A 93,338-nucleotide genomic window follows, 5' to 3' on the forward strand; every position below is an offset into this window, starting at 1 on the left:
AAGATGACGAATGGTTCGATGTGGTGGATACCAACTTGAACAGCCTGTATCGGCTGTCCAAGGGCGTTCTGCGTGGCATGACCAAGGCCCGTTGGGGCCGAATTATCAGTATCGGCTCGGTTGTGGGTGCCATGGGCAACGCTGGCCAAGTAAACTATGCTGCGGCTAAAGCCGGCCTGGAAGGTTTCAGCCGTGCGCTGGCACGGGAAGTCGGTTCGCGCTCGATTACGGTAAACTCGGTTGCACCGGGTTTCATCGACACCGACATGACCCGCGAACTGCCGGAAGCACAGCGTGAAGCTTTGTTGACACAGATTCCGCTGGGCCGTCTGGGGCAAGCTCAAGAAATCGCGTCCGTGGTCGCTTTTCTTGCTTCGGACGGTGCGGCATACGTGACTGGGGCTACAATCCCGGTAAACGGCGGGATGTACATGAGTTAAATGTGACGGATTGCTTCAAAAAAATGTCATACGAGCTGTCTAAAATCCGTTATAAAGCTGCAATCTATTTATAGGCGGCGGGCCCCAGGGTTCGAGGAGTGAAGCTTTCGGTTGAAAAACCGAAAAGTCTTTCTATACACTTACCCACCGGCCAGCTGCCTGAATTTGTCCATTAGGAGTGAAAACAAGGTATGAGCACCATCGAAGAGCGCGTCAAGAAAATCGTTGCCGAGCAACTGGGCGTTAAAGAAGAAGAAGTTGTGAACACCGCTTCCTTCGTCGAAGACCTGGGTGCCGACTCCCTTGACACCGTTGAGCTGGTGATGGCTCTGGAAGAGGAATTCGAGACCGAGATTCCTGACGAAGAAGCTGAAAAGATCACTACTGTACAAGCTGCTATCGACTACGTTACCAGCCACCAGGCGTAATCGTATTCAGTCGTCGCTAGCTGTCATGGAAAAACCGCACTGCCATTTCGGCGTGCGGTTTTTTCTTTAGGCCTGATGCAAAGTCGTCATTTGAAAAAGGAGAGTGCTGTGTCGCGTAGACGCGTCGTAGTCACCGGTATGGGTATGTTGTCGCCACTGGGCACGGATGTGCCGAGCAGCTGGCAGGGCATTCTGGCTGGCCGTAGTGGCATTGGTCTGATCGAACACACCGACCTTTCTGCCTATTCCACCCGTTTTGGCGGCTCGGTAAAGGGTTTCAATGTCGAGGAATACCTGTCGGTCAAGGAAGCCCGCAAGCTTGACCTGTTCATTCAATACGGCCTGGCAGCCGGTTTCCAGGCGGTGCGCAATGCCGGGCTGGAAGTCACCGACGCCAACCGTGAGCGCATCGGCGTGGCCATGGGTTCGGGTATTGGCGGCTTGACCAATATCGAAGAAACCAGCCGTACGCTGCATGATTCCGGGCCGCGGCGTATTTCGCCGTTCTTCGTGCCGGGCTCGATCATCAATATGATTTCCGGTTTCCTGTCCATCCACCTTGGTGCACAGGGACCCAACTACGCCATCGCTACCGCCTGCACCACGGGCACCCACTGCATCGGCATGGCCGCGCGCAACATCATGTACGACGAAGCTGACGTGATGATTGCCGGTGGTGCCGAAATGGCCGCCTGCGGCCTCGGCATGGGCGGTTTCGGCGCGTCCCGTGCGCTGTCGACCCGCAACGATGAGCCGGACCGGGCCAGTCGCCCGTGGGACAAGGGCCGCGATGGTTTCGTACTGTCGGACGGTGCCGGTGCGCTGGTGCTCGAAGAACTTGAACACGCCAAGGCTCGTGGCGCGACCATCTATGCCGAACTGATCGGCTTCGGTACCAGCGGCGATGCGTTCCACATGACGTCGCCACCGGCCGATGGCGCCGGTGCGGCCCGTTGCATCACCAATGCCTTGCGCGACGCCAAGCTCAATCCAGGGCAGGTGCAGTACATCAACGCTCATGGTACGTCGACCCCGGCCGGCGATCTGGCCGAAGCCCAGGCCATCAAGACCGTGTTCGGCGACCACGCCTATAAACTGGCTGTCAGCTCGACCAAATCGATGACCGGCCACCTGTTGGGCGCGGCAGGTGCGGTGGAAGCGATCTTCAGCGTGCTGGCGATCAACAGCCAGGTGGCGCCGCCAACCATCAACCTTGATGAGCCGGACGAGGGCTGCGACCTCGACTTCGTGCCGCATACCGCCCGCAGCATGGACATCGACGTCGTGTTGTCCAATTCCTTCGGCTTCGGCGGGACCAACGGCTCGCTGGTGTTTCGCCGGTTCGCCGGTTGATGGAAAGCTGGGTCGACGGTCAGCCGGCTGACGCTCTGTCGCTGAAAGATCGCGGCCTGGCCTACGGTGATGGATTGTTCGAAACCATCGACGTGCGGGACGGTAAGCTCGTTCTGCTTGAGGGGCATCTGCAACGCCTCGCGTTGGGATGCCGACGGTTGGCAATCAGTGTCGAATGGGCGGTATTGAACGCAGAACTGCAAGCCTATGCGCAGCAGCTTGGCGATGGCGTTCTGAAACTGATCGTGACCCGTGGCGACAGTCTGCGGGGCTATGCCGCCAATCCTTCAGCCCAGGCCCGCCGCATCTTGCAGGGCAGCCCGCCGGCGGCCTATCCGCTGGCCCATGCCGAGCAAGGCGTTCAGCTGTTTCCTTGTACTACACGCCTGTCCGAGCAACCGTTGCTCGCCGGCCTCAAACACCTCAATCGCCTTGAACAAGTGCTGGCCCGCGCCGAGTGGAACGACACCGAGCATGCCGAAGGCTTGATGCTGGATATGTCCGGGCGGGTGATCGAAGGCGTGTTCAGCAATCTGTTCATGGTGCACGACGGAGCGCTGATCACGGCGGATCTGAGCCGTTGTGGTGTCGCCGGGGTGATGCGTGGGCAATTATTGTTTCAAGCCGAGTCTGATGGCATCGCTACTCAGGTCACCGATATCAGCCTCGAACAGCTGCACCAGGCCGACGAGGTCTTTGTCTGCAACAGCGTTTATGGCGTGTGGCCGGTACGCGGATGCGGTTCGGCGCGCTGGTCGGTTGGCCCGCTCACCCGTAAACTGCAGACCCTTGCCCGTGCGCTATTGGATGCTTGATTCGTGAGACGTAAATTCTTGCTGCTGCTGGAAGTCGGACTGGTTCTGGCAGGGCTGTTGCTGGGCGCTTCGGCGTGGAAAATTCACTCGGCGCTGCAGCAGCCGTTGAACATCACCCAGGAAGAACTGCTTGACGTACCCAGCGGCACCACGCCGACCGGGACGCTCAATCGCCTGGAAGCCGATGGCCTGATCAAGGATGCATTCTGGCTGCGGGTGTATTGGCGCTTCAACCTCGCCGGCCAGCCCTTGCACTCCGGCGAATACCGGATGGTGCCGGGGATGACGATGGAGGGCCTGATCGGCGTCTGGAAACGTGGTGACGTGGTGCAGTACAGCGTCACGCTGGTGGAGGGCTGGAATTTCCGTCAGGTTCGCGCAGCGCTGGCCAAGGATGAGAAGCTCCAGCAGACCCTCGCCGGGCTGAGCGACAGTCAGGTGATGGACCGTCTTGGTCATTCCGGGATATTTCCCGAAGGCCGGTTCTTCCCGGATACCTATCGGTTCGTGCGCGGTACGTCGGATGCCGATCTGCTGAAGAAGGCCTACGATCGGCTGGAAGAGGTGCTCGCCAAGGAGTGGGCGCAACGAGCCGCCGACGTGCCTTACACCCAGCCCTACCAGGCATTGATCATGGCCTCCCTGATCGAGAAGGAGACCGGCGTGCCCCAGGAGCGTGGCCAGATCGCCGGGGTGTTCGTGCGCCGCTTGCGCCTGGGCATGTTGTTGCAGACCGATCCCACCGTAATCTATGGCCTGGGGGAGCGCTACACCGGCAAGCTCACCCGTGCCCATCTGAAAGAACCGAATCCCTACAACACCTATCTGGTTCCAGGGCTGCCGCCGACGCCGATCGCGATGGTCGGGCGCGAGGCGATTCATGCGGCGTTGAACCCGGCGGACGGCAACAGCCTTTATTTCGTGGCCCGGGGCGATGGCAGCCATGTGTTTTCCGATGACCTGGAAACGCACAACAACGCGGTGCGCGAATACCAGCTCAAGCGCCGCGCCGATTATCGCTCCAGCCCGGCCCCGGTTGCGCCGGACGATGTGGCGCCGATTCCCGCCGCTTCACCGGATACGGCGCCTGAAGCCGTGCCCCAGGTGCCGCCTCAGGAGCCCGCGCCGCAACCTACCCCCGAAGCGAATGCCAGCGAGCCGCCGAGCCCGCAATGACTCTGATTAAGGATCGCCCGTGACTGGCTTGTTTATAACCCTGGAAGGCCCCGAAGGCGCCGGCAAGAGCACCAACCGCGAATACCTCGCCGAACGTTTGCGGGCTGAAGGCATCGAGGTGGTGCTGACCCGTGAGCCGGGCGGTACGCCATTGGCCGAGAGGATTCGCGAGGTGCTGCTGGCACCCCTTGACGAGGTCATGGACCCCGACACCGAGCTGTTGCTGGTTTTCGCCGCCCGGGCGCAACATCTGGCCGAGGTGATCCGCCCGGCGCTGGCCCGTGGTGCGGTGGTGCTGTGTGATCGCTTCACCGATTCGACCTATGCCTACCAGGGGGGCGGCCGGGGCTTGTCCCTTGAGCGTATCGCCGCATTGGAAACCTTTGTCCAGGCGGATCTGCGGCCAGACCTGACCCTGGTGTTCGACTTGCCGGTGGACATCGGTCTGGCCCGCGCCAGCGCCCGGGGTCGGCTTGATCGCTTCGAGCTGGAAGGGCAGGCCTTCTTCAACGCCGTGCGCAATGCCTTCCTGGAGCGTGCCCAGGCTGATCCGGCGCGTTACCTGCTGATCGACGCCGCCCAACCGCTGGCACAGGTCCAGCAATCGCTGGATGGTCTGCTGCCGCGTCTACTGGAGCGTGCCCGTGGCTGAAGCCTATCCGTGGCAGGACAGCCTCTGGCAGCAATTGGCCGGGCGTGCCCAGCATGCCCATGCCTACCTGCTGCACGGTCCGGCCGGGATCGGCAAGCGGGCCCTGGCCGAACGCCTGATGGCGAGCCTGCTGTGCCAGGCCACGGTGGCCGCGGGCGCCTGCGGCGAGTGCAAGTCCTGCCTGCTGCTCAAGGCCGGTAGCCATCCAGACAACTACGTGCTGGAGCCTGAAGAGGCGGACAAGGCGATCAAGGTCGACCAGGTCCGGGACCTGGTGAGTTTCGTTGTCCAGACCGCGCAGATGGGCGGGCGCAAGGTCGTGTTGATCGAACCGGTGGAGTCGATGAACATCAACGCTGCCAATGCCTTGCTCAAGAGTCTCGAAGAGCCTTCCGGGAATACCGTCCTGCTGTTGGTCAGCCACCAGCCGAGTCGGTTGTTGCCGACCATCAAGAGCCGTTGCGTGCAGCAGGCTTGTCCGCTGCCCAGCGAGGCCATGAGCCTGCAGTGGCTGGGCCAGGCCTTGCCTGACAACAGCGATGAGGAGCGTGTCGAGCTGCTGACCCTGGCCGCCGGTTCGCCACTGGCGGCCGTCAGCCTCCAGGCCCAGGGCGTGCGTGAGCAGCGGGCACTGGTAGTGGACGGCGTCAAGAAGCTGCTCAAGCAACAGCAGTCGCCGACGCAACTGGCCGAGGGCTGGAACGCCATTCCGTTGCTGCTGCTGTTTGACTGGTTCTGCGACTGGTCGAGCCTGATCCTGCGTTATCAGCTCACCGAGGACGAGGCTGGGCTGGGACTGGCGGACATGCGCAAGGTGATCGAGTACCTGGCGCAAAAAAGCAGCCAGGACAAAATCCTGAACATTCAGGACTGGATCCTTGCCCAACGCCAGAAGGTGCTGAGCAAGGCCAACCTCAATCGCGTCCTGTTGCTGGAGGCGCTGTTGGTGCAATGGGCAAGTTTGCCTGGTCGTAACTGACAGGCACACTAAACTCAGCTCAATTGCAGCGGAGATCAGCATGAACGAACCTGTCAGCCCCGGGCCACGCAATGGCATCCTGTCCCTGACCATCAAGGACAAGTCGGTGCTCTACGCCGCCTACATGCCCTTCATCAGGAATGGCGGCCTGTTTATCCCGACCAACAAGAATTATCGCCTGGGCGATGAGGTGTTCATGCTGTTGAGCCTGATGGACGAACCGGAGAAAATCCCGGTCGCCGGCAAGGTGATCTGGCTCACCCCCAAAGGCGCCCAGGGCAACCGGGCGGCCGGGGTTGGCGTGCAGTTCAACGAAGGCGACAACTCGGCTCGCAATCAGATCGAAACCCACCTGGCCGGAACCCTCAAGTCCGACCGTCCTACCCATACGATGTAGCCTGGCCCCATATGCTTGTAGATTCCCATTGTCACCTTGATCGCCTCGACCTTGCCGCCCATGGCGGTTCGCTGGACGCCGCGCTGGATGCAGCGCGCCAACGAGGTGTCGGGCATTTCCTGTGCATCGGTGTCAGCGCCGATAACGCCGCCGACGTCAAGGTCCTGGCCGACCGTTATGCGGATGTCGATTGTTCGGTGGGTATCCACCCGCTGGACGTACAGCCCGATGCCGCGCCGGCCCTGGACTGGCTGCTGCGCGAGCTCGACCATCCGCGGGTGGTGGCCATTGGCGAGACTGGCCTCGACTATCACTACGAGCCGGAGGCCGCCGAGGTGCAGCAGGCTTCGTTCCGCTTGCACCTGGAAGCGGCTCGTCAGACTGGCAAGCCGGTGATCATCCACACCCGCGGTGCCCGCGCCGACACCCTGGATCTGCTGCGCGACGCGGCGTTGCCCCAGGCGGGCGTGCTGCATTGCTTCACCGAGGACTGGGACATGGCCAAGGCTGCGCTGGACATGGGTTACTACATCTCCCTGTCCGGAATTGTCACGTTTCGCAATGCCGACGCCCTGCGCGACGTCGCCAGCAAAGTGCCGGCCGATCGATTGCTGGTGGAGACCGATTCGCCCTACCTGGCGCCAATACCCTATCGCGGCAAGCCGAACCTTCCTCAGTATGTGCGCGAGGTGGCCGAGTTCCTGGCCATGTTGCGCGGTGAATCCTATGAGCGGTTCGCGCAGCAGACCACGGAAAACTTCAAGCGCCTGTTCCCCCTGGCGCATGTCGGTTCGCCGAGGGCCTGAATCACGGACAAAAAAAACCCGGGTTCTGGGGGGTGAATCCGGGTTAAGACCATTAGGAGTAAACAAAGGCACTCGGTCCGTTGGTACCTTTATCGGCGCGTCACTTGGGGGAGATGTCGCGCCGACAGTTCAAGTATTGATCACTGTGGCGATGCGTCCAGTGTGGTTGCGGCGGTTTTTAAACAAATTTGGAATACGCTCGCTTCGGATAGGTTCTCACTGTCCTGTTAACCTGCCAGTACGGTAGGGTGCCAGGTAAACGGAGGAGTCGGGACTGCACGGTTTTCCGCAGAACACTGATCGAAAATGGATGATCCGTGCATTTTTGCGTAATTTAGGCATAATACCCGGCTTCGAATTTTGACCCTTCAGACCTTTTTCTTATGCACAAAGAACCCCGTAAGGTCCGTGAGTTTCGTCGCCGCGAGCAGGAAATTCTCGACACCGCGCTCAAGTTGTTCCTCGACCAGGGTGAAGACAGTGTCACCGTCGAGATGATTGCGGATGCCGTGGGTATCGGCAAAGGCACGATTTATAAACATTTCAAATCCAAGGCCGAGATCTACCTGCGGCTGATGCTCGATTACGAGCGCGATTTGAACGAGTTGTTGCATTCGGCCGATGTGGACAAGGACAAGGAAGCGCTATCCCGGGCCTATTTCGAGTTCCGCATGCGCGACCCGCAGCGTTACCGCTTGTTCGATCGCCTGGAAGAGAAGGTGGTCAAGGGCAACCAGGTGCCGGAAATGGTCGAGGAGCTGCACAAGATCCGCGCTTCCAACTTCGAACGCCTGACCCTGCTGATCAAGGGCCGGATCAGCGAAGGCAAGCTCGAAGATGTGCCGCCGTATTTCCATTACTGCGCAGCCTGGGCGCTGGTGCATGGCGCCGTGGCGCTGTATCACTCGCCGTTCTGGAGCAATGTGCTTGAAGACCAGGAAGGCTTCTTCCAGTTCCTGATGGACATTGGCGTGCGCATGGGCAACAAGCGCAAGCGCGACACCGACGTCCCGAGCAGTTGAGGCATTCAGCTGTCTGATTGCGCCATGTCTGCTTACATGGCGCATTGCCCGAGGAATATACTCAGGCTTGGGTCTTGCAGAAATCTGATTTTTAGGTCAGGTTTTGCGGGCCCGATTCTTCTTTCGCCGGAGTCATCATGATCGTTGACCGTCAAGGCAGGCGTTTTCGCAATTTGCGGATCAGCCTGACTTCAGCCTGCAACTATGCCTGTACCTACTGCGTGCCAGACGGCAAGCGGCTGGTGGCTGCGCAGGATGAACTGTCGGCCGAGGCCATGGCGCGGGGCGTGGCCTATCTGATCGAAGCCGCCGGCATCGAGCGGTTGCGCATCACCGGTGGAGAGCCACTGGTCAGCCCCAAGCTGGAAAGCTTCATGACGGCGGTGGGGCAGATGGGACTGCAGGACATCAGTCTGACCACCAATGGTCAGCTGCTGGCAAAGAAGCTGCCGCTGCTGGTCAATGCCGGTATCCGCCGTATCAACGTCTCCCTCGACACCCTGGATCCCGTGGCGTTTCGCAGCATCGCCCGTGGTGGCGACCTGGCGACCGTGCTGGACGGCATGGAGCAGGCCCGGGCGGCGGGAATGAAGATCAAGGTCAACATGGTGCCGTTGCGCGGGCAGAACCTGGACCAGGTGATGCCGTTGCTCCAGTACTGCCTGGAGCGTGGTTATGAGTTGCGTTTCATCGAGTTGATGCGCATGGGCCACCTGGCCAAGGACTCCAATGCGTTCCTTCAACAGTTCGTCAGCCTCCAGCAGCTGCTGGGCCTGATTGGCGACCGGTACGAATATCTGCAGGCCGATGCGCCGATCGATGCCACGGCCGTGCGTTACGAGGTTCCGGGGTTGGGGCACTTCGGTGTGATCGCCAACGAAAGCGTGCCGTTCTGCCGCACCTGTTCGCGGCTGCGGCTGTCTTCCACGGGCTGGTTGCATGGCTGCCTGTCGTCGAGTAACCGTCACTACGTTGGCGATCTGTTGGACAAACCGCGTCACCAGGCATTGCCGGCGCTCCAGCGGCTGTTGGTCAAGGCCTTGGGGGACAAGCAGGAAGTGGCGTTCTCCGGTGGTGCGACGATCATGAAGATCATCGGCGGCTGAACAGCGGCTTTTTTGTGGTGACGGAGCAAGCTTCCCCTACCACGGACATTCCAAACCGGATATTTGTCGAGCTGGCGCAAAAGCTGCATCCCATGGCCATTCGCCGGTTTTCCGTCACCGGTTTTTGGAGGGTAGGATGCGTAGCCTGTTTTTGCTGCTGGCCGTTTTGACGCTGGGTGGCTGCATGAATGTCAGCGACATGGGGGAGGGCGTTCGTTATCACATGAGCGACGCCGGCCTGCTGGACCATAGCGACAGCCGTCGGGTGAACAACCTGCGCATTCAGCCGGATTCCTTTATCTACATTGCCCAGGGTGCTTTTGCTCCGCCAGGCAGCGCTTATCCGCGGCCCAATGTCGTGGCTGAAGAAGCGTTCAACGGTTTCATCGAGTATTTCCCCATGGTTCGTCGCGCCCGGGTCCCGGAAGGCCTCGACCAGGCGATGGGCGAAGCGCGGGCCGCCGGTGCTCATTACTTGCTGTATACCCGGTTCGCCAAGGCGGACAACCGCATCGGCAACACCGACGAATGGCTGGACGAAGAAGCCGTGGATCGACTGGGTGTCGATACCGGTGTCATTCAGGTCATGTTGATCGAGACCAGCACCCAGTATTTGATTGATACTGCGCGTATCAAAAGTCGTGGCGGTTTACTGACGTTGCACGACAAACAGCCAGAAGACCTGATCGCCGCCCCACTGCGTGAATATGCCCGCACCTTGCTGGGGATAAGCGACCAGTAAAATTCAAGGAGTCACCATGAGCGGACCGCAAAAAGCCAATGACCTGCTGGGACAGATCCCGAAGACCAAAGGCCTGCCGCCGGTCCACTTGTGGAACCCCGACTTCTGCGGCGACATCGACATGCGCATCGCCCGTGATGGCACCTGGTATTACCTGGGCACGCCGATCGGGCGCAAGCCGATGGTCAAGCTGTTCTCCACCATCATTCGCCGCGACGGCGATGATTATTTCCTGATCACCCCTGTGGAAAAAGTCGGCATCAAAGTCGACGACGCCCCGTTCGTGGCCGTGACCCTTGAGGTCGAGGGGGAGGGGGAAGGGCAGTTGTTGCGCTTTACTACCAATGTCGAGGAAACCACCGAAGCCGGCCCTGATCATCCGATGCGGGTGGTCATCGACCCCCAGACCCAGGAGCCTGCGCCGTACGTGCATGTGCGCAGCAACCTCGAAGCGCTGATACATCGCAACGTGTTCTATCAATTGGTGGAGCTGGCGGTGAGTCGCGAGATCGATGGTCAGCGCTGGCTGGGCGTATGGAGCGGCGGCGTGTTTTTCCCCATCGGCCTTGAGCCCTGAATCCTGCGTGGGAGCGAGCCTGCTCGCGAAAGCGGTGTGTCAGCCAAGACGATGTTGGGCGGGAGCTTTCGCGAGCAGGCTCGCTCCCACAGTGATTCTGGTTGTCCAGGATGTGGGTTTCAACCCAACTCATGCGGGAGCGAGCCTGCTCGCGAAAGCGGCAGCATAGTCGACACCTTTTTTATGCAGACCCACCGCTTTCGCGAGCAAGCCCGCTCCCACAGTGGTTATGCAAAATTCAAATTGACACCCAATCATATGATGATTAGCGTGGGCGCCTGATAAGAAAAGCCCACGGGGTAGTCATGTCCAGCAGTTTTCACGCGTCGACCGTCGATTGGCTGGGTGGCTGGATTGCCGCCGGCCAGGTCAAGCCTGGGCAAACCATCAAGGTCGAGGCAGATCTGGGCGAGCAACTGGGCGTCAGCCGCACGGTGATCCGTGAGGCAATCAAGACGCTGGTGGCCAAAGGCATGTTGGAAGTCGGCCCGAAAGTCGGCACGCGAGTACTGCCGGTGCGCCGCTGGAACCTGTTCGACCCGCAGGTGGTTGGCTGGCTGTCACGCAGCGGCCTGCCGGAAAACTTCGTCGACGACCTGCTGGACCTGCGGCGCACCATCGAACCGATGGCGGTGCGCTGGGCCTGCGAACGGGCGACGGCTGATCAGGTGCAGGCGATCCGCCTGGCTTATCATGCGCTGGAGCGGGCGGTGGACAGCGGCGCCGATTACAATCTTGCCGACCAGTTTTTCCACGAATGCATTCTCGCCGCCAGCCACAATCAATTCATCGAGCAGATGGTCCCGGCCCTGGGCGCGTTGCTGGCGGTCTCGTTCGAGGTGTCGGCGGCCGATCCGGACGAATTGCGGCGCACCTTGCCGATCCACAAGGATATCGCCGAAGCCATCGCCGAGCGCGACGCGGCGCGCGGCGTCTGGGCCTGCATGACCCTGATCGACAACGCTGACCTGGCCATCAAGCGCTTTTACCCCGACGTCATGGCCGGTCGAACAGACAATACCGGGCGAGCCGGGAACGGGAGGTTGCAATGAACTGGACGGCTGTGACGGAACATCGGGCGAAACTGGGCGAGGGACCGTTCTGGGACGAACCGACCCAGGCGCTGTATTGGGTAGATATCGCCGGCAAGCAGGCGCTGCGGCTGATCGGCGCCAATGTACAGATCTGGCAGATGCCCGAACACGTTTCCGCCTTCATCCCGACCCAGAGCGGCGATGCGTTGGTGACATTGAGCAGTGGCGTCTATCGACTGGACCTGGATTCGCCTGGGCTGGAACCGCGCCTGAAGTTGCTGTGCATGGCCGATCCCCAGCCTGGCAATCGTGCTAATGAAGCGCGCTGTGATGCGCTGGGCCAGCTTTGGCTGGGCACCATGCAAAACAATATCGGAGAAGAGGGCGAGGACCTGCCCATCGAGCGACGTTCCGGCGGCCTGTTCCGTGTCGGCGGCGATGGCCGGGTGATGCCCCTGCTGCGCGGGCTGGGCATTCCAAACACGCTGCTATGGAGCCCCGATGGCACGACGGTGTATTTCGGTGAGAGCCTCGATGGCACGCTGTATCGGCACTTCATCTACCCCGACGGCAAACTCGCGCCCGCGGAGGTCTGGTTCGGCCCCCATTCCCGTGGCGGGCCGGACGGTTCGGCGATGGATGCGCAAGGTTACATCTGGAACGCTCGCTGGGATGGCAGTTGCCTGCTGCGGCTGCATCCGGACGGCCATGTCGATCGGGTGATCGAGTTACCGGTCAGCCGTCCCACCAGTTGTGTATTCGGTGGAGACGACCTGCGGACGCTGTACATCACCAGTGCGCAAAGTCCGCTTGGGCATCCGCTGGACGGTGCGGTGCTGTCGATGCGAGTGGACGTGCCGGGTGTGGCTTGTACGAGGTTTGCTGGCTAGATCCCAAAATATGGGATGTAAATATATATATTGAGATTATTTGGCGGTCGGGTTTATAGTCGGCTGCATCAGCAATACGCACTCACACTAAAAAAACAAAACTGGTGAAGCGATGCATCGAATTTCCCCCGAACGCCCCAGCGGCGTTCGCCAGCTACTGTCCGTTCTGCCGTTTCCTGACCGGTCCCCCGTGGGTGCCCGGTTTTTCTCGTGTCTTGCCGCGGGAGCCCAGGTTCATGGCTGAAGCGCTTTGCTTGCCACCGGTTCCGGAGCCGCCGCAGGGCGAACGGTTGAAAGGCAAGGTCGTGCTGCTGACGGGTGCTGCCCAGGGCATTGGCGAGGCAATCGTTGCTGCGTTTGCTTCCCAACAGGCGCGGCTGGTCATCAGCGACATCCAGGCTGAAAAAGTCGAGGCTGTCGCCGCCCATTGGCGTGGGCGCGGTGGGGATGTACAAGCACTCAAGGTCGATGTTTCAAGCCAGCAGGACCTGCACGCCATGGCCCGGCGAGCGGTTGAACTGCATGGTCGCATCGACGTATTGGTGAACTGCGCTGGCGTCAATGTGTTCCGCGATCCGCTGGAAATGACCGAGGAAGACTGGCGCCGTTGCTTCGCCATCGACCTGGACGGTGCCTGGTACGGCTGCAAGGCCGTATTGCCGCAGATGATCGAGCAGGGCGTGGGCAGCATCATCAATATCGCGTCGACCCATTCGTCCCACATCATTCCCGGCTGCTTCCCTTACCCGGTGGCCAAGCATGGCCTGCTCGGGCTGACCCGCGCCCTGGGCATCGAATACGCGCCCAAGGGAGTGCGCGTAAACGCCATTGCGCCCGGCTACATCGAGACGCAGCTGAATATCGACTACTGGAATGGCTTTGCCGATCCCCGGGCCGAACGCCAGCGTGCGCTGGATCTGCACCCGCCACGGCGTATCGGCCAGCCGATCGAAGTGGCAATGACGGCGGTGTTCCTGGCCAGTGACGAAGCACCTTTCATCAACGCTTCATGCATCACCATTGATGGTGGACGTTCGGTCATGTACCACGACTGAATATTTCTGGATTGCAGTGGGAAACTTCGCCTGTAATCCAATCATCATACGATATGACTATTTAGACCTATGCTGTGCAGTAACACGATTTGACCGGCCAGCCTGCGCATTTCCACCAACGTGGAGCAGATCCCTGGACGTTTGGCTTTCAATAAAAAAAACAAGGAGTCAGCTATGAAACATCGTCGTGGGATCCGTTCCCTGTGTCGCGCCGCCCTGGCGGTTACCGCGTTCAGTCTCAGCAGCCACCTGCTGGCGGCCGATGCGGTGAAAATCGGTTTCCTGGTCAAGCAGGCCGAGGAGCCCTGGTTCCAGACCGAATGGGCATTCGCCGAGAAGGCGGCCAAGGACAAAGGCTTCCAGTTGATCAAGATCGCCGTGCCTGACGGCGAGAAGACCCTCTCCGCCATCGACAGCCTGGCCGCCAACGGTGCCAAGGGCTTTGTGATCTGCCCGCCGGACGTGTCCCTGGGCCCGGCCATCATGGCCAAGGCCAAGCTCAACGACCTCAAGGTGATCGCCGTGGACGACCGTTTCGTCGACGCCAGCGGAAAATTCATGGAAGACGTGCCGTACCTGGGCATGGCCGCGTTCGAGGTTGGCCAGAAACAAGGCGCCGCGATGGCTGCCGAAGCGAAAAAACGCGACTGGGAGTGGAAAGACACCTACGCGGTGATCAACACCTTCAACGAGCTGGACACCGGTAAGAAACGCACCGACGGTTCGGTCGATGCCCTGAAGAAGGCCGGGATGCCGGAAGACCATATCCTGTTCACAGCGCTGAAGACCCTCGACGTGCCGGGCAGCATGGACTCCACCAACTCGGCGTTGGTCAAGCTGCCAAGCGCCGCGAAAAACCTGATCATCGGCGGCATGAATGACAACACCGTGCTGGGTGGCGTGCGCGCGACCGAAGCAGCCGGCTTCAAGGCGGCCAACGTGATCGGTATCGGTATCAACGGCACCGACGCCATCGGCGAGCTGAAGAAACCAAATAGTGGCTTCTTCGGTTCGATGCTGCCAAGCCCGCACATCGAAGGCTACAAGACCGCCGAAATGATGTACGAGTGGATCACCACCGGCAAGGAGCCGCCGAAGTACACCGCCATGGACGAGGTGACGCTGATCACCCGAGAGAACTTCAAGCAGGAACTGGAAAAGATCGGCCTGTGGAATTGACGGCTGGTTGATTCAAAAGCGGCCCTGGTCACAGGCGTGACCGGGCCGCTTGATCTCTGTGAGTTCGAGGTGGTTATGCAAGCGCAAACAGCGACACGGCAACACAACACTGGCGGCAGCTTGCGATTCAACGGGATCGGCAAGACCTTTCCCGGCGTGCAGGCCCTGGCCAATATCAGTTTCGTCGCCCATCCAGGACAGGTTCATGCCTTGATGGGTGAAAACGGCGCGGGCAAGTCCACGTTGCTCAAGATCCTTGGCGGCGCCTATATCCCGAGCAGCGGCGACTTGCAGATCGGTGAGCAGACGATGGCGTTCAAAGGCACCGCCGACAGTATCGCCAGCGGTGTGGCGGTGATTCACCAGGAGCTGCACCTGGTGCCGGAAATGACCGTCGCCGAAAACCTGTTCCTTGGCCATTTGCCGGCGCGTTTCGGCCTGGTCAATCGCAGCGTGCTGCGCCAGCAGGCGTTGGCGCTGCTCAAAGGTCTGGCGGACGAAATCGACCCGCAGGAAAAAGTCGGTCGCCTGTCCCTCGGCCAGCGCCAGTTGGTGGAAATCGCCAAGGCATTATCCCGTGGCGCCCACGTCATTGCTTTCGACGAACCGACCAGCAGCCTCTCGGCGCGGGAAATCGACCGTTTGATGGCGATCATCGCCCGCCTGCGGGACGAGGGCAAAGTGGTGTTGTACGTCAGCCACCGCATGGAAGAAGTCTTTCGAATCTGTAATGCGGTGACGGTGTTCAAGGACGGTCGTTATGTCCGGACCTTCGAAAACATGAGCGAGTTGACCCATGATCAACTCGTCACCTGCATGGTCGGTCGTGATATCCAGGACATCTATGACTACCGTCCGCGTGAGCGTGGCGATGTGGCGCTGCAGGTGAAGGGGCTGCTGGGGCCGGGCCTGCGCGAGCCGGTGAGTTTCGAGGTGCACAAGGGTGAAATTCTTGGCCTCTTCGGGCTGGTCGGCGCCGGTCGTACCGAGCTGTTTCGCTTGCTCAGTGGCCTGGAGCGCCAGAGCGAGGGCAGTCTTGTCCTGCACGGCAAGGAACTGAAGCTGCGTTCGCCACGGGATGCCATCGGCGCTGGCGTGCTGCTCTGCCCGGAGGACCGCAAGAAGGAAGGCATCATTCCGTTGGGCAGTGTCGGCGAGAACATCAACATCAGCGCGCGTCCGTCCCATTCGACCCTCGGCTGCCTGCTGCGCGGCGAATGGGAGCGGGGCAATGCCGACAAGCAGATCAAGTCGCTGAAAGTGAAGACCCCGGCGGCCAGCCAGAAAATCATGTACCTGTCCGGTGGCAACCAGCAGAAGGCGATCCTCGGGCGTTGGCTGTCGATGCCGATGAAGGTCCTGCTGCTGGACGAGCCGACGCGGGGCATCGACATCGGTGCCAAGGCCGAGATCTACCAGATTATCCACAACCTGGCGGCCGATGGCATCGCCGTGATCGTGGTGTCCAGCGACCTGATGGAAGTGATGGGTATTTCCGACCGGATCCTGGTGCTGTGCGAAGGGGCCATGCGCGGCGAGCTGCCGCGTGACCAGGCCAACGAATCCAACCTGCTGCAACTGGCGTTGCCGCGCCAACGCGTTGCCGACGCGGCGAACTGAGAGGTAATCATGACCATTCAAAACAATGCACTGCCAACGGCACGCAAGCCCCTCGACCTGCGCCGCTTCCTCGACGACTGGGTCATGCTGCTGGCGGCTATCGGCATTTTTGTGCTCTGCACCCTGATGATCGACAACTTCCTGTCGCCGCTGAACATGCGGGGCCTGGGCCTGGCGATTTCCACCACCGGCATTGCCGCCTGCACCATGCTTTATTGCCTGGCTTCCGGGCACTTCGACCTGTCGGTGGGCTCGGTGATTGCCTGTGCCGGCGTGGTCGCTGCCGTGGTAATGCGCGACACCAACAGCGTGTTCCTCGGTGTCAGTGCGGCGCTGGTGATGGGCCTGATCGTCGGTCTGATCAACGGCATCGTCATTGCAAAACTACGGGTCAACGCGTTGATCACGACGCTGGCGACGATGCAGATCGTTCGCGGCCTGGCGTATATCTTCGCCAACGGTAAAGCGGTCGGCGTGTCCCAGGAATCGTTCTTCGTGTTCGGCAACGGCCAGCTGTTTGGCGTGCCGGTGCCGATCCTGATCACGATTGTCTGCTTCCTGTTCTTCGGCTGGTTGCTGAACTACACCACCTACGGGCGTAATACCATGGCCATCGGCGGCAACCAGGAAGCGGCGTTGCTGGCGGGGGTGAACGTTGATCGCACCAAAATCATCATCTTCGCCGTGCATGGCGTGATTGGCGCGTTGGCGGGTGTGATCCTGGCGTCGCGCATGACCTCGGGCCAGCCGATGATCGGCCAGGGCTTCGAGCTGACGGTGATCTCGGCCTGTGTATTGGGCGGGGTTTCGCTGAGTGGCGGGATCGGCATGATTCGCCATGTCATTGCCGGTGTACTGATCCTCGCGATCATCGAGAACGCGATGAACCTGAAGAATATCGACACCTTCTACCAGTACGTCATCCGTGGTTCGATCCTGTTGCTGGCGGTGGTGATCGATCGGTTGAAGCAGCGCTGAGGTCAGTGGCGACTGATCTACCGCTATCGCGAGCAAGCTCGCTCCCACAGGGTTTGTGCCCGGCGCGGAAACAACAGCACGCCACAGATCCTATGTGGGAGCGAGCCTGCTCGCGAAGGCGTTCTTGGCTGACGCCAACAATTACCCAGCCTTGCGCAACGCCTCGACCAACTCCTGCTTGCGCATCTTCGAACGTCCGGGAATGTTTTTCGCCCGGGCTTCCTTCATCAGGCTGTCCACCGTCTGAGCCTCATGGGAGGCGTTGCTGGTGCGCGGATGGCCTTCACGCGACTTGACGGCGCGCCGGGCCGATTCCTTGCGGTCGGATTGCTTGGCCTCGGCGGGTTTTTTCTTGCCGGACCCACCGGAGCGTTCGCCACCCCCGGACTGCTTGTTGACCGTCGCCCAGGCCCGAGCTTCGGCCTTGCCCTCCGGCACGCCTTTTTGCTCATAACTCTCTTCGATGTGCTCGGCCTTGCGCTTTTGCTTGTCGGTATATTTGTCTTTGCTTCCACGAGGCATGAACTGTTCCTCCTCTGGCGTGTGAGCAGAGTCACCTGCGAGTCAGGCTATTGGTTGGCGCCACCTTCCGAACCGGAACCGCCGGTGGTGGTTTTCGAACCCACGCCGGTGTCGGCGTTATCCGGAGCGGTGGAGTCCGGGGTGTTCATGCCACCCTGGCGACCGGTGTCATTACCCTGGACCCGTGGATCGGTGCCCGTGGCGGGCGGCTGGCCATTGTTCAAGGTGCCGCCGGTGCCGTCGGTATTCAGCTTGGGCAAGCCTTGGGTGGCGGGCGAATTCGGTGCCTGTACCGGATCGGTCGGGCCGGTCCCTGAAGTCGTGGCCGCGAAAGCCGCCGAGGACAACAAAGCGGCAAATGTGAACGCAGTCAGCCTGGAACTGATCATGGTGTAGCCTCCATTTTAGGAATGCTTGCCTGATTTTTGGCCGCGCGGGAGCGGGGATGGTGCCTTGAGGGCGACGAACGGTACCGTGAAAGTTGTCTCCAGAAGATGTGACGAGCGCCGCGCAGCGGCTTAGTATGGTGCTTTCATTTGGCTACAAGGCCCGTTCATGTCGATCGAGATCCGTCCCGCGCAACCCAGCGATGCGCCGCAAATCCTTGCCTTCATCACTGAGCTTGCCGATTACGAAAAAGCCCGCCACGAAGTCATCGCCAGCGTTACCGATATCGAGCGCAGCCTGTTCAGCGAAGGCGCAACCGCCCATGGGTTGATGTGCCTGCGTGATGGCGTGCCGATCGGTTTCGCAGTGTTTTTCTTCAGTTACTCCACTTGGCTGGGCAGCAATTGCCTGTACCTCGAAGACCTCTATATCACTCCCGAACAACGCGGCGGCGGGGCGGGCAAGACGTTGTTGCGGCATCTGGCGAAGATCGCCTGCGACAACGATTGCGGTCGCTTCGAGTGGAGCGTCCTGGACTGGAACACCCCGGCCATCGAGTTCTACAAATCCCTCGGCGCGCAACCCCAGGAAGAATGGGTGCGCTACCGCATGGATGGCAAGGTGCTGCGGGATTTCGCCAACGGCAATTAAGGCTTACGAGTAGGCGCTGGACGCGTACTCGGCAAATCCGGGACGCTGTTCGAGCCGCTTGCAATAAGCGGCCACGGCTGGATAGTCCGGACGCTCCATGGGCGTCTGGCGCCAGCGGTGCGCGGACAGGCCGATAAGCACGTCCGCCAGGGAAAATTTCGCGCCGGCCACGTAGGCGCCGGTGTGATTCAACTGCTGCTCGAGCAACCCCATTTTCTCGTTCCAGCCTTTAACCCCGGCAGCGATGAGCTGCGGGTCCTGGAAATCCGGATGTTTGCGCACCAACCCATAAAATGCATCCCCCCACGACGGATTGAGCTCCGTGGCTTGCCAGTCCATCCACTGCTCGACGCGCGCGCGGGCGGCAGGTTCGATGGGCAACAGGTCGTCGCGCCCATGCTTGCCAACCAGGTAGCGGCAAATAGTGTTCGACTCCCAGAGCACGCCGTTCTCGTCAATGATCACCGGCACCTGGGCGTTGGGGTTGAGGGCCAGGAATGCCGGGTCATGGGTCGACGCAAAGCCGATGCCCCAATCTTCGCGTTCGTAAGGGATGTCCAGTTCCTGACAGGTCCAGAGTACCTTTCTGACGTTGATCGAAGAGGTGCGGCCGAGAATCTTCAGTGAGTTTTCCATTTTTTGTCCCTGATGTTTGGCGTCCGGTCAAAAAACGTAGCAGGGTCTCATGCAGATAGCGATGGTTTTGCGGGACGCTTTTATATCCCAATATATGGGAGTGATATTTATATATTGAGATTTTCCAGCGCCCGGGTTTATAGTCCGCTTCACTCACTGCCAATAAACAAAACAGGTGAAGCGGATGCAGGCGCAATTGATAGCGCTCGATTGGGGTACCACCTCATTACGAGCTTACAAACTTGCCGCTGGAGGCGAGGTGCTCGAACAGCGTTCGCTGTCGTCGGGGATCATGCAGTTGCCGTCCGGGCCGCGCACGGTCGCCGGCCAGGCGTGCAACAACGGTTTCGAACTGGCCTTCGATGAAGCCTGCGGCGACTGGCTCGATGCGCAGCCAGGTTTGCCCATCATCGCTTGTGGCATGGTCGGCAGCGCCCAGGGCTGGCGTGAAGCGCCTTACTGCGACACGCCGGCAAACGTCGCCAACCTCGGACATTCCCTACAGGTCATCTGCAGTCTTCGCGGAGTCGATGTGCACATTGTGCCGGGAGTGATCCAACGTTCCCGGCTGCCCAATGTCATGCGCGGCGAAGAAACCCAGGTGCTCGGTGCGTTGGCCAGCCTGCCGAACGAAGCGGTGCTGATCGGCCTGCCGGGCAGCCATTCGAAATGGGTGGAAGTGGCCGATGGCTGCATCGTGCATTTCGACACCTTCATGACCGGCGAGATCTTCGCCGTGCTCAGTGAGCACAGCATTCTCGGTCGCACCCAACAACGCGGTGCGGCGTTCGACGGCGCGGCGTTTGATCGTGGCGTGCAGGTAGCGCTGTCGGTAGACGGCCAGATCGGCCCGCTGTCCACGGTATTCAGCGCCCGCAGTCTGGGCTTGACCGGCGAACTCGGTGCCAGCGCCCAGGCCGATTATCTTTCCGGCCTGCTCATCGGCCATGAACTGACCGCCCTGGCCGCCGTGCAGCGGCAGCGACGCAACAGCGTGCATCTGCCAACGGTGGTGCTGATCGGCAACTCTCAACTATGTGCCCGCTATCAACGGGCTCTCGACGCCTGCGGGTTCGCCCGCGTGACCGTGGCCGAACAGGCCACCGAACGCGGGCTGTGGCAACTGGCCGTGGCGGCCGGGCTGCTCGATTCCACCGCATCGCGCTAAACCTCACTGGAGACCTGAAATGCTCACCCAAGCACTGGCGCAAAACGGGCTGATCGCGATCTTGCGCGGCCTACGTCCCGAGGAGGCGGCCGCTATCGGCGAAGTCCTTTATGACGCCGGATTTCGCGTCATCGAAGTACCGCTCAATTCTCCTGAGCCGTACGAAAGTATCCGCATCCTGCGCAGCACGTTGCCCGCCGATTGCCTGATCGGTGCCGGCACCGTGCTCACACCGGAGCAGGTCGAGCAGGTGAAAGCGGCTGGCGGCCAGGTGATCGTCATGCCCCACAGCGATCCAAAGGTGCTGCGCGCGGCGAAAGCGGCGGGCCTGTACCTGTCGCCCGGCGTCGCCACGCCCACCGAAGCCTTCGCTGCGCTGGCCGAGGGTGCTCATGTGTTGAAGATGTTTCCGGCCGAGCAGATGGGCCCGGCAGTGGTGAAGGCCTGGCTTGCGGTGTTGCCGGCCGGGACCGTGCTGGTGCCGGTGGGCGGGATCACGCCGGACAACATGGCGGTGTTCATCGAGGCTGGCGTCAAGGGTTTCGGCCTCGGTTCCGGGCTGTTCAAGCCGGGCCTGACAGTGGACGAAGTGGCGGTGCGCGCCAAGGCCTACGTGGCCGCATGGAACGCTTTGAGCTGAAGACTTTCCCAGCGCCCCGCGCGCTGCATCCGACAAGAGAGACAAGAAGATGAAAATCACCAAGTTGACCACCTTTATCGTTCCGCCGCGCTGGTGCTTCCTCAAGGTCGAGACCGACGAGGGCGTGACGGGTTGGGGCGAGCCGGTGGTCGAAGGCCGTGCCCACACGGTGGCGGCCGCCGTCGAGGAATTGTCCGACTACCTGATCGGCAAAGACCCGCGCAACATCGAGGACATCTGGACCGTTCTCTATCGCGGCGGTTTCTACCGCGGTGGTGCCATTCACATGAGCGCGCTGGCCGGTATCGATCAGGCGTTATGGGACATCAAGGGCAAGGCCTTGGGCGTGTCGGTCAGCGATCTGCTGGGCGGCCAGGTGCGCGACAAGATCCGTGTGTATTCGTGGATCGGCGGCGACCGCCCGGCGGACACCGCCCGAGCGGCGAAAGAAGCCGTTGCACGGGGCTTCACTGCGGTGAAGATGAACGGCACCGAGGAGCTGCAATTTCTCGACACGTTTGAAAAAGTCGACCTGGCCCTGGCCAACGTGGCGGCGGTGCGCGATGCGGTCGGGCCGAACGTCGGCATTGGCGTGGACTTCCATGGCCGCGTGCACAAGCCGATGGCCAAGGTGCTGATGAAGGAACTCGACCCTTACAAGTTGATGTTCATCGAGGAGCCGGTGCTCAGCGAAAACTACGAAGCGCTCAAGGAACTGGCACCCCTGACCAGCACGCCGATCGCCTTGGGCGAACGGTTGTTCTCGCGCTGGGACTTCAAGCGGGTGCTCAGCGAAGGCTACGTGGACATCATCCAGCCGGATGCCTCCCACGCCGGCGGCATCACCGAAACCCGCAAGATCGCCAACATGGCCGAGGCCTATGACGTGGCGCTGGCGTTGCACTGCCCGCTGGGCCCGATCGCGCTGGCAGCGTGCCTGCAGCTGGACGCGGTTTGCTACAACGCGTTCATCCAGGAGCAGAGCCTGGGTATCCATTACAACGAGAGCAACGACTTGTTGGATTACATCAAGGATCCGCAGGTGTTCGACTATGACAAAGGCTTCGTGAAGATCCCCAACGGCCCGGGCCTGGGCATCGAGATCAACGAGGAATACGTCATCGAACGCGCGGCCATCGGCCACCGCTGGCGCAACCCGATCTGGCGCCATGCCGATGGCAGTTTTGCCGAGTGGTGAATGCCTGGCCGCCCACTTTCCCCCGTGGCGAGGGAGCTTGCTCCCGCTCGGCTGCGCAGCAGTCGCACAAGCATCAACTCATAAACCCAGGGGCTGCTACGCAGCCCAGCGGGAGCAAGCTCCCTCGCCACGGTAGTGACGTGACCGCTCAAGAGTTTCACCCTCAATAAACATAAAAAGAGGCACCTCACATGCAAGCGCACACCCTAAGCGCGCAGGCGTCGTTGGTGACGCCCAGCCGCAAACGTTTTTTCATCATGGTCCTGCTGTTCATCACCGTGGTGATCAATTACCTGGACCGCAGCAACCTCTCGATTGCCGCCCCCGCACTGACCAGCGAACTGGGGATCGATCCGATCCATGTCGGGCTGATTTTCTCGGCGTTCGGCTGGACCTACGCCGCCATGCAGATTCCCGGTGGCTGGCTGGTGGACCGCGTGCCGCCCCGCATTCTCTATAGCGTGGCGCTGTTGTTGTGGTCGGTGGCCACGGTGATGCTCGGTTTCGCTGCCAGCTTCATCGCGCTGTTTGTCCTGCGCATGGCCGTCGGCGCCCTGGAAGCGCCGGCTTATCCGATCAATAGCCGCGTGGTCACCACTTGGTTTCCCGAGCGTGAACGGGCCACGGCAATCGGTTTTTATACGTCCGGGCAATTTGTCGGCCTGGCATTCCTGACGCCGGTCCTGGCCTGGCTGCAGCATGCCTTCGGCTGGCACATGGTGTTCGTGGTGACCGGTGCCGTCGGCATTCTCTGGGCGGTGATCTGGTACGCGGTGTATCGCGAGCCGCGGGATTTCAAAGGCGCCAACGCCGCTGAAATCGAACTGATCCGCGAAGGGGGCGGGCTGGTGGATATCCAGGCCGAGACGGCCAAGGCCAAGGCGAAATTCAGCTGGACCGACCTTGGGATAGTCCTGACCCAGCGCAAGCTCTGGGGGATTTACCTGGGCCAGTTCTGCCTCAACTCCACGCTGTGGTTCTTCCTGACGTGGTTTCCGACCTACCTGGTGAAATATCGCGGCATGGACTTCATCAAGTCCGGCTTGCTGGCGTCGCTGCCGTTTCTCGCGGCGTTTGTCGGCGTGTTGTGTTCCGGGTTTTTCTCCGACTGGCTGATCCGTCGCGGCGCCACAGTGGGGTTCGCGCGCAAGCTGCCGATTATCGGTGGTCTGCTGATTTCCACGGCCATCATCGGCGCCAATTTCGTCGAGTCGACGCCGCTGGTGATTGCATTCCTGGCCCTGGCCTTTTTCGGCAACGGCCTGGCGTCGATCACCTGGTCGCTGGTATCGACTCTGGCGCCGGCACGGCTGTTGGGATTGACCGGTGGGGTGTTCAATTTCATCGGCAACCTGGCGGCCATCGCCACGCCGATCGTCATTGGTTTTCTCGCCAGCGGCGATTCGTTTGCCCCGGCCATCACCTACATCGCCGTTCTGGCGTTGATTGGCGCGCTGTCCTACATCCTGCTGGTCGGGAAAGTGGAGCGCATCGAGTTGTAGTCCCGAGGGGCGGGCGACCATAATGCCGCCCGTTCCCCCGTTCCCCCGCTCATTGTGAAAGGCCGGATATGCAGCAAGACGATCCAAAAATCACCAAGGACGCCGCGCCTACAGGCACCCAGACATTGCTGCGTGGCCTGGGCGTGGTCCAGGCGGTCGCCAGCGGCGCCCGTGACTTGAAGGAAATCGCCCGGCTGATCGGCACCACCCGCAGCACCACCCATCGCCTCGCTAGTTGCCTGGTGGACGAGCGTTATCTGCGCGTGGTGCCGCAAGTGGGCTATCTGCTGGGGCCGAAGCTGATCGAGCTGGGTTTCCAGGCGCGGGAAGAACTGCCGTTGGTGAGTCTGGCGGGGCCGTACCTGGACGAGCTGTCGGCGCTCACCGGAGACACCGTCCACCTGGCGATTCGCGAGGGCGACGAGGTCCTGTACCTGTTGAAGAATCCGGGCCGCAACGGACCGGAAATGCGCTCCCGGGTGGGCCACCGCATGCCACTCGCGCGCACCGGGATCGGCAAGGCGCTGATGCTCGATGATTCCCAGGAACAATGGAAAAGGCTATACGAGATCAGCCTTCCGGCGGGTGGGAAGAATCAGTTCTGGCCCCAGCATCAGGAACAGTCCTGGGAGCAGTTCCAGCAACGAATGGTGGAATACGTAGCAGGCGGCTATGCCTTTGACCTCGAAGACAACGAACCGTCGATTCGTTGCGTGGCGGCACCGATCCGCGACGCCGGCAAGCGCATCGTCGCCGGAATCAGCATCGCCAGCACCGTGCCGTACATGCCGCTGGAAAAGATGGCCGAGCTGATTCCCCTGGTCAAAGGCGTCACCGCGCGGCTGTCGGCGGAGCTGGGCGCCAAGGTCTGACGTCCGTCATTCATGGTGTTGGGGTTTTTTTGATGGCAGGCAACAAAAAGGCCCCCATTCGGGAGCCTTGATGTTCAGCGGATCGGCTTACATGTTCGGGTAGGTCGGTCCGCCGGCGCCTTCCGGCGTGACCCAGGTGATGTTCTGTGCAGGGTCCTTGATGTCGCAGGTCTTGCAGTGAACGCAGTTCTGGGCGTTGATCTGGAAGCGCTTCTCACCGTCTTCCTTGGTGATCACTTCGTATACGCCGGCCGGGCAGTAACGTTGGGCCGGTTCGTCATACAGTGGCAGGTTCTTGCCGATCGGGATGCTCGGGTCGGTCAGCTTCAGGTGGCAAGGCTGTTCTTCTTCATGGTTGGTACCGGAGATGAACACCGAACTGAGCTTGTCGAAGCTGATCTTGCCGTCCGGTTTCGGGTAGTCGATCTTCTTGCAATCGGCCGCCAGTTTCAGGCACGCATAGTCCGGCTTGGTATCGCGCAGGGTAAACGGAATCTTGCCGCCAAAGATGTTCTGGTCGAGCCAGTTGAAGCCGCCGCCGACGATCGCGCCGTATTTGTGGATCGCTGCGCCGAAGTTGCGACTGGCGAACAGTTCTTCGTACAGCCAGCTGCTCTTGAAGCCATCGACATAGGCGGTCAGTTCGTCACCGCCTTCGGACTCGGCGAACAGGCGATCGGCCACTGCTTCGGCAGCGAGCATGCCGGACTTCATCGCGGTGTGGCTGCCCTTGATCTTGGCGAAGTTCAACGTACCGAGGTCGCAACCGATCAGCGCGCCGCCCTTGAAGATCATTTTCGGCAACGAATTCAGGCCGCCCTTGGCGATGGCGCGAGCACCGTAACTGACGCGCTTGCCACCTTCCAGATACTGCTTGAGCACCGGGTGATGCTTGAGGCGCTGGAACTCGTCGAACGGCGACAGAAAGGTGTTGCTGTAGGAAAGATCGACGATCAGACCAACCACCACCTGATTGTTTTCCAGGTGATAAAGGAACGAGCCGCCGGTGTTTTCGGTGCCCATGATGTCCAGCGGCCAACCGGCGGTGTGCACCACCAGGCCAGGCTGATGCTTGGCCGGGTCGATTTCCCAGATCTCTTTCAGACCGATGCCGTAGTGCTGGGTGTCGGCCTCGCTGTCCAGGTTGAAGCGCTTGATCAGTTGCTTGCCGATGTGACCACGGCAGCCTTCGGCGAACAGCGTGTACTTGCCACGCAGTTCCATGCCTGGGGTATAGAGGCCTTCCTTCGGGTTGCCTTCACGGTCGACACCCAGGTCGCCGGTGATGATGCCGCGAACCACGCCGTTTTCATCGAACAGTGCTTCCTGGGCGGCGAAGCCAGGGTAGATTTCCACGCCCAGGTTCTCGGCCTGCTGGGCCAGCCAGCGGCACAGGTTGCCCAGGGAAATAATATAGTTGCCTTCGTTGTGCATGGTCTTGGGCACAAAGAAGTCGGGGATTTTGCTCGCCGCCTCGGCGTTTCGCAGGACATAAATGTCATCGCGCACCACCGGCGTGTTCAACGGCGCGCCGAGTTCTTTCCAGTCCGGGAACAGTTCGTTCAGGGCACGCGGTTCGAACACCGCGCCGGAGAGAATGTGCGCACCGACCTCGGAGCCTTTTTCGACCACGCAGACGCTGATTTCCTTACCGGCTTCGGCGGCCTTCTGTTTCAGTCGGCAAGCGGCAGACAGGCCAGCGGGGCCGGCACCGACGATGACCACGTCGAATTCCATGTATTCGCGTTCCACAGGCTATCTCCTACTCAAGGCTCTACAGTTTTTTCTAATTGGAGGTTTGGCGTTGCATCCGTTATTTCCTTCGCCGAGCGACGAAAGCGACAATGGATGACCCGCGCTTCTCTCTCTGAGCGGCGCATTATATCTACACCACTCTTGGGGTCCAATACAAACGTTCGTTTGAAATTGCCGCAGCCCAGATAAATCACTGACGTACGGCTTATGACCGACCATTTTGCCGTATTGACCGGAATAGGCGTTCCGGTCAAGATACGGGCGGTTTTGCGCTCGCCGTAGGCTGACTGTTGGTTTCAAGAGCACCTCTAAAGACAGGGCGAAGGCAGCACAAAGTGACGAGGTGCGCGGTTCGGACGCGCAGTTTACACGCCGCGATAATGAATGACTCATCGGTCATCACTGACGAATGGTCTTCACTCCCGTGAGCAAGGTCATGTGTGGTTCATGCCGGCGTTTTTAGAGGTGCCCTTGCGCCCATGATCATCAACCGCCAGGTTCGCCCAGGCGACTTTCTTTTCACCGGAGAGTAACGAGGAATCCATGAAGGTTCTTGTAGCTGTCAAACGAGTGGTCGACTATAACGTCAAGGTTCGCGTCAAGGCGGACAACTCCGGCGTCGACCTCGCCAACGTCAAGATGTCGATGAACCCCTTCTGCGAAATCGCCGTGGAAGAAGCCGTACGCCTGAAAGAGAAAGGCGTGGCAACCGAGATCGTTGTCGTCTCCATCGGCCCGACCACCGCTCAGGAGCAACTGCGTACTGCGCTGGCGCTGGGTGCCGATCGCGCCATCCTCGTCGAATCCGCCGAAGAGCTGACTTCCCTGGCCGTTGCCAAACTGTTGAAAGCCGTTGTCGACAAGGAACAGCCACAGCTGGTGATCCTCGGCAAACAGGCCATCGACAGCGACAACAACCAGACTGGCCAGATGCTTGCTGCGTTGAGCGGCTACGGCCAGGGCACCTTCGCCTCGAAAGTCGAAGTGTCCGGCGACAGCGTTGCCGTGACCCGCGAGATCGACGGCGGCGCGCAGACGGTTTCCCTGAAACTGCCGGCCATTGTCACCACCGACCTGCGTTTGAACGAGCCGCGTTATGCGTCCCTGCCAAACATCATGAAAGCCAAGAAGAAGCCGCTTGAAGTGCTGACTCCGGATGCTTTGGGCGTTTCCACCGCCTCCACCAACAAGACCCTGAAGGTCGAAGCGCCGGCTGCACGCAGCGCGGGCATCAAGGTCAAGTCGGTGGCTGAACTGGTCGAGAAACTGAAAAACGAAGCGAAGGTAATCTGACTATGACTATCTTGGTAATCGCCGAACACGATAACAAGGCGCTGGCTCCGGCCACGCTGAACACCGTTGCTGCCGCGGCCAAAATCGGTGGCGATGTGCACGTGCTGGTGGCCGGGCAGGGCGCAAGTGCCGTTGCCGAAGCTGCTGCTAAAATTGCCGGCGTGGCAAAAGTACTGTCGGCTGACAACGCCGCCTACGCACATCAGCTGCCGGAAAACGTTGCTCCGCTGGTGGCCGAGCTGGGCAAGGGCTACAGCCACATCCTGGCTGCTGCTACCTCCAACGGCAAGAACATCCTGCCGCGCGTGGCTGCCGCACTGGACGTCGACCAGATCTCTGAAATCATCTCGGTGGAAAGCGCCGATACTTTCAAGCGCCCGATCTACGCTGGCAACGCCATCGCCACCGTACAATCGACCGCTGCGATCAAGGTCATCACCGTGCGCGCCACCGGTTTCGACCCGGTTGCCGCCGAAGGTAGCTCGGCTGCCGTTGAAGCGGTAGGCGCTGCTCACGACGCCGGCATCTCCAGCTTCGTCAACGAAGAACTGGCCAAGTCCGACCGTCCTGAACTGACCGCTGCCAAGATCGTCGTTTCCGGCGGTCGCGGCATGCAGAACGGTGACAATTTCAAGCACCTGTACGCCCTGGCCGACAAGCTGGGCGCTGCCGTCGGCGCTTCCCGCGCCGCGGTCGACGCAGGGTTTGTGCCCAACGACATGCAGGTCGGCCAGACCGGCAAGATCGTTGCGCCACAGCTGTACATCGCCGTCGGTATCTCCGGCGCGATCCAGCACCTGGCCGGCATGAAAGACTCCAAGGTGATCGTTGCGATCAACAAGGACGAAGAAGCGCCGATCTTCCAGGTGGCCGATTATGGCCTGGTGGCTGACCTGTTCGAAGCCATCCCCGAGCTGGAGAAGCTGGTCTAATCCGGCGTCTTCACTTATAAAGAGCCCGGCCTTTGGCCGGGTTTTTTTATTTCTGCTTTCGGGGAGCGTAGCGCCATGGATCTTCGCCATTTGGCCGGTTGGTCGTTGTTGTGGGCATTGGCTTGCATGCCGGGCCTGTCTGTCGCCGCTGGCAAATGTGAGCGTCTCGTCGCCACTGGCAGCCCCGATGCGCCGCCTTATCTTTGGCAAGACCCCCAGGACCCCAAGCACCTGATCGGCGCTGGCGCCGAACTGCTGGAGCAGGTGGCGCAGGCGCTGGGGATCAAGATCGAGCTGCTCTACGCCGGCAAGCGTGCCCAGGCAATGGACGAGGTGCGCAGCGGGCGCATGGACCTGCTCACCGATGCTCCGCTGACCACGAACGGGCTGGAAAGCCTCGATTACGTGCATCCGGCATTGCTGGAAAATGATTACCTGGTCTGGACCCGCAAGGATTCGACGTTGCTCATCACCCGGCCCGAGGATCTTCACGGACATCCCGGTGCCTTGTCGGAGAAGGCCCGAATGACCCAGGGATTCAGTGTCTTTGCCGAGCAGAATCTAACCCTGACCCGGACACCCAACCTGACCCAGGCCTTTCAGAAATTGCTGCTGGGTGAAGTGGAATATGTCTTGGCAGGACGCTACTCGGGCATGGCGATGGCGCAGACATTGGGGATGGCCAACGATCTGCAGGCGGCACCGCAACCGGTGGATAAACCGGGATTGTTCCTCGCGGTTTCCCATAACTCCGCCTGCAACGACCCATGGTTGCGCGGACAGCTGGCGCAAAAGATGACAGAATTGGCCGCGTCCGGCCTGACGGAGGCTGTGTTGCAGCGCAATCTGGAGCGTTGGAGAACACAGTTGCAGCCACCTGTCAGTGCCCCAAAACAGTAGGGAACATTAGTGACTATTCGACCTCTTTTCGCTGCCCTGGCCGTTCTGGCTCTGGCGGGTTGTGCAGCCGATCCGGCGCCGAATGAACAGCTGCGCCTGACTGAGCAGGCCATCGAGCAGGCCCATGCGGTGGGCGCCACCGCCGATGACGTGCCTGAACTTAAACTCGCCGAAGAAAAATTCGCCCGCGCCAAGAGCAACATGGCCGACGAATCCTACAAGAAGGCACGCATGCGCGCCGAGCAGGCCGAGCTGGACGCGCGCCTGGCCGAAGCGAAGGTGCTCAGTCTCAAGCGCCAGGAGCAGTTGAACGTGCTCGATACTCGAATCAAGCGCTTGCGCAAACAGTTGAGGGATGATGCCCAATGAAGCCGTCCCATGTATGTGGCAGCCTGGTCCTCGCGGGCCTCGCCAGTTTGTATGGCTGCGCCGGCCAGCGTAGCGAAGCGGCGCTGGAACAGGCCAGCGCCAGCTTCCAGAAGGTCAAGGAAGACGCTAATGTCCTGCGCGCCGCGCCCAAGGATGTCATCCGCGCCGGCGAATCCCTGGCCCGGGCCGATCGCCTGTCCAGCTATTGGGGCAGCGGCGAGGATGTCCAGCATTACGCTTACCTGAGCCAGCGCTACAGCGAGATCGCGCGGGAACACAGCAATCAGTTGCTCAACGAAGAGCGCGCGGCGAAGCTTGAGCTGGAACGCCAGCGCCTGCAATTGGCCTTGCGCGAATCCAAGTTGCTGAGCGTCCAGCAGCAAGGCAAGTGGCTGGAAGAACAGATCATGGCGATGGCCACCACCCAGACTGATCGCGGCTTGGTGATGACCCTGGGTGACGTGCTGTTCGACACCGGCGAAGCGGAACTGAAGAACTCGGCCAACCGCGTGGTGCTCAAGATCGTGCAGTTCCTGCAGCTCAATCCCAAGCGCGTGGTGCGTATCGAGGGCTATACCGACAGCACCGGTGGCAAGCAGGAGAACCTTAAATTGTCCCGTGATCGCGCGCAGGCGGTGGCGGACGTGCTGGTGGACCTGGGGATCGATGAAAAACGCATTCAGGTCGAAGGCTACGGCGATCAATACCCGGTGGATGTCAACGCTTCCGAGCGTGGCCGGGCCCAGAACCGTCGTGTGGAAATCGTCTTTTCCGACGAGAAAGGCCAGCTCGGCGCCGCCCGCTGAGGGTTGCGTCACTGGAAAACCCGGCCCCTGCCAAGGCGCCGGGTTTTTTTGGGCCTGAGATTGCGAGGAATGGGTACAGTTTGGGGGTGTCACTGCACTGTGCTGTCAAGTAATCTGGCAACTGTCCCAGTACACTTCTAAACTGTTCCGGTAATATTTCCCACAAGAATAAAATGCCCGTGAAATCGAGTGCTGCGTCATGACCAACCTCCTGCTTTACCAACGTATTGCTCAACAACTGGCTGAAGATATCCGGCGCGGTGTATATCAGCCCGGCGAACGCGTGCCGTCGGTGCGCAAGATGAGTTCGCAGCTCAACGTCAGCCATGCCACTGTGTTGCAGGCCTATGCCAACCTGGAAGACCAAGGGTTGATCCGGGCGCGGCCGCAGTCGGGTTACTACGTGCACCAGACGCCGGCCCTGACCGCGCCGACGCCGGACATCGCCCGGGTCGAGCGCCCCGGCCTGGTGACGCGCAGCAGCATTATCCAGCAAGTGTTAGTCGAGTCGCGCCGTGAGGGGGTCTTCCCGCTGGGCGCGGCGGTGCCGAGCGTCGATTATCTGCCAGTGCGGGCGTTGCACCAGCAGTTGGCCAAGGTCACACGGTTTCACAGTCCGCGGGCCTTCAGCTACATGTTCAGCCCCGGCTTCGAGCCGTTACGGCGCCAGGTGGCGATTCGCATGCGTGATGCCGGAGTCGTGGTCGACCCCTCCGAAGTGGTGATTACCCATGGCTGCGTCGATGCGTTGCAAATGTCGCTGCGCGTGCTGACCCGGCCGGGGGATTTGATCGCCGCCGAGTCGCCGACCTATTACGGTTTGCTGCAGTTGGCGGACCTGTTGGGGCTCAAGGTAATCGAGATCCCCAGCGATCCGGTCACCGGCATGAGCCTTGAAGCCTTGCAACTGGCGGCCAACCAATGGTCGATCAAGGCGTTGGTCCTGACCACGCGCCTGAGCAATCCCCTCGGCGGCACGATGCCTGAGGAGCGGCAAAAACAGCTGCTGCGCCTGGCGTCGGATTTCGACATTCAGATTGTCGAGGACGACATTTACGGCGAACTGATGTTCGAGCAGGGGCGTACCAAGGCACTCAAGGCCTACGACCGCCTGGATCGGGTGATCTACTGCTCGAGTTTTTCCAAGACCTTGTCGCCGGGTGTGCGCATCGGCTGGATGATCGCCGGCAAGTTCCAGCAAGAGATCCAGCGGCTGCAAACGTTCAGCACTCATTCGGCGTGCAGCGTCACGCAGATGGGCATCGCGGCGTACCTGGAAAACGGCGGCTACGACCGGCACCTGCGCTACATTCGCCAGGAGTACCGCAAGAACCTCAGCGCCTTTCAACTGGCTGTGCAGCAGTATTTTCCCGAAGGCACGCAAATGAGTCGTCCTACCGGGGGCTTCATCCTTTGGGTCAGCCTGCCGGGACGGGTCAATACCCAGGAGTTGCACGTGCGGGCGCTGCAGCAGGGCATCAGCATCGCCCCCGGGCTGATCTTCAGTAACACCGAGCAGTTCAACCACTGCATTCGCCTGAACTGCGGAACGCCCTGGAACCGCGAGGCAGAGCGGGCCCTGATGACGCTGGGGCTGTTGGCCACCCAGCTGTGCCAGGAGACCGCGAGCGGGCTCCTTTAAATTCAAGCGCTTGGATGGACATGCTTGTCAGCGCTCGATTAACAGGCGAGCATGGGCCTTGTGTCGTAACTGCCATCGAGTCCAATGAAAGCCATTGTCCCTGCCGTCTGGGTTTTGCTTGGCCTGTTGACTGCCTTCCATTCAGGAGGCGTCGTGGCGGCTGCGGCACAGGAAAAACCCGCGGCCAGCGCTACGAAGAATCCTGGCAAAGCACCCGCAGCGGTGAAAAAAGCCCCCGCGAAGAAAGCCGCGAATACTAGAAAAAAACGTGCGCCTGTCGCCTCCAAAAGCAAATCCGCCCGCGAAATTGCCAAGACCCGACTGCCACCGGCGAAGCTCGACTTGAGCTTGCCCAATGAAATGGTCGAGGAGCTGAAGCCCCCGGGAACTGTGCCGCTGCCCAAGCGTGAGCCGTTGTTGCCGCCCATGTTCGGCGATAAGCCTGGGCCGTTCCAACTCAACGGACGTTTGCTGAGCAACGAAATGCAGCTGCCGTTGCGCAACCAGGAGCGCAACGAAGTGGAAGGCGCAGCGCTGGAGTTCGAATTCAAGCAGTAGGCATTCATTGCGCCTGCAACTCGTCACTGACTGCTCGGTCATCGCGTCATGAACAAAAAAACACCCATCCAGTAATTTGAAACGTTCGTTTTAGCCGTTACTCTCTGTCCTGTTATCACCATTACCTGCCGCGAGGACGTTTTCGTCATGAAATGCCGCGAGGGCTGTGGCGCCTGCTGCATCGCCCCCTCCATCAGCTCACCCATCCCGGGGATGCCTCAAGGCAAGCCGGCGGGCGAGCGTTGCGTGCAATTGTCGGTCGACAATCTGTGCCAGATATTCGGCCGGGCCGATCGCCCTGCGGTGTGCTCGGCGTTTGAGGCTGACATCGAGGTCTGTGGCGACAGCAGCGAAGAAGCCATTCGCTTGATCGGTTGGTGGGAGCAAGTCACGGCAGCGTAATGCGTCAAGATCGGAACTTCGAAAACAAGGAAAACAATTATGGGTTCGCTGCATCGTATGGCTGTGTTGTGTGGTTTGACCGTGTTGCTGGCGACGGCTACCGCCCAGGCTGAGGATTGGCAGGTTGCCAAGGAAAAGGACGGCATCAAGGTTTCACTCAGTGAAGTCAGCGGTTCCAAGTACAAGGCCTACCAAGGCGTGACCGTCATGAAGACCACCATGGCGAAGTTGCGCGCCTTGCAGGAGGACGTATCGGGCGCCTGTGCCTGGATTCATGAATGCAAGAGCCAGAAGCTGCTCAAGCACGAGGGCGGCAAGAGCTGGACCTACACTCGATTCAACACGCCATGGCCGGTCACGCCCCGTGACTCCGTGCTGGAAGTTACCACCGTCGAAGGCGCGGATGGCAGCCTGACCCGCAACCTCAAGGGCGTGCCCACTTACGCTCCTGAAGAAAAGGGTTTCGTGCGAGTGGCACAAGTCGACGGTTTCTGGAAATTCACTCCCAAGGGCGCGGATCAGGTCGAGGTGATTTACCAGGTCCATACCGAGCCGGGTGGCGACGTTCCGTCCTGGCTGGCTAACAAGTTCGTGGTGGATGCGCCGTTCAATACCCTGAAAGCGTTGAAAGAACGCGCCGAAAAATAGCCCTGGTCACTCCGAGAAAAACCGCCCTTGAGGCGGTTTTTTGGTATGTGCCGTCAACGAACTCAGCGGAACGATTGTTTCGCCGCCAATGTCGAGATAGAGGTAAGCCCGGCCATTCCATCGATCAAGGAGACATTGATGCAAAAGTGGGAAATCACCTTCGTTGACGATCACGGCGAAACGATCGCCGAGCAGTTTGATTACGCCCAGGAGCCCACGATGGAACAAGCGGCACAACTGATTCGGGAAAAGCTGGTACCTCTCTCGAAAGAGCTGGACCTCAACGACCTGGAGGGCCGCACTGACGACCCCACGGTCAAGAGCCTGAAAACCCAGAACAGCATTGAGATCATCAGCATTAAACCGGTTTCATGAAATTCATTGTCTGGTCCCGCTTGGCAGTCGCACTGACTTGACGCTACTCTGCAATCGAGATCAGCGAAAGGATCGCGAAGGTCCGGTCTTGTCAGCTACATGCTTGTGTCCCGACGGTCATTTGATGCCGTATCGCTTGTAACCGCTGGTTGCATGCACGGGAAGACGGAAAGTCTATCCATCGGTTCTGAGGAGGACGTTTCATGAGCACAGCCTATCAAGAAGATGTCAGCACCAGCGTGTTGCGCCGCATGAAAGAAGGCGGTTTTGATTTCTCCCAATTCCATCCCATCGAGTTCTACGCCATTTTTCCCGACGAGGAACGGGCGCGCAGGGCGGCAGGTCATTTTCGGGGAGAATCGTTGAACGCGCAGATCAGCGCTCGGGAAGATGGTGCCTGGTCACTGGAACTGAGCCGGGTGATGTACGCCACCTATGATGATATCGGCGACTTCGAACTGAACTTCGAGGCGGTGGTGGAGCCACTGGGTGGCATCATTGAAGGGTGGGGCGTCAAGCAGGAGATCCGTCGCCTGCAGGCCTGACACTTACACTTTGCAGCACAGCAACGGCTGACCTTTGTGTCGGCCGTTTTCATGTAGCGCTCTTGTGGCAATTCAGCACCTACGGCTGCTTGCGTCCCGCCATATGCTTCAAATATCCCACCAGCAAATCAAGCTCCGCATCCGGCAGCACCGCCGCCGAGAACCCCGGCATCTTCCCTTGAGGCCAGCGCCGCAGGCTCTGCGGATCCCGTATGTAACGCTTGAGAAAATCCCCCGAGAAGTACTCGGTTGGATTGAAGGGAATGTTCAGGTCCGGGCCGAACTGGGCATCGCCTGCCCCGTTGAGGCGGTGGCAGGCCAGGCAGTTTTTCTGGAACAGCGCAAAACCCTGATTGATCGGATCGTCCTTGGTCAGGCCTGGGGCGGGCAGCAGGGCAGGGAAGCGCTCGGCCACCGCGGACAGGCGCTTGATGCTCGCCAGCGCGTAGGGCCACTGTTCGGGGCTGATATGGCCCGCCTGGGGATCGGTCCAGACCAAGTAGAAGGGCCCGGCACTGCGCTTGCCCTCGCCCAGCGACGGCCAGGGGGCTGCTGGGTCTTCGATCGCCAGCCACGCACGGGCGCCACTCTGGTTGAGCAACGGTGCAGCGGGCATTTCGGCGGCAAAGCCATCCAGCGCCACGGCCTGCAAATGATCATCCGGCTGGACGCCGGTCAACAACTCCGTGAGGGGGACGGCGCGATAGCTCATGGGTTTCTTGTAGGAAACATCTTCATTGATCCGAACCGTCCGAGCTTCAGGGTGCTTGAGCAGTTCCTCGGTTTGCCAGGTGCGTGCCTGCGTGCCCAGTTCAAGCACGAGTTGCGCGGCAAATAGAGGCGTGCTGAGCAGCAGCGCCCCGATCGCAATGAGAGCTTTCAATGAGTCGCCTTCCATGTCGAGAGGGAAGCGCAAAGGGTGGCACAGCCACCGTCGCTTGAACAACGACCCTCGTGCATTTGCTGGCGATGGCACTGCGCCCCGGATTCAGCCGATGACCTTGGTAATGTTCGGCAAAATCAACAGCAGCGTAGTGGCAAAGAGGATGAGTCCGGCTTGACGAACTTTCGAATGTTTGAACATGGCTGACCCGCCTTTTTTGTTATTTCCTGAGGCCAGCCTGCGTAGCTCCGTGGCGGCTGGCGTTGCACTTCCTGTTTGAAACTAGGTGACAAGCGCCTCGGCAAAACCCGACGACTCTCTTGTACAGGGTTTACATTAGGGGCCGCAGCCGCGTTGGCTTAGATCCAATTCGTATGAGTTTTAAGCTGATAGCTATTAAACAGGCATGAGGCCTATTGCCAGCTACTTGCCGGCCCTCTTTCTAGACAGCTTGCTCACCTGAAACGGTTAACCCGATAGCACGCTACCGTTCGTCTGAGCGTGGCTGTCAATGCCGTTGAGCGCTGGGGTCATTGAATCCGGCGCCGCTGGGCTTAAGGTTGGAGGTGTTCGCATTACGTCGATGATGGTTCGAGGATGTCATGACCCAAGCTTTGATTTTCGATGCATTACGCACGCCCCGCGGCAAGGGCAAGGCCGATGGCGCCCTGTACACCGTCAAGCCGGTGAACCTGGTCGCCGGCCTGCTCGACGCGTTGCGCCAGCGCATGGACCTGGACACCCGTCACGTCGATGACATCGTGCTCGGCTGCGTGACTCCGGTAGGCGACCAAGGCGCCGACATTGCCAAGACGGCGGCCCTGGTGGCGGGCTGGGACGTCAGCGTGGCGGGCGTGCAACTCAACCGTTTCTGCGCCTCGGGCCTTGAGGCGGTGAACCTGGCGGCGATGAAAGTGCGCTCCGGCTTCGAGGACCTGGTGGTGGCCGGCGGCGTGGAGTCGATGTCGCGGGTACCGATGGGCAGCGATGGAGGCGCGTGGGCGCTGGACCCACAATCGAACCTGCAGGGGCATTTTGTCCCCCAGGGCATTGGCGCGGACCTGATCGCTACCCTGGAAGGCTTCAATCGCGAAGAGGTCGATACCTTCGCGCTGCAATCCCAGCGCAAGGCCGCTCGGGCTCGGGACGACGGATCGTTTGCTAAATCCCTGGTGGCGGTGCGGGACCAGAATGGCATCGTGCTGCTGGAACACGACGAATTCATCCGTGGCGACTCGACCCTTGAAGGGCTGGGCAAGCTTCGGCCGAGTTTCGAGGCGATGGGCCAGATGGGTTTCGACGCGACGGCGTTGCGTGTCTACAGCCATGTCGAACGAATCAACCATGTGCACACCCCGGGCAACAGCTCGGGCATCGTCGACGGCGCGGCGCTGATGCTTGTCGGCACCGAGGCAAAGGGCCGCGAGCTGGGCCTGGAGCCCCGGGCGCGAATCGTCGCCACTGCGGTCACCAGCACCGAGCCGACCATCATGCTCACTGGCCCGGCCCCGGCCACCCGCAAGGCCTTGGCGAAAGCCGGGTTGCGGGTGGAAGACATCGATCTGTTCGAGGTCAACGAAGCCTTCGCCTCGGTGGTGCTCAAATTCATCAAGGACATGGCCATCGATCCCGCAAAGGTGAATGTCAACGGCGGTTCTATCGCCATGGGGCACCCACTGGGTGCCACCGGGTGCGCAATTCTTGGCACTTTGCTCGATGAGCTGGAGGCGCGTCGCCTGCGTTACGGCCTGGCGACGCTGTGTGTCGGCGGCGGAATGGGCATCGCCACCATCATCGAACGCCTCTGAGCCCTCGACACCAAGGAACACTTTTCATGACCGAAGCCATTCGTTACGAAACCGGCCACGACCGGATCGTTCTCCTGACCCTGGACATGCCGGGCCAGAGCAGCAATACCATGAACGCGACTTATCGCGAGGCGATGGCCGCCTGCGTGGCGCGTCTGTTGGCCGAAAAAGATTCGATCGCCGGAGTGATCATCACCTCGGCCAAGAAAACCTTTTTTGCCGGTGGCGACTTGAACGAGCTGGTCAGGATCGACCCATCCGAGGCCCAGGCGTTCTATCAGATGGTCCTCGGGCTGAAAGCGCAACTGCGCGCCCTCGAAACCCTCGGTGTACCCGTCGTCGCGGCGATCAATGGTGCGGCCTTGGGTGGCGGCTGGGAAATCTGCCTGGCGTGTCATCATCGCGTAGCGCTGGACCATCCATCGGTGCAGATCGGCTTGCCGGAGGTCACCCTCGGCTTGCTGCCGGGCGGTGGCGGTGTGGTGCGGATGGTGCGGGTGCTGGGTTTGGAAAAGGCTTTGCCGTATCTGCTCGAGGGCAAGCGACTTGGCCCGCAGCAGGCGTTGCAGGCCGGCTTGATCGACGAGCTGGCGGCGGATCGCGACGAGCTGCTGGCCAAGTCCCGAGCCTGGATTCTCGCCCATCCGGATGCGATCCAACCTTGGGATGTGAAGGGGTATCGGCTTCCAGGCGGGACCCCGTCCGACCCAAAAGTTGCTCAGATGCTGGCGATCGCGCCTTCGATCCTGCGCAACAAGACCCAGGGCTGCCTGCCGGCCCCGGAAAAGATTCTCTGCGCTGCAGTAGAGGGCGCGCAGGTGGGGTTTGACGCGGCGCATCTGATCGAGACGCGCTATTTCACCGAACTCGCCACGGGACAAGTGGCGAAGAACCTGATCGGCACCTTCTGGTTTCAACTCAATGAAATCAAGGCCGGCAAATCCCGCCCGCAGGGTGTTGCGCCTTATCTGACAAAAAAAGTCGGCGTGCTCGGTGCGGGCATGATGGGCGCCGGTATCGCCTACGTCAGCGCGGTGGCTGGCATAGACGTGGTGCTCAAGGACATCGACCTGGCCGCCGCACAGAAGGGCAAGGCACGCTCGGCGGCGTTGCTGGACAAAAAAGTCGCGCGCGGCCAACTCACCGAGGAACAACGCGACGCCACGCTGGCGCGGATTCACCCTACCGACAACGATGCCGAGCTGGCCGGTTGCGATCTGATCATCGAGGCCGTCTTCGAAAACCGTTCCCTGAAAGCCCAGGTATCGTCAGCAGCCCAAGCGGCAGCGGGGCCTGCGGCGGTGATCGCTTCCAACACCTCGACTCTGCCCATCACTGGCTTGGCCGAGGCGGTGCCGGACGCGAGCAGATTCATCGGGCTGCACTTCTTCAGTCCGGTGGAAAAAATGCCGCTGGTGGAAATCATCAAGGGGGCCGGGACCAGTGATGAAACCCTGGCCCGGGCTTTCGATTTTGCCCGGCAGATCGACAAGACGCCCATCGTGGTCAACGACAACCGTGGTTTTTTCACTTCGCGGGTGTTTGGCACCTTCATCAACGAAGGCATTGCGATGCTCGGCGAGGGCGTGAGTGCGCCGATGATCGAAACCGAAGCGCGCAAAGCCGGGATGCCGGTCGGGCCCCTGGCTGTTTCGGACGAAGTTTCCCTCGGTTTGATGAGCCATATCCGCGCTCAAACCGCCAAAGACCTGCACGCAGAAGGGAAAGCGCCGACAGAGCATCCTGCATTCGCCGTGATCGACCTGCTCCTTGATGAGTACAAACGACCAGGCAAAGCGGCCGGAGCCGGTTTTTATGACTATCCAGCCCAAGGGCAGAAGCATCTCTGGCCGGAGCTCAAGAGCCGTTTCGAGAAAGCCGATGGGCAAATCCCCGCGCAGGATATCCGCGATCGCCTGCTGTTCATCCAGGCCTTGGAAACTGTTCGCTGCGTAGAAGAAGGCGTCGTCACTTCGACGCCGGATGCCAATGTCGGCTCGGTGTTCGGCATCGGTTTCGCGGCCTGGACAGGTGGGACGTTGCAGTTCATCAACCAGTACGGTTTGCCGGCATTTATCGCTCGTGCCCAGTACCTGGCCGAGCAATATGGCGAACGTTTCTCACCGCCGGCCCTGTTGCTGGAAAAAGCCGCCAGCCGGGCGACGTTCTGACGGGGAGGGGGCTTGCCTTGGAGCGGTGTTTCAAGGCAGGCTCTGGGGTGTGCAATATTCCCATCATCGTGTCAGGTATTTTTTATGTCGTTACGCATCTGCATTCTGGAAACCGATATCCTGCGTCCGGAACTGGTCGAGCAATATCAGGGTTACGGGCAGATGTTCCAGCGCCTGTTTTCGCAACAGCCCATTGCGGCCGAGTTTGTCGTATACAACGTGGTGGAAGGGCAATACCCCAGCGATGACAAGCAATTCGACGCCTACCTGGTGACCGGCAGCAAGGCCGACTCCTTTGGCAGCGACCCCTGGATCCAGACCCTCAAGACCTATCTGATGGACCGCTACCAGCGTGGCGACAAACTGCTGGGCGTCTGCTTTGGTCATCAGTTGCTGGCCTTGTTGCTGGGCGGCAAGACCGAGCGCGCCAGCCAGGGATGGGGGGTTGGCACCCATCGTTACAAACTCGCGGCAAAGGCGCCCTGGATGAGCCCGGTGATGGAGGAACTGACTTTGTTGATCAGTCATCAGGACCAGGTTACCGAGCTGCCGGAAAATGCCACGGTCATCGCCTCAAGCGATTTCTGCCCATTCGCGGCCTATCACATCAATGATCAGGTCCTGTGCTTCCAGGGCCACCCGGAATTCATCCATGATTATTCCCGGGCCCTGCTGGAAATTCGCCAGCAACACCTCGGCGAGCAGATCTACAGCCAGGGCGTGGCGAGCCTTGAACAGGAGCATCACGGCACGACGGTAGCGGAGTGGATGATGCGTTTCGTCGCCCACAAACCCCAAGCTGAAGCCGCCCAAGGCTGATTGTCCGGGCATCCCACATTTGATCAGCAGATCAAATGTGGGAGCGAGCCTGCTCGCGAATACGGCCACGCAAATCCCACTAGCAAATCCCCTACAACCATCCCGATCGCTTGAAACTCGCCCACAACGACGTACATCCCACCCCGATAAACCCGAGCACCAGAAAATACCCGTAGTGCCAGGTCAACTCCGGCATGTTTTCGAAGTTCATCCCATAGATCCCGGCCACCGCGGTCGGAAACGCCAGGATCGCCGCCCACGCTGCGAACTTGCGTTGCACCACGCTCTGGCGCGAGGCCTCCAGCAATACGCCGATCTCGATGGTCTGGCTGGCAATGTCCGCCAGTGTCGCCAGGTCTTCCATCTGCCGGGTGACATGAATCTGCACATCGCGGAAATATGGAGTCATGTTTTTGTCGATGAACGGAAAGTCCAGGCGCTGCAGCTCTTCGCTGATTTCCACCATAGGTGCCGCATAACGACGCAGGCGTAGCACGTCGCGGCGCAGACTGTGCAGGTTCTGGATATCGCGCTCGTTCAAGGCGCTGCACAGTACGTTGCGCTCCAGTTCATCGATCTCGGTGTGGATGGCTTCGCCGACGGGCTGGTAGTTCTCGATGACGAAATCGAGGATGGCGTAGAGGACAAAATCCTCCCCATGCTCCAGCAAGATGGGACGCGCCTCGCAGCGCTGCCGGACATGTGCGTAGGACGCCGAGTGGCCGTTGCGAGCGGTGATGATATAGCCCTTGCCGGCGAAGATATGGGTCTCGATGAATTGCAGCTTGCCGTTTTCGCGTACCGGTGAATAAGTGACGATGAACAGCGCATCGCCAAACGTCTCCAGCTTGGGACGGCTATGTTTCTCCATGGCGTCTTCAATTGCCAGTTCATGCAGGTTGAACTGGCGTTGCAGGTTGGTCAGTTCCAGCGCGCTGGGCTCTTCGAGGCCGATCCAGACAAAATGTCCTGGTTTTGCAGCCCAGGCGCTGCCTTCGTCGAGGGTGATATTGGTGACTTTCTTACCGGCGCTGTAAACCGCAGCAGCAACGACTCTACCCATGATGATGGTTCGCTTCTTCTTGGAAATTGGCAGTGGCAGGCAACGTGCAGCTTAGCGCGCCATGGTCTTTGAGAGTCAGCAAAATGCGCCGAGTTCGGTGCAAAAGAAAACCCGCCGTGAAGGCGGGTTTTTGGTTTACGCGACGCGCAGTTGCCGGTCCATCGTCTCGATGCATTCACGCATCTGTTCGCGGCATTGGGCGATGAGGCGGGGCATGTCATCCATGCTCAGGCCAGCGGTAGGAATGGCTGGCAGCGAACGAATGAGAATGTCACCGGCGTGCCAGCGATCCAGGCGCATATGCTTGATATAAGTGCTGACGCACACCGGGATAATCGGCACCCCGGCGGCAATCGCCATCTGGAACGCGCCTTTCTTGAAGGGCAACAGGTCTTCCCCCAAATTGCGCGTCCCTTCCGGGAACACCCAGATAGACGTGTTTTCATGCTGCAATGTATGGGTGGTGGTCAGCATCGATTTGCGCGCCTTGATCGCATTGCCGCGATCAATCAACACGTTGCCCGCCAGCCAGAACAGTTGGCCGAACAACGGCACCCACTTCAGGCTCTTCTTGCCAATGCACACGGTACGACGCGGCACCACGTTGCCGAACATGAAAAGATCGTAGTTGGACTGATGATTGGCGATGATCACGCAGCCGTGAGTCTTGTTGATCAGCGTGTCGACCTCTGCCTTGACCCGCAGGCGTAGAAACCACATCGCAGGCAGCGCGTACAACCTCGCGCATATACGACTGTTGTCAGGATTGAACGGCCGGCACAGACCCAGGATCACGCCCAGCACACCCGCCAAAATAAAATGCAGGCCCATCAAACACATACGCAGTGCAAACAACATCAACAGGCCCCATCGGGACAAAAGGTGGCGCAGTGTACGGATGTGCACTGTTTTCGGCAATTGCGCCTGTATAGGGAGAAGATAGGCGATGTTTAAGCGTATGTTTCTAAACGACGCGTAAGAAGCGGGATAGAGCGGTTACCGATTCCTCAGTAACTTGCATGGGAAACGCACCGGTCCCGTGGCGAGGGAGCTTGCTCCCGCTTGAGTGCGAAGCGCTCATGAAAATGGGCCTGCTACGCAGTCCAGCGGGAGCAAGCTCCCTCGCCACGGGTATGTTATTTTTCCAGGTGAGCGATATTGTCTTTAGCCAACGTTCAGCCCGTGTATTCCTGATCCAGAAGAATCGCGCTGTCCAATGCATCCAGCAACGCCTTGCGAACCTTGAGCTTGGTGTTCTTGTGGGCGGTCATGTTGATCTTCTTCAACTGACGCGCTGCCTCCAGTGCTGCAGCTTGCAACTCGTCAGCCGCGACCACCTTGTCGAGGAAACCAGCGTCCACGGCGCTCTGCGGATTGAACATCTCGCCATTGATCACCGAGCGGTGGAACGCAGACTTGCGCAAGCGATCACGGGCCAGCTCGATACCGGCGTGGTGCATGGTCATGCCGATCTGCACCTCGTTCAGCCCGATGGTAAACGGCCCCTCCACACCAATGCGGTAGTCCGCCGACAGCAGCAGGAACGCGCCCTTGGCCACCGCATGCCCAGGGCAGGCGACAACGACGGGGAAGGGGTGCGACAACAAACGACGGGCCAGAGTCGAGCCAGACGCGACCAGACTGACTGCCTCCTTGGGGCCGGCGGTCATCACCTTCAAATCGTAACCGCCCGACAGAATCCCCGGTTGCCCGGTAATGATTACCACCGCGCGATCAGACACTGCCTGGTCCAGCGCAGCGTTGAATGCGACGATCACATCAGGCGAAATGGCATTGACCTTGCCATTGTTCAAGGTCAGGGTCGCGATACCGTCTTCGAGATGGTAGGCAATCAGGTCGCTCATGACGCTATTCCTTGTAAGAGAAGTGAAGCAGACGTTACCCACCGCCGCAGGCCAGGTAAAGCGCCGTGACTGACTCACCGGTCAGCGCCGCCCCGCCCAAATCTCGCGAGGCGCCCAACAGCCAGCGCTTGCCCTCGTGGAGCCGCCCATAGCCGAAGCCGGAGTTTGGCCGGTTTGCCCTGCCTCGCCGCGTCCGAAATACCCGACCGGCCTTAACCGCATGAAAATTCTGAAAAAAACCTTTGCCATCGGAAAGGCTTTCGACTACATTAGCGCGCCTCGACAGACTGAACAGTTTGCCGAGACACGGTGAAGTGTCCGAGTGGCTTAAGGAGCACGCCTGGAAAGTGTGTATACAGGAAACTGTATCGAGAGTTCGAATCTCTCCTTCACCGCCATATTCTACAAGCACAAACCCCTGATTTTCCTAGAGAAAGTCGGGGGTTTGTGGTTTTTGGCGTCTGGAAAAGGACGATATGGGACCAATATGGGACCATTGGCTTTTTCTGCCGCATTTGCCCTTCAGCTCGCGCCACCTGTGTACTTGCCCCATTGTCCACCCTGAGCCAGCCCTACCAGTTCGGCCATTTGCTGGCTGGTATAGCCGAGGTTGATTTTCAAGCGCGCCAATGCGTCCGCGGAGGGCGAACTGTACTGCTCTATGGTTTTCATGTGGCTCAAGGTAAGAAGGCCCCGCGTTTGCAGGGCCTGTCAGGTTAGAGGAATTTGATTAGCAGCGTAGTGACGGTGGCCACCGTACCGATCAGGCCGGTGGCAACCGCGACTGGATACCAGAACGTTTCGCGAGTCATCTTGCCCGCTTCGGCGTTGAGCTTTTTGGTCTCAGCCATCAGTTTGGCAATTTCGACATGGACCTTTTCCAATTCTGCGCCGCTCATACCGAATTCCCGCATGTGCGCGTCCTTTCGGGTCATGGGTCGCGCTTTGTGCGCTGCCCTGAGATCCATATTGTGCCTTTAAGGTACGGCTGCGAGTTTTTTCTTGCCCAAAGTATAGGCATTTGAATTCATCGCGGCTCGCCGATCAGCATGTACTTGGTTTCAAGGTATGCCGAGCGCATCGCAATCGGTTTTTCTTGGCGGCGCCAAGCGTGGTCAACATATCGCCGAAAACAGTTTTCATCGAGCCAATCAAAAAGGACAACTCAGCCACCAGAATGTCTACCGCCAACACGGATGACGGCCAGGACCTCCCATGACTCACCCACGAATCGGCTTCGCCTGCCAATACCGGCACCCTGATCGCGGCCTCGCAGCGAGTGCGTTAAAGACCATCGAAGCGCCATACAACCCCCGCACCACGACGTTACGCTGGATGGATGGCGTCCCTCTCCAGGTCGCCCGCGATAAGCTGCTTGAAGTCGTGACGCACAATCTCGACGCACAGCTGCGCCTCATCGCTTACGTTGCCGAGCTTGCGCCAACGCTGCGCATGCTTCGACTGAGCAGTGATCTGTTGCCGTTCTACAGTCATCCGAAGGTGAGCGCTTTCTATCAGGACCCGGTCATTCAAAGCCAGCTGGAAGAACGCTTCGCTGTGATTGGCAACCTCGCGCGTTCGGCGGATATCCGGCTGTCCTTCCACCCTGGCCAGTATTGTGTGTTGGGCTCGGATAAACCGGGCGTGGTGGAGAACAGCATCGCCGAGTTCGAGTACCACGCCGACATGATCCGGATGATGGGTTACGGTCGGCGCTTCCAGGACTTCAAATGCAACGTGCACATCGCCGGGCGCCTCGGGGGCGAGGGGATCCGTTCGATCTGGCCGCGGTTGTCGCAGGTGGCGCGCAATTGCATCACCTTCGAAAACGAGGAGAAGACCTACGGCGTCGATGATTGCCTGCAACTGGCTGACCTTGCCCCCGTCGTGCTGGATATCCACCACTGTTGGATCAACGAGAACGATTACATCGCACCGGACTGCCCACGAGTCGATCGCATCATCGAAAGTTGGCGTGGGGTTCGGCCCACCATGCATTATTCACAGCCGCCGGAGCGATTGCAGGAATTGGGTTTCGATGCAGGCAAAAAGCTTGAGATGGATGCGTTATTGAAGGTGGTGTCCAAACGTGACTTGTACGGTCACAGTGACCAGATGTGGAATCGCTGGACCAACTCATACGCGCTCAAGTTTCTGGACCGTTTCGACATCATGTTGGAGGCGAAAGACAAGAATCTGGCTGCGCAGGCATTTTATGAAGATGTCGCTCGGCCTTATCTTCATCCCTGCGCATAGATCAAACGACCTGCGAACAGCATCAGGCAACCCCACAGCAGTATCGAGCAAAAGCTTCAAGGCGCATGCCGTTAAGGTTCTCAGAAAGAACTTTTATCAACTGCATTGCCGTGAGGTAAACATCATGACTACATGGAAAAGTTTGGCCTGGCGTGCCCAGGTTGTTGTTTTGGCGTTAATGCTTTCCACGAACACCTCCTGGGCTTCGGGAAACACTCAAGAGGCCAATACGAATCTGGTCCGCCAGGCATTCGCGAACTGGCAGCAGGGCAAAGGCACGGTCTTCGACCTGCTGGCGCCCGATGCGGTCTGGACAGTCGCGGGATCGAGCCCGGTTTCCGGCGTGTATTACGGCAAGACCGAGCTGATCGAACAGGCCGTGCGGCCGATCAGCGCCCGACTGGCGACGCCAATTTCCCCCACGTTGCAGAGCATCATCGCCCAGGACGACATTGTCGTTGTGCTGTGGGACGGCACTGCGACGGCCCTCGATCAAAAACCCTACAACAATACCTACTTGTGGCAACTGACCTTCAAAGATGGCCGGATCATTCAGGCAATGGCCTTCCTCGACACCTACGCGTTGAATGAGCTCATGCGCCGGGTAACGCCTGCGCAGTAGAGAGCAGCTGACATCGCAACGGCGCAAGTTGACCTATGTATGCGCCACTCCTGGCACATCCATATTGATCTTGCGCCATGCCGCCTCGGAAAAGCTGTAGACCGAGAAGGCGATCAGCCCCAGGGCCATCACCATCAACACCAAGCCTCCGGCCGGCAGATTCTGCAACGCATCGAGGGCATCTTTCATGCCGGGCGGGTCCACGGCTTTATAGGCCGAGCCGCTGATGATCAGCAGCACGGCGATCTCGATAAACACCACCCCGCGGGCGATCAGGCCGAAGCGCGACACCGGCCGCACATAACGCATCACTTCTTCGTCAGCCTCGAAATATTTTTCGAACGAGGCCTTCCAGCCTTTAATGATGTGGGCAATGCCGACGCCCAGCGGCACCAGGGCGGCGAGGTAAACCAACAGGTTCGAATGGTCCCAGGACAGGACGCGCGCCAGCAGGTCCTGGGTTTGCCCACCGCCGGAATCCCCGGAGCTTTTCAAGCCACTGATCAGCAGGCCCAGGGCAAAGAACGCCAGCGCGCCATTGACCAGGCCGCCCGCCAGCAACCCGGCGCGAATCACCAGGCCCTTGAACTGCGTGCCGTGATGATCAACGTCGCGCGTGGCTTGCAAGATGCGCCAGCCGGCGAAGGCAAGCAGGCCCGCTACCACCAGGCCGACCAAGGCATGGCCGAAGGGCTGGCTCAGCAGCATTTCAAGGCTTTTGTGACTGTCCTTCGGTTTGGTGGAGTCCTGGGCCGCGAGCAAGGCAAGAATGCCGACGATGAGATAAATAACGCCACGAGCGGCATAACCGCCTCGGGCAAGTAGCACCAGGCTTTGGTGTGGGGACATGGGATCTATTCCGCGACAGTGATACAAAAACAGACCCATGGCGTCGGAAGGGGTTCGATTGAAGATGGGGCGCTGACCCATTGGCCTGATGGTTGCGTCGAGGTTCAGCGCACGGCTGGGATTGCTGACGTTTTCCGTCATCATTAAGCTTTCACATTTGCCAACAAACAAAAGTTGTTAAAAAACACAACCAGAGTACCATCGGCCCAAAGACAAGGACGCCCATGGATATACTCACGCCATCCCGCTTTGACGACGCTGCGATTCTGTACCCGAACGACAGGGCTGGGCTTGAGCGCTGCCTGCGCATTTTGAGAATGGCGCGCCCCAAGGAATTCGCAGACCTGCAAAAGCTTTTCGGTACGCACGGTGTCGACTTGTTCAAGCCAAGAGCCGCAATGAATTGGGTTGTGATTGATGTAGGCGGCAATAATCTCAGGGTGATAGGCGGCGTTAACTACGCGCGGCAGAAGTTCTACGTCAAACACGTCTACACGCATGCCGATTACGACGTCGCCAACGTCTGGTATGCAAGAAACAAAGGGACAAAACGATGAGCGCAGCCCGGAACGACTTTCAAACGGTGATCGCAACGCTTGGCGAGCTTTACGCGATACTGGATCGCCTGCGGGGTGAGTTTGTGCACGGCATCAAGACCCCGGCCGACTACGAGCGCGCGACCGATTTGCTCGATGAGCTCACCGATGGGCGTGGGCTGAGCAAGACCGAGGAAAGGATTCTCGCTGAGCTTGAAGAGGAAATCCTGGCGTACCAGCGTGATTCCGACCAGTTTCGCGAATCGAACGCTGCTTTTGAGGCAACCTGCACCCCGGTGCAACTGATCAAGGACCTTATGGAGACGCTCGGGCTCACCGGCTCAGACCTTCCTGAAATCGGTGATAAAACCGCGGTGTCCAAGGTGCTCAATGGAGACCGCCCCATCAGTCACAAGATGGCATATGCGCTGGCTGAGCGGTTTGCGATGGAACCGAGTGCTTTCTTGTCGGCTGGTCCTGCAAAGGCTGCTCATCTCGGAACTGTCGATCTTGCTGTCAGGAAACCCTCAACGTATTACCGCTTTCACAGCGACTCTCCAACTGCACAGCCAGTGAAAGAGGCCGATGCCGCTGAATACAAAGTAGTGACTTCGAAGGGCCGGAGAAAGGCAGTAAAGGAGCCGGATAGGCGATAGCAATAACCTGTTGATCAAGGGACACGGGCCACTGTCGATCCACGCGAAGCCAGGATGATACGCACCGCCATGATCACCCCGACAAGCACGGCAGCAATCCCCGACATCTCCAGTAGCGTCGGCAGCCGGCCATGAAACCACAAGCCAAGCAGTGTCGCGAACAGCGACTCCAGGGCGATCAATTGCCCGGAAAGCACCATGGGCAGGCGCCGGGACGCGGCGTTCCAGGCCCAGGCCCCGACGACGGATGACATTAGCGCAATAACGAAACTCCAGAGGTACAAGTGCCCTGCAACGGAAAAACTGAAACCCACGCGCGGCAGTTCGAGCAGGTCGAACGCTTGTATCGTCGGTAACAGGCACACGGTGCCGATTCCCGCACCCGCCATCATGAGGCCTGTCCATACGCCCGAGGCGTTGGGCGATAGCTTCAGCAAGGCGCGTTGATTCAACCAACTGAACGCGAGCCACAAGATCACGGCACCGATCGAAAACAGCAAACCCATCAGCCAGGATCCCTGGTTTGCAACGGGTTGATGGACAGCGCCGAGATTGGACAGCAGCAGGCCCACGGTCAGAAAAACCAGTGGGATCGCCAGTTTGCTCCACTGGAGAGTTTTGGTCGTGGCGTTGCCCAGCAGTGCCAGCAAGACCGGCACCATGCCAATAAAGGCCGGGGTCAGCACCGGCCCACCAAAAATGATACCGGCGGCGATGCATGCGCTATAGCCGAGATAGCCGATCACACCCAGGCCAGCGGCCAGGAGCACCTGATCGAGGCGCAGGAGCCGAAGTCGGGCCCGGTAGAGCAGCACGACACCCAGGCCCAGCGCTCCGGCGATCAGGAATCGTACGATCATCAAATCATAGATTGTGTAGGCCCCGGTGACGTAGGGCGCAATGAAGTTCAGCGCCCAGCTCAGCGTCGCGACTACCGCGAGGGCCAATCCGACGATGAGGTTCGAGCGGACCCGCATCATCAGTCGTGCCCTCCGACATACTGCCCATTGACCAACAACTGCCTTGGTTCAGTACAACCATTGCAACGAATCCGAGTACGTTCGATAAAATCCTGCGTAGACATCGCGTTCTTCTCGACCGTCGTTGGGCCCTGGATGTTTGACAGCAGCGGGGTTCTGGAGGAAATACCCAAGGAAGTTTGGGTAATAATGCCTAAAGCGTGGTTCAAGACGGCGGATGAGCAGGTGCAACCGTCACCGGCGATTGACGTCCAAATCCGTTAACAACGATGTACAGCAACGGACCGATTGATACGAAGATGGCCGTGATCAGGATGTAAGGTAGCAACGATACGAGCGATTTGCCTCTTGCGCGTATGTCCCGGTACATCCAGATGCACGCCATGCAGGCGAGCAGATAAAGGTCGATGACTACTTGCGCGGTGTCTGCGCTGGACATAAGTCTGACGCCGAACGCCAAGAGCGATTGCTCGGCGAGCAACAACGTACACGCCGTGTAAACGGTAAAAAACAGCAGCGTAACAAGTGCGATATAAGGCTTCTTCACTTTGCCTCCCGGGACAGGTTCGTTGATCAGGGAGGTAGGCTAGTGATTTGACCATCATGGTTTCAATGACCTCCGAGGTCATCGACGCCGCCCACCTGCAATGCCAGAGTCAATGGATGACCAATCGACCCATGTCCCGAGCAACGCCGCCAACTTCAGCCGGTGCGCAACTGCGTCACTTGCGCCAACAGGCCAGACTGAGTCAGTTGGATTGCGCACTGATAACAGGGATATCTCAGCGTCACCTAAGCTGCATCGAGACGGGGCGCGCCAAGCCAAGCCCTGGCACTCTGCATAACTTACTGACTGCCTTGAATGTACCTTTGGAGCAATGCAACGGCATCTTTCTCGCCAGCGGCTACGCCCCTCGCTACGAAACGACACCGCTCACGTCGTCGTCAATGGAAGTGGTACGTGATGCCATTGATCATATCCTTAATGCCAATAATCCCGCGCCGGCGATTGTTCTGGGCGCTCAATGGGACATCCTTGCAGCCAACGCCAGCGCGGGTGTCCTGTTCGATCTGGTGGGTCTTGCCAGGGATGCCGCGGATGGACTCAATCTCTTGGTGACACTGCTCCAACCCGGCGGCTTAGGCGACCATCTGAGCAACGCCGAGGAAATAAGATTAGTGGCCTGGCAACGGGCATCTCGGGAAGCCTTGAACAATCCCGCATTGGCTGGGATTCTGAAGAGTCTGCCGACTCCACACAGCGCTTCGGCGCTGGCTGACGATCTGCCGCCGTTGTTATTGACGCAGGTCGAGTCGCCCCATGGCGAGCTGACGTTCATGTCAACATTCACCACTTTTGGCATGCCGCTCGACATCACGATGAGCTCGTTGCGTATCGAGCATCTCATTCCTGCCGACGCCAAGACCTGGAAGGTCATGACCAAGGCGTACGAGCAGACGCAACGCTAACGATTTCAGGGAAGAAAACATGCAACCGACACTCAATCTCAACTTCCAAAAAATGCACGCCAATGGCGACGATTTTGTCATCGTCGATTCGCGAAACTCGCCCAGTCCGGTGACCAGTGCGATAGCCCGGCGGATGGGAGATCGGAACCGCGGCGTGGGCTTCAATCAACTCGCGGTGCTGCTCGATTGTGAAGATGCCGATGCGCGGGTGATATTCTGGAACGCAGATGGCTCCGCGCTGGATGTGTGTGGCAGCGCGACGCGTGGGGCGGCGGACCTGCTCATGCGCGAAGCCAATGTTGCTTCGGTAGCGCTACGCACCAACCGCGGCCTGCTGACTTGCAAGCGCACGCCAAACGGCGACATTTGCGTCGACATGGGCGTGCCACTTTGCGGCTGGTCGGACATTCCCCTGTCGCAGGAACTGGACTCCACCGTTTTGCCCCTTGCCGGTAGTCCAGCCGCGTGCAGCATGGGCAACCCGCATTGCACTTATTTTGTCGACGATCTGGCTGACGTTGATATCGCCACGATCGGACCGGCCATCGAAACCCACCCGCTATTTCCACTCAAGACCAATGTTCATTTCGTCCAGGTAGTTGATCGCACGCATATCCGATTGCGCATCTGGGAGCGCGGGGCGGGCATTGCGCTGGGTTCAGGTTCTTGCTCATGCGGCGCGGTTGTCAACGGGATCCGCCGTGGGCTGCTGGACAGTACCGTCGAAGTTGAATGTGATGGCGGAAACGTGACGGTGCAATGGGACGGCGTGGGTTCGGTCTTTCTGATCGGGCCGGTGGAGGCAAGCTTCTCAGGGACAATGAGTCAAGCTTGAATGGGCAGGTGCTTGAACCCTGAACCGATTTCTGTGGCAGCGAGCCTGCTCGCGAAGGCGGCAGCAACTTCCGTACATAATCTTCCAGGTACACGCTTCGTGGCGAGGGAGCTTGCTCCCGCTCGGCGGCGTAGCCGTCGTAGACCGGTGGATACAGTTCGTCTGGAAGAACGTTTGGGGCGGCTTTGCCGCCCAGCGGGAGCAAGCTCCCTCGCCACCAGGACCATGGAGATTTGCATCATGTCTCCATGATCCTGAGCCACGGCCAGCGGGCCTGATAACTTCTCGCTTTCTCGACGAATAAATCCGGCTGGGGGCGCTTGCTGCGTTTGATGATTCCAGACGGCCTGGAACAGGCAGCCAGCGGTAAGCATGCATTGATCCAGGCCGAGCGAAGGCAGGCGCGCGGTGATTTGCGCGTTGATGGGGTTGGTCATTGCTATCCTGACCAGGCTTTCGACCGTCAGCGTCATAGGTATCCCTTTGGAAAATCGATCCAGGCTGGCGCCTGACCTTACCGCAACTGCAAGTTTCAAACAGGAACACCCATGAATTTCTTCAAGAAGCTCTTCGGTTCATCAAAAGCCCCTGAAACCCAGGACGCGCAGCCAACGCCGCAGGTCCACGAGCTCGGCGACCTGACCGAGGCTGAAGCAGCCAATCTTGCGATCCGGGAAGCGGGTGAAGCGTGCCTGGATCGTCATTGGCGGGCTGTCGGCACCGTCGAGCGGGATGTCCTTGCCTATATGATCAGTCCAACCTTTTCCGGTGGCCCTTACTGGCCCTCCACCCGCCAGGCCTACCGCGTGGTTCGCCGTGGGGACACGATCATCCTAGCCACGGAAGGCCTGTCGGATCCGTTCGATGATACGGAAGGAATGGGCAACGGTTTCGAAATGGAGCTGTTCGTCGAAACTGCGGATATACCCGAGCACGCCTATGGCCCCGTGGGTGAGGTCGATCCTTTCAAGCGCAGTTGGGCATTCGAGCTCGTGGAGCATGTTGCCAGGACGGTCGCCGACGCTGGCGGCATCACCCACCAGCTTGATCAGTACGGGGCGCTGTCCCTGGAGATTCCCGGGTTCAGTCAATCGCACCATATGAGTGAGCAACTGCCCAAGCTCTTCGTAACGGATGATGATTGCACTGGGGTCCTGCTGGGAGGCCCGGAGCCGGATTTCTCTACTCGAGTGGAGGGCATGCCCTTGTCACCGGTCAGATTGGTGCCGGTGGTGTTGATCACCGCGGCGGAGTTGGATTACGTGCGTTCCGGTGGGCGAGCGGCGCGGGAGGATCTGGTGGGCCGTTTGCAGGAGGCGGGCGTCGGACATATGAGCAGCCTGCATCGAGCGAGTGTGGTGTGAGTCGGATGGGCTCGGACGAAAAGCTTGAAGTTGCGTATTGACATATCTAAAAATCTCGATATTCTCGGCGTCATGGAATTGATCGAAATATTCAAAGCGCTCTCGAACCCTACACGCCTTCAGATCCTGAAAGGTCTGAAGGATCCCGCAAAGAACTTCCCTCCGCAGGATGAAGGTGACGTTCATACGGTGGGAGTCTGCGTCAGCAGTATTCAGGAAGGTATCGGACTGTCGCAGTCGACGGTGTCCGGTTATCTTGCGACGCTGCAACGAGTGGGGTTGGTCGAAGTCAGGCGCATCGGTCAGTGGACTTACTACAAGCGCAATGAAGCAGCCATCAGCGCGCTGGCGGAGATCATAGAGACAGAACTGTAATTTTTTTGCCGCAACATATCGAGATATCACGATATCCCTTTTTATCGATACGAGGATTTTGCAATGAAAGCGATGGTACTCAAGTCATTTGGCGGGTCGGGTTCGTTCGAGCTTCGCGATGTGCCCAAGCCTGTGCCGCAGACAGGACAAGTCCTGGTCCGGGTACATGCAACCTCCATCAATCCGTTGGATTACCAGGTTCGACGCGGCGACTATCCCGACCTGGTGCAACTGCCGGCCATTACCGGCCACGATGTATCGGGCGTTGTCGAAGAAGTTGGGCCGGGAGTGACCAACTTCGCTCCGGGCGATGAAGTCTGGTACACCCCGCGAATATTCGACGGGCCAGGAAGTTATGCCGAGTACCACGTCGCTGCCGAGAGCATCGTCGGGAAGAAGCCAGCCTCGCTGAGCCATCTTGAGGCGGCGAGCCTGACCCTGGTTGGCGGGACGGTATGGGAAGCATTGATCGTGCGTGCGGCGCTCAGAGTGGGAGAAAGCATTCTGATACACGGCGGCGCGGGAGGCGTCGGCCATGTGGCGATCCAGTTGGCAAAAGCCATGGGAGCACAGGTATTCACCACCGTGCGCGAGGCAAACGCCGAGTTCGCACGCAGCATGGGCGCCGATGTGATCATCGACTACGAAAAACAGGATTATGTTGAAGCCGTCATGCGAGAAACGGGTGGCCGCGGTGTGGATGTCGTGTTCGACACCATCGGCGGCAACACATTGTCACGCAGCCCTGACGTGCTCGCACAACTTGGCCGCGTCGTCACGATCGTCGACATTTCACAGCCACAGAACGTCGTTCAGGCCTGGGGCAAGAACGCGAGTTATCACTTCGTTTTCACCAGACAGAACCGCGGCAAACTCGATGAGTTGAGCGCATTGGTAGCGCGAGGTCTGCTGCGGCCACATGTCGGCGCCGTCTATTCGCTGGCCGACATCGGGCTCGCCCATGCCCGGCTGGAAAGTCCAAACAATGGCATTCGAGGAAAAATCGCGATCGCAGTCGAGCCGTCGCTCATCGCGTAATGCGCTTTTTCAACCGCTTGAATCATTTTCGAGGTACGCCATGATTTACGAGATCGCTCTGCTCCCGGTTCACAAAGAACGCATTGAAATGTTCAGACGAGCATTTGCCGAAGTCGCCCCTTTGCTCACCCGAGCAAAGGGCTACGGCGGCCATTTGCTGGCGCAAGGGATTGAAACTCCCCAGCAATTCAACCTGATCGTGCGATGGCAATCGCTTGAGCATCACACACCGGGTTTCGAAGAGAGTGAAGACCACCGGCTGTTCATGCTGGGCTTAGAGGAATACTTTTCTGAAGAACCGAGGGTTTACCACATCGAGGGGGCGGCTTTTTTTATCGGTGAAGGTGCTGATCCAGGCGGCGCCGTCAGCCGGGGAATCTAAGCCGATCCCCATTCTCCGAGTGTCCGGTCCTTCAGCCCGGCCCATCCGACAATCCAATCGCGCATTCTCACGTGACGCGGGATAATACGGCTCAGCTTGGGGTCACAAGCGTTTCCCCCCTCGTTGGGATTGGCGGTTGAGCAAGGATCGAAGGCAATGACAGATTGGCTCCAGAGCTACGGAGAAATGGCTGAACGGGTCCGCCGCTATGACTGGGACAGCACGCCACTCGGGCCGCCCGCGCAATGGCCCGATGTGCTGAAGACGACCGTGGCGCTGAGCCTGGCTTCGCATTTCCCTCAGGCCATCGTCTGGGGACCGGACTTGATCACGTTATACAACGATGCGTTCATGCCCATTCTCGGCAGCAAACCCGAGGCGCTGGGGCGGCCGTTCAATGAGGTCTGGCGGGAGGCCTGGAGCGAGATCGGCCCTATCGTGGGGGCGGCTTTCGATGGGCAGGCGACGTTTATCGAGAACTTTCCCCTGGTGATCGAGCGCGGTGGTGGTCCTGAACAGGCCTATTTCACCTTCTGCTACAGCCCTATCCGCGACCAGTTCGGCAAAGTGGTGGGCATGCTCGACACGGTCACCGAGACCACTGCGACCGTATTCATGACCCAGCGCCTGGCGGTGCTCGATGCAATCGGCAGCGCCGTGGCGAATGCCACCGATCCACAGGCGATCATGGCGGCCACCGCCCGGATCCTGGCGGCGCACCTCAACCTGTTCAACTGCGCATACGCAGACATGGACGAAGACGAGGACGGCTTTACGATTCGCGGCGATTGGGCCCGGGCCGGGTCGCCGAGTATCGTCGGGCACTACCGACTGGCGGATTTCGGTCGGCTGGCGGTCGCCAACCTGGGGGCCGGCAAGCCGCTGGTGATCAATGACAACCTGGCGGAGCTGGCACCGGAGGAGGCGGCAGCGTTCCAGTCGATCGGTATTGCGGCGACCATTTGTGTTCCATTGATCAAGAATGGACGGTTGACCGCCCTGATGGCCATCCACGATAAAACGCCCAGGATCTGGTCATCCAACGACCTCGCGCTGCTGCTGGAAGTCACCGAGCGATCCTGGGCGCACATCGAACGCGCTCGGGCGGACGCGGCCGTGCGCGAAGGCCTCGCCGCCCTGGCCGAACTGAACGCAACGCTGGAGCAACGGGTCGAGGAGCGCACTACACGATTGAGGCAGACCGAAGCGGCGCTGCACCAGTCGCAGAAACTCGAAGCCATCGGCCAGCTCACCGGCGGCGTGGCCCACGATTTCAACAATCTGCTGACGATCATCCGCTCCTCTGTCGACTTCCTGCGCATGCCCAACCTGTCCGACGAGCGCCGGCAACGCTACATGACCGCCGTTTCCGAGACGGTGGAACGTGCTTCGAAGCTGACCAGCCAACTGCTGGCGTTTGCCCGGCGCCAGCCGTTGACGCCGGAAATCATCGACGTGCGCAAGCAGGTACAGAGCCTCGGCGACATGCTGGAGACCGTGACCGGGGCGCGTATTCACGTCAAGGTCGAACTGTGCGAGCAGCCCTGTTACATCCGCGCCGACCTGAGCCAGTTCGAAACGGCGTTGATCAACATGGCCCTGAACGCCAGGGACGCAATGAACGGCCAAGGAACGCTGTGGCTACGGCTCAATTGCGGTGCAGGCATGCCGCCGATCCGCGGCCATTCCGGGGCAGGGCAAGCATTTGCCGCGATTGCCCTGGAAGACACAGGCACGGGTATTGCGCCGGAGGCACTTGAACACATCTTCGAACCGTTCTTCACCACCAAGGAGGTGGGCAAGGGAACGGGGTTGGGATTGTCGCAAGTGTTCGGTTTCGCAAAACAGTCCGGTGGCAATGTCGATGTCTCTACCGTGGTCGGAAAGGGCAGCGTATTCACCTTGTATCTTCCGGAGGTGGAGCCCGAGGAGCAGCATGAACCCGAGGGAGAGGAAAACTCTCTGCTGGTGCTGGAAAAAGGCCGGCGCCGGGTATTGGTCGTGGAGGACAATCTGGAGGTGGGGCGCTTTGCCAACCAGATCCTGCAAGACCTGGGATACGAAACGGCCTGGGCAACCAATGCCGAACAGGCGCTGGAAATGGTCGGCCCGGATGCGATGGCGTTCGACGCGATATTTTCCGATGTGATCATGCCGGGCATCAGTGGCATTGCCCTTGCCAGGCAACTGCGCCAGCGCCGCAAGGATCTGCCGGTGGTGCTGACCTCCGGCTACAGCGAGGAGCTGGCCCACAGCGGGCATGAAGGTTTCGCGTTTTTGTCCAAGCCTTACTCGGCCGATCAGGTTTCCCGGGTTTTAAACCAGACGCTGTTGGGCTCGGACTGAGTTGTTTCGGTTTTGAAACAACGCTTACCCGTTCGTCGGCGAGGCGGTCCCTTGAATCATTGGTCTGTTGATGACCGGCTAGTCTCAATTCGAAGGTCGGTATTTCCAGGCAATTGGTTATTGCCGGTATCGGCTCGATGAAAGGGGAAAATGCGATGGGAGCACCGTACAGCGAGGAGAACGGAGCCGCGTATCCGATCAATGAAGGGTTGCAGTGTGGGCAATCGGCCTATCGGTCGGATTTTGGTGACGAGCCAATCAAGTCAATCCGGACCAAGGTGGCCAAGGTGCCGCGGGGCGAGAAGGCCAAGTTCTTGCCCAGGGTCCCGCTCAGCAAATAATCTCAGTGGCGAGGGAGCGAGCCCCCTCGCCACGGGGAATTCCAGCGTTTGTATAAATATTTTTTTATCTTTTTTCGACTGACGTTTTCTTTCACGTTTCTTTCACAAGCAGGCGCGTAGTCTGAGCTCATCCGTTAGAAAGCAGTACCTGCCCGTTTCCCCAGCGGGCTTTTTTTTGCCTGTCATAAAACTACCCCTGCGTTTGTTGTCGAACCGTCATGGCTGACACGGTTTGGCGTACACTCGCGCCAGCGCGCACCGGCCATCTCTCCCCGATGCGGCATTCTTGAGGTTTTTATCATGCGTTTGACTTTGTCCACCTTGGTGCTTGGGCTTGTGTTCGCTCAGGGCGCGATGGCCGCTGGCGACGGTACCGCTGCGGTTGGCGGTGGCTTGGGCGGTGTTCTGGGGAACGTGGTCGGCCAGCAGATGGGCGGCAGCACAGGCGCGGCGATTGGCGCCGGTGTCGGCGGTGCAGCCGGCAGCGCGGTCGGGGCTCGCAAGGGCAGCCGTACGGAAGCGGCCATCGGTGGTGGTCTGGGATCGGCCGGTGGTTCGATTGTTGGCAATCGCCTGGGCGGGTCCACGGGCTCGACTATCGGCGCGGGCGTCGGTGGGGCGGCAGGCGGCGCGTTGGGCAGCAACCTGTCCAACGATAACGACGGACATTCGAAGAGCAAGAAGCACAAGCACAAGAGAAAGCATCGCTGAGCGATACATGCATGAAAAAACCTGGCCCTGTGCCGGGTTTTTTCATATTGGTTATTTCCCGGAACGTTTACCTCGTCATCGCCTCGAATTGATACATCCACTTGCATTGTGAGGTATGCCATGACCCCGGAAACCGAAGGCAAGGAAGAAAAAGGCCCCTCGGGCGTCCCGTTCATCAATGATCCAGGCGTCAACGACCCGGGCAACGAAGATCCCGGTTCCCTGATGGATGACGCCCAGGTGCCCTTGATCGAGGATGAAGAGACCGAAGTTGAGGATGAATCCTACGATTGAGCCTTCCAGCCCAAACTGCACGACCAGGAGATTGTTATGACTGCCGACTCGCCTGTTCCCGACGACGATGAAACCCCGGAATATCCGTTGCCTTCGCCCACCGATTCATTGAGCCGCGATCAGCGTCCACCTGACGACGATGCTGGAGTAGAGCAGGTGCCAAGCGAAGATGAAGACGTCGAGGCGGCGCCGGACGATCCCGATATTGCCGGTGATGATGCTTCCGGCAAGCCGAGCTGAAGAGCAGTTCCGTCCGTCCGGTTGTCGGCACCATCGGTCAATGATGGTTGCCACACATCAGGTAGCTATCTGAAAAGGAGACTTACCATGATGAAGCCAAACATGACCGCGCTGGCGTTGGCCGGGATTCTGTCGGCCAGCTCGTTGGCGGCTTTCGCCCAATCCGACAGCGCGCCCGTGGACAAGGGAGGAATGCCGCCCTCTACCCAGATGGACGCCGGCTCCACCACCGAGAAAGCCGGTAACGCTCTGCCACCCGGTTCCGTGGGAGGAGGCAATGGCGGCGACGCCAGCGGCAGCAGCACCAGCCCGGGAACCGGGAGTGGCTCCACCAGCGGTGGCAGCACGATGGGCGGCGGTTCTTCCGGCTCAAGTAGTGGAACCGGTAGCAGCAGCAGTAGCGGTGGCAGCTCCAGCGGCGGCGGATCGGGCTCCGGCTCCGGCGGCTCCGGCGGCTCCGGCGGCTAATACATGACCCTCTGCTGATCATCCAATCTGTTCGTGGCGAGGGAGCTTGCTCCCGCTGGGCGCCAAGCGTCCCTGAAACGTAGTCAACTGCCGCCCGGCCAAGGCGCAGCCGATCCCTCGCCACCCCCTTGAAAATTTCCCATTGCCTGCGCCAAGCACGGCTCGTTATTCTGCTGAATCCTTTAAGGCGAACACGCTGCGCTGGCCGCACCTGAGCCATCCCTGGAATGTTGTGTTGATAACGGATCAGATGCGATGAATGCACCGCTGAAAAAGTTTGGACCGATCAAGGCTGTGATTTTCGATATGGATGGCCTGCTGCTGGATACCGAAGGTATCTACACCGAGGTCACCTCCATCATCGCCGAGCGCTACGGGCGCACGTTCGACTGGAGCGTCAAGCAGAACATCATCGGGCGCGGCGCCGGGGACCTGGCGCGCTACGTGGTGCAGGCGCTGGAGCTGCCGATCACCCCGGAGGAATTTCTGGTGATTCGTGAACCGCTCATGCGTGAACGTTTCCCCCACGCCCTGGCGATGCCCGGCGCGGAGGAATTGGTGCGGCATCTCAAAGCCCATGACGTGCCGATTGCGGTGGGAACCAGTTCGTCGCGTCAGTCGTTCGAGCTGAAAACTACCCTGCACCGGGATTGGTTCGCGCTGTTCGACTTCATTGTTACCGCCGATGACCCCGAAGTGGGAGCGGCGAAACCGGCGCCGGATATCTTTCTCACCGCTGCCCGTCGCCTGGGTGTCGCGCCGGCGGATTGCCTGGTCTTCGAGGATTCCCCGTTTGGTGTGACGGCGGCGAAGGCGGCAGACATGACGGCTATTGCGATTCCCGACTCGGCCATGGCCGACGAAAAGTATAGCCATGCCGACGCCATTATCCGTTCGCTCAAGCTGTTCCAGCCAAGCCTGTGCGGTTTGCCGGAACTGGAATGGGCCTGAAAAAGGGCTGCTGCGCCCGAAAGCGTCGAAGCAGCCCAGCGGGAGCAGGCTCCCGCGCGACGCGGGTCAGGCGCCGAAACCACCGTCGATTGTCAGGCTGGCCCCGGTGATATAGGCCGCTTCCGGACCCGCGAGGTAGGCGACGAAGCTGGCGATTTCTTCCACCGTGCCATAACGGCCTACCGCCATGAGCTCCATCAGGCTGGAGGCGAAATCGCTATCCGCCGGGTTCATGTCAGTGTCCACCGGGCCGGGCTGAACATTGTTGACGGTGATGCCGCGTGGGCCCAGGTCGCGAGCCAGGCCTTTTGTCAGGCCCACCAGCGCGGATTTGCTCATGGCGTAGGTGGCGCCGCCAGCGAAGGGCATGCGGTCGGCATTGGTGCTGCCGATATTGATGACCCGGCCCCCTTCGCTCATATGCCGTGCGGCTGCCTGAGTGGCGACAAATACGCTGCGCACGTTGATGGCGAGGGTCTGGTCAAAATCTTCCAGCTTGAATTCATCCAGCGGCGCCAACGCCAGGATGCCCGCGTTGTTGACCAGGATGTCCAATCGGCCAAAGGCGTCGACGGTGGCGGCGACGGCATTGCGGATGGCGTCGGCATCGGCGCTGTCGGCCTTGATTGCCAGGGCCTTGCCGCCGGCGGCGGTGATGCTGTTCTGCAGTTCTTCAGACTTGGCGCCAGAGCTGACGTAGGTGAAGGCCACGGCCGCGCCTTCTGCGGCAAGGCGTTTGACAATGGCGGCGCCGATGCCGCGGGAACCGCCTTGGACCAAGGCGACTTTGCCACTCAGTGTTTGCGTGCTCATGCGGGTGTTCTCCAAAGGTGCCGGGGCGAGATGCCGCGGTTGATGGGGTGAGTATCAAGACTAGGCTATCGGCTGTGTAGACCTTCATTGATATAGTCTGTGTAAACCAAAAGTTTAGAGTGGGCGTCATGGAGAGTTTCAGCAGTATCGAATGTTTTGTCCGCAGCGCCGAGGTCGGTAGCTTCGCCGAGGCCGCACGCCGCTTGAGCCTGACCCCGGCGGCGGTAGGCAAAAGCGTCGCCAAGCTTGAAGCGCGCCTGGGCGTTCGGCTGTTCCAGCGCAGCACTCGACGCCTGGCCTTGACCGAGGCCGGCCAACTGTTCCTGCGGGAAGTGGGCAGCAGTTTTAATACAATCCAGAACGCCGTCGCCAACCTGGCCAGCGCCGGCGGGCAGCCAGCCGGCACGCTGAAGGTGAGCATGGGCACGGCGTTCGGCCGGTTGTATATCGTGCCGTTGCTGGGGGAGTTTTTGCGCCGATACCCGGCAATCAACCCGGACTGGCATTTCGATAACCGTCAGGTGGACCTGATCGGCCAGGGCTTCGATGCCGCCATCGGCGGCGGCTTCGAGCTGCCCCAGGGCGTCGTGGCGCGCAAATTGACGGTGGCCCATCGGGTGCTGGTTGCGTCCGGACAGTACCTGCAAAACCATGCCGCCGTCGTTGAGCCGCAGGATCTGGGGCAACATCAGGGAATCCTGATCCGCTCACCGCAGACAGGGCGTATCCGTTCCTGGCAACTGACCAGCCGCAACCGCGAACACAGCCCGCTGACACTCAAGGCGCAAATGACCATGAGTGACTCGGAAGCCGCCTGCATCACCGCAGCCCAAGGGCTGGGCATTGCCCTGGTGAGCATGCCGTTTGCCGTGCCGTTCCTGAACAGCGGCGCACTGCAACGGGTGCTGCCGGACTGGTACGTCGACGATGGCAACATCTCGATCTACTACGCCGAGCACAAACTGCTGCCGGGCAAGACCCGGGCGTTCGTTGATTTCATCATCGAGCAGTTTGCCGAGCAGGGGCTGGCGCAGCGGTTCAGTGCTGTTTGAGCCTGGCTGGGAGTCGAGTCGCCCTCATTCGCGAGCAGGCTCGCTCCCACACTGGTTCTGCGGTGACCGCACCTCTGTGCCCCGCAAAAATCCACTGTGGGAGCGAGCCTGCTCGCGAAAGGGGCAACGCAGTCTAAAGCCGCAAACTCACCGCCCAAACCGCCCCGGCCAGCCAATGATGGCCTTCGGTCGCGGCGTCGCATAAGTGCGCACTTTCGACGTGGACAACCCCAGCCGCACCAGCGACTCGGCAATCGTCACCGCCGCCGTCACGCCATCGACCACAGGCACTCCGGTGCGTTGACGAATCTGCTCATCCAGCCCGGCCATGCCGCCGCAACCCAGGCAGATCACTTCGGCCTTGTCCTGGCTGACGGCGAGTTCCGCCTGGTGGACGATGGCTTCAACCGCCCGCTGCGGGTCTTGCTCAAGTTCCAGCACCGCCAGGCCACTGGCCCGGACTGAGGCGCAGCGGTCGAACAGGCCGGAAAGCTTGAGCCGGTCCTCGATCAGCGGCACCGTGCGGTCCAGGGTGGTGACGACCGAGTAGGCATGACCGAGGAACATGGCAGTGCTGGCGCCCGCGTCGGTGATGTCCACCACCGGCACGTTGAGCAGTTCCTGCAATCCTTCCCGACCGTGTTCGCCATAGCCGGCCTGGATCACCGCGTCGAACGGCTGGTCGTAGGACATCACCCGGTCCATCACGGCGATGGCGGCCAGGTAGCTTTCAAAATTGCCTTCGATCGAGTCTGCCCCGAAATGCGGCGTCAGCCCGATGATCTCGGTTCCCGGCGCGGCAACGGCCTGGGCCTGGCGCGCGATGGACTGAGTGATGGACTCGGTGGTGTTGACGTTGACGATGAGAATTCGCATGAGTGGTCCTTTTTTCAGCGTAACGGTAGATGGCCCGAATCCCCGGGCCTTTCGAACAATCAATGGCTGACGTTATCCACGGCAATGGACTCACCGCTGACGTCCTCGTAATACCCCTCGCGCTTGGCAACGATCAGGTACAGCAGCCCTGCAATCGAAGCGCCAATCAGCCAGGAGAAGGGAGAAATACTGTCGAAACCGGGCACCAGCGCCAGGACAATCGCGATCAGCGCCGCTGGAATGAACGCCGCTACCGCCCGCAGGTTGACCCCGTTGCTGTAGAAATACGCACCGTTTGGGTCCTCGCTGTAGAGTTGCGGCACGTTGACGCGGCCTTTTCGCAGCAACCAGTAGTCGACCATGATCACGCCGTACAGCGGCCCGAGCAGGGCGCCGAGACCGGAGAGGAAATACACGATCACCAGCGGGCTGTTGTAGAGGTTCCACGGCAGGATCAGCACGGCAATGGCGGCGCTGATCAGCCCGGCACGACGGAAGTTCAGGTACCTGGGCGCCAGGTTGCTGAGGACGAAGGCCGGGGCGACAAAGTTGGCCATGATATTCACCGCCACGGTGACGATCAGGAACGCCAGGCAACCGAGCACCAGGAAAAAGGTGTTGGGAATCGAGGCGATGACCTGGGTCGGGCTCTCGATGACCTGGCCATTGATCTGGAACTGCGCACCGCACAACAGGATGGTGATGGCAGCAAATACCAGAATATTCACCGGCAGGCCCCAGAAATTTCCGACGACGATTGTCCGCCGGCACGGCGAAGAGCGAGCGAAATCGCAGAAGTTGAGGATCAACGTGCCATAGATCGCCAGCCACAGCGCACCACCGGCGAATATGTTGCGCCACATCTCACCGCCGGCCAGCGGCTCGCGGATCGACCAGGCAATCGTCGCACCGGCCTGGAAGTACATCCAACCGGCCAACGCCGCGACGGTCACCAGGATGACCGGGCCGGCGAAGCCTTCATAGCGCCGCACGGTTTCCATGCCATAGGCCAGGATCATCAGTTGCACGAACCAGATGGCGACGAAGCATACCCAGCCCAGGCTCGACAGCCCGAGGATCGAGTTCTGATCATAATCGGCAAAGCCCGGATGAATCGCCACCAGCAGCACCCGAAACACCACGGACGCCAGGTAAGTCTGGATACCAAACCAGGCAATTGCGATGACGGCCCTGATCAGTGCGGGAATCTGCGCACCGTGTATGCCAAAACTGATCCGGCTGATGACAGGAAACGGCACGCCAGTCTTCTGCCCCATATAGCCGGACAGATTCATGAAGCCGTACACCAGCGCCGCGCCAATCCCCAGCGACAGTAGAATCTGCCAACCGCCCAGGCCCAAGGCATACAGGCCGATGGCGAATGAATAATTGGCAATGTTATGCACGTCGTTGGTCCACAGCGCGAAGATGCTGTAGCGGCCCCAGCGTCGCCCTTCGGCTTTGGTGGGCGCGAGGTCCTTGTTATGCAGCCTTGGACTCAAGGTGAGAGGGGCTGCGGGTTGTTCATCCAGGGCAGCGGTTGGGGAGGGCAGATCCAGCGCGATGTTATTGGAAAGACTTGTACGCATTCCGGCAGGCTCCTGACTCTCAGGCCACGCTGACTGTGCTTGAGCGCGAGGCTCGGCAGATCTTCGTCGCGGCGGTGAGCATCATTGGTTACGGGGCATCTGCAGCCTGTACGGGATAGGGCGCTTCAGGCTTGCGGATCGAAAAGTGTGTGTATGTTTTTGTATTGTTGTATACAAAACACTTGTCGAGTTAAGCCAGATGTATGCCACTTGCGAGTCTAGCTTTGGCGTCGTTAATTTCGTTTCGTTATGTTTGACGGGTAAATTACTGAAATGCTGGAAGTTAAAACTGACCGTTTGAACAGGTATTTATTTTAGGGGGCGAGCGCCAACGGGAAGGAAAGCAGGCAGCGCGCAAGGGTGCCTGTAACTTTTAGGGGCATTAAAACCAGAGGTGCACACAAAAATGCCACCTGAGGTGACATTTTTGTGTACATGGCTGCGGCGGGATCAGACGGTCTTGGATTTGGCGATGATATTGCCAGCGTGCAGCCCGCATTCTTTTTGCGTGGCTTCTTCCCACCACCAGCGGCCTTCGCGCTCGTGCTGGTTCGGCAGGACAGGGCGGGTGCAGGGCTCACAGCCGATGCTGATGAAACCGCGCTCATGCAGGCTGTTATAAGGCAACTCCAGCATGCGGATATAACCCCAGACTTCCTCGCTGGTCATCTGCGACAACGGGTTGAATTTGTACAGCGTGCGCTCCGGCGTGGAGAACGCCGTGTCGATTTCCAGCACGGCCACCTGGCTGCGGGTGCCCGGGCTCTGGTCGCGGCGCTGACCGGTAGCCCAAGCGCGGACATCGGTCAGTTTGCGGCGCAGCGGCTCGATCTTGCGGATGCCACAGCATTCACCGTGACCGTCCTTGTAGAAGCTGAACAGGCCTTTTTCCTTCACGAAAGGGTCCAGTTTCGTATGGTCGGGCGAGATCAGTTCGATATCGATCTTGTAATGCTCGCGCACTTGTTCAATGAAACGATAGGTTTCCGGGTGCAGGCGACCGGTGTCGAGGCTGAACACCTTGACGTTCTTGTTCAGCTTCCAGGCCATGTCCACCAGCACGACGTCTTCAGCGCCACTGAAGGATATCCACAGGTCGTCACCGAATTCGGCGAAGGCCAGCTTGAGGATGTCCTGCGGGGACTTGTTGGCATAGGTCGTGGCGAGTTCCACGACATCAAACGATGGGCTCATCAGGGCGGTTTCCTACAGGTCGGTGGCGCTGGGCGCTCTATATGGGGCTGATGGTAACAAAAGCTGCCGGGGCTGGCGCGCTCCTGTGCGTTGCGCGGGCTTCGGCGAATGGCTAGAGTCGGCAGTCCTTTTGTTCGCTCAACCGATAAACATCAAAAAATGGGAGTGTCTTGTGGAAATTGCCTGTCTCGACCTGGAAGGTGTGCTGGTCCCGGAGATCTGGATCGCCTTCGCTGAAAAAACCGGGATTGACTCCCTCAGGGCAACCACTCGGGACATCCCCGACTACGACGTGCTGATGAAGCAACGGTTGCGCATCCTGGATGAGCATGGCCTGAAGCTCTCCGACATTCAGGAAGTCATCGCTACGCTCAAGCCGCTGGACGGCGCCATCGAGTTCGTCGACTGGCTGCGCGAGCGCTTCCAGGTGGTGATTCTTTCCGACACGTTCTACGAATTTTCCCAGCCGCTGATGCGTCAGCTGGGCTTCCCGACGCTGCTCTGCCATCGTCTGGTTACCGACGACAGCGGACGGGTGACCGGCTATCAATTGCGTCAGAAAGATCCGAAGCGCCAGTCGGTCCTGGCCTTCAAGAGTTTGTACTACCGAGTAATTGCCGCCGGGGATTCTTACAACGACACGACGATGCTGGGCGAAGCCGATGCCGGGATTCTGTTCCACGCGCCGGAAAACGTGATCCGTGAGTTCCCGCAGTTTCCGGCGGTGCATACGTTTGCCGAGTTGAAGCAGGAGTTCATCAAGGCCTCGAACCGCCCCCTGAGCCTGTAAACCCAACCCTAAATGTGGAAGCGAGCCTGCTCGCGAAAGCGGTATCTCAGTCGCCATCAATTGTTGGCTGAACCACTGCTTTCGCGAGCAGGCTCGCTCCCACAGGGTTATGCGTCAGGTCCGAGGGATGGTTCAGAGGTTCTGCAAGGTTTGCAGCAAGACCCTCACCTTGGTCATCGACTCCTGATACTCCGCCTGCCAATCCGAATCCGCGACGATCCCGCCGCCTCCCCAGCAACATACTTGCCCGTCCTTGACCAGCAAGCTGCGGATGGCGATGGAGCTGTCCATCTCCCCGCGCACATCGAGGTACAGCAACGAGCCGCAATACAGACCGCGTCGGGTCGGTTCGAGCTCGTCAATGATCTGCATGGCACGGATCTTCGGCGCGCCGGTGATCGAGCCGCCGGGAAAGCTGTCGGCGATCAGGTCCAGGGCGTCCTTGTCGTCCGCCAGTTCGCCAGTCACGCTGCTGACCAGATGATGGACGTTCGGGTAGCTTTCCAGGCTGAACAATTCCGGCACCCGCACCGAGCCGATGCGGCAGGTGCGGCCCAGGTCGTTGCGCAGCAAGTCGACGATCATCAGGTTCTCGGCACGGTCCTTGGGGCTGGCCAGCAGCTCGGCGGCGTGGGCCGCGTCGTCTTCGGGCGTCGTGCCGCGAGGGCGGGTGCCCTTGATCGGACGGGTTTCAACGTGACCTTCACTGACCTGGACGAAGCGTTCAGGCGACAGGCTCAGCACCGCACCGCCCTCCGGCAGGCTCTGGAAGCCGGAAAACGGCGTCGGGCAAGCCGCCCGCAGCGCCTGGTAAGCGGCCCACGCATCGCCCTGGCACGGCGCGCGAAAGCGTTGGGCAAAGTTGACCTGGTAACAGTCGCCGGCCTGGATATACGCCTGGATACGCTCGAATGCCTGTCGATAGGCTTCAGCGTCGAGATCGGGCGCCATCGGGCCGTCCAGACTGAACGAGGAGAGAGGCGCCGCGGTTAGCTGACTGAACAGCTCGATCAAGCGTTGGCGTTGGTTTTCGCCGCAATGGGGATGGAAAACCATTTGGCTTGTGCGAGTCTGGTGATCGGTGACCAGTGCCCAGTCGTACACGCCAAAACGCGCGTCCGGCAGTTGCAGATCGTCCTTGGCGCAGGACGGCAGGGCTTCGAGGCGTCGGCCGAAGTCGTAACTCAAATAACCGATCAGGCCACCGGCGAAGGGCAATTGCACGGCGGCTGGTAATTCGGCGTGGCCCAGTTGCGTCAGCTGTATCCGAAGACGTTGCAGGAAATCGCTGCCACTCTCTTCCGGCAATACCGCCAGTTGCTTCAGCGGCCAGGCGCTGAGCAAGTCATAACGCCCGCGCTCGGCGCTCGGCCGGCCACTGTCGAGCAGCACGCTGCCGGGGGCATGACGGATCGCCGCGAAATACTCGGCGGGGTTGGCGCGGTAGGGCAGAGGATGTACGAAGCACGTTGGCATGGGCGGGGCGGGTCGGCCGTTCAGGCGGGGTGGCGATTGTAATCCCCTGTAGGATTTGCTCCTAGGGGGATTTCGGTATTGAACACGTCTGAAAGCTTAATGGGATCCGTGGCGAGGGAGCTTGCTCCCGCTGGGTTGCGCAGCAGCCCCTTGTTCAGATGAACGCGATCAACCTGATGCACCGAGGTGCCGGGCTTTGGGGCTGCTTCGCAACCCAGCGGGAGCAAGCTCCCTCGCCACGGGGTTCAACTTTTGACCCTCGACTTTTTTCTCCCTTGAAACCTCAGCCTCACCCCTCAACCGGCGGAATATGCCCGAACAATTCCTGGGCAAACGCCACGCGCTCTTCCACGGTTTCGGTGACGCCCCTGGCCTTGAGTTCTTCCAGGCGTGCCTCCACGGCGTGGGTGCGCAGGGTCAGGCCGCAGTCGTTGGCGATCTGGATGTTCAGCCCCGGGCGGGCGTTCAGTTCCAGGATCAACGGGCCTTTTTCCTGGTCCAGCACCATGTCGACGCCGATGTAGCCCAGCCCGCACAGTTCATAACAACCGGCGGCCAGTTTCATGAAGCCGTCCCAGTAGGGCAGTTGCACGCCATCCACCGCGTTGGTGGTGTCGGGGTGCTTGGTGATGATGTTGTTCAGCCAGGTACCGCGCAAGGTCAGGCCGGTGGCGAGGTCGACGCCGACGCCGATGGCGCCCTGGTGCAGGTTGGCCTTGCCGCCGGACTGGCGGGTCGGCAAGCGCAGCATGGCCATCACCGGATAGCCCATCAGCACGATGATGCGGATATCCGGTACGCCTTCGTAGCTGATGCTCTTGAAGATCTGGTCCGGCGTCACGCGGTACTCGATCAGCGCCCGGTCACGGTGCCCGCCGAGGGAGTACAGGCCGGTGAGGATGCTGGAGATGTGATGCTCGATTTCCTCGTGGCTGATGATCTTCCCGGACACGGTTCGATAGCGGCCCTCGAAGCGGTCGGCAATAACGATGATGCCGTCACCGCCGGCGCCCTGGGCCGGCTTGATAACGAAGTCGGTGCGTCCGCCGATGATCCCGTCGAGCTTGTCGATTTCCTTCTCGGTGGAGATCACCCCGTACAGCTCCGGCACGTGAATGCCGGCCGCGATAGCCCGTTCCTTGGTGATGATCTTGTCATCGACGATCGGGTAAAGGCTGCGCTTGTTGTACTTGAGCACGTAGTCGGCATTACGCCGGTTGATGCCCATGATGCCCCGGGCTTCCAGGGCTTTCCAGGTCTTCCAGAGGCCGAACATCAGGAGTCAACCTTGACGAAGGCCTTGAACCGCACCAGCTCGGTCAGGCGGTAGCCGCGATAACGACCCATGGCCAGCATGAAACCCACCAGGATCAGCAGGATCGCCGGGAACGTGAACACGAAGTACACCAGCTCCGGGACGCTCATGATCAGGTGCGCCAGGGAGGCGGCGAACAGCGTGCCGATCGCGACTTTCATCGCATGGCCGGCGCCGCGCTCTTCCCAGGTTATGGACAGGCGTTCGATGGTCATGGTCAGGATCACCATCGGGAACAATGCCACCGACAGGCCACGCTCCAGGCCCAGCTTATGGCTGAACAGGCTGATTGCGGCGATCAGCACCACCACGAACGTCAGCACCACCGAAAGCCTCGGCAGCATTTGCAGCTTGAGATGCTCCAGGTAGGAACGCAGCGACAGGCCCAGGGTAGTGATCACCGTGAACAGGATGATGCCGAAGCCCAGTTGGGTTTCGCGGAAGGCCAGGGCGATCAGCACCGGGGTGAACGTCCCGAGGGTCTGCAGGCCGATCAGGTTGCGCAACACCAGGATCACCAGCACGCCGATCGGGATCATCACCATGATCATGAAGGTCTGCTGGGTTTGCAGCGGCAGGCCGTAGAGCGAGTATTCGAGGAAGTTGGCGTCGGTATTCTCGTCCGTCAGCTTGGCCAGGCGAATGGCGTTCATTTCGCTGTTGTTCATGCTGAACGTGACGGTGGCTTTCTTGCCGCCATCGACGGTGATCAGGTTTTCATCACCGGTCCACCACAGCAGGCGGTCGGTGGGCAGGCCTTGCTCGCCGGTGTCGGGGTTGAAGTACAGCCAGTCGGTGCCGTTGAAGCTGCGCAGCCACAGCTCGGGCGTCTGCGGCTGGTCGGCCACCAGGCGGATGGTGTGGACCTTCTCGACCGGCACGTGGGCAATGGACAGTACCAGTTCGACGATTCTGGCCTTGTTGCTCGAAGACGGGTCGCCGGCCAGCAACAGCTTGACGTTGTCGTCGTTGAGGTTGTTGACCCGCTTGATGGCTTCGCTGATGAACGTTTCGACGTCGGCCGAATGCTGGCGAATCGGTGCCAACAGCGCTTCGGCGGCGAGTTTTTCCGGCCCTTCGACGGCGATGCTGTCGCGGAAGGTCGGGCCCTTGACCTTGGTTTTCTCGGCGCTGTAGCGCTTGGTCAGCACCAGGCGGTAATAAAGGGTCTGGTTGCCCTTGGCGCGCCGGGCCGACCACGTCACCTTGCGGTTGCCGTCGACGCGGTTCACCGCTACGCCGTAATTGTTGGAGATGAAGCTCTCGTTGAGGCTGACGTAATCGCGGCTCAGGGGCGGCACGAACATCTGGATCTTCACCGGATCCTTGGCGTTGGGCACGAACTCGACCTTGGCATCGATATTCCACAGGTCATCGGTGGCGTCTTCGGTCACCGGGATGCCGAGCACGAAAATCTGATAGGCCGTCACTGACAGGCCCAGCACCACCAGGATGGCGATCAGCATTTTCAGATGGAGGGTAAGGGAGCGCATTGGAATTACTCTGCGGTATGAGCGGCATTGGCGCAGGCGGGTTTGCCGGCAGCGTATTTGAGACTGGGATCGACCAGCGCGTCGAAACGCTTGAGCGCTTCGGAGCCGATCAGCAACGGGTATTGGAAGGCGCTACGGTCGGTCAGGTTCACTTCGATGCTGCGCAGGGCCGAGCCCATGCAGATATCCAGTTCGATGACCGGCCGGGCCGTGTATTTCTTGCCTTCTTCCGGGTCGTAGTCACCGGCGCGGCGCTTGATCTTGCTGACCCGGGCCAGCGGGCGTTCGATGGGGTGCGAATGGGCCGCGTCGATGGCCAGGTAGAAACGCACCCAGGATTCGCCGTTGCGCTTGAAACGCTTGATGTCACGGGCGCTGAGGGAGGCGGTCTTGGCACCGGTGTCGAGCTTGGCCGCGACCTCCAGGTCAATGCCCTGCAGGGCTGCATATTCGTTGAGGCCGTACACGGTTTTTTCACCCGCCGCGGCAATCCCTGGCAGGCAGATAAAGCATAGGGCGGCAGATAAGGGCTTGAGTGTCATAGATCCTGGTGCGCAGCGTTCCGTTTTTCGGTTCAGGCCCTGGCATTACTGCACAAGCTCCCTAGGTTGCCTTCTCTATATAGGGAGAGCGGCAATTGCGGCGGCATTCTAGCACGGTGGTTTTCTGACGCCACCGCTGGCCGGAGGCTACGACACTTCGAAACGAGGGGTTATGTCTGGGACCGTTATTAGACGATTGTCGACAATCCATATTTTTGTTTTGACGTTAAGGGTGTCAGAGGGTAATTTTTGCCGTATTGATTTTAAAGGTGTCGACAATATGCTCGATCAGCTCGAAACGCCGGTCCTCGTCCAGGAAGATGCCGAGACGCTGTCCGAGAACGTCTTCCGGCGTATCCAGGCCGCCATCGTCAAGGGTGAAATTGCCCCCGGCAGCAAGATCTCCGAGCCCGAACTGGCCCGTACCTACGGCATCAGTCGCGGGCCGTTGCGCGAGGCGATCCATCGCCTGGAAGGCCAGCGGCTGCTGGTGCGCATTCCCCATGTGGGCGCGCGGGTGGTCTCGCTGAGCCATGCCGAGCTGCTGGAGCTCTACGAAATTCGCGAATCCCTGGAGGGCATGGCCTGTCGCCTTGCGGCGGAGCGCATGACCCAGGAAGAAATCGACGAACTGCGTCGGGTGCTGGAAACCCACGAGCGCGATGCGGCGTTCCAGGCCGGCGTCGGTTATTACCAGCAGGAAGGCGATTTCGACTTCCACTACCGGATCATCCAGGGCAGCGGCAATCGCACCCTCACCCAAATGCTCTGCGGCGAGCTGTATCAACTGGTGCGCATGTACCGCATCCAGTTTTCCACCACGCCGAACCGTCCGCGCCAGGCTTTTGCCGAGCACCACCGGATTCTCGATGCCATCGCCGACCGTGACGGCGAACTGGCCGAATTATTGATGCGTCGGCACATCGGCGCCTCCAAACGCAACATTGCGCGTCATTTCCAGGACAGCGCCGCCACTCAACGAGGTGAGTCATGAGTTCCAGCAAGAGCACGCCAGGCCAGCGTTTTCGCGATGCGGTCGCCGCCGAGCATCCATTGCAAGTGGTCGGCACCATCAACGCCAACCATGCGCTGCTGGCCAAGCGCGCCGGCTTCAAGGCGATCTACCTGTCGGGTGGCGGCGTGGCGGCCGGTTCCCTCGGCGTGCCGGACCTGGGCATCACCGGCCTGGATGACGTGCTCACCGATGTGCGCCGCATCACCGACGTGTGCGACCTGCCGCTGCTGGTGGACGTGGACACCGGCTTCGGCTCCTCGGCGTTCAATGTGGCGCGCACGGTCAAGTCGATGAGCAAGTTCGGCGCGGCGGCGATTCACATCGAGGACCAGGTTGGCGCCAAGCGTTGCGGCCATCGGCCGAACAAGGAAATCGTCTCGCAACAAGAGATGGTCGATCGCATCAAGGCTGCCGTCGACGCCCGTACCGATGACAGTTTTGTGATCATGGCGCGTACCGATGCGTTGGCAGTGGAAGGCCTGGAGTCGGCCCTGGACCGCGCCGCCGCGTGCATCGAGGCCGGTGCCGACATGATTTTCCCGGAAGCGATCACTGAACTCGACATGTACAAGCTGTTCGCCAGCCGCGTGAAAGCGCCGATCCTGGCCAACATCACCGAATTCGGCGCGACCCCGCTCTACACTACCGAACAACTCGCCGGGGCCGACGTTTCCCTGGTGCTGTACCCGCTGTCGGCGTTCCGTGCGATGAACAAGGCCGCCGAAAATGTCTACACCGCCATCCGTCGCGATGGCACCCAGCAGAACGTCATCGACACCATGCAGACCCGCATGGAGCTTTACGATCGCATCGACTACCACACCTTCGAGCAGAAGCTCGACGCGTTGTTCGCCGCGAAAAAGTAAGGCGCGACTCCCTACAAATTCAAGAAAATGGAGACAGCAACATGGCCGAAGCAAAAGTACTCAGTGGCGCCGGGCTCCGTGGCCAGGTGGCCGGACAAACCGCCTTGTCCACCGTGGGCCAGTCAGGCGCCGGGCTGACCTATCGCGGCTACGACGTTCGCGACCTGGCGGCTGACGCGCAATTCGAAGAGGTGGCCTACCTGCTGCTGTACGGCGAGCTGCCGGCCCAGGCACAGCTGGACGCCTACACGGGCAAACTGCGCCAGTTGCGCGACCTGCCCCAAGCCTTGAAAGAAGTGCTGGAACGCATTCCCGCCGACGCCCATCCGATGGATGTGATGCGCACGGGCTGCTCGTTCCTCGGCAACCTGGAGCCCGAGCAGGATTTCTCCCAGCAGCACGACAAGACCGATCGTCTGCTGGCCGCGTTCCCGGCGATCATGTGCTACTGGTATCGCTTCAGCCACGAAGGCCAGCGCATCGAATGCGTGACCGACGAAGTCTCCATTGGCGGCCACTTCCTGCATCTGCTGCACGGCAAAAAGCCGAGCGAGCTGCACGTCAAGGTGATGAACGTATCGCTGATCCTCTACGCCGAGCATGAGTTCAACGCCTCGACCTTTACCGCGCGGGTTTGTGCTTCGACATTGTCCGACCTGTTCTCCTGCATCACCGCTGCCATCGGCTCGCTGCGCGGCCCGTTGCACGGTGGCGCCAACGAGGCGGCGATGGAAATGATCGAGCGTTTCAGCTCGCCGCAAGAAGCCATCGAGGGCACCCTCGGCATGCTCGCGCGCAAGGACAAGATCATGGGCTTCGGCCATGCCATCTACAAGGACAACGACCCGCGCAACGAGGTGATCAAGGGCTGGTCGAAAAAGCTCGCCGATGAAGTCGGCGACACGGTGCTGTTCCCGGTTTCCGAAGCTATCGACAAGACCATGTGGGAGCAGAAGAAACTGTTCCCCAACGCCGATTTCTACCATGCCTCGGCGTACCATTTCATGGGCATCCCGACCAAGCTGTTCACGCCGATCTTCGTCTGCTCACGCCTGACCGGCTGGGCCGCCCATGTGTTCGAACAACGTGCCAACAACCGCATCATCCGACCGAGCGCCGAATACACCGGCGTCGAACAGCGCAAGTTCGTGCCAATCGAACAACGCTGAGCTGGAGGGTTAGCCGCAGGCACTGGATCACCCCGAAACCCTGTGGGAGCGAGCTTGCTCGCGATTGCGCACTGACATTCAACATCGATGTCGACGGATACACCGCTATCGCGAGCAAGCTCGCTCCCACAGGGAATGTGTTGAGTTCAATGGCTGCGCCACCCTCCTGAAACCACCGTGACCCGAGTCCTGACGATGAACACAGAATTTCGCAAACCGCTGCCCGGCACATCGCTGGATTATTTCGACGTTCGCGCCGCCGTGGATGGCATTCGGCCTGGCGCCTACGATGGCCTGCCGTACACCTCCCGCGTGCTGGCGGAAAACCTCGTGCGCCGCTGCGATCCGGCGACGCTGCGCGAATCGCTGCTGCAACTGATCGAGCGCAAGCGCGACCTGGATTTCCCCTGGTTCCCGGCGCGCGTGGTCTGCCATGACATCCTCGGCCAGACCGCATTGGTCGACCTGGCCGGCCTGCGCGACGCCATCGCCCTGCAAGGCGGCGACCCGGCGCAGGTCAATCCGGTGGTGCCGACCCAACTGATCGTCGACCACTCGCTGGCGGTAGAGAGCGCCGGTTTTGATCCGCAGGCGTTCGCCAAGAACCGCGCCATCGAAGACCGCCGCAACGAAGACCGCTTCCACTTCATCAACTGGACCAAGAAGGCCTTCAAGAACGTCGACGTGATCCCGCCGGGCAATGGGATCATGCACCAGATCAACCTGGAGAAAATGTCTCCCGTCATCCAGCAGCGTGACGGCGTGGCGTTCCCCGACACTTGCGTAGGCACCGACAGCCACACGCCTCACGTCGATGCCCTGGGTGTGATCGCGATCGGTGTCGGTGGCCTGGAAGCCGAAAGCGTCATGCTCGGTCGCGCCTCGTGGATGCGCCTGCCGGAAATCATCGGCGTCGAGCTGACCGGCAAGTTGCAGCCGGGCATCACTGCCACCGACATGGTGCTGGCGCTGACCGAATTCCTGCGCAAGCAGAAAGTCGTCGGGGCCTGGCTGGAGTTCTTCGGCGAAGGCGCCCGCGCCCTGACCCTGGGGGATCGCGCGACGATCTCCAACATGGCCCCGGAATACGGCGCCACGGCAGCGATGTTCCATATCGATCAGCAAACGATCGATTACCTGAAACTCACCGGCCGCGAAGACCAACAAGTGCAGTTGGTCGAACATTACGCCAAGACCACCGGCCTCTGGGCTGACAGCCTGGAAGGCGCGGTATATGAGCGCGGTCTGACCTTCGACCTGTCCTCGGTGGTGCGTAACATGGCCGGTCCGAGCAACCCGCACGCCCGTGTCGCGGTGTCCGATCTGGCTGCCAAAGGCATTTCTGGCCAGTGGGACGATGTGCCCGGGCAAATGCCCGACGGCGCGGTGATCATCGCGGCGATCACCAGTTGCACCAACACCAGCAACCCGCGCAACGTGATCGCCGCCGGTTTGCTGGCGCGCAACGCCAATCGCCTGGGCCTGGCCCGTAAGCCGTGGGTCAAGTCATCCCTCGCACCAGGCTCGAAAACCGTCGCGTTGTACCTGGATGAAGCGGGCCTGACGTCTGAACTCGAGCAACTGGGTTTTGGCGTGGTCGCGTTCGCCTGTACTACCTGCAACGGCATGTCCGGCGCGCTGGACCCGGTGATCCAGCAGGAAATCATCGACCGTGACCTGTACGCCACCGCCGTCTTGTCGGGTAACCGCAACTTCGACGGGCGTATTCACCCGTACGCCAAGCAGGCGTTCCTGGCTTCGCCGCCATTGGTGGTGGCTTATGCCATCGCCGGGACCATCCGTTTCGACATCGAGAAGGATGTGCTGGGTGTGGTGGACGGTCAGGAAATCCGCCTCAAGGACATCTGGCCGAGCGACGAGGAAATCGACGCGGTGGTCAAGGCTTCGGTGAAACCCGAGCAGTTCCGCCAGGTGTACATCCCGATGTTCGCCATCCAGGAAGACACCGGGCCGAAAGTGACCCCGCTGTACGACTGGCGCCCGCAAAGCACCTATATCCGTCGTCCGCCGTATTGGGAAGGCGCATTGGCCGGTGCGCGGCCGCTCAAGGGCATGCGTCCGCTGGCGGTGCTGCCGGACAACATCACCACCGATCACCTGTCGCCGTCCAACGCCATCATGCTCGACAGTGCGGCGGGTGAATACCTGGCGAAAATGGGCCTGCCGGAAGAAGACTTCAACTCCTACGCGACCCACCGCGGCGATCACCTGACCGCGCAACGGGCCACCTTTGCCAACCCGAAACTGTTCAACGAAATGGTCGTTGAGGACGGCAAGGTCAAGCAGGGCTCCCTGGCTCGGGTCGAACCGGAAGGCAAGGTCATGCGCATGTGGGAAGCCATCGAAACCTACATGGAGCGCAAGCAGCCGTTGATCATCATCGCCGGCGCCGACTACGGCCAGGGTTCGTCCCGGGACTGGGCGGCCAAGGGCGTGCGCCTGGCCGGTGTCGAGGCGATCGTCGCCGAAGGTTTCGAGCGCATCCACCGCACCAACCTGGTGGGTATGGGCGTGTTGCCGCTGGAGTTCAAACCCGGCACGGATCGCAAGACGCTTGGCATCGACGGCAGCGAAGTCTATGACGTGATCGGCGAGCGCACCCCGCGGGCGACGCTGACCCTGGTCATCACGCGCAAAAATGCTGAACGCGTCGAAGTGCCGGTGACCTGCCGCCTCGATACCGCCGAGGAAGTGTCGATCTACGAAGCCGGGGGCGTGCTGCAACGCTTCGCCCAGGATTTCCTTGAATCGGCGATTGCCGTTTAAATCGCTCGGGTGGCCGGTTTTCTGGCCACCCTTTTTTTCAGGAGTTGGAGCACATGGCTCACTCGCCTCAAATCAAGATCCCCGCGACCTATATGCGTGGCGGCACCAGCAAAGGCGTGTTCTTCAGCCTGCAAGACCTGCCCGAAGCGGCGCGCGTTCCCGGCCCGGCCCGGGATGCGCTGCTGCTGCGGGTGATCGGTAGCCCCGATCCGTACGAAAAGCAGATCGATGGCATGGGCGGTGCGACGTCCAGCACCAGCAAGACCGTGATCCTGTCCAAGAGCACCCGGGCCGATCACGACGTCGATTACCTGTTCGGCCAGGTGTCCATCGACAAGCCGTTCGTGGATTGGAGCGGCAACTGCGGCAACCTGTCGGCGGCGGTGGGGGCGTTTGCCATCGGTAGCGGTCTGGTGGATGCCAGCCGTATCCCGCAGGATGGTATGGCCGTGGTGCGGATCTGGCAGGCGAACATCGGCAAGACGATCATCGCCCATATACCGATCACCGACGGCGCGGTGCAGGAAACCGGTGACTTCGAACTCGACGGCGTGACCTTTCCGGCCGCTGAAGTGCAGCTGGAGTTCATGGACCCGGCGGCCGAGGAAGAGGGCGGCGGTGGTTCGATGTTTCCTACCGGCAACCTGGTGGACGACCTGGAAGTGCCCGGTGTCGGTACGCTCAAGGCGACACTGATCAACGCAGGCATTCCGACGATATTCATCAACGCCCGGGATGTCGGTTACACCGGCACCGAATTGCAGGGCGCCATCAACGGCGATCCCAAGGCGCTGGCGATGTTTGAAACGATTCGTGCCCATGGCGCGTTGCGCATGGGCCTGATCAAGCACCTGGACGAAGCTGCCCAGCGCCAGCACACGCCGAAAGTGGCGTTTGTCGCGCCGCCGGCGGATTACCTTTCATCCAGCGGTAAAGCCGTGGCGGCAGGTGACGTCGACTTATTGGTTCGGGCGTTGTCCATGGGCAAGCTGCACCACGCCATGATGGGCACCGCCGCTGTCGCCATCGGCACCGCCGCGGCGATTTCCGGCACCCTGGTCAACCTCGCGGCCGGTGGCGTCGAACGCAACGCGGTGCGCTTCGGCCACCCGTCCGGCACCTTGCGCGTCGGCGCCGAGGCGAGCGTAGTCAATGGCGAATGGACCGTGAAAAAAGCCATCATGAGCCGCAGCGCGCGGGTGTTGATGGAAGGGTTTGTGCGGGTGCCCGGGGATGTTTTCTAACTCGACACTTCAGAAATAACACAAAACCTGTGGGAGCGAGCCTGCTCGCGAAAGCGGTGTGTCAGCTGGCATTGATGGTGGATGTGCCAGCGCCTTCGCGAGCAGGCTCGCTCCCACAAGGGATGCCCAGCGGGCCCGGAATCCAGGTCCGCCCTCAATCAAATGTGGGAGCGAGCCTGCTCGCGAAAGCAGTGTGTCAGTTGGCATCTATGTTGGATGTGTCGACGCCTTCGCGAGCAGGCTCGCTCCCATAGGGAATGGCTGTCAGCCTTTCGTCAGTGCGGTGACGACCAGCTCCACGTTGTTTTCCAGTTCCGCCACCGGATCGGCGCCGTCGGTGCTCAGCACCAGCAGTTGGCTACCGCCTTCGGCGATGGCCGCTTTCACAGCTTCCGGCGGCTGTCGGTGATGCAGCACCAGCGCGACATCGTTCTCCTTGAGCGTGGCTGTCAGCTGCTTCAGGGCTTCGGCTGTCCATTCGGCGTCGGGGCGGGCATCGGTGTTGATGCCATCCAGGTTCAAGCCACTGATCAAGTAACCGAAGTGCTCGCTCAGGCTGACCACGCTCAGGTTGTCGGCGCTGGCGAGGCGCTTTTCACTGTCGGCGCTGAGCTTGAGCAGGCGCTGCTTGAGTGCCGCCAGGTTGGCATCGATTTTCGGTTTGTCCGCCGGGACGAGGCGCACCAGATCAGCAGCGATCACGTCGGCCATCCGCCCCAGATTGTGGCTGGCCATCCACGGCTGGCTCGCCAGGCCGTCGGTCATGCCCGGCTGTATGGCGATGCCGGGCAGGGCGCCGTCCACCGGACGAGCAGCGTCGATTTCAACGATACGGATATTGCTGCGTCGGGCCATGGGGTACAGCGGATCGTCCGGCCAGAGCGAACGCAGCCCGATCACCGCGTCGGCCTCGCCGGCCAGCTTGCTCAGGGCCGGGGCGCCACGGCCACTGAAATAGGCGCTTTGCCGGGTGCCGGGAAGATTGTCCGGAGCGGCCCGGGCCAGGCTGACGTCGGTGCCCTTGAGCAAGGCCTCGCCCAATCCGTAGGTGACGGGCAGCGAGGCCAGTAGTTGGATCTTTTCGGCGGCCATCGGCGAGGTAATCACTGCGCCGCCGAGGGCTAGAGCCCAGACCAATTGTCGTAATGAAAAAACCATTTATCCAAGATTCCCTTTCAGATGGGGGACGACGCCACGGGCGATGGCGCTCAGGGCGAAGGCGATGCCGGCCACCAGAATGATTGCGGCACCGGACGGGATCGGCAGGTCGAAAACGATCGGCGCCAGGATCCCGCATAAAGTGCTGACGGTCGCGATCAGCACCGAACACCAGAAAAAGCCTTTCAACGATTGGCTGAGCAAACGCGCGGCCGCGGCCGGAATCACCAGCAACGCACCGACCAGGATCGCGCCGATGACTTTCACCGCCGCCACGGTGATCAGCGTCACCAGGACCACGAACAGATAGTCCAGCGTCTTGACCGCCACCCCGCGTACCGCCGCCAGCTGCGGGTTGAAGCTGGCGAGCATGATCCGGTTGTACAGCGGCAGCGCCAGCGCCATCACCAGCGAACCGACCACCGCCAGCACCGCGAGATCGTTGCCGTTGACCGTCAGCACTGAGCCGAACAGTACGTTTTCCAGGATGTGCACATTGATCTTGCCCGCCAGGATCAGCAGCAGGCTCGCGCCCAGGGCCAGGGACACCGAGAGGAAGACGCCGATCAACGTGTCCGGGGCCAGGCCGGTGCGGTTGCGCAGGTAATTGAGCAGGATGCCGAACAGCAGGCAGTAGCCGAACAGGCTGCCGTAGGGCCCGGTGTAGGGTTCGCCGAGCAGGATGCCGACGGCCACGCCGGTCAGCGCCGCATGGCCCACCGCTTCGGAGAAAAACGCAAAGCGCTTGACCACCACCAGCGTGCCGAGGCCGCCCAGCACCGGGCCGATCAACACCCCGGCCAGCAAGGCGTTGACCACAAAACCATAGGCCAGCGCCTCCGGCAGGTAACCGGAGGAGGCCCAACCCTGGACCATCAGGCGGAAGGCTTCATAACTCATCAGGCGGCGCTCCCGTTGGCACGTGGATGGGTCGAAAACAGCGTCAGCAGCCGTTCCGGGGTCAGGGTCTGGCGCGGCGGGCCGTCGAACAACACCCGTCGATTCAGCCCGGTGACATGATCGGCCAGGCGTCCGACGGCTTCCAGGTCGTGCTCGATCCAGAGCACGGTAATGCCGGCCTGGCGCCAGTCCTGCAGCAAGCGTTCAAATACCTGGATGCCGGCCTCGTCCAGGGCCGACATGGGTTCATCCAGTACCAGCAGTTGCGGCGGCGGGATCAATCCCTGGGCCAGCAATACCCGCTGACGCTCGCCACCGGACAGCGCGCCCATGCGTCGCTTGCGCTTGTCCTGCAGGCCGACCCGTTCGAGGGCCTGACCGATGGCGCCAGCATAATGCTTGCTCAAACCGAGGAAGGCCGGGCGCCGCTGACACATTGCCGCCATGAAGTCGTCCACCGTCATGGGAAGGCCCCGGTCGAATTCCAGCGCCTGGGGCACGTAGCCGATGACGCCGGGTTCGCCCGGCCATTGCAGGCTCAAGCGCCCCTGGTGCGGCATCTGTCCAAGCAGGGTCTTGATCAATGAACTCTTGCCGCCGCCGTTAGGGCCGACCAATGCATGGATGCTGCCGGCTTGTACCTGAAAAGCCACATTGTCGAGAATCGCGGTGCGCCCAAGGTTCAGGCTGATGTCGGCGAACTCGATCATCGGGCCGACATGTTGCTGGATGAGGGGTTCCTGGGCCGTCATGCGCCGGACTCCTGGATCGCCCGGACCACGGTGTCGAGGTTGCCGGTCATTTCCTTTTCGTATTTCTCGGCGCTGTAGTCGCCGTAGGAAATGTGCGACAGCGGGTACAGCTTCACTCCCGATTCACGCTGGATGGTGTCGACGTAGGTGGATGGAAAATCCATCTCCGAGAAGATCACCTTCACGTCCAGCTCACGCAGCTGGTCGATGGTCTTTTTCAACTGGCTGGGGCTTGGCTCGATGCCATGGGCCGGTTCGACCACGGCAGTCACTTCCAGGCCGAATTCGCGCAGCAGGTAATCGTAGGCGGCGTGTACCGTGGCGACCCGCAGCTCGGCGTTCGGCGCCTGGGTCAGCTTGGCCAGGGCGGCGGCACGCATCTGCCGCAGGCGCTTGCCGTAGGCCCGGGCGTTCTGCGTGTAGGTCTTGGCGTTGTCCGGGTCGAGCTTGCCCAGTTCCCGGGCGATGTTGTTGACCTGGGCAATGGAGGCGCTGATGGACAGGAACGTATGCGGATTGACGACTTTACCCGCGCCCCGCGCCGCGGTTCCGGTGGCGGCAAGCAAGGGGACGTTCTCGTTGGCCTCGATCACCTTCACGTCCGGGGTTTCGCTGGCGGCGATCATGCGGTCGGCGAAATCGTCGTGACCCACGCCGTTGAGCACGATCACATCGAGCCCGCCGATGCGCTTGATGTCCTCGGCGCGGGGTTCATAGGCGTGAGGGTTGAAGCCGGCCGGGATCAACGGCACCACCTCGGCCTTGTCGCCGACGATGTTGGCCACGTAGCTGTAATAAGGGTGCAGGGTGATGCCGATGCGCAGGCGCTTGGCCGTTTCGGCGCTGGCCATTGGAGTGAACAGGCAGGCGAGCAGGCCAATCAGCAGCAGGCGCAGCAAGGGGCGGCGTGAAGGTGCAATAGACATGGGCAAGCGGTCTTCTCTGGAATGAAGGCGTGGGGTCAATGCCGATGCTGGCGGGTTACGCCAGCGTCGAATTGCGCGACGATCTGTTGCCAGCCGGCGGCGGACAAAGCGGCGTCGTCCAACGTGGCAGGGGTGGTTGGAGGGTTGCCGCGGTTGAGCCAGATGTCCGGGGACGCGTCCGGCACTTCGCTGATGCGCATCAGAAAGGAGCCTGCGACGGACGGATTGGCGCTCGCGCCGAAGTAGGCTCGCGCCTCCAGCAATTGCCAGGCATGGCCGCCGCGGCTGACGGAACTGGCGTCCTGGGCGAACGGGGCGAAGCCTTCATCGGCCAGGGCTTGCGGGCCGGGGAGGGCCTGCTCGCTCTCGCGCAGGATTCGGATCTCATCCAATGTCACCCGCAGGTCGGCATAAATGCCTTGCTCGGCTGCGCTGAGGTCGCGACGTGCGTCCAGCTGATGGGCGTCCAGGTGGGCAACATCCCGGGTTTCCCCATGCCAGGCCACGACCGAACCGGCGCCCAGCAGGATAATCAGGCACAGCAACAATACATACAGGGTTTCGTGGCCGGCACCGGCGGGGCGGATGACCTGGGTGGTGGGTGCGCTCATGGGGCCTCGATGTCGGCTTGGTCGATTTCCACGACGTGGCCGGGGCCGGCGTCAAAAAGTACGTAGAACTCGGCGTTGGGTTTCTTGAAGGTCAACGTCGAGTCGGCGCCGAGCTTGCCGGGGACCAGGATGGTTTCGTCGTAGCCGATCACGTCCAGCGTCACTCCGGGGGCGCCGCTGCCATCGGAAAAACCGCCAGTACACTGGATCTGTTCAGCGTCGATAGCCTTGCATTCGCACATCGGATTGTGGGCCAGGGCGCTGGTGCTCAAGCCTGCGCAGAGCACCAGCGCCAGGCTGTTGAAAGAGGCGCGGAGGTTCATGGTCGGGCTCCTTGGGATTGCAACCAGGCGACGGTGGCCGGGGAGGCCTGGCTCAGGGGGATGGAAGCTTGGTGCATCGAGCCGTCCCAGCCTTCGAGGGTGATCCACAGTTCGGCGTCTGGCTGGGTCTTTTTCGGCACCGGCAACAAGGCGCCCATGCGATAGGGCGAGCCGAAGAAAATCACCCCGGCGGCCCGCAGGCTGCGGGGCTTGCCGATGCGCAGATAGGTGGCTTTAACCTCGCTGATGCAGCGCTGGCAAAGGGCGGCGTTGAAGTGTTTCATCGGCCCGGCGGGGCCCTGGGTACGTGGCGCTTCGTTGCGAAACTCCGCCAGGCGCAAGCTCCAGGGCCCCACTTGGACTTCGCCGACTTCCCGCTCGCCAAGCCCGCCGTCGCCTCGGAACAACGCGGCCTCCGACAGGTACTTGGGCATGAAACCCAGGGGAATCAGCAGCAACAGCACGTTGATATGGAAGCGCCATTTATGCCAGAACTGGCCCAGGCGTGACGGTGATGTTGTCGTAGTGGACGGGTTCACAGGCTGCCCTCCGGTGAGTCACGGTGCAGCGAAGGCTGCAGTTGCGGCGTGTTTTGGGCTGGCCGCACAGGTTTCTGATTGCGCTTGAGGGCGTTGGCGGTCGCCAGCGCCGTACGTTTGGTCCAGATCAGCAGACCGCTGAGGACCATCATGCTCAGCACCAGGCCGAAGAAACACCAGATGAGCTTGATCCAGAGGCCACCGAAATCCCCGGTGTGCAGCGGGCGCATGGATTCGGTCACGAACTCCAGCGCCGTGCGGTCCGACAACAGCCGGGAAGCGTCTACATCACCGTTGTAGGGATTGATGGTCGCCGTCTGGAACATCAGCGGATACCAGCCGCGTCCGCCGACTTCCAGATGGCTGTAGGCATTGCCGGGCAGGCTGACGAAACTCGCTTCCAGGCCCGGGATCCGCTGCTGGGCAATTTCAATGGCGCGGTCCAGGTTCAGTTGCGGCGGAGGCGTACCACCCGTTGACAGCGGAACGTTTTCCCGGGCCACCACGGGGACGACCGGAGCACTGGAGATGGAAATGCCGTTATCGGCCAGCGTGGCCTCGATCAGGAACCAGGTGCCGGTGATGGAAATGACGGCAATGAACCAGATCGACCAGATGCCGCTGAGCCGATGGAAATCGCCCCAGAAAATGCGGGCCCCGTGGCGAATACGCAGGGTCGGGCTGAAAAAACCTTTCCAGAAACGTTTATAGACAACCAGCCCGGTCACCAACGACGCGAGCATCGGCAGGCCGAGGAAGGACACCAGGTACCAGCCCCAACTGTAGCCGTTGGTGAACGGCACCAGCCACCAGCCATGCAATGCACGGGTGAACCCCCTGAAGTTGAATGCCGGTGCCGAGCCCTGGATGACGCCGCTGTAGGGGTTGACGTACACAGTGTCGGGGCGACCGTCGGGGTAGGTGACCTTGACCTCCAGGGCGAAGTGCGACTCGTCCGGACGCACAATGTTTTGCACCTGAGTCAGGGGCTGGGCTTGCTTGATGGCGGCAACGACCTGGTCGTAGCTGAGCAACGGCGCATCATCGGCGGGCTTGCTGGCGCGCATTTCCGGATTGACCAGCCAGACGATCTCCTGGCTGACCACCGCCAGGGTACCGGTGACGCAAACGATCAGAACGAAAAACCAGATGGGCAACGCCAGCCAGCTGTGAACCAGGAACCAGAGTTTGGAGCGGGACTTCTTCGACATGATTGAGCGTCTTGATTCGATGAAAGGTTCCGTGTCGCGGGCTTCGCAACACCATGAAACCTGGAAAAGCCGGCCGTGGCTTTTGCCGACGCGGCCTGCTGCATCTAATTAAGACGAACGAGCAGCCGGAATCCTGAAAGGGAAGATGAAAGAAAATGTTTCGCGTTCTCGAACAGGCGCTCGGTCTTCTGGTGGCGAGGGAGCTCGCTCCCGCTGGGTCGCGTAGCGGCCCCAAGCATCTTCCACGCAACCACGGCGGGACTCATTGGCCGACGAACGTCTCAGGGTTCCAGCAAATGCGCCCCTGGCCCACGCTTGCCGAGCACATCACCCTGGTTGCGCAGCGGACAATGTTCCATCGACAGGCAACCGCAGCCGATACAACCGTCGAGCCGGTCTCGCAATGCGATCAGCTGGTTGATCCGGTCATCCAGATTCCGGCTCCACTGCGCTGACAGGGTCTTCCAGTCGGCCGCCGTGGGCGCACGGTTGTCCGGCAGGTTTTTCAGCGCCTCGCCAATTTCCGCCAGGGGTATGCCCAGGCGCTGGGCGACTTTGATCAGCGCCACGCGCCGCAGGACGGCCCGGGGGTAACGACGTTGGTTGCCCGGGTTGCGCGTGCTTTTGATCAGGCCCTTGGTTTCATAGAAGTGCAGCGCGGTGACCGCCACGCCGCTGCGGGCGGCCACCTGGCCGACGGTCAGTTCCTTGTGAATGTTGATCGACGTCGTCACCTGAATCACCGCTTGACCTTGACTTAACTGGAGGTTTTACCCTGCAGGCCTTTGGATCGCAAGATCCGCCTTACCTGAACGGGGGACTTTTCATGCAATCGCCAAGTGGTCATCGCAGCTTCACGCAGTTGATCGAGTTCGACATCGAGCCTCAGTGGCAGCAGACGCTGGTCAACGCCCTGTCAGCGCAGACCGAGCGCCTGGCTCGTGATCATTCGGGTTTCCTCAATGCCAGTATCCAGGTCAGCGAGGACGGACGTCGGGTGCTTAATTACCTGCAATGGCAAACCCGCGAGGCGGGTGAAGCGGCGTTCCGCAGCGTTGAGAATGGTGAGGAAAGTTTCTGGCAGTTCATCCAGGCGCATCGGGCCAAAGCGGTGACGTTTGGCTCGTTCCAGGTGCTGCGCAACATCGAGCGCAGCCTGGACGATGCGTTGCATTGCCCGTTGGTCAACCAAGCGCAACGGGAGATCCGAGAGGGCGATACCCATTATCAAAAGCGTTGATTTCTGCCGCCAAGTGCCGGCGGGTAGCCTTTGTTCATCGCCCAACTGAACATCGGACACCCCGCCATGAATCGTATCCTTGCTGTCTTGTTGCTGTTGACTGTCACCGTATTGAGCGGTTGCGCTTCGTCGTCCCCGGAGCTGCGTCCTTACACCGCCGAGGAATCCCGTGAGCTGGCCCTCGAAGCCTTGAATCGGCGGGGGCTTTCGTTTGATGAATACCATGCGAAGAAAGCCGAGTTGCTCGGTCCTTCGCAGAAAAACGTCGGCTTCGACGAGCGCGGCGAGATGAGCGCCGAGCAGACAGTCCAGGCACCGGGCCGGTCGAGCTGAGACTGTACCGCCAGAAGTTTTGCCTAACTGTCCATGGGTTTGCGCCGGGACGTGGGGTAGGGTCAACTCCTGACTGCCCCGACGGATTGACCTGCCATGACCCTCTCGCTTGACCTGCTGCTGGGCTTCGCCCTGTTTGCCCTGGTGACCTCGATAACGCCCGGCCCCAACAACACCATGTTGCTGGCATCGGGTGTGAATTTCGGCTTCAACCGGACCATCCCGCACATGCTCGGCATCACTTGCGGCTTCTTTTCCCTGGTCCTGGCGGTGGGCCTTGGGCTGGGCGCGGTGTTCCAGACATATCCGCTGCTCTACACCGTGCTGCGCTACGTCGGTGCGGCATATTTGATATACCTGGCCTGGAAAATCGCCCACTCCGGTCCTGTCTCGGACGGCGGCGCGGGTGAGAACAAGCCGATCAGCTACTGGGGCGCAGCAGCGTTCCAATGGGTCAACCCAAAGGCCTGGATCATGGCCATCGGCGCCATCAGCACCTATACGCCTCTGCAAGGTTACTTTTTCAATGTGGTGGTGATCGCGGCGGTGTTTGCGTTGATCAACCTGCCTAGCGTCAGCCTGTGGGTAGTCTGCGGCAGCCTGCTGCGCAACTTGTTGCAGGATCGCCGGTGGCTGCGTGTCTTCAACTGGGGCATGGCGCTGCTGTTGGTCGCGTCGCTGTATCCGTTGTTGCTCGAAAGCGTGAGTTAAGGGCTGAGCTTCAACGCGATGCCTGCTAAGCTCGCTGTTTCAGGAGCGTTCCTACGCACTTTTAAATGAAGTCCGACTTCTTTTAAGGTCTTGATCAGTTAAAGCTATGTCTCGAACCCAACGAGGGCATCTGGTCTTGGAACAGATTCTGCGAGCTTCCTTATGAATAAGCGTCCTTTGTATTTTGATTACGCCGCCACCACCCCGGTGGACGAGCGGGTGATCCAGGTCATGGTCCAGTGCCTGGGTTTCGACGGTAACTTCGGTAACCCGGCCTCCAGCTCTCATGCCTTCGGCCAGGAGGCCCGGCGCTCGGTGGAACTGGCGCGCCAGCAGGTGGCTCGGTTGGTGGGGGCTCAGGCCGGACAAATCGTCTGGACTTCCGGCGCCACCGAATCCAATAACCTGGCCCTCAAGGGCGTGGCCCAGGCGCGTGAAGCGCGTGGCGGCCACGTCATTACCAGCCTGATAGAACACAAGGCCGTTCTCGATACGGTCAGGCAGCTCGAGGAAAGTGGCGTCGCGGTAACCTGGCTGGCGCCGTGCGCTGATGGCCTGATCGACCCGCAAGCGGTTCGCCAGGCGCTCCGCGAAGACACTTTCCTGGTGTCGCTGATGCTGGTCAATAACGAGTTGGGCACCGTCAATGACGCCATCGCTATCGGCGAGATCGTTCGAGAGCATGGCGCGTTGTTTCATATGGACGCGGCCCAGGGTGCGGGAAAAGTGAGCATCGACCTGGCCCGGTGGCCGGTGGACCTGATGTCGTTTTCCGCACACAAGATCTACGGCCCCAAGGGGATCGGCGCACTTTACGTCGGTGATCGCGCGCGCCCGCGGCTTTCGGCCCAGATCCATGGCGGCGGTCATGAAGGTGGCTTGCGCTCCGGGACCTTGGCGACCCATCAGATTGCCGCGATGGGCGCGGCATTCGAGCTGGCGGCGCAGGCCTTTGAGGAAGAACTCGCCGACATCGCCCGACTGCGCAATCGTTTGCTTGAACCTTTGCTGGCTTTGCCCGGTGTGTGTATGAATGGCAGTGCCAACTGTCGCATTCCCCATACGGTGAGCCTGACGTTCAACGAAGGTGACTTCAACCCGGCGACGCTGGGCGCATCGATGGCATTCTCCGCGACCTCGGCTTGCAACTCGGCGCAAAACACTCCATCCCACGTGTTGCTCGCCCTTGGGCATGATGCACGCGCGGCCGGGCGGACCATTCGTTTGAGCCTGGGGCGCTTTACCAGCGAGCAGGATATTGATGAGGCGGTGCGATTGATCAAGGCCGCCTGTGTTGCCGCGCCGGCCTTCTGGGCGGCAACCCCCTGAGCCGAACGCATTCGGCATCGAACAATAAAATTGATTAGCAGGAGTGATGATGAGTACCCAGCCTTCGACCCCGGGACAGGTTCCCCAGCGCCTGGCCCGAATTCGCCAATTGATGAGCCAGGAGGGCATCCATGCGCTGTTGGTGCCTTCCGCAGACCCGCATCTTTCGGAGTATCTGCCGGGGTACTGGCAAGGGCGCCAATGGTTGTCCGGGTTCCATGGCTCGGTCGGTACATTGATCGTGACCGCGGATTTCGCCGGGGTCTGGGCGGACAGTCGTTACTGGGAACAAGCCACCTGGGAACTGGAAGGCAGCGGCATCGAGTTGGTCAAACTCATCCCCGGAAAGCCCGGGCCGTTGGAGTGGCTGGCCGAAAACACGCCTGAAGGGGGTGCGGTAGCGGTTGATGGTGCGGTCATGGCGGTGGCATCGGCGCGGACCCTGAGCAGCAAGCTGCAAGAGCGTGGCGCACGGTTGCGCACCGACATCGATCTGCTCGCACAAGCCTGGACCGATCGCCCGAGCTTGCCTGATCAACCGGTCTACGCGCATTTGCCGCCGCAAGCCACGATCGGTCGTGTCGAGAAAATCGCCCAGTTGCGCGAAGCCCTGAAGGAGCGTGCTGCGGATTGGCATTTCATCGCCACCCTGGACGACATCGCCTGGCTGTTCAACCTGCGCGGCGCCGATGTGTCATTCAATCCGGTATTCGTCTCCTTTGCCCTGATCAGCCAGCAACAGGCGACGCTGTTTGTGGATTTGAACAAGGTCGACGCTGCGCTGCGTTCTGTTCTTGAGCAAGACGGCGTAACGCTGCGTGACTATAGCGAAGTGGCCACTGCGTTGCGTGAAGTGCCGAGCGGCGCGAGCCTGCAGGTCGATCCGGCCCGGGTCACGGTCGGTTTGCTGGACAATCTGGACAGCGGCGTGAAACTCGTCGAAGGGCTCAACCCCACAACACTGGCCAAATCGCGCAAAAGCCCGGCCGATGCCGAGCACATCCGTCGAGCCATGGAGCAGGACGGAGCGGCGCTCTGCGAATTTTTTGCCTGGCTGGAAAGTGCCTGGGGCCATGAGCGCATCACTGAACTGACCATCGATGAGCACCTGACCGCAGCGCGCAGGCGCCGGCCGGAGTTCGTCTCCTTGAGCTTCAATACCATCGCGGCGTTTAATGCCAATGGCGCGATGCCTCACTATCACGCCACCGAAGAGGCGCATGCGGTCATTGAGGGAGATGGCTTGCTGTTGATCGATTCGGGCGGCCAGTACCTTGGCGGTACGACCGATATCACCCGCATGGTGCCGGTCGGGACACCGACGTCGGAGCAGAAGCGTGACTGTACCCGCGTGCTCAAAGGCGTGATTGCCTTGTCCAGGGCCAAATTCCCCAAGGGCATTCTGTCGCCTCTGCTGGATGCCATCGCCCGGGCACCGATCTGGGCTGAACAGGTGGATTACGGTCATGGCACCGGCCACGGTGTCGGCTATTTCCTCAACGTCCACGAAGGCCCGCAAGTCATTGCCTATCAGGCTGCCGCTGCACCCCAGACCGCCATGCAGCCGGGCATGATCACGTCCATCGAGCCGGGTACTTATCGCCCGGGTCGCTGGGGTGTTCGTATCGAGAACCTGGTGTTGAACCGTGAGGCGGGCAGCAGCGAGTTCGGCGAATTCCTCGCATTCGAAACCCTGACGTTGTGCCCGATAGACACCCGCTGCCTGGAGCCGTCGTTGCTGACTCAGCACGAAAAGGACTGGCTCAACGCCTACCACGGCGAGGTTCAGCGTCGCTTGAGTCCGCTGCTCGATGGCGCTGCGCTGCAATGGCTGAACACACGGACAGCGGCAATCTGAAGCATAGGGTCAGCCGAGGGCTTCACGGACGAAGTCCAGGCGATCCTGGCCAAAGAACATCTCGTTGCCGACAAACATGCTCGGCGCACCGAACACACCTCGGCGCACGGCCTCTTCGGTTGTGCTCCTTAGTGTTTCCTTGACCTGCTCGTCGGCTGTAAGGGCAAGCACATAGGCAGGGTCGAAACCCCCTTCGTCCAGCACGGCCGCGACTGTTGCCGGGTCGTTGAGGTTGCGGGCATTCACCCAGAGTGCCCGGAACAGACAGCTCGTGAAAATCTCGAAACGATCCGGATGACGCAGTTGCATGCCCGTGACGGCGCGCATCAATAGCAATGTGTTGATTGGAAAATGCGGGTTGAGCTTGAAGTCGACACCGTAGCGCTTGGCGAAACGGTTCAAGTCCTGGAACAGATAAGGCCCCTTGGCCGGCACGGTAACGGGCGACGCGTTGCCCGTTGCCTTGAATACGCCGCCCAGAAGCATGGGGCGATAGATGAGCTCGCTATGGGTTTCGGCGCAGAGCGCGGGCAATTGGGTATAGGCCAGGTAGGTGGTCGGGCTGCCCAGGTCGAAAAAAAACTCGACGGATCTGTTCATGGCTACGCTTCTCTTATTGTGTGAGGGAGACTTACCAGCGTTCGTTCCAGGGGCGCAGATCCAGTTCGAAGGTCCAGGCATCCCGCGGCTGGGTATGCAGGTACCAATAGTTTTCGGCGATGTGCTCAGGGTCGAGGATGCCGTCTTCTGCCCTGGTTGCGTATTTTTCCGGGAAATTATCGCGGATGAAGTCGGTGTCGATGGCACCATCCACCACAACATGGGCTACATGAATATTCATCGGCCCCAATTCTCGCGCCATGCTCTGGGCCAAGGCCCGGATGCCATGTTTGGCCCCCGCAAATGCGGCGAACCCTGATGCCCCGCGCAAGCCTGCCGTGGCGCCAGTAAACAGGATCGTGCCGCGCTGGCGTTTGACCATGCGCCTGGCTACTTCTCGAGCATTGAGGAAACCTGAAAAGCAGGCCATTTCCCAAATCTTGAAATATTTGCGAGCCGTCTCTTCGAGAATGCTGCAAGGCACGTTGGCGCCGATGTTGAATACAAAGGCTTCGATCGGGCCAACCTGCTCCTCGATTTGCTCGATCAGTGCGATCACATCATCTTCCTTGCGTGCGTCGCAGGCAAAACCGTGGGCTTCACCGCCCTGGGTACGGATTTCATCGACCAAAGCTTGTAGCTTGTCAGCGTTGCGGCGAGTGACGCAGGCCACGAAGCCTTCCCGAGCGAAACGCCGGGCTATCGCGCCACCAGTAGCATCGCCAGCTCCCACTACCAGTACAACCTTCTTGTTATTCATGATTGGCCTCATTGGTAAACGGTCGTTAGCTAAACGGACGTTATGCTAAGATTCGCCGAGCGTCAAGATGAGCATCCAGAGGCAAGCACATGCGTTATTCAGCCAATCACAAGATGGAAACCCGAGAGAAACTGCTGACCAGCAGTGCCATGTCGGCCAAAAAATCAGGATTTTCGACGGTAGGGGTAGATGGCCTGATGAAGGCGATCGGTCTTAGCGGCGGGGCGTTCTACAGCCATTTCTCATCCAAGGATGAGCTATTCAAGGCGATCGTCGAGCGCGAGTTGAGCCAGAGCCTGGAGCGCTTGAGTGGTAACGGCGTCAAGGACTCGATGAAACTGGAGCGTTGCCTCAAGCAGTACCTGAGCATTAGCCATGTGGAGCAACCCGAGGCTGGTTGCGCCTTGCCGGTTCTGGGGGCTGAGATTGCGCGTTCGGATATGTCGGTGCGTGAGGCCGCGCAAAGCTGGATCTGCCGCCTGCACGAAAGCTGGGCGCGGATACTTGAGAGCGATAGCCTGGCTTGGGCGATCCTGTCTCAATGCGTGGGTGCGCTGGTTGTTGCGCGAATGCTGGCAGCACCTGAGCTCCAGCAGGAGGTTCTCAGGTCCAGCCATGACGAGATCAGCCATCGCCTGGCCGAACGACAGTCCAGCTGAAGCGCCGCCTATTTGCAGATGACGATCATGCTGCGGCTGGTGTATCCGGCTGGATTGAGCCCGAAAGGATAATCCCCGGGCTCCTCAACGGCGTCACCTGATTTGGCGATGATTTTGTAACCTTTGGGCGCGCATGAGTTGGCGGCGCTGGCCCTGCACTGGTCCCAGGAAGAGGACAGGCCGGAGCAGTTGATATGCAGGCCTTTTTTTCCGCGTTTGACTTCGGTTTTCGACGTCGCCGCGCAGCCCGTAACCGCTAGTACGGCGATCAGTATCAAGATTCGTTTCATTCCCGTCCTTAATGCCGCCGCGGATCTTATGCCTACGTACGGCTACGTTCGCTTTCGCTTCAAGCGTTCATGACATCCTGTACGAAAAATCCATGTCTGACATTAGGTTACGGGGCTAAACATGGCCTAAATGCGCGATAAATGCCAGATCTGCGTTAGAACGTTATCAATCTGCGGCAATGGCGGGCTTGGCTGAATCGCCCATGGTCAACGTAGCGCCGATCGACGCGAGGATGATGCAGGTTATGGCTGCCCATTGGGCCAGGGATAGATATTCCTGGAGAAACAGCAGCCCCGATAGCGCGCCGACCGCAGGCTCGATGCTCATCAGTGTGCCGAAGGTGCGGGCTGGTATGCGGGTGAGTGAGATCATTTCCAACGTATAGGGCAGGGCGGTTGACAGAATGGCGACGCCAATGGCGACAGGGATCAGGCTCGGGGTCAGCAAAGCGGTCCCGGCATGCACGATGCCGATGGGGGCTACGAACAAGGCTGCGATCATGACGCCGAGCGCAGCGGTCTGCACACCATTGTCCGCACCGGC

General features: G+C 60.4%; 102 protein-coding genes, 1 tRNA gene and 1 pseudogene (2 of these 104 only partly in view). 69 read left to right on the top strand and 35 right to left on the bottom strand.

What is annotated here, in order from left to right:
- The 19 genes from fabG to araH form a co-directional block, all read left to right on the top strand.
- Positions 1-440: the 3' portion of a 3-oxoacyl-ACP reductase FabG gene (gene fabG, locus M1E16_RS07745; protein ID WP_018613558.1), read on the top strand. Its footprint begins 304 nt before the window's first position; 440 of the gene's 744 nt are visible here — the last part of the coding sequence; its start codon lies beyond the left edge, outside the window; the stop codon is at positions 438-440.
- 191 nt (positions 441-631) lie between these two features.
- On the top strand, positions 632-868 hold the full coding sequence (gene acpP / locus M1E16_RS07750) for an acyl carrier protein (RefSeq protein ID WP_003175607.1): 237 nt from the start codon (positions 632-634) through the stop codon (positions 866-868).
- 108 nt (positions 869-976) lie between these two features.
- Positions 977-2,221: a beta-ketoacyl-ACP synthase II gene (gene fabF / locus M1E16_RS07755; RefSeq protein WP_305496054.1), complete on the top strand. Its 1,245-nt coding sequence runs from the start codon at positions 977-979 to the stop codon at positions 2,219-2,221.
- Positions 2,221-3,036, top strand: a complete 816-nt coding sequence (pabC, locus tag M1E16_RS07760) for an aminodeoxychorismate lyase (protein ID WP_458129573.1) — start codon at positions 2,221-2,223, stop codon at positions 3,034-3,036. Before fabF ends, pabC begins: the two co-directional genes overlap by 1 nt.
- 3 nt (positions 3,037-3,039) lie before the next feature.
- Complete coding sequence (mltG, locus tag M1E16_RS07765; protein ID WP_458129574.1) at positions 3,040-4,212, top strand: endolytic transglycosylase MltG; 1,173 nt, start codon at positions 3,040-3,042, stop codon at positions 4,210-4,212.
- A gap of 19 nt (positions 4,213-4,231) precedes the next feature.
- A complete protein-coding gene (gene tmk / locus M1E16_RS07770) occupies positions 4,232-4,864 on the top strand; it encodes a dTMP kinase (RefSeq protein WP_458129575.1) in 633 nt (210 codons plus the stop codon).
- On the top strand, positions 4,857-5,843 hold the full coding sequence (locus tag M1E16_RS07775; RefSeq protein ID WP_458129576.1) for a DNA polymerase III subunit delta': 987 nt from the start codon (positions 4,857-4,859) through the stop codon (positions 5,841-5,843). The genes tmk and M1E16_RS07775 overlap by 8 nt, the downstream gene beginning before the upstream one ends.
- A gap of 40 nt (positions 5,844-5,883) precedes the next feature.
- Positions 5,884-6,240, top strand: coding sequence for a PilZ domain-containing protein (locus M1E16_RS07780; protein WP_305496049.1), 357 nt, complete (start codon positions 5,884-5,886; stop codon positions 6,238-6,240).
- A gap of 11 nt (positions 6,241-6,251) precedes the next feature.
- The gene (locus tag M1E16_RS07785; RefSeq protein WP_434699875.1) at positions 6,252-7,046 is read left to right on the top strand and encodes a TatD family hydrolase; all 795 of its coding nucleotides are present in this window, start codon (positions 6,252-6,254) and stop codon (positions 7,044-7,046) included.
- 383 nt (positions 7,047-7,429) lie between these two features.
- Positions 7,430-8,068, top strand: coding sequence for a TetR/AcrR family transcriptional regulator (locus M1E16_RS07790; RefSeq protein WP_003204240.1), 639 nt, complete (start codon positions 7,430-7,432; stop codon positions 8,066-8,068).
- Between the two features lie 137 nt (positions 8,069-8,205).
- Positions 8,206-9,174, top strand: coding sequence for a GTP 3',8-cyclase MoaA (locus tag M1E16_RS07795; protein ID WP_434695495.1), 969 nt, complete (start codon positions 8,206-8,208; stop codon positions 9,172-9,174).
- Positions 9,175-9,310: 136 nt separating this feature from the next.
- Entirely contained in the window at positions 9,311-9,916 is a 606-nt protein-coding gene (locus M1E16_RS07800) for a DUF4823 domain-containing protein (protein ID WP_458129577.1), read from the top strand.
- 16 nt (positions 9,917-9,932) lie between these two features.
- On the top strand, positions 9,933-10,493 hold the full coding sequence (locus M1E16_RS07805; RefSeq protein WP_305496045.1) for a DUF1285 domain-containing protein: 561 nt from the start codon (positions 9,933-9,935) through the stop codon (positions 10,491-10,493).
- A gap of 305 nt (positions 10,494-10,798) precedes the next feature.
- Positions 10,799-11,545 carry a FadR/GntR family transcriptional regulator gene (locus M1E16_RS07810; RefSeq protein ID WP_305496044.1) on the top strand — a complete coding sequence of 249 codons (747 nt, stop codon included), beginning with the start codon at positions 10,799-10,801 and terminating at the stop codon, positions 11,543-11,545.
- A complete protein-coding gene (locus M1E16_RS07815; protein ID WP_434569345.1) occupies positions 11,542-12,417 on the top strand; it encodes an SMP-30/gluconolactonase/LRE family protein in 876 nt (291 codons plus the stop codon). The genes M1E16_RS07810 and M1E16_RS07815 overlap by 4 nt, the downstream gene beginning before the upstream one ends.
- Before the next feature lie 236 nt (positions 12,418-12,653).
- The gene (locus M1E16_RS07820; RefSeq protein WP_458129578.1) at positions 12,654-13,472 is read left to right on the top strand and encodes an SDR family oxidoreductase; all 819 of its coding nucleotides are present in this window, start codon (positions 12,654-12,656) and stop codon (positions 13,470-13,472) included.
- Positions 13,473-13,646: 174 nt separating this feature from the next.
- Positions 13,647-14,651, top strand: a complete 1,005-nt coding sequence (locus tag M1E16_RS07825) for a substrate-binding domain-containing protein (RefSeq protein WP_458129579.1) — start codon at positions 13,647-13,649, stop codon at positions 14,649-14,651.
- A 75-nt stretch (positions 14,652-14,726) separates the two neighbouring features.
- The gene (gene araG, locus M1E16_RS07830) at positions 14,727-16,271 is read left to right on the top strand and encodes an L-arabinose ABC transporter ATP-binding protein AraG (RefSeq protein WP_458129580.1); all 1,545 of its coding nucleotides are present in this window, start codon (positions 14,727-14,729) and stop codon (positions 16,269-16,271) included.
- Positions 16,272-16,280: 9 nt separating this feature from the next.
- Positions 16,281-17,249, top strand: a complete 969-nt coding sequence (gene araH / locus M1E16_RS07835; protein WP_305496039.1) for an L-arabinose ABC transporter permease AraH — start codon at positions 16,281-16,283, stop codon at positions 17,247-17,249.
- A 141-nt stretch (positions 17,250-17,390) separates the two neighbouring features.
- Here the strand turns inward: araH and M1E16_RS07840 are convergent, their stop codons facing one another.
- Positions 17,391-17,771 (bottom strand): Rho termination factor N-terminal domain-containing protein, encoded by a 381-nt coding sequence (locus M1E16_RS07840; RefSeq protein WP_434625143.1) that lies wholly within the window; start codon positions 17,769-17,771, stop codon positions 17,391-17,393.
- A gap of 47 nt (positions 17,772-17,818) precedes the next feature.
- Positions 17,819-18,160 (bottom strand): hypothetical protein, encoded by a 342-nt coding sequence (locus M1E16_RS07845; protein ID WP_305496037.1) that lies wholly within the window; start codon positions 18,158-18,160, stop codon positions 17,819-17,821.
- A 166-nt stretch (positions 18,161-18,326) separates the two neighbouring features.
- On the opposite strand from M1E16_RS07845, the gene M1E16_RS07850 reads away from it, so the two are divergent.
- Positions 18,327-18,809 (top strand): GNAT family N-acetyltransferase, encoded by a 483-nt coding sequence (locus tag M1E16_RS07850; RefSeq protein ID WP_434569340.1) that lies wholly within the window; start codon positions 18,327-18,329, stop codon positions 18,807-18,809.
- A 3-nt stretch (positions 18,810-18,812) separates the two neighbouring features.
- Here the strand turns inward: M1E16_RS07850 and M1E16_RS07855 are convergent, their stop codons facing one another.
- Positions 18,813-19,445 (bottom strand): glutathione S-transferase family protein, encoded by a 633-nt coding sequence (locus tag M1E16_RS07855; protein WP_458129581.1) that lies wholly within the window; start codon positions 19,443-19,445, stop codon positions 18,813-18,815.
- Between the two features lie 184 nt (positions 19,446-19,629).
- On the opposite strand from M1E16_RS07855, the gene M1E16_RS07860 reads away from it, so the two are divergent.
- The 5 genes from M1E16_RS07860 (at position 19,630) to M1E16_RS07880 (ending at position 24,825) form a co-directional block, all read left to right on the top strand.
- The gene (locus M1E16_RS07860) at positions 19,630-20,613 is read left to right on the top strand and encodes a 2-dehydro-3-deoxygalactonokinase (protein ID WP_458129582.1); all 984 of its coding nucleotides are present in this window, start codon (positions 19,630-19,632) and stop codon (positions 20,611-20,613) included.
- A gap of 19 nt (positions 20,614-20,632) precedes the next feature.
- On the top strand, positions 20,633-21,253 hold the full coding sequence (locus M1E16_RS07865) for a 2-dehydro-3-deoxy-6-phosphogalactonate aldolase (RefSeq protein ID WP_434653189.1): 621 nt from the start codon (positions 20,633-20,635) through the stop codon (positions 21,251-21,253).
- Positions 21,254-21,302: 49 nt separating this feature from the next.
- On the top strand, positions 21,303-22,451 hold the full coding sequence (dgoD, locus tag M1E16_RS07870) for a galactonate dehydratase (protein ID WP_003179439.1): 1,149 nt from the start codon (positions 21,303-21,305) through the stop codon (positions 22,449-22,451).
- 191 nt (positions 22,452-22,642) lie between these two features.
- Positions 22,643-23,953: an MFS transporter gene (locus tag M1E16_RS07875; protein ID WP_305496032.1), complete on the top strand. Its 1,311-nt coding sequence runs from the start codon at positions 22,643-22,645 to the stop codon at positions 23,951-23,953.
- Positions 23,954-24,021: 68 nt separating this feature from the next.
- Entirely contained in the window at positions 24,022-24,825 is an 804-nt protein-coding gene (locus tag M1E16_RS07880; RefSeq protein WP_013693986.1) for an IclR family transcriptional regulator, read from the top strand.
- Positions 24,826-24,912: 87 nt separating this feature from the next.
- On the opposite strand, the gene M1E16_RS07885 is transcribed toward M1E16_RS07880, so the two are convergent.
- A complete protein-coding gene (locus M1E16_RS07885) occupies positions 24,913-26,577 on the bottom strand; it encodes an electron transfer flavoprotein-ubiquinone oxidoreductase (RefSeq protein ID WP_434569336.1) in 1,665 nt (554 codons plus the stop codon).
- A 546-nt stretch (positions 26,578-27,123) separates the two neighbouring features.
- Between M1E16_RS07885 and M1E16_RS07890 the strand changes: the two genes are divergently transcribed.
- The 11 genes from M1E16_RS07890 to M1E16_RS07940 all read left to right on the top strand — a co-directional run bounded on the left by M1E16_RS07890 (position 27,124) and on the right by M1E16_RS07940 (position 35,050).
- On the top strand, positions 27,124-27,873 hold the full coding sequence (locus M1E16_RS07890) for an electron transfer flavoprotein subunit beta/FixA family protein (RefSeq protein ID WP_024776877.1): 750 nt from the start codon (positions 27,124-27,126) through the stop codon (positions 27,871-27,873).
- A gap of 2 nt (positions 27,874-27,875) precedes the next feature.
- On the top strand, positions 27,876-28,805 hold the full coding sequence (locus M1E16_RS07895; protein ID WP_458129583.1) for an electron transfer flavoprotein subunit alpha/FixB family protein: 930 nt from the start codon (positions 27,876-27,878) through the stop codon (positions 28,803-28,805).
- 75 nt (positions 28,806-28,880) lie between these two features.
- Positions 28,881-29,705, top strand: coding sequence for a substrate-binding periplasmic protein (locus M1E16_RS07900; RefSeq protein ID WP_458129584.1), 825 nt, complete (start codon positions 28,881-28,883; stop codon positions 29,703-29,705).
- 9 nt (positions 29,706-29,714) lie between these two features.
- Positions 29,715-30,074 (top strand): DUF4398 domain-containing protein, encoded by a 360-nt coding sequence (locus tag M1E16_RS07905; protein WP_434603286.1) that lies wholly within the window; start codon positions 29,715-29,717, stop codon positions 30,072-30,074.
- Positions 30,071-30,880 (top strand): OmpA family protein, encoded by an 810-nt coding sequence (locus tag M1E16_RS07910; protein ID WP_434569332.1) that lies wholly within the window; start codon positions 30,071-30,073, stop codon positions 30,878-30,880. Before M1E16_RS07905 ends, M1E16_RS07910 begins: the two co-directional genes overlap by 4 nt.
- Before the next feature lie 199 nt (positions 30,881-31,079).
- Positions 31,080-32,522 carry an aminotransferase-like domain-containing protein gene (locus tag M1E16_RS07915; protein WP_305496026.1) on the top strand — a complete coding sequence of 481 codons (1,443 nt, stop codon included), beginning with the start codon at positions 31,080-31,082 and terminating at the stop codon, positions 32,520-32,522.
- Positions 32,523-32,606: 84 nt separating this feature from the next.
- Positions 32,607-33,080, top strand: a complete 474-nt coding sequence (locus M1E16_RS07920) for a translation initiation factor 2 (RefSeq protein ID WP_434569331.1) — start codon at positions 32,607-32,609, stop codon at positions 33,078-33,080.
- Between the two features lie 147 nt (positions 33,081-33,227).
- Positions 33,228-33,482, top strand: coding sequence for a YkgJ family cysteine cluster protein (locus tag M1E16_RS07925; RefSeq protein ID WP_434603288.1), 255 nt, complete (start codon positions 33,228-33,230; stop codon positions 33,480-33,482).
- A 39-nt stretch (positions 33,483-33,521) separates the two neighbouring features.
- Positions 33,522-34,130, top strand: coding sequence for an START domain-containing protein (locus M1E16_RS07930; RefSeq protein ID WP_458129585.1), 609 nt, complete (start codon positions 33,522-33,524; stop codon positions 34,128-34,130).
- Positions 34,131-34,268: 138 nt separating this feature from the next.
- Positions 34,269-34,505 carry a hypothetical protein gene (locus M1E16_RS07935; RefSeq protein ID WP_434653173.1) on the top strand — a complete coding sequence of 79 codons (237 nt, stop codon included), beginning with the start codon at positions 34,269-34,271 and terminating at the stop codon, positions 34,503-34,505.
- Between the two features lie 203 nt (positions 34,506-34,708).
- A complete protein-coding gene (locus tag M1E16_RS07940; protein ID WP_434569327.1) occupies positions 34,709-35,050 on the top strand; it encodes a ribonuclease E inhibitor RraB in 342 nt (113 codons plus the stop codon).
- Between the two features lie 79 nt (positions 35,051-35,129).
- On the opposite strand, the gene M1E16_RS07945 is transcribed toward M1E16_RS07940, so the two are convergent.
- On the bottom strand, positions 35,130-35,948 hold the full coding sequence (locus M1E16_RS07945; protein WP_458130290.1) for a c-type cytochrome: 819 nt from the start codon (positions 35,946-35,948) through the stop codon (positions 35,130-35,132).
- A gap of 587 nt (positions 35,949-36,535) precedes the next feature.
- Between M1E16_RS07945 and M1E16_RS07950 the strand changes: the two genes are divergently transcribed.
- The 3 genes from M1E16_RS07950 to M1E16_RS07960 all read left to right on the top strand — a co-directional run bounded on the left by M1E16_RS07950 (position 36,536) and on the right by M1E16_RS07960 (position 40,731).
- The gene (locus tag M1E16_RS07950) at positions 36,536-37,741 is read left to right on the top strand and encodes an acetyl-CoA C-acetyltransferase (protein WP_458129586.1); all 1,206 of its coding nucleotides are present in this window, start codon (positions 36,536-36,538) and stop codon (positions 37,739-37,741) included.
- Between the two features lie 26 nt (positions 37,742-37,767).
- Positions 37,768-39,912 carry a 3-hydroxyacyl-CoA dehydrogenase NAD-binding domain-containing protein gene (locus M1E16_RS07955; RefSeq protein WP_458129587.1) on the top strand — a complete coding sequence of 715 codons (2,145 nt, stop codon included), beginning with the start codon at positions 37,768-37,770 and terminating at the stop codon, positions 39,910-39,912.
- An 84-nt stretch (positions 39,913-39,996) separates the two neighbouring features.
- Positions 39,997-40,731, top strand: coding sequence for an amidotransferase (locus M1E16_RS07960; RefSeq protein ID WP_434695477.1), 735 nt, complete (start codon positions 39,997-39,999; stop codon positions 40,729-40,731).
- A gap of 91 nt (positions 40,732-40,822) precedes the next feature.
- Here the strand turns inward: M1E16_RS07960 and M1E16_RS07965 are convergent, their stop codons facing one another.
- The 3 genes from M1E16_RS07965 to M1E16_RS07975 all read right to left on the bottom strand — a co-directional run bounded on the left by M1E16_RS07965 (position 40,823) and on the right by M1E16_RS07975 (position 43,659).
- Positions 40,823-41,794, bottom strand: coding sequence for a magnesium and cobalt transport protein CorA (locus M1E16_RS07965; RefSeq protein ID WP_434603299.1), 972 nt, complete (start codon positions 41,792-41,794; stop codon positions 40,823-40,825).
- Between the two features lie 135 nt (positions 41,795-41,929).
- Positions 41,930-42,652, bottom strand: coding sequence for a 1-acylglycerol-3-phosphate O-acyltransferase (locus M1E16_RS07970; protein WP_458129588.1), 723 nt, complete (start codon positions 42,650-42,652; stop codon positions 41,930-41,932).
- Positions 42,653-42,969: 317 nt separating this feature from the next.
- Positions 42,970-43,659 (bottom strand): crotonase/enoyl-CoA hydratase family protein, encoded by a 690-nt coding sequence (locus M1E16_RS07975; RefSeq protein WP_434603302.1) that lies wholly within the window; start codon positions 43,657-43,659, stop codon positions 42,970-42,972.
- Positions 43,660-43,967: 308 nt separating this feature from the next.
- On the opposite strand from M1E16_RS07975, the gene M1E16_RS07980 reads away from it, so the two are divergent.
- Positions 43,968-44,057 (top strand) — tRNA-Ser (locus M1E16_RS07980).
- Between the two features lie 124 nt (positions 44,058-44,181).
- Here the strand turns inward: M1E16_RS07980 and M1E16_RS07985 are convergent.
- Entirely contained in the window at positions 44,182-44,331 is a 150-nt protein-coding gene (locus tag M1E16_RS07985) for a hypothetical protein (RefSeq protein ID WP_458129589.1), read from the bottom strand.
- A 44-nt stretch (positions 44,332-44,375) separates the two neighbouring features.
- Positions 44,376-44,558 (bottom strand): hypothetical protein, encoded by a 183-nt coding sequence (locus M1E16_RS07990; RefSeq protein ID WP_458130291.1) that lies wholly within the window; start codon positions 44,556-44,558, stop codon positions 44,376-44,378.
- Positions 44,559-44,874: 316 nt separating this feature from the next.
- Here M1E16_RS07990 and uvsE point away from each other — a divergent pair, with 316 nt between their 5' ends.
- Complete coding sequence (gene uvsE / locus M1E16_RS07995; RefSeq protein ID WP_458129590.1) at positions 44,875-45,915, top strand: UV DNA damage repair endonuclease UvsE; 1,041 nt, start codon at positions 44,875-44,877, stop codon at positions 45,913-45,915.
- On the top strand, positions 45,875-46,537 hold the full coding sequence (locus M1E16_RS08000; RefSeq protein ID WP_458129591.1) for a nuclear transport factor 2 family protein: 663 nt from the start codon (positions 45,875-45,877) through the stop codon (positions 46,535-46,537). Before uvsE ends, M1E16_RS08000 begins: the two co-directional genes overlap by 41 nt.
- 33 nt (positions 46,538-46,570) lie before the next feature.
- Here M1E16_RS08000 and M1E16_RS08005 read toward each other — a convergent pair whose 3' ends face one another.
- Complete coding sequence (locus tag M1E16_RS08005) at positions 46,571-47,386, bottom strand: DUF1206 domain-containing protein (RefSeq protein ID WP_434653160.1); 816 nt, start codon at positions 47,384-47,386, stop codon at positions 46,571-46,573.
- Between the two features lie 224 nt (positions 47,387-47,610).
- On the opposite strand from M1E16_RS08005, the gene M1E16_RS08010 reads away from it, so the two are divergent.
- Positions 47,611-47,943: a type II toxin-antitoxin system HigB family toxin gene (locus M1E16_RS08010; protein ID WP_434653158.1), complete on the top strand. Its 333-nt coding sequence runs from the start codon at positions 47,611-47,613 to the stop codon at positions 47,941-47,943.
- Positions 47,940-48,578, top strand: coding sequence for a helix-turn-helix domain-containing protein (locus M1E16_RS08015; RefSeq protein ID WP_434653156.1), 639 nt, complete (start codon positions 47,940-47,942; stop codon positions 48,576-48,578). Before M1E16_RS08010 ends, M1E16_RS08015 begins: the two co-directional genes overlap by 4 nt.
- 14 nt (positions 48,579-48,592) lie before the next feature.
- On the opposite strand, the gene M1E16_RS08020 is transcribed toward M1E16_RS08015, so the two are convergent.
- A complete protein-coding gene (locus M1E16_RS08020) occupies positions 48,593-49,558 on the bottom strand; it encodes an EamA family transporter (RefSeq protein ID WP_458129592.1) in 966 nt (321 codons plus the stop codon).
- Between the two features lie 205 nt (positions 49,559-49,763).
- Positions 49,764-50,105 (bottom strand): DUF2834 domain-containing protein, encoded by a 342-nt coding sequence (locus tag M1E16_RS08025; protein WP_434625098.1) that lies wholly within the window; start codon positions 50,103-50,105, stop codon positions 49,764-49,766.
- A gap of 116 nt (positions 50,106-50,221) precedes the next feature.
- Here M1E16_RS08025 and M1E16_RS08030 point away from each other — a divergent pair, with 116 nt between their 5' ends.
- Positions 50,222-51,028, top strand: coding sequence for an MmyB family transcriptional regulator (locus M1E16_RS08030; protein WP_458130292.1), 807 nt, complete (start codon positions 50,222-50,224; stop codon positions 51,026-51,028).
- Between the two features lie 19 nt (positions 51,029-51,047).
- Positions 51,048-51,863 (top strand): diaminopimelate epimerase, encoded by an 816-nt coding sequence (gene dapF, locus M1E16_RS08035; RefSeq protein ID WP_458129593.1) that lies wholly within the window; start codon positions 51,048-51,050, stop codon positions 51,861-51,863.
- A 326-nt stretch (positions 51,864-52,189) separates the two neighbouring features.
- Here dapF and M1E16_RS08040 read toward each other — a convergent pair.
- Positions 52,190-52,336 (bottom strand): annotated as a pseudogene (locus tag M1E16_RS08040) (nucleotidyltransferase family protein); the annotation flags it as partial.
- A 75-nt stretch (positions 52,337-52,411) separates the two neighbouring features.
- On the opposite strand from M1E16_RS08040, the gene M1E16_RS08045 reads away from it, so the two are divergent.
- From M1E16_RS08045 to M1E16_RS08090, 10 genes are all read left to right on the top strand, one after another.
- Positions 52,412-53,227, top strand: coding sequence for a suppressor of fused domain protein (locus tag M1E16_RS08045; protein ID WP_434695465.1), 816 nt, complete (start codon positions 52,412-52,414; stop codon positions 53,225-53,227).
- Between the two features lie 72 nt (positions 53,228-53,299).
- Positions 53,300-53,602, top strand: coding sequence for an ArsR/SmtB family transcription factor (locus M1E16_RS08050; RefSeq protein WP_458130293.1), 303 nt, complete (start codon positions 53,300-53,302; stop codon positions 53,600-53,602).
- Positions 53,603-53,665: 63 nt separating this feature from the next.
- Positions 53,666-54,640, top strand: coding sequence for a zinc-dependent alcohol dehydrogenase family protein (locus tag M1E16_RS08055; protein ID WP_458129594.1), 975 nt, complete (start codon positions 53,666-53,668; stop codon positions 54,638-54,640).
- A gap of 40 nt (positions 54,641-54,680) precedes the next feature.
- Positions 54,681-55,022 carry an antibiotic biosynthesis monooxygenase family protein gene (locus M1E16_RS08060; RefSeq protein ID WP_458129595.1) on the top strand — a complete coding sequence of 114 codons (342 nt, stop codon included), beginning with the start codon at positions 54,681-54,683 and terminating at the stop codon, positions 55,020-55,022.
- 156 nt (positions 55,023-55,178) lie between these two features.
- Positions 55,179-57,368, top strand: coding sequence for a response regulator (locus M1E16_RS08065; RefSeq protein WP_458129596.1), 2,190 nt, complete (start codon positions 55,179-55,181; stop codon positions 57,366-57,368).
- Positions 57,369-58,009: 641 nt separating this feature from the next.
- Positions 58,010-58,420, top strand: a complete 411-nt coding sequence (locus tag M1E16_RS08070) for a glycine zipper domain-containing protein (RefSeq protein WP_434603324.1) — start codon at positions 58,010-58,012, stop codon at positions 58,418-58,420.
- 120 nt (positions 58,421-58,540) lie between these two features.
- Positions 58,541-58,714, top strand: coding sequence for a hypothetical protein (locus tag M1E16_RS08075; protein ID WP_305495999.1), 174 nt, complete (start codon positions 58,541-58,543; stop codon positions 58,712-58,714).
- Positions 58,715-58,750: 36 nt separating this feature from the next.
- Positions 58,751-58,954: a hypothetical protein gene (locus tag M1E16_RS08080; protein ID WP_305495998.1), complete on the top strand. Its 204-nt coding sequence runs from the start codon at positions 58,751-58,753 to the stop codon at positions 58,952-58,954.
- Between the two features lie 87 nt (positions 58,955-59,041).
- On the top strand, positions 59,042-59,422 hold the full coding sequence (locus M1E16_RS08085; protein ID WP_458129597.1) for a hypothetical protein: 381 nt from the start codon (positions 59,042-59,044) through the stop codon (positions 59,420-59,422).
- Between the two features lie 255 nt (positions 59,423-59,677).
- On the top strand, positions 59,678-60,373 hold the full coding sequence (locus M1E16_RS08090) for an HAD-IA family hydrolase (protein WP_458129598.1): 696 nt from the start codon (positions 59,678-59,680) through the stop codon (positions 60,371-60,373).
- Between the two features lie 66 nt (positions 60,374-60,439).
- Here M1E16_RS08090 and M1E16_RS08095 read toward each other — a convergent pair whose 3' ends face one another.
- Positions 60,440-61,186, bottom strand: a complete 747-nt coding sequence (locus M1E16_RS08095; protein WP_434625080.1) for a 3-oxoacyl-ACP reductase family protein — start codon at positions 61,184-61,186, stop codon at positions 60,440-60,442.
- A gap of 128 nt (positions 61,187-61,314) precedes the next feature.
- Here M1E16_RS08095 and M1E16_RS08100 point away from each other — a divergent pair, with 128 nt between their 5' ends.
- Positions 61,315-62,238 (top strand): LysR family transcriptional regulator, encoded by a 924-nt coding sequence (locus tag M1E16_RS08100; RefSeq protein WP_458129599.1) that lies wholly within the window; start codon positions 61,315-61,317, stop codon positions 62,236-62,238.
- Between the two features lie 147 nt (positions 62,239-62,385).
- On the opposite strand, the gene M1E16_RS08105 is transcribed toward M1E16_RS08100, so the two are convergent.
- From M1E16_RS08105 to M1E16_RS08115, 3 genes are all read right to left on the bottom strand, one after another.
- Positions 62,386-63,114, bottom strand: coding sequence for an aspartate/glutamate racemase family protein (locus M1E16_RS08105; RefSeq protein WP_458129600.1), 729 nt, complete (start codon positions 63,112-63,114; stop codon positions 62,386-62,388).
- 59 nt (positions 63,115-63,173) lie between these two features.
- On the bottom strand, positions 63,174-64,703 hold the full coding sequence (locus M1E16_RS08110) for an NCS1 family nucleobase:cation symporter-1 (RefSeq protein WP_458129601.1): 1,530 nt from the start codon (positions 64,701-64,703) through the stop codon (positions 63,174-63,176).
- Positions 64,704-65,153: 450 nt separating this feature from the next.
- Entirely contained in the window at positions 65,154-65,897 is a 744-nt protein-coding gene (locus tag M1E16_RS08115) for a phosphoadenylyl-sulfate reductase (RefSeq protein ID WP_434569302.1), read from the bottom strand.
- Positions 65,898-66,069: 172 nt separating this feature from the next.
- On the opposite strand from M1E16_RS08115, the gene thrH reads away from it, so the two are divergent.
- The gene (gene thrH / locus M1E16_RS08120; protein WP_434603332.1) at positions 66,070-66,687 is read left to right on the top strand and encodes a bifunctional phosphoserine phosphatase/homoserine phosphotransferase ThrH; all 618 of its coding nucleotides are present in this window, start codon (positions 66,070-66,072) and stop codon (positions 66,685-66,687) included.
- A 132-nt stretch (positions 66,688-66,819) separates the two neighbouring features.
- Here thrH and pabB read toward each other — a convergent pair whose 3' ends face one another.
- From pabB to rloA, 4 genes are all read right to left on the bottom strand, one after another.
- Complete coding sequence (pabB, locus tag M1E16_RS08125; protein ID WP_458129602.1) at positions 66,820-68,163, bottom strand: aminodeoxychorismate synthase component I; 1,344 nt, start codon at positions 68,161-68,163, stop codon at positions 66,820-66,822.
- Positions 68,164-68,452: 289 nt separating this feature from the next.
- Positions 68,453-69,439 carry an alpha-L-glutamate ligase-like protein gene (locus M1E16_RS08130; protein WP_305495988.1) on the bottom strand — a complete coding sequence of 329 codons (987 nt, stop codon included), beginning with the start codon at positions 69,437-69,439 and terminating at the stop codon, positions 68,453-68,455.
- A complete protein-coding gene (rloB, locus tag M1E16_RS08135; RefSeq protein ID WP_458129603.1) occupies positions 69,439-70,971 on the bottom strand; it encodes an osmotic stress tolerance membrane protein RloB in 1,533 nt (510 codons plus the stop codon). The genes M1E16_RS08130 and rloB overlap by 1 nt, the downstream gene beginning before the upstream one ends.
- Positions 70,972-70,976: 5 nt before the next feature.
- Entirely contained in the window at positions 70,977-71,513 is a 537-nt protein-coding gene (rloA, locus tag M1E16_RS08140; protein WP_305495987.1) for a retropepsin-like aspartic peptidase RloA, read from the bottom strand.
- Between the two features lie 280 nt (positions 71,514-71,793).
- Between rloA and M1E16_RS08145 the strand changes: the two genes are divergently transcribed.
- From M1E16_RS08145 to prpF, 5 genes are all read left to right on the top strand, one after another.
- Positions 71,794-72,507: a GntR family transcriptional regulator gene (locus M1E16_RS08145; RefSeq protein ID WP_434569299.1), complete on the top strand. Its 714-nt coding sequence runs from the start codon at positions 71,794-71,796 to the stop codon at positions 72,505-72,507.
- The gene (gene prpB / locus M1E16_RS08150) at positions 72,504-73,394 is read left to right on the top strand and encodes a methylisocitrate lyase (RefSeq protein WP_434569298.1); all 891 of its coding nucleotides are present in this window, start codon (positions 72,504-72,506) and stop codon (positions 73,392-73,394) included. The genes M1E16_RS08145 and prpB overlap by 4 nt, the downstream gene beginning before the upstream one ends.
- A gap of 41 nt (positions 73,395-73,435) precedes the next feature.
- Positions 73,436-74,563, top strand: coding sequence for a bifunctional 2-methylcitrate synthase/citrate synthase (gene prpC / locus M1E16_RS08155; protein ID WP_458129604.1), 1,128 nt, complete (start codon positions 73,436-73,438; stop codon positions 74,561-74,563).
- A gap of 195 nt (positions 74,564-74,758) precedes the next feature.
- Positions 74,759-77,350 carry a Fe/S-dependent 2-methylisocitrate dehydratase AcnD gene (gene acnD / locus M1E16_RS08160; protein WP_458129605.1) on the top strand — a complete coding sequence of 864 codons (2,592 nt, stop codon included), beginning with the start codon at positions 74,759-74,761 and terminating at the stop codon, positions 77,348-77,350.
- A gap of 53 nt (positions 77,351-77,403) precedes the next feature.
- Entirely contained in the window at positions 77,404-78,594 is a 1,191-nt protein-coding gene (gene prpF / locus M1E16_RS08165; protein WP_458129606.1) for a 2-methylaconitate cis-trans isomerase PrpF, read from the top strand.
- Positions 78,595-78,858: 264 nt separating this feature from the next.
- Here the strand turns inward: prpF and M1E16_RS08170 are convergent, their stop codons facing one another.
- The 9 genes from M1E16_RS08170 to soxR form a co-directional block, all read right to left on the bottom strand.
- Positions 78,859-79,752 carry a metal ABC transporter solute-binding protein, Zn/Mn family gene (locus M1E16_RS08170; RefSeq protein ID WP_458129607.1) on the bottom strand — a complete coding sequence of 298 codons (894 nt, stop codon included), beginning with the start codon at positions 79,750-79,752 and terminating at the stop codon, positions 78,859-78,861.
- A complete protein-coding gene (locus tag M1E16_RS08175; RefSeq protein ID WP_458129608.1) occupies positions 79,753-80,652 on the bottom strand; it encodes a metal ABC transporter permease in 900 nt (299 codons plus the stop codon).
- Entirely contained in the window at positions 80,652-81,404 is a 753-nt protein-coding gene (locus tag M1E16_RS08180) for a metal ABC transporter ATP-binding protein (protein ID WP_434699924.1), read from the bottom strand. The genes M1E16_RS08175 and M1E16_RS08180 overlap by 1 nt, the downstream gene beginning before the upstream one ends.
- Entirely contained in the window at positions 81,401-82,330 is a 930-nt protein-coding gene (locus tag M1E16_RS08185) for a metal ABC transporter substrate-binding protein (protein WP_434569292.1), read from the bottom strand. The genes M1E16_RS08180 and M1E16_RS08185 overlap by 4 nt, the downstream gene beginning before the upstream one ends.
- Positions 82,331-82,365: 35 nt before the next feature.
- Positions 82,366-82,941 (bottom strand): DUF6162 family protein, encoded by a 576-nt coding sequence (locus tag M1E16_RS08190; protein WP_458129609.1) that lies wholly within the window; start codon positions 82,939-82,941, stop codon positions 82,366-82,368.
- Positions 82,938-83,264: a hypothetical protein gene (locus M1E16_RS08195; RefSeq protein ID WP_458129610.1), complete on the bottom strand. Its 327-nt coding sequence runs from the start codon at positions 83,262-83,264 to the stop codon at positions 82,938-82,940. Before M1E16_RS08195 ends, M1E16_RS08190 begins: the two co-directional genes overlap by 4 nt.
- Positions 83,261-83,803, bottom strand: a complete 543-nt coding sequence (locus M1E16_RS08200) for a thiamine pyrophosphate-binding protein (RefSeq protein WP_305495975.1) — start codon at positions 83,801-83,803, stop codon at positions 83,261-83,263. The genes M1E16_RS08195 and M1E16_RS08200 overlap by 4 nt, the downstream gene beginning before the upstream one ends.
- The gene (locus tag M1E16_RS08205; RefSeq protein WP_458129611.1) at positions 83,800-85,014 is read right to left on the bottom strand and encodes a PepSY-associated TM helix domain-containing protein; all 1,215 of its coding nucleotides are present in this window, start codon (positions 85,012-85,014) and stop codon (positions 83,800-83,802) included. Before M1E16_RS08205 ends, M1E16_RS08200 begins: the two co-directional genes overlap by 4 nt.
- A 281-nt stretch (positions 85,015-85,295) precedes the next feature.
- The gene (gene soxR, locus M1E16_RS08210) at positions 85,296-85,748 is read right to left on the bottom strand and encodes a redox-sensitive transcriptional activator SoxR (protein WP_458130294.1); all 453 of its coding nucleotides are present in this window, start codon (positions 85,746-85,748) and stop codon (positions 85,296-85,298) included.
- A gap of 92 nt (positions 85,749-85,840) precedes the next feature.
- Here soxR and M1E16_RS08215 point away from each other — a divergent pair, with 92 nt between their 5' ends.
- The 5 genes from M1E16_RS08215 to M1E16_RS08235 all read left to right on the top strand — a co-directional run bounded on the left by M1E16_RS08215 (position 85,841) and on the right by M1E16_RS08235 (position 90,485).
- Positions 85,841-86,254 (top strand): antibiotic biosynthesis monooxygenase, encoded by a 414-nt coding sequence (locus M1E16_RS08215; protein ID WP_434625051.1) that lies wholly within the window; start codon positions 85,841-85,843, stop codon positions 86,252-86,254.
- 66 nt (positions 86,255-86,320) lie between these two features.
- The gene (locus M1E16_RS08220; protein ID WP_434603355.1) at positions 86,321-86,587 is read left to right on the top strand and encodes a hypothetical protein; all 267 of its coding nucleotides are present in this window, start codon (positions 86,321-86,323) and stop codon (positions 86,585-86,587) included.
- Between the two features lie 96 nt (positions 86,588-86,683).
- Positions 86,684-87,298: a LysE family translocator gene (locus M1E16_RS08225; RefSeq protein WP_434569284.1), complete on the top strand. Its 615-nt coding sequence runs from the start codon at positions 86,684-86,686 to the stop codon at positions 87,296-87,298.
- Between the two features lie 162 nt (positions 87,299-87,460).
- Complete coding sequence (locus M1E16_RS08230) at positions 87,461-88,627, top strand: aminotransferase class V-fold PLP-dependent enzyme (RefSeq protein ID WP_458129612.1); 1,167 nt, start codon at positions 87,461-87,463, stop codon at positions 88,625-88,627.
- A gap of 49 nt (positions 88,628-88,676) precedes the next feature.
- On the top strand, positions 88,677-90,485 hold the full coding sequence (locus tag M1E16_RS08235) for an aminopeptidase P family protein (RefSeq protein ID WP_458129613.1): 1,809 nt from the start codon (positions 88,677-88,679) through the stop codon (positions 90,483-90,485).
- Positions 90,486-90,494: 9 nt separating this feature from the next.
- On the opposite strand, the gene M1E16_RS08240 is transcribed toward M1E16_RS08235, so the two are convergent.
- Together M1E16_RS08240 and M1E16_RS08245 are read right to left on the bottom strand one after the other, a co-directional pair.
- On the bottom strand, positions 90,495-91,085 hold the full coding sequence (locus M1E16_RS08240; RefSeq protein WP_458129614.1) for a DsbA family protein: 591 nt from the start codon (positions 91,083-91,085) through the stop codon (positions 90,495-90,497).
- 31 nt (positions 91,086-91,116) lie between these two features.
- Positions 91,117-91,845, bottom strand: coding sequence for an SDR family oxidoreductase (locus M1E16_RS08245; protein ID WP_458129615.1), 729 nt, complete (start codon positions 91,843-91,845; stop codon positions 91,117-91,119).
- An 89-nt stretch (positions 91,846-91,934) separates the two neighbouring features.
- On the opposite strand from M1E16_RS08245, the gene M1E16_RS08250 reads away from it, so the two are divergent.
- Positions 91,935-92,504: a TetR/AcrR family transcriptional regulator gene (locus M1E16_RS08250; protein ID WP_458129616.1), complete on the top strand. Its 570-nt coding sequence runs from the start codon at positions 91,935-91,937 to the stop codon at positions 92,502-92,504.
- An 8-nt stretch (positions 92,505-92,512) separates the two neighbouring features.
- Here M1E16_RS08250 and M1E16_RS08255 read toward each other — a convergent pair whose 3' ends face one another.
- A complete protein-coding gene (locus M1E16_RS08255; RefSeq protein ID WP_434569278.1) occupies positions 92,513-92,794 on the bottom strand; it encodes a hypothetical protein in 282 nt (93 codons plus the stop codon).
- A gap of 166 nt (positions 92,795-92,960) precedes the next feature.
- A protein-coding gene (gene rhtA / locus M1E16_RS08260) for a threonine/homoserine exporter RhtA (RefSeq protein ID WP_434625037.1) crosses the window boundary here: on the bottom strand, positions 92,961-93,338 show its 3' portion. 510 nt of this gene lie beyond the right edge of the window; the window shows 378 of its 888 coding nt (coding positions 511-888); its start codon lies off the right edge, out of view — the gene reads right to left on this strand; it ends in the stop codon at positions 92,961-92,963.

The organism is Pseudomonas sp. Z2-11 (genome assembly GCF_054161305.1).

Bases quoted from the DNA above. Each gene is read 5' to 3' on its own strand.
- acpP (WP_003175607.1), top strand. From the start codon at position 632: ATGAGCACCATCGAAGAGCGCGTCAAGAAAATCGTTGCCGAGCAACTG.
- pabC (WP_458129573.1), top strand. From the start codon at position 2,221: ATGGAAAGCTGGGTCGACGGTCAGCCGGCTGACGCTCTGTCGCTGAAA.
- M1E16_RS07780 (WP_305496049.1), top strand. From the start codon at position 5,884: ATGAACGAACCTGTCAGCCCCGGGCCACGCAATGGCATCCTGTCCCTG.
- M1E16_RS07785 (WP_434699875.1), top strand. From the start codon at position 6,252: ATGCTTGTAGATTCCCATTGTCACCTTGATCGCCTCGACCTTGCCGCC.
- M1E16_RS07790 (WP_003204240.1), top strand. From the start codon at position 7,430: ATGCACAAAGAACCCCGTAAGGTCCGTGAGTTTCGTCGCCGCGAGCAG.
- M1E16_RS07795 (WP_434695495.1), top strand. From the start codon at position 8,206: ATGATCGTTGACCGTCAAGGCAGGCGTTTTCGCAATTTGCGGATCAGC.
- M1E16_RS07800 (WP_458129577.1), top strand. From the start codon at position 9,311: ATGCGTAGCCTGTTTTTGCTGCTGGCCGTTTTGACGCTGGGTGGCTGC.
- M1E16_RS07805 (WP_305496045.1), top strand. From the start codon at position 9,933: ATGAGCGGACCGCAAAAAGCCAATGACCTGCTGGGACAGATCCCGAAG.
- M1E16_RS07810 (WP_305496044.1), top strand. From the start codon at position 10,799: ATGTCCAGCAGTTTTCACGCGTCGACCGTCGATTGGCTGGGTGGCTGG.
- M1E16_RS07815 (WP_434569345.1), top strand. From the start codon at position 11,542: ATGAACTGGACGGCTGTGACGGAACATCGGGCGAAACTGGGCGAGGGA.
- M1E16_RS07820 (WP_458129578.1), top strand. From the start codon at position 12,654: ATGGCTGAAGCGCTTTGCTTGCCACCGGTTCCGGAGCCGCCGCAGGGC.
- M1E16_RS07825 (WP_458129579.1), top strand. From the start codon at position 13,647: ATGAAACATCGTCGTGGGATCCGTTCCCTGTGTCGCGCCGCCCTGGCG.
- araG (WP_458129580.1), top strand. From the start codon at position 14,727: ATGCAAGCGCAAACAGCGACACGGCAACACAACACTGGCGGCAGCTTG.
- araH (WP_305496039.1), top strand. From the start codon at position 16,281: ATGACCATTCAAAACAATGCACTGCCAACGGCACGCAAGCCCCTCGAC.
- M1E16_RS07840 (WP_434625143.1), bottom strand. From the start codon at position 17,771: ATGCCTCGTGGAAGCAAAGACAAATATACCGACAAGCAAAAGCGCAAG.
- M1E16_RS07845 (WP_305496037.1), bottom strand. From the start codon at position 18,160: ATGATCAGTTCCAGGCTGACTGCGTTCACATTTGCCGCTTTGTTGTCC.
- M1E16_RS07850 (WP_434569340.1), top strand. From the start codon at position 18,327: ATGTCGATCGAGATCCGTCCCGCGCAACCCAGCGATGCGCCGCAAATC.
- M1E16_RS07855 (WP_458129581.1), bottom strand. From the start codon at position 19,445: ATGGAAAACTCACTGAAGATTCTCGGCCGCACCTCTTCGATCAACGTC.
- M1E16_RS07860 (WP_458129582.1), top strand. From the start codon at position 19,630: ATGCAGGCGCAATTGATAGCGCTCGATTGGGGTACCACCTCATTACGA.
- M1E16_RS07865 (WP_434653189.1), top strand. From the start codon at position 20,633: ATGCTCACCCAAGCACTGGCGCAAAACGGGCTGATCGCGATCTTGCGC.
- dgoD (WP_003179439.1), top strand. From the start codon at position 21,303: ATGAAAATCACCAAGTTGACCACCTTTATCGTTCCGCCGCGCTGGTGC.
- M1E16_RS07875 (WP_305496032.1), top strand. From the start codon at position 22,643: ATGCAAGCGCACACCCTAAGCGCGCAGGCGTCGTTGGTGACGCCCAGC.
- M1E16_RS07880 (WP_013693986.1), top strand. From the start codon at position 24,022: ATGCAGCAAGACGATCCAAAAATCACCAAGGACGCCGCGCCTACAGGC.
- M1E16_RS07890 (WP_024776877.1), top strand. From the start codon at position 27,124: ATGAAGGTTCTTGTAGCTGTCAAACGAGTGGTCGACTATAACGTCAAG.
- M1E16_RS07895 (WP_458129583.1), top strand. From the start codon at position 27,876: ATGACTATCTTGGTAATCGCCGAACACGATAACAAGGCGCTGGCTCCG.
- M1E16_RS07900 (WP_458129584.1), top strand. From the start codon at position 28,881: ATGGATCTTCGCCATTTGGCCGGTTGGTCGTTGTTGTGGGCATTGGCT.
- M1E16_RS07910 (WP_434569332.1), top strand. From the start codon at position 30,071: ATGAAGCCGTCCCATGTATGTGGCAGCCTGGTCCTCGCGGGCCTCGCC.
- M1E16_RS07915 (WP_305496026.1), top strand. From the start codon at position 31,080: ATGACCAACCTCCTGCTTTACCAACGTATTGCTCAACAACTGGCTGAA.
- M1E16_RS07920 (WP_434569331.1), top strand. From the start codon at position 32,607: ATGAAAGCCATTGTCCCTGCCGTCTGGGTTTTGCTTGGCCTGTTGACT.
- M1E16_RS07925 (WP_434603288.1), top strand. From the start codon at position 33,228: ATGAAATGCCGCGAGGGCTGTGGCGCCTGCTGCATCGCCCCCTCCATC.
- M1E16_RS07930 (WP_458129585.1), top strand. From the start codon at position 33,522: ATGGGTTCGCTGCATCGTATGGCTGTGTTGTGTGGTTTGACCGTGTTG.
- M1E16_RS07935 (WP_434653173.1), top strand. From the start codon at position 34,269: ATGCAAAAGTGGGAAATCACCTTCGTTGACGATCACGGCGAAACGATC.
- M1E16_RS07940 (WP_434569327.1), top strand. From the start codon at position 34,709: ATGAGCACAGCCTATCAAGAAGATGTCAGCACCAGCGTGTTGCGCCGC.
- M1E16_RS07945 (WP_458130290.1), bottom strand. From the start codon at position 35,948: ATGGAAGGCGACTCATTGAAAGCTCTCATTGCGATCGGGGCGCTGCTG.
- M1E16_RS07950 (WP_458129586.1), top strand. From the start codon at position 36,536: ATGACCCAAGCTTTGATTTTCGATGCATTACGCACGCCCCGCGGCAAG.
- M1E16_RS07955 (WP_458129587.1), top strand. From the start codon at position 37,768: ATGACCGAAGCCATTCGTTACGAAACCGGCCACGACCGGATCGTTCTC.
- M1E16_RS07960 (WP_434695477.1), top strand. From the start codon at position 39,997: ATGTCGTTACGCATCTGCATTCTGGAAACCGATATCCTGCGTCCGGAA.
- M1E16_RS07965 (WP_434603299.1), bottom strand. From the start codon at position 41,794: ATGGGTAGAGTCGTTGCTGCTGCGGTTTACAGCGCCGGTAAGAAAGTC.
- M1E16_RS07970 (WP_458129588.1), bottom strand. From the start codon at position 42,652: ATGTTGTTTGCACTGCGTATGTGTTTGATGGGCCTGCATTTTATTTTG.
- M1E16_RS07975 (WP_434603302.1), bottom strand. From the start codon at position 43,659: ATGAGCGACCTGATTGCCTACCATCTCGAAGACGGTATCGCGACCCTG.
- M1E16_RS07985 (WP_458129589.1), bottom strand. From the start codon at position 44,331: ATGAAAACCATAGAGCAGTACAGTTCGCCCTCCGCGGACGCATTGGCG.
- M1E16_RS07990 (WP_458130291.1), bottom strand. From the start codon at position 44,558: ATGAGCGGCGCAGAATTGGAAAAGGTCCATGTCGAAATTGCCAAACTG.
- uvsE (WP_458129590.1), top strand. From the start codon at position 44,875: ATGACTCACCCACGAATCGGCTTCGCCTGCCAATACCGGCACCCTGAT.
- M1E16_RS08000 (WP_458129591.1), top strand. From the start codon at position 45,875: ATGAAGATGTCGCTCGGCCTTATCTTCATCCCTGCGCATAGATCAAAC.
- M1E16_RS08005 (WP_434653160.1), bottom strand. From the start codon at position 47,386: ATGTCCCCACACCAAAGCCTGGTGCTACTTGCCCGAGGCGGTTATGCC.
- M1E16_RS08010 (WP_434653158.1), top strand. From the start codon at position 47,611: ATGGATATACTCACGCCATCCCGCTTTGACGACGCTGCGATTCTGTAC.
- M1E16_RS08015 (WP_434653156.1), top strand. From the start codon at position 47,940: ATGAGCGCAGCCCGGAACGACTTTCAAACGGTGATCGCAACGCTTGGC.
- M1E16_RS08020 (WP_458129592.1), bottom strand. From the start codon at position 49,558: ATGATGCGGGTCCGCTCGAACCTCATCGTCGGATTGGCCCTCGCGGTA.
- M1E16_RS08030 (WP_458130292.1), top strand. From the start codon at position 50,222: ATGACCAATCGACCCATGTCCCGAGCAACGCCGCCAACTTCAGCCGGT.
- dapF (WP_458129593.1), top strand. From the start codon at position 51,048: ATGCAACCGACACTCAATCTCAACTTCCAAAAAATGCACGCCAATGGC.
- M1E16_RS08045 (WP_434695465.1), top strand. From the start codon at position 52,412: ATGAATTTCTTCAAGAAGCTCTTCGGTTCATCAAAAGCCCCTGAAACC.
- M1E16_RS08050 (WP_458130293.1), top strand. From the start codon at position 53,300: ATGGAATTGATCGAAATATTCAAAGCGCTCTCGAACCCTACACGCCTT.
- M1E16_RS08055 (WP_458129594.1), top strand. From the start codon at position 53,666: ATGAAAGCGATGGTACTCAAGTCATTTGGCGGGTCGGGTTCGTTCGAG.
- M1E16_RS08060 (WP_458129595.1), top strand. From the start codon at position 54,681: ATGATTTACGAGATCGCTCTGCTCCCGGTTCACAAAGAACGCATTGAA.
- M1E16_RS08065 (WP_458129596.1), top strand. From the start codon at position 55,179: ATGACAGATTGGCTCCAGAGCTACGGAGAAATGGCTGAACGGGTCCGC.
- M1E16_RS08070 (WP_434603324.1), top strand. From the start codon at position 58,010: ATGCGTTTGACTTTGTCCACCTTGGTGCTTGGGCTTGTGTTCGCTCAG.
- M1E16_RS08075 (WP_305495999.1), top strand. From the start codon at position 58,541: ATGACCCCGGAAACCGAAGGCAAGGAAGAAAAAGGCCCCTCGGGCGTC.
- M1E16_RS08080 (WP_305495998.1), top strand. From the start codon at position 58,751: ATGACTGCCGACTCGCCTGTTCCCGACGACGATGAAACCCCGGAATAT.
- M1E16_RS08085 (WP_458129597.1), top strand. From the start codon at position 59,042: ATGATGAAGCCAAACATGACCGCGCTGGCGTTGGCCGGGATTCTGTCG.
- M1E16_RS08090 (WP_458129598.1), top strand. From the start codon at position 59,678: ATGAATGCACCGCTGAAAAAGTTTGGACCGATCAAGGCTGTGATTTTC.
- M1E16_RS08095 (WP_434625080.1), bottom strand. From the start codon at position 61,186: ATGAGCACGCAAACACTGAGTGGCAAAGTCGCCTTGGTCCAAGGCGGT.
- M1E16_RS08100 (WP_458129599.1), top strand. From the start codon at position 61,315: ATGGAGAGTTTCAGCAGTATCGAATGTTTTGTCCGCAGCGCCGAGGTC.
- M1E16_RS08105 (WP_458129600.1), bottom strand. From the start codon at position 63,114: ATGCGAATTCTCATCGTCAACGTCAACACCACCGAGTCCATCACTCAG.
- M1E16_RS08110 (WP_458129601.1), bottom strand. From the start codon at position 64,703: ATGCGTACAAGTCTTTCCAATAACATCGCGCTGGATCTGCCCTCCCCA.
- M1E16_RS08115 (WP_434569302.1), bottom strand. From the start codon at position 65,897: ATGAGCCCATCGTTTGATGTCGTGGAACTCGCCACGACCTATGCCAAC.
- pabB (WP_458129602.1), bottom strand. From the start codon at position 68,163: ATGCCAACGTGCTTCGTACATCCTCTGCCCTACCGCGCCAACCCCGCC.
- M1E16_RS08130 (WP_305495988.1), bottom strand. From the start codon at position 69,439: ATGTTCGGCCTCTGGAAGACCTGGAAAGCCCTGGAAGCCCGGGGCATC.
- rloB (WP_458129603.1), bottom strand. From the start codon at position 70,971: ATGCGCTCCCTTACCCTCCATCTGAAAATGCTGATCGCCATCCTGGTG.
- rloA (WP_305495987.1), bottom strand. From the start codon at position 71,513: ATGACACTCAAGCCCTTATCTGCCGCCCTATGCTTTATCTGCCTGCCA.
- M1E16_RS08145 (WP_434569299.1), top strand. From the start codon at position 71,794: ATGCTCGATCAGCTCGAAACGCCGGTCCTCGTCCAGGAAGATGCCGAG.
- prpB (WP_434569298.1), top strand. From the start codon at position 72,504: ATGAGTTCCAGCAAGAGCACGCCAGGCCAGCGTTTTCGCGATGCGGTC.
- prpC (WP_458129604.1), top strand. From the start codon at position 73,436: ATGGCCGAAGCAAAAGTACTCAGTGGCGCCGGGCTCCGTGGCCAGGTG.
- acnD (WP_458129605.1), top strand. From the start codon at position 74,759: ATGAACACAGAATTTCGCAAACCGCTGCCCGGCACATCGCTGGATTAT.
- prpF (WP_458129606.1), top strand. From the start codon at position 77,404: ATGGCTCACTCGCCTCAAATCAAGATCCCCGCGACCTATATGCGTGGC.
- M1E16_RS08170 (WP_458129607.1), bottom strand. From the start codon at position 79,752: ATGGTTTTTTCATTACGACAATTGGTCTGGGCTCTAGCCCTCGGCGGC.
- M1E16_RS08175 (WP_458129608.1), bottom strand. From the start codon at position 80,652: ATGAGTTATGAAGCCTTCCGCCTGATGGTCCAGGGTTGGGCCTCCTCC.
- M1E16_RS08180 (WP_434699924.1), bottom strand. From the start codon at position 81,404: ATGACGGCCCAGGAACCCCTCATCCAGCAACATGTCGGCCCGATGATC.
- M1E16_RS08185 (WP_434569292.1), bottom strand. From the start codon at position 82,330: ATGTCTATTGCACCTTCACGCCGCCCCTTGCTGCGCCTGCTGCTGATT.
- M1E16_RS08190 (WP_458129609.1), bottom strand. From the start codon at position 82,941: ATGAGCGCACCCACCACCCAGGTCATCCGCCCCGCCGGTGCCGGCCAC.
- M1E16_RS08195 (WP_458129610.1), bottom strand. From the start codon at position 83,264: ATGAACCTCCGCGCCTCTTTCAACAGCCTGGCGCTGGTGCTCTGCGCA.
- M1E16_RS08205 (WP_458129611.1), bottom strand. From the start codon at position 85,014: ATGTCGAAGAAGTCCCGCTCCAAACTCTGGTTCCTGGTTCACAGCTGG.
- M1E16_RS08215 (WP_434625051.1), top strand. From the start codon at position 85,841: ATGCAATCGCCAAGTGGTCATCGCAGCTTCACGCAGTTGATCGAGTTC.
- M1E16_RS08220 (WP_434603355.1), top strand. From the start codon at position 86,321: ATGAATCGTATCCTTGCTGTCTTGTTGCTGTTGACTGTCACCGTATTG.
- M1E16_RS08225 (WP_434569284.1), top strand. From the start codon at position 86,684: ATGACCCTCTCGCTTGACCTGCTGCTGGGCTTCGCCCTGTTTGCCCTG.
- M1E16_RS08230 (WP_458129612.1), top strand. From the start codon at position 87,461: ATGAATAAGCGTCCTTTGTATTTTGATTACGCCGCCACCACCCCGGTG.
- M1E16_RS08235 (WP_458129613.1), top strand. From the start codon at position 88,677: ATGAGTACCCAGCCTTCGACCCCGGGACAGGTTCCCCAGCGCCTGGCC.
- M1E16_RS08240 (WP_458129614.1), bottom strand. From the start codon at position 91,085: ATGAACAGATCCGTCGAGTTTTTTTTCGACCTGGGCAGCCCGACCACC.
- M1E16_RS08245 (WP_458129615.1), bottom strand. From the start codon at position 91,845: ATGAATAACAAGAAGGTTGTACTGGTAGTGGGAGCTGGCGATGCTACT.
- M1E16_RS08250 (WP_458129616.1), top strand. From the start codon at position 91,935: ATGCGTTATTCAGCCAATCACAAGATGGAAACCCGAGAGAAACTGCTG.
- M1E16_RS08255 (WP_434569278.1), bottom strand. From the start codon at position 92,794: ATGAAACGAATCTTGATACTGATCGCCGTACTAGCGGTTACGGGCTGC.